Origin of the sequence: Clostridium sp. TF06-15AC, from assembly GCF_003481165.1 — a bacterium.
Classification (GTDB): Bacteria; Bacillota; Clostridia; order Lachnospirales; family Lachnospiraceae; genus Otoolea; species Otoolea fessa.
This window is the reverse complement of sequence record NZ_QUKS01000006.1, coordinates 57,672-173,014: the sequence shown is the minus strand read 5'-3', so window position 1 is coordinate 173,014 and position 115,343 is coordinate 57,672. Positions and strand designations below refer to the sequence as shown.

Annotated in this window: 92 protein-coding genes, 2 tRNA genes, 5 pseudogenes and 1 riboswitch (2 of these 100 cut by a window edge); of the genes and pseudogenes, 27 read left to right on the top strand and 72 right to left on the bottom strand. The window is 46.2% G+C overall.

Annotation, left to right across the window (positions count from 1 at the left end):
* From DXC57_RS12550 to DXC57_RS12525, 6 genes are all read right to left on the bottom strand, one after another.
* Positions 1 to 1,245, bottom strand: partial view of a TIGR03960 family B12-binding radical SAM protein gene (locus DXC57_RS12550; protein ID WP_107001291.1) — the 5' portion only. The gene continues 624 nt to the left of window position 1, outside the view; 1,245 of the gene's 1,869 nt are visible here — the first part of the coding sequence; its start codon is at positions 1,243 to 1,245; its stop codon lies off the left edge, out of view.
* Positions 1,246 to 1,474: 229 nt separating this feature from the next.
* A complete protein-coding gene (locus tag DXC57_RS12545; protein WP_118652919.1) occupies positions 1,475 to 1,864 on the bottom strand; it encodes a pyridoxamine 5'-phosphate oxidase family protein in 390 nt (129 codons plus the stop codon).
* 82 nt (positions 1,865 to 1,946) lie between these two features.
* Positions 1,947 to 3,260, bottom strand: coding sequence for an ATP-binding protein (locus DXC57_RS12540; protein WP_118652917.1), 1,314 nt, complete (start codon positions 3,258 to 3,260; stop codon positions 1,947 to 1,949).
* A gap of 511 nt (positions 3,261 to 3,771) precedes the next feature.
* Entirely contained in the window at positions 3,772 to 5,118 is a 1,347-nt protein-coding gene (locus DXC57_RS12535; protein WP_147354101.1) for a YjiH family protein, read from the bottom strand.
* Positions 5,119 to 5,221: 103 nt separating this feature from the next.
* The gene (locus DXC57_RS12530) at positions 5,222 to 6,298 is read right to left on the bottom strand and encodes an iron-containing alcohol dehydrogenase family protein (RefSeq protein ID WP_118652913.1); all 1,077 of its coding nucleotides are present in this window, start codon (positions 6,296 to 6,298) and stop codon (positions 5,222 to 5,224) included.
* A 1-nt stretch (position 6,299) separates the two neighbouring features.
* Positions 6,300 to 7,475, bottom strand: coding sequence for an aminotransferase class I/II-fold pyridoxal phosphate-dependent enzyme (locus DXC57_RS12525; RefSeq protein ID WP_118652911.1), 1,176 nt, complete (start codon positions 7,473 to 7,475; stop codon positions 6,300 to 6,302).
* Between the two features lie 113 nt (positions 7,476 to 7,588).
* Here DXC57_RS12525 and DXC57_RS12520 point away from each other — a divergent pair, with 113 nt between their 5' ends.
* A complete protein-coding gene (locus DXC57_RS12520) occupies positions 7,589 to 8,464 on the top strand; it encodes a MerR family transcriptional regulator (RefSeq protein WP_118652909.1) in 876 nt (291 codons plus the stop codon).
* Between the two features lie 10 nt (positions 8,465 to 8,474).
* Here DXC57_RS12520 and DXC57_RS12515 read toward each other — a convergent pair whose 3' ends face one another.
* The 17 genes from DXC57_RS12515 to hrcA all read right to left on the bottom strand — a co-directional run bounded on the left by DXC57_RS12515 (position 8,475) and on the right by hrcA (position 36,697).
* Complete coding sequence (locus tag DXC57_RS12515; RefSeq protein ID WP_118471956.1) at positions 8,475 to 10,184, bottom strand: acyl-CoA dehydratase activase; 1,710 nt, start codon at positions 10,182 to 10,184, stop codon at positions 8,475 to 8,477.
* Complete coding sequence (locus DXC57_RS12510; RefSeq protein WP_243101478.1) at positions 10,181 to 11,476, bottom strand: 2-hydroxyacyl-CoA dehydratase family protein; 1,296 nt, start codon at positions 11,474 to 11,476, stop codon at positions 10,181 to 10,183. The genes DXC57_RS12515 and DXC57_RS12510 overlap by 4 nt, the downstream gene beginning before the upstream one ends.
* A gap of 315 nt (positions 11,477 to 11,791) precedes the next feature.
* Positions 11,792 to 15,106 carry a YDG domain-containing protein gene (locus tag DXC57_RS12505; RefSeq protein WP_147354099.1) on the bottom strand — a complete coding sequence of 1,105 codons (3,315 nt, stop codon included), beginning with the start codon at positions 15,104 to 15,106 and terminating at the stop codon, positions 11,792 to 11,794.
* A gap of 531 nt (positions 15,107 to 15,637) precedes the next feature.
* Positions 15,638 to 17,479, bottom strand: a complete 1,842-nt coding sequence (locus DXC57_RS12500; RefSeq protein WP_118652903.1) for an ATP-dependent helicase — start codon at positions 17,477 to 17,479, stop codon at positions 15,638 to 15,640.
* Positions 17,480 to 17,760: 281 nt separating this feature from the next.
* Entirely contained in the window at positions 17,761 to 19,218 is a 1,458-nt protein-coding gene (gltX, locus tag DXC57_RS12495; RefSeq protein WP_118629521.1) for a glutamate--tRNA ligase, read from the bottom strand.
* Positions 19,219 to 19,380: 162 nt separating this feature from the next.
* Positions 19,381 to 20,736 carry a magnesium transporter gene (gene mgtE / locus DXC57_RS12490; protein WP_118467208.1) on the bottom strand — a complete coding sequence of 452 codons (1,356 nt, stop codon included), beginning with the start codon at positions 20,734 to 20,736 and terminating at the stop codon, positions 19,381 to 19,383.
* Between the two features lie 371 nt (positions 20,737 to 21,107).
* Positions 21,108 to 22,217 carry a hypothetical protein gene (locus DXC57_RS12485; protein WP_118652901.1) on the bottom strand — a complete coding sequence of 370 codons (1,110 nt, stop codon included), beginning with the start codon at positions 22,215 to 22,217 and terminating at the stop codon, positions 21,108 to 21,110.
* A 3-nt stretch (positions 22,218 to 22,220) separates the two neighbouring features.
* Positions 22,221 to 23,414 (bottom strand): ABC transporter permease, encoded by a 1,194-nt coding sequence (locus DXC57_RS12480; RefSeq protein ID WP_118652899.1) that lies wholly within the window; start codon positions 23,412 to 23,414, stop codon positions 22,221 to 22,223.
* Between the two features lie 10 nt (positions 23,415 to 23,424).
* Positions 23,425 to 25,239: a zinc ribbon domain-containing protein gene (locus DXC57_RS12475; protein ID WP_118652897.1), complete on the bottom strand. Its 1,815-nt coding sequence runs from the start codon at positions 25,237 to 25,239 to the stop codon at positions 23,425 to 23,427.
* A 65-nt stretch (positions 25,240 to 25,304) separates the two neighbouring features.
* Complete coding sequence (locus DXC57_RS12470; RefSeq protein WP_118652895.1) at positions 25,305 to 25,976, bottom strand: ABC transporter ATP-binding protein; 672 nt, start codon at positions 25,974 to 25,976, stop codon at positions 25,305 to 25,307.
* A gap of 165 nt (positions 25,977 to 26,141) precedes the next feature.
* Positions 26,142 to 28,241, bottom strand: a complete 2,100-nt coding sequence (locus tag DXC57_RS12465; protein ID WP_118652893.1) for a polyribonucleotide nucleotidyltransferase — start codon at positions 28,239 to 28,241, stop codon at positions 26,142 to 26,144.
* Positions 28,242 to 28,457: 216 nt separating this feature from the next.
* On the bottom strand, positions 28,458 to 28,724 hold the full coding sequence (rpsO, locus tag DXC57_RS12460) for a 30S ribosomal protein S15 (RefSeq protein ID WP_022358577.1): 267 nt from the start codon (positions 28,722 to 28,724) through the stop codon (positions 28,458 to 28,460).
* A gap of 174 nt (positions 28,725 to 28,898) precedes the next feature.
* On the bottom strand, positions 28,899 to 31,007 hold the full coding sequence (locus DXC57_RS12455; protein WP_118652891.1) for a L,D-transpeptidase family protein: 2,109 nt from the start codon (positions 31,005 to 31,007) through the stop codon (positions 28,899 to 28,901).
* A gap of 459 nt (positions 31,008 to 31,466) precedes the next feature.
* Positions 31,467 to 32,621 carry a molecular chaperone DnaJ gene (gene dnaJ, locus DXC57_RS12450; RefSeq protein WP_118467196.1) on the bottom strand — a complete coding sequence of 385 codons (1,155 nt, stop codon included), beginning with the start codon at positions 32,619 to 32,621 and terminating at the stop codon, positions 31,467 to 31,469.
* 385 nt (positions 32,622 to 33,006) lie between these two features.
* Positions 33,007 to 34,866: a molecular chaperone DnaK gene (gene dnaK / locus DXC57_RS12445; RefSeq protein WP_118652889.1), complete on the bottom strand. Its 1,860-nt coding sequence runs from the start codon at positions 34,864 to 34,866 to the stop codon at positions 33,007 to 33,009.
* A 144-nt stretch (positions 34,867 to 35,010) separates the two neighbouring features.
* Positions 35,011 to 35,622, bottom strand: a complete 612-nt coding sequence (grpE, locus tag DXC57_RS12440) for a nucleotide exchange factor GrpE (RefSeq protein WP_118471934.1) — start codon at positions 35,620 to 35,622, stop codon at positions 35,011 to 35,013.
* A 31-nt stretch (positions 35,623 to 35,653) separates the two neighbouring features.
* Positions 35,654 to 36,697 (bottom strand): heat-inducible transcriptional repressor HrcA, encoded by a 1,044-nt coding sequence (hrcA, locus tag DXC57_RS12435; RefSeq protein WP_107001098.1) that lies wholly within the window; start codon positions 36,695 to 36,697, stop codon positions 35,654 to 35,656.
* Between the two features lie 470 nt (positions 36,698 to 37,167).
* Between hrcA and DXC57_RS12430 the strand changes: the two genes are divergently transcribed.
* Complete coding sequence (locus DXC57_RS12430; protein WP_182457304.1) at positions 37,168 to 37,851, top strand: 3D domain-containing protein; 684 nt, start codon at positions 37,168 to 37,170, stop codon at positions 37,849 to 37,851.
* 225 nt (positions 37,852 to 38,076) lie between these two features.
* Here DXC57_RS12430 and DXC57_RS15550 read toward each other — a convergent pair whose 3' ends face one another.
* On the bottom strand, positions 38,077 to 38,220 hold the full coding sequence (locus DXC57_RS15550; protein WP_022358601.1) for a hypothetical protein: 144 nt from the start codon (positions 38,218 to 38,220) through the stop codon (positions 38,077 to 38,079).
* A gap of 316 nt (positions 38,221 to 38,536) precedes the next feature.
* On the opposite strand from DXC57_RS15550, the gene DXC57_RS12425 reads away from it, so the two are divergent.
* The 3 genes from DXC57_RS12425 (at position 38,537) to DXC57_RS12415 (ending at position 39,571) form a co-directional block, all read left to right on the top strand.
* Positions 38,537 to 38,610: transfer RNA gene (locus DXC57_RS12425), tRNA-Pro, on the top strand.
* An 18-nt stretch (positions 38,611 to 38,628) separates the two neighbouring features.
* Positions 38,629 to 38,700, top strand: a tRNA-Glu gene (locus DXC57_RS12420).
* Positions 38,701 to 38,941: 241 nt separating this feature from the next.
* Complete coding sequence (locus DXC57_RS12415; RefSeq protein WP_022358492.1) at positions 38,942 to 39,571, top strand: DUF4397 domain-containing protein; 630 nt, start codon at positions 38,942 to 38,944, stop codon at positions 39,569 to 39,571.
* Between the two features lie 182 nt (positions 39,572 to 39,753).
* Here DXC57_RS12415 and DXC57_RS12410 read toward each other — a convergent pair whose 3' ends face one another.
* The 4 genes from DXC57_RS12410 to DXC57_RS12395 all read right to left on the bottom strand — a co-directional run bounded on the left by DXC57_RS12410 (position 39,754) and on the right by DXC57_RS12395 (position 44,396).
* Positions 39,754 to 40,164, bottom strand: coding sequence for a metal-dependent transcriptional regulator (locus DXC57_RS12410; protein WP_118471928.1), 411 nt, complete (start codon positions 40,162 to 40,164; stop codon positions 39,754 to 39,756).
* A 241-nt stretch (positions 40,165 to 40,405) separates the two neighbouring features.
* Complete coding sequence (locus DXC57_RS12405) at positions 40,406 to 40,693, bottom strand: DUF2325 domain-containing protein (RefSeq protein WP_022358490.1); 288 nt, start codon at positions 40,691 to 40,693, stop codon at positions 40,406 to 40,408.
* A 211-nt stretch (positions 40,694 to 40,904) separates the two neighbouring features.
* A complete protein-coding gene (locus DXC57_RS12400; RefSeq protein WP_118538385.1) occupies positions 40,905 to 41,891 on the bottom strand; it encodes a glycyl-radical enzyme activating protein in 987 nt (328 codons plus the stop codon).
* Between the two features lie 117 nt (positions 41,892 to 42,008).
* Positions 42,009 to 44,396, bottom strand: a complete 2,388-nt coding sequence (locus tag DXC57_RS12395; protein WP_118652885.1) for a formate C-acetyltransferase/glycerol dehydratase family glycyl radical enzyme — start codon at positions 44,394 to 44,396, stop codon at positions 42,009 to 42,011.
* A gap of 179 nt (positions 44,397 to 44,575) precedes the next feature.
* Here DXC57_RS12395 and DXC57_RS12390 point away from each other — a divergent pair, with 179 nt between their 5' ends.
* A complete protein-coding gene (locus DXC57_RS12390; RefSeq protein WP_118652883.1) occupies positions 44,576 to 45,481 on the top strand; it encodes an AraC family transcriptional regulator in 906 nt (301 codons plus the stop codon).
* 114 nt (positions 45,482 to 45,595) lie between these two features.
* Here DXC57_RS12390 and DXC57_RS12385 read toward each other — a convergent pair whose 3' ends face one another.
* From DXC57_RS12385 to DXC57_RS12360, 5 genes are all read right to left on the bottom strand, one after another.
* Positions 45,596 to 48,172 carry a transglycosylase domain-containing protein gene (locus DXC57_RS12385; protein WP_243101477.1) on the bottom strand — a complete coding sequence of 859 codons (2,577 nt, stop codon included), beginning with the start codon at positions 48,170 to 48,172 and terminating at the stop codon, positions 45,596 to 45,598.
* 394 nt (positions 48,173 to 48,566) lie between these two features.
* On the bottom strand, positions 48,567 to 51,182 hold the full coding sequence (locus DXC57_RS12380; protein ID WP_118652879.1) for a cation-translocating P-type ATPase: 2,616 nt from the start codon (positions 51,180 to 51,182) through the stop codon (positions 48,567 to 48,569).
* Between the two features lie 217 nt (positions 51,183 to 51,399).
* The gene (locus tag DXC57_RS15765) at positions 51,400 to 52,362 is read right to left on the bottom strand and encodes a hypothetical protein (RefSeq protein ID WP_243101476.1); all 963 of its coding nucleotides are present in this window, start codon (positions 52,360 to 52,362) and stop codon (positions 51,400 to 51,402) included.
* 300 nt (positions 52,363 to 52,662) lie between these two features.
* Positions 52,663 to 54,615 (bottom strand): oleate hydratase, encoded by a 1,953-nt coding sequence (locus DXC57_RS12370; RefSeq protein WP_118522763.1) that lies wholly within the window; start codon positions 54,613 to 54,615, stop codon positions 52,663 to 52,665.
* Positions 54,616 to 55,020: 405 nt separating this feature from the next.
* Positions 55,021 to 56,199 (bottom strand): MFS transporter, encoded by a 1,179-nt coding sequence (locus tag DXC57_RS12360; RefSeq protein ID WP_118652875.1) that lies wholly within the window; start codon positions 56,197 to 56,199, stop codon positions 55,021 to 55,023.
* A gap of 117 nt (positions 56,200 to 56,316) precedes the next feature.
* Between DXC57_RS12360 and DXC57_RS12355 the strand changes: the two genes are divergently transcribed.
* A complete protein-coding gene (locus DXC57_RS12355) occupies positions 56,317 to 57,216 on the top strand; it encodes an AraC family transcriptional regulator (RefSeq protein WP_118570318.1) in 900 nt (299 codons plus the stop codon).
* Between the two features lie 44 nt (positions 57,217 to 57,260).
* Here DXC57_RS12355 and DXC57_RS15760 read toward each other — a convergent pair whose 3' ends face one another.
* Positions 57,261 to 57,656, bottom strand: coding sequence for a hypothetical protein (locus tag DXC57_RS15760; protein WP_243101475.1), 396 nt, complete (start codon positions 57,654 to 57,656; stop codon positions 57,261 to 57,263).
* Between DXC57_RS15760 and DXC57_RS12345 the strand changes: the two genes are divergently transcribed.
* The 7 genes and pseudogenes from DXC57_RS12345 to DXC57_RS15545 all read left to right on the top strand — a co-directional run bounded on the left by DXC57_RS12345 (position 57,655) and on the right by DXC57_RS15545 (position 61,020).
* On the top strand, positions 57,655 to 58,434 hold the full coding sequence (locus DXC57_RS12345; RefSeq protein WP_118652873.1) for a DUF134 domain-containing protein: 780 nt from the start codon (positions 57,655 to 57,657) through the stop codon (positions 58,432 to 58,434). The genes DXC57_RS15760 and DXC57_RS12345 overlap by 2 nt on opposite strands.
* Positions 58,435 to 58,495: 61 nt before the next feature.
* Positions 58,496 to 59,092, top strand: coding sequence for a Crp/Fnr family transcriptional regulator (locus DXC57_RS12340; RefSeq protein ID WP_243101474.1), 597 nt, complete (start codon positions 58,496 to 58,498; stop codon positions 59,090 to 59,092).
* Positions 59,093 to 59,171: 79 nt separating this feature from the next.
* Positions 59,172 to 59,714 carry a rubrerythrin gene (gene rbr / locus DXC57_RS12335; RefSeq protein ID WP_118652869.1) on the top strand — a complete coding sequence of 181 codons (543 nt, stop codon included), beginning with the start codon at positions 59,172 to 59,174 and terminating at the stop codon, positions 59,712 to 59,714.
* A gap of 21 nt (positions 59,715 to 59,735) precedes the next feature.
* On the top strand, positions 59,736 to 60,110 hold the full coding sequence (locus tag DXC57_RS12330; protein ID WP_118652867.1) for a desulfoferrodoxin family protein: 375 nt from the start codon (positions 59,736 to 59,738) through the stop codon (positions 60,108 to 60,110).
* Between the two features lie 120 nt (positions 60,111 to 60,230).
* Positions 60,231 to 60,443: a ferredoxin-thioredoxin reductase catalytic domain-containing protein gene (locus tag DXC57_RS12325; RefSeq protein ID WP_347502066.1), complete on the top strand. Its 213-nt coding sequence runs from the start codon at positions 60,231 to 60,233 to the stop codon at positions 60,441 to 60,443.
* Positions 60,444 to 60,455: 12 nt separating this feature from the next.
* Positions 60,456 to 60,530, top strand: a pseudogene (locus DXC57_RS15895) (4Fe-4S binding protein); the annotation flags it as partial.
* Between the two features lie 205 nt (positions 60,531 to 60,735).
* Complete coding sequence (locus DXC57_RS15545; protein ID WP_147354952.1) at positions 60,736 to 61,020, top strand: ABC transporter ATP-binding protein; 285 nt, start codon at positions 60,736 to 60,738, stop codon at positions 61,018 to 61,020.
* A gap of 50 nt (positions 61,021 to 61,070) precedes the next feature.
* Here DXC57_RS15545 and DXC57_RS12315 read toward each other — a convergent pair whose 3' ends face one another.
* From DXC57_RS12315 to DXC57_RS12295, 5 genes are all read right to left on the bottom strand, one after another.
* Positions 61,071 to 61,424 (bottom strand): Hpt domain-containing protein, encoded by a 354-nt coding sequence (locus tag DXC57_RS12315; protein WP_107001123.1) that lies wholly within the window; start codon positions 61,422 to 61,424, stop codon positions 61,071 to 61,073.
* A 51-nt stretch (positions 61,425 to 61,475) separates the two neighbouring features.
* Entirely contained in the window at positions 61,476 to 64,304 is a 2,829-nt protein-coding gene (locus DXC57_RS12310; protein ID WP_118652865.1) for a transporter substrate-binding domain-containing protein, read from the bottom strand.
* Between the two features lie 49 nt (positions 64,305 to 64,353).
* Positions 64,354 to 66,519: an ATP-binding protein gene (locus DXC57_RS12305; RefSeq protein ID WP_243101473.1), complete on the bottom strand. Its 2,166-nt coding sequence runs from the start codon at positions 66,517 to 66,519 to the stop codon at positions 64,354 to 64,356.
* A gap of 146 nt (positions 66,520 to 66,665) precedes the next feature.
* Positions 66,666 to 68,510 (bottom strand): ABC transporter substrate-binding protein, encoded by a 1,845-nt coding sequence (locus tag DXC57_RS12300; protein ID WP_118652863.1) that lies wholly within the window; start codon positions 68,508 to 68,510, stop codon positions 66,666 to 66,668.
* Positions 68,511 to 68,604: 94 nt separating this feature from the next.
* Positions 68,605 to 68,680, bottom strand: a riboswitch (cyclic di-GMP riboswitch).
* A 134-nt stretch (positions 68,681 to 68,814) separates the two neighbouring features.
* Complete coding sequence (locus tag DXC57_RS12295) at positions 68,815 to 69,147, bottom strand: helix-turn-helix transcriptional regulator (protein ID WP_182427338.1); 333 nt, start codon at positions 69,145 to 69,147, stop codon at positions 68,815 to 68,817.
* A gap of 586 nt (positions 69,148 to 69,733) precedes the next feature.
* On the opposite strand from DXC57_RS12295, the gene DXC57_RS12290 reads away from it, so the two are divergent.
* Positions 69,734 to 71,656 carry an ATP-binding protein gene (locus DXC57_RS12290; protein WP_118652861.1) on the top strand — a complete coding sequence of 641 codons (1,923 nt, stop codon included), beginning with the start codon at positions 69,734 to 69,736 and terminating at the stop codon, positions 71,654 to 71,656.
* A 373-nt stretch (positions 71,657 to 72,029) separates the two neighbouring features.
* Here DXC57_RS12290 and DXC57_RS12285 read toward each other — a convergent pair whose 3' ends face one another.
* Positions 72,030 to 72,470 carry a MerR family transcriptional regulator gene (locus DXC57_RS12285; RefSeq protein ID WP_118467162.1) on the bottom strand — a complete coding sequence of 147 codons (441 nt, stop codon included), beginning with the start codon at positions 72,468 to 72,470 and terminating at the stop codon, positions 72,030 to 72,032.
* Positions 72,471 to 72,589: 119 nt separating this feature from the next.
* On the opposite strand from DXC57_RS12285, the gene DXC57_RS12280 reads away from it, so the two are divergent.
* Both DXC57_RS12280 and DXC57_RS12275 read left to right on the top strand, forming a co-directional pair.
* On the top strand, positions 72,590 to 73,300 hold the full coding sequence (locus DXC57_RS12280; protein ID WP_117795965.1) for a flavodoxin: 711 nt from the start codon (positions 72,590 to 72,592) through the stop codon (positions 73,298 to 73,300).
* Positions 73,301 to 73,315: 15 nt separating this feature from the next.
* Complete coding sequence (locus DXC57_RS12275) at positions 73,316 to 74,287, top strand: alpha/beta hydrolase (RefSeq protein WP_118652859.1); 972 nt, start codon at positions 73,316 to 73,318, stop codon at positions 74,285 to 74,287.
* Positions 74,288 to 74,331: 44 nt separating this feature from the next.
* On the opposite strand, the pseudogene rhuM reads toward DXC57_RS12275, so the two are convergent.
* A pseudogene (gene rhuM, locus DXC57_RS12270) lies at positions 74,332 to 74,541 on the bottom strand (RhuM family protein); the annotation flags it as partial.
* 1 nt (position 74,542) lies between these two features.
* Here rhuM and DXC57_RS15755 point away from each other — a divergent pair.
* The 6 genes from DXC57_RS15755 (at position 74,543) to DXC57_RS12240 (ending at position 77,051) form a co-directional block, all read left to right on the top strand.
* Entirely contained in the window at positions 74,543 to 74,752 is a 210-nt protein-coding gene (locus tag DXC57_RS15755; RefSeq protein WP_118652857.1) for a hypothetical protein, read from the top strand.
* 85 nt (positions 74,753 to 74,837) lie between these two features.
* Positions 74,838 to 75,110 (top strand): type II toxin-antitoxin system RelB/DinJ family antitoxin, encoded by a 273-nt coding sequence (locus DXC57_RS12260; RefSeq protein WP_118492286.1) that lies wholly within the window; start codon positions 74,838 to 74,840, stop codon positions 75,108 to 75,110.
* On the top strand, positions 75,107 to 75,388 hold the full coding sequence (locus DXC57_RS12255) for a type II toxin-antitoxin system YafQ family toxin (RefSeq protein ID WP_118492284.1): 282 nt from the start codon (positions 75,107 to 75,109) through the stop codon (positions 75,386 to 75,388). The genes DXC57_RS12260 and DXC57_RS12255 overlap by 4 nt, the downstream gene beginning before the upstream one ends.
* A gap of 34 nt (positions 75,389 to 75,422) precedes the next feature.
* Positions 75,423 to 75,959: a TIGR00730 family Rossman fold protein gene (locus tag DXC57_RS12250; RefSeq protein ID WP_118652855.1), complete on the top strand. Its 537-nt coding sequence runs from the start codon at positions 75,423 to 75,425 to the stop codon at positions 75,957 to 75,959.
* 79 nt (positions 75,960 to 76,038) lie between these two features.
* Positions 76,039 to 76,482, top strand: a complete 444-nt coding sequence (locus DXC57_RS12245) for a GNAT family N-acetyltransferase (protein ID WP_118467155.1) — start codon at positions 76,039 to 76,041, stop codon at positions 76,480 to 76,482.
* A gap of 53 nt (positions 76,483 to 76,535) precedes the next feature.
* Entirely contained in the window at positions 76,536 to 77,051 is a 516-nt protein-coding gene (locus DXC57_RS12240; protein WP_118629405.1) for a GNAT family N-acetyltransferase, read from the top strand.
* Positions 77,052 to 77,129: 78 nt separating this feature from the next.
* Here the strand turns inward: DXC57_RS12240 and DXC57_RS12235 are convergent.
* The 11 genes and pseudogenes from DXC57_RS12235 to DXC57_RS15540 all read right to left on the bottom strand — a co-directional run.
* Positions 77,130 to 77,286: pseudogene (locus DXC57_RS12235) on the bottom strand (IS4/IS5 family transposase); the annotation flags it as partial.
* A gap of 22 nt (positions 77,287 to 77,308) precedes the next feature.
* Positions 77,309 to 77,617 (bottom strand): hypothetical protein, encoded by a 309-nt coding sequence (locus DXC57_RS12230; RefSeq protein WP_118652853.1) that lies wholly within the window; start codon positions 77,615 to 77,617, stop codon positions 77,309 to 77,311.
* 266 nt (positions 77,618 to 77,883) lie between these two features.
* Positions 77,884 to 80,328, bottom strand: a complete 2,445-nt coding sequence (locus DXC57_RS12225; RefSeq protein WP_118652851.1) for an ABC transporter permease — start codon at positions 80,326 to 80,328, stop codon at positions 77,884 to 77,886.
* Positions 80,325 to 80,999, bottom strand: a complete 675-nt coding sequence (locus DXC57_RS12220; protein WP_006426335.1) for an ABC transporter ATP-binding protein — start codon at positions 80,997 to 80,999, stop codon at positions 80,325 to 80,327. The genes DXC57_RS12225 and DXC57_RS12220 overlap by 4 nt, the downstream gene beginning before the upstream one ends.
* 113 nt (positions 81,000 to 81,112) lie before the next feature.
* A complete protein-coding gene (locus tag DXC57_RS12215; RefSeq protein ID WP_118492199.1) occupies positions 81,113 to 82,378 on the bottom strand; it encodes a HAMP domain-containing sensor histidine kinase in 1,266 nt (421 codons plus the stop codon).
* Positions 82,354 to 83,043, bottom strand: a complete 690-nt coding sequence (locus DXC57_RS12210; RefSeq protein WP_008120506.1) for a response regulator transcription factor — start codon at positions 83,041 to 83,043, stop codon at positions 82,354 to 82,356. Before DXC57_RS12210 ends, DXC57_RS12215 begins: the two co-directional genes overlap by 25 nt.
* A gap of 20 nt (positions 83,044 to 83,063) precedes the next feature.
* Positions 83,064 to 83,219, bottom strand: a pseudogene (locus DXC57_RS15750) (23S rRNA (uracil(1939)-C(5))-methyltransferase RlmD); the annotation flags it as partial.
* A 16-nt stretch (positions 83,220 to 83,235) separates the two neighbouring features.
* Positions 83,236 to 83,472 (bottom strand): response regulator, encoded by a 237-nt coding sequence (locus DXC57_RS12200; protein WP_301331859.1) that lies wholly within the window; start codon positions 83,470 to 83,472, stop codon positions 83,236 to 83,238.
* Positions 83,473 to 83,481: 9 nt separating this feature from the next.
* Positions 83,482 to 84,270, bottom strand: a complete 789-nt coding sequence (locus tag DXC57_RS12195; RefSeq protein ID WP_118492195.1) for a HAMP domain-containing sensor histidine kinase — start codon at positions 84,268 to 84,270, stop codon at positions 83,482 to 83,484.
* Between the two features lie 153 nt (positions 84,271 to 84,423).
* Positions 84,424 to 87,429: a response regulator gene (locus DXC57_RS12190; protein ID WP_333549106.1), complete on the bottom strand. Its 3,006-nt coding sequence runs from the start codon at positions 87,427 to 87,429 to the stop codon at positions 84,424 to 84,426.
* A gap of 366 nt (positions 87,430 to 87,795) precedes the next feature.
* The gene (locus DXC57_RS15540; RefSeq protein ID WP_182457306.1) at positions 87,796 to 87,939 is read right to left on the bottom strand and encodes a hypothetical protein; all 144 of its coding nucleotides are present in this window, start codon (positions 87,937 to 87,939) and stop codon (positions 87,796 to 87,798) included.
* 270 nt (positions 87,940 to 88,209) lie between these two features.
* Here DXC57_RS15540 and DXC57_RS12185 point away from each other — a divergent pair, with 270 nt between their 5' ends.
* Positions 88,210 to 88,731: a type III toxin-antitoxin system ToxN/AbiQ family toxin gene (locus DXC57_RS12185; protein WP_118652849.1), complete on the top strand. Its 522-nt coding sequence runs from the start codon at positions 88,210 to 88,212 to the stop codon at positions 88,729 to 88,731.
* 1 nt (position 88,732) lies between these two features.
* Here DXC57_RS12185 and DXC57_RS12180 read toward each other — a convergent pair.
* Positions 88,733 to 89,083, bottom strand: a pseudogene (locus DXC57_RS12180) (terminase TerL endonuclease subunit); the annotation flags it as partial.
* A 311-nt stretch (positions 89,084 to 89,394) separates the two neighbouring features.
* Here DXC57_RS12180 and DXC57_RS12170 point away from each other — a divergent pair.
* Positions 89,395 to 89,781, top strand: a complete 387-nt coding sequence (locus DXC57_RS12170; RefSeq protein ID WP_118652847.1) for a BlaI/MecI/CopY family transcriptional regulator — start codon at positions 89,395 to 89,397, stop codon at positions 89,779 to 89,781.
* 1 nt (position 89,782) lies between these two features.
* The gene (locus tag DXC57_RS12165) at positions 89,783 to 91,579 is read left to right on the top strand and encodes a BlaR1 family beta-lactam sensor/signal transducer (RefSeq protein WP_118652845.1); all 1,797 of its coding nucleotides are present in this window, start codon (positions 89,783 to 89,785) and stop codon (positions 91,577 to 91,579) included.
* Positions 91,580 to 91,622: 43 nt separating this feature from the next.
* Here the strand turns inward: DXC57_RS12165 and DXC57_RS12160 are convergent, their stop codons facing one another.
* From DXC57_RS12160 to dapF (DXC57_RS12095), 14 genes are all read right to left on the bottom strand, one after another.
* Complete coding sequence (locus DXC57_RS12160; RefSeq protein WP_117514080.1) at positions 91,623 to 93,134, bottom strand: hypothetical protein; 1,512 nt, start codon at positions 93,132 to 93,134, stop codon at positions 91,623 to 91,625.
* A gap of 56 nt (positions 93,135 to 93,190) precedes the next feature.
* Positions 93,191 to 94,456 (bottom strand): DUF6070 family protein, encoded by a 1,266-nt coding sequence (locus tag DXC57_RS12155; RefSeq protein ID WP_118652843.1) that lies wholly within the window; start codon positions 94,454 to 94,456, stop codon positions 93,191 to 93,193.
* Positions 94,457 to 94,460: 4 nt separating this feature from the next.
* Positions 94,461 to 95,735 (bottom strand): DUF6070 family protein, encoded by a 1,275-nt coding sequence (locus DXC57_RS12150; protein WP_118652841.1) that lies wholly within the window; start codon positions 95,733 to 95,735, stop codon positions 94,461 to 94,463.
* Entirely contained in the window at positions 95,735 to 96,976 is a 1,242-nt protein-coding gene (locus tag DXC57_RS12145) for a DUF6070 family protein (RefSeq protein WP_009320924.1), read from the bottom strand. Before DXC57_RS12145 ends, DXC57_RS12150 begins: the two co-directional genes overlap by 1 nt.
* Positions 96,924 to 99,047: a penicillin-binding transpeptidase domain-containing protein gene (locus tag DXC57_RS12140; RefSeq protein ID WP_118652839.1), complete on the bottom strand. Its 2,124-nt coding sequence runs from the start codon at positions 99,045 to 99,047 to the stop codon at positions 96,924 to 96,926. Before DXC57_RS12140 ends, DXC57_RS12145 begins: the two co-directional genes overlap by 53 nt.
* 562 nt (positions 99,048 to 99,609) lie before the next feature.
* Positions 99,610 to 100,119 (bottom strand): hypothetical protein, encoded by a 510-nt coding sequence (locus DXC57_RS12135; protein ID WP_147354098.1) that lies wholly within the window; start codon positions 100,117 to 100,119, stop codon positions 99,610 to 99,612.
* A gap of 119 nt (positions 100,120 to 100,238) precedes the next feature.
* Positions 100,239 to 101,645: a 23S rRNA (uracil(1939)-C(5))-methyltransferase RlmD gene (rlmD, locus tag DXC57_RS12130; RefSeq protein ID WP_118652835.1), complete on the bottom strand. Its 1,407-nt coding sequence runs from the start codon at positions 101,643 to 101,645 to the stop codon at positions 100,239 to 100,241.
* Positions 101,646 to 101,677: 32 nt separating this feature from the next.
* Entirely contained in the window at positions 101,678 to 103,060 is a 1,383-nt protein-coding gene (locus DXC57_RS12125; RefSeq protein ID WP_118570477.1) for an MATE family efflux transporter, read from the bottom strand.
* 131 nt (positions 103,061 to 103,191) lie between these two features.
* Complete coding sequence (locus tag DXC57_RS12120) at positions 103,192 to 103,824, bottom strand: cytidylate kinase-like family protein (RefSeq protein ID WP_022358543.1); 633 nt, start codon at positions 103,822 to 103,824, stop codon at positions 103,192 to 103,194.
* 170 nt (positions 103,825 to 103,994) lie between these two features.
* Positions 103,995 to 104,795 (bottom strand): N-acetylmuramoyl-L-alanine amidase, encoded by an 801-nt coding sequence (locus DXC57_RS12115; RefSeq protein ID WP_117795973.1) that lies wholly within the window; start codon positions 104,793 to 104,795, stop codon positions 103,995 to 103,997.
* A gap of 72 nt (positions 104,796 to 104,867) precedes the next feature.
* Positions 104,868 to 105,668 (bottom strand): diaminopimelate epimerase, encoded by an 801-nt coding sequence (gene dapF / locus DXC57_RS12110; protein WP_117795974.1) that lies wholly within the window; start codon positions 105,666 to 105,668, stop codon positions 104,868 to 104,870.
* 46 nt (positions 105,669 to 105,714) lie between these two features.
* Positions 105,715 to 106,269 carry an ANTAR domain-containing protein gene (locus DXC57_RS12105; protein ID WP_117795975.1) on the bottom strand — a complete coding sequence of 185 codons (555 nt, stop codon included), beginning with the start codon at positions 106,267 to 106,269 and terminating at the stop codon, positions 105,715 to 105,717.
* Between the two features lie 31 nt (positions 106,270 to 106,300).
* Complete coding sequence (locus DXC57_RS12100; RefSeq protein WP_118570476.1) at positions 106,301 to 107,620, bottom strand: glutamine synthetase family protein; 1,320 nt, start codon at positions 107,618 to 107,620, stop codon at positions 106,301 to 106,303.
* 220 nt (positions 107,621 to 107,840) lie between these two features.
* Positions 107,841 to 108,701 carry a diaminopimelate epimerase gene (dapF, locus tag DXC57_RS12095; protein ID WP_118652833.1) on the bottom strand — a complete coding sequence of 287 codons (861 nt, stop codon included), beginning with the start codon at positions 108,699 to 108,701 and terminating at the stop codon, positions 107,841 to 107,843.
* Positions 108,702 to 109,208: 507 nt separating this feature from the next.
* On the opposite strand from dapF (DXC57_RS12095), the gene DXC57_RS12090 reads away from it, so the two are divergent.
* Positions 109,209 to 110,150, top strand: a complete 942-nt coding sequence (locus DXC57_RS12090; RefSeq protein ID WP_118570475.1) for an AraC family transcriptional regulator — start codon at positions 109,209 to 109,211, stop codon at positions 110,148 to 110,150.
* 13 nt (positions 110,151 to 110,163) lie between these two features.
* Here DXC57_RS12090 and ytvI read toward each other — a convergent pair whose 3' ends face one another.
* The 5 genes from ytvI to DXC57_RS12065 form a co-directional block, all read right to left on the bottom strand.
* A complete protein-coding gene (ytvI, locus tag DXC57_RS12085; protein ID WP_118570474.1) occupies positions 110,164 to 111,279 on the bottom strand; it encodes a sporulation integral membrane protein YtvI in 1,116 nt (371 codons plus the stop codon).
* Positions 111,280 to 111,317: 38 nt separating this feature from the next.
* Entirely contained in the window at positions 111,318 to 112,508 is a 1,191-nt protein-coding gene (locus DXC57_RS12080) for a pyridoxal phosphate-dependent aminotransferase (RefSeq protein ID WP_107001247.1), read from the bottom strand.
* Between the two features lie 139 nt (positions 112,509 to 112,647).
* Complete coding sequence (locus DXC57_RS12075; protein WP_118652831.1) at positions 112,648 to 113,949, bottom strand: O-antigen polymerase; 1,302 nt, start codon at positions 113,947 to 113,949, stop codon at positions 112,648 to 112,650.
* Between the two features lie 53 nt (positions 113,950 to 114,002).
* Positions 114,003 to 114,266, bottom strand: coding sequence for an HPr family phosphocarrier protein (locus DXC57_RS12070; protein ID WP_107001249.1), 264 nt, complete (start codon positions 114,264 to 114,266; stop codon positions 114,003 to 114,005).
* 44 nt (positions 114,267 to 114,310) lie between these two features.
* Positions 114,311 to 115,343: the 3' portion of a CdaR family protein gene (locus tag DXC57_RS12065; protein WP_118652829.1), read on the bottom strand. 344 nt of this gene lie beyond the right edge of the window; only the last 1,033 of its 1,377 coding nucleotides appear in the window; its start codon lies beyond the right edge, outside the window — the gene reads right to left on this strand; its stop codon occupies positions 114,311 to 114,313.

Genomic DNA, 115,343 nt, shown 5'->3' with positions numbered 1-115,343 from the left:
AGTCGGAAGTCCCAGCATGAAGTAGAGCTTTACGCGGTTCCAGCCGCCCTTGAACGCCTCGGCAGAACCATTTAAAATGTTTTCCTCGGTCAGACCCTTGTTGATAACGTTACGCAAACGCTGGGATCCCGCCTCCGGCGCAAAGGTCAGGCTGCTCTTCTTCACGTCCTGCACCTTGCTCATGACATCGAGGGAAAATGCGTCAATACGCAGGGACGGCAGGGACACATTGACGCCCTTTCCGTCAAACTCGTCGATCAGGAAATTGACGATTCCCTCCAGCTTCGTGTAATCACTGGAGCTCAGCGAACTCAGCGAAATTTCCTCATGTCCGGTGCTCTTTAGCATCGTCCGCGCCAGACGTTTCAGTTCCTCCAGACTGCGCTCACGCACCGGGCGGTATACCATGCCCGCCTGGCAGAAACGGCATCCGCGGATACAGCCGCGCATGATCTCGAGAACCACACGGTCCTGCGTCGCGCGCAGATACGGAACCACCGGCTTCTCCGGATACCAGGTATCGCTCATATCCATGACAAGCTGCTTGGAAACGGTCTGCGGCGCGTGCGGGTTGTTCGGCGTCATCGCCTCGATCGTGCCGTCCTCTTTGTATGTCACATCATAAAATCCCGGCACATAGATACCCGGAATCTGCGCCGCCTGCTCCAGAAATTCCTTCCGGCTGCCGCCGCGCGCCTTGATCTCCTTGTAGCGGTCGATCAGGTCAAAATAAACCACCTCGCCCTCGCCCATATAGAAGAGATCAAAAAACGGCGCGATCGGCTCCGGATTGTAGGTACACGGACCGCCGCCGATAACGATCGGATCCTCCTCGGTACGATCTTCTGCATGGAGCGGAATCTGTGATAATTCCAGCACCTGCAAAATATTGGTGTAGCACATTTCGTACTGGATTGTAATTCCAAGGAAGTCAAATTTTTTGATCGGATCCTGGCTTTCAACAGCAAACAGCGGGATCTTCTGCTCCCGCATGATCGGATCTAAGTCCATCCACGGGGAATAAACACGCTCACAGTAAACGTCATCCCGGCGGTTGAACATATCATAAAGAATCTGGATGCCTAGATGGGACATACCGATCTCATACACATCCGGAAAGCACATGGCAAACCGGACTGCTACCTTCGACGGATCCTTCTTCACCATATTCACCTCGCCGCCAATATAACGCGCCGGCTGGGAGATCTTGAGAAGGATTTCATCACTTAATGCTAATTTTCTCATAAAATTATTTTTACCTACATTTCTCATTTTTTGCGATGTGTTCATCGCTGTTTTTTAGTTCTTTTTTTGTTCTTCTCCGTAAGCGTAAAAACACAAATTCTTGTCAAGTATTTTTTTGCAGACAGTTTACATAACTTTTTTTCACTCTTACAGCAAAAAATTGTTTCTGAAATACGCACAATTCTGATTTTTCATTTTTTTACGGACAAATCTGTTGCATATGTGCAGATCAGACCGCATTATTATACGGTATTTCCCGCGTTTCCGCAACAGATTCTTTCCCGAAAAAAATTTTTCGAACTCCTATCATCGAACTTTTTATCAAGTTTTCCGAATATTCATCAAATTCAGGAATCTCAAATAACATCGGCTCGATGAGCTTTGCCGTTCCCATGACCAGTACGCTTTTCAGCGCACCAAAGTCCGGGGGCTTTTCAAAGACAGCAAGACTGACATTTTTATTCCTCTCAAGTCCTATGAACTTCTCGCCGCCTTCTGTAAAAATCCAAAACTGGCCATCGTGATAGCTATATTCCAAGAGAGTACATCGCACATAGTCACCGATTCCGGCAGCTAATGCACATACTACATTGCCGTGAAGGGACTCCAGAACCTCCATTTCATTAGTTCGCTTAGCGCGAACTTCTGTATTGTCTGATTCAGAACAAAAAATACCCCGTTGGTTTTGAGGTAAATTGTTATCAGCTTACCACATATATTGTTCTTTTCAAATATTCCGCAAGCATATATAACGGAACATTTGTCAGCCAGTCTTCCTGCTTATAATTTGACATACTGCTACGAATCGCCATGCCCGGCTTATATTTATCGCAAAATGCCCTCAAACTCCTGGCACGGAGATTCTGTTCTGCCTTCACCTCAATCGGAACGCAGTCTAAATCTCCCTGCAACATAAAATCTATCTCTCCAGTTGATCGTGCTGTTGCAAAATAATAAAGCGGATATCCTGCAGCGTGTAACTCCTGTGCAACATACTGTTCCGTAAGTGCCCCCTTGAATTCTTCAAAGATCCGGCTTCCCTCCAATAGAAGTCTTGCTGATAGTCCGGCCTTTGCTGTTAACAATCCCACATCGAACATGAACATTTTAAAACTGTTCATTTCCATGTACGCAATCAGTGGAATATCCGGCTTTGATACTCTATAGCTTTTCAGGATTAACCCTGCATCTTCCAACCACTGAATTGCAAGTTCAAAATCTTTTGCCCGTGCACCCTCTCGTAGTGCTCCATACATAAACTTACGATTTTCCTTAGCCAATTGGGAAGGAATCGAATTCCAGACCATCATGATGCGCGGAACAACTTCCTTTGGCGCATGTTTGCTAAAATCCTCTTCATAGTACTGCAGAAGATTGTTTTGGATCTCACGTACCTCAAATAGATCATCGGAATCAATATATGTCTGGACTACTTCTGGCATTCCGCCCACATAATAATACTTTTTTAACAAATCCGTATATTTCCCGGCATATGCATTGATCAGTTCATAATCTTGGGACCTCAACGCTTCATGCAACCCCTTTTCACCAACTGCCAAAATGAATTCATTGAAGCTCATAGGGCATAATTTTAAAAAATCAACTTTCCCAACAGGAAAGGATGTTCCCTGATGTAATGCAACACCGAGCAGGGAACCAGCTGCAATGATAGAATACTGCGGTGCATTCTCATAGAAATATTTTAAAGATGCCAGCGCCTTTGGTGCTTCCTGGATCTCATCAAAAATAATCAATGTATTTTCAGCCTGAAAACTCTTTCCGTACTCAATTTTGATTGCAGAAAGGATCCGCTTTAAGTCAAAGTCTAGGTCAAATACCTCCTTCATTGCTTTATTATTATCAAAATTGATATAGACTGTATTTTCATAGAACCTGGCTCCAAATTCCTTCATAATCCAGGTTTTTCCGACCTGGCGCGCTCCTTGTATGATCAGCGGCTTTCTGTTCTTTTTATTCATCCATCGTTCCAGTTTCGTAAACAGCTCTCTTTCCATTAAGAAACCTCCTGCGCAACATATACATCCAAAAGCATCTGTATTCTATCTTAACACTTTTCAGGGCATATTTCCATTGCTAAACAGCATTTTTGCGGACATTATTTTATTATAAATCACATTTTTTCGATTAATATTATTATAATTCCAACATTTTTTCGGACATATTCATTCTTCCAGAAGCGCCCATTTGACGGCCTCCAGATAGACCGAAAGCGTTTCTTCTTTTTCGAGTTCCAGAAAATGGGGGAAGGTTCCGCTTGGAATACAGTTGATTTTTATAGCCATATGTAAAGTCTTTTTGTATTGCAAAAAGCTATATCATAGATATAAGGATTCCAATCAGTATGCTTCCCGCACCGTCCAAAGACATCAAAAATGAGGTGTCCTATACAGCCTGATTGGGTAAAAAAATACCCCGTTGGCTTCCCAACGAGGCATCGAAGATTATAATGTTTTAATTTGATTTCTGATTTCAGAATGTAGATGCATTCTTGGATTTTTATTCACTTTACAGTCCAATCATATTGGCAAAAAGTACAATCAACGGAATCGCAACCAGTGTTCTCTCCAGGAAGATAACCAGCAGTTTCCAGAAATTCAGCGGAATCTCACTTTTGATGATAATGGTTCCTACCTCTGTCAGATATATAATCTGAACCAGAGATAAGACACCGACCACAAATTTTGTCTTCACGGAGGTAAGTCCCACCGACAGAAGCGCCGGAATAAACATATCTGTGAATCCAACCAGTGTTGCCGGTGCTGCTGCAAAGCTTTCCGGAACTCCCAGTGCCTGCAAATACATTCCCATCGGATAAGAAATCCAGCTGAAGAACGGAGTGTAGGTCGCGATAATCAGGGCAATGGTTCCCCAGGATACTACGATGGGAATCAGGTCAAAAAACATGCCCATCAGAACCTCAAAACCGCTTGTGACTACTGTTTTTGCAGTAAATTTATCCGCACGCTTGCAGCTCATCTCCAGAGCATAAGCAAACATCCCTTTTTCCTGTGGAATATCCTCATCAATCTGCTTTCCAACTGCCTCTCTATAGGTATTCGGAATGGTACAGATCGGTGGAATTCTAGCTATGATGACAGCCAGGATGATTCCCACTACACAGATGCACAGGTAAAATGGAGGGAAAATATTGGAAATTCCCATGGTATCTGCTACCATCAGACAGAACGGAATGGATACCAGAGAGAAGTTCGTCATGATATATCCAGCCTCCCTCCTGGTGTAAAAGCCCTTCATATACTGCTCTCTGGTCAGGATAACCGCCGCATTGGAGGCACCAAACCAGGATGCAATCAGGTCGATGGAAGCTCTTCCCGGTACATGGAACAGCGGGCGAACTACCGGTCTTGCGATCACACCCAGAAATTCCATAATTCCGCAGTCAGTCAGAAACGGCATGATAAAACTAAAGGCGATAACGATGCTGAACAGCGTTCCGCACAGATCCACCATGGTTGCTCCGGTATCGGCGGAAATCACCTGCTCCGGTCCGATTTTAAATACAACCATAATGGCAAATACCGCACCAATTATCTTAGAAACAAGATACAGCGGTGTGGTCGAAAAAGCTCTGGACAGATAATGATTCTTCCGAATCCAATCCGGCTTTGCGATGTAGTCATACAAACTGACCACGGCCGATACCACCAGAATCGCCATAATGATGTATGGCAAACTCGCACCAAATAGTCCCTTAATCCAGCTTTTCAGAAAATCAAGCAGTGTCGTAAATGATTCTCCCTGCGGAATCGGCACAAGGAACATCAAAACACCAAATGCTGAACCAAACAGAAATTTACATAGATTCTTCGCTGTCACATATGATTTTTCCATATTGTCTCCTCTCGTTTTGCTTTTCTCCCAGAATCTTTCATCCGTAACTGTTCGCGCATGCGTGCCCAGCAACGGAATTTTGTTCAGCTGCACCCTTTATTGACTATAATTCTTCCACCTTACATAAGGCGTTATAAACCATGTCTTCCGTCACCTCATACGGAATATGCTCCATATCCGGACCGGTCACAATCTCTTTCAATACAGCCGTAAGCGCTTCTCTCTCAAGAGGCGCCCCCATCTCGGCTAAGGTGGTGCGGATTCCAAGCTTTTCAAGAAATCCCTTCATTTCCCGCGCTTTCTCTGCTTCTCCATCTACCATCAGCTGGACCAGCACTCCATATGCCACCACGTCGCCGTGAAGATTTTTCTCCTCAAACCCCGGCAGCAGCACCAGTCCATAGTAGACCGAATGGGCAATCGCACCGTTATAATCGTCCAGAACCAGAAGCGATACCAGTCCGGTGCTCACGATATTGGCAAGAACCGCCTGCTCCAGCGCCTCGCCCGCCTGATGTTTCCGGCATTCCTCCAGCGCACTTTCTGCATACTCCCGAAGCGGCAGATAACACATATTGCTGATTTCACGTCCAAGCGCCGAACTGTGCGTCAGCCGGTCGCCTCTCGCGGAAAAATGGCACTCAAAGTATTTTCCCAGCGTATCACCGATTCCCGCCCGCAGGTAGCACTCCGGGGCAGCGGCAATAATCTCTGTGTCAATAAAGCTGTGGCGCGCCGGTTTCTCATAGAAGTAGAAACTGTCAAAATTTCCGTCCTCCTTATAGACAACCGAGAGGGCCGTCGTCGCCGCGCAGGTTGCCGCGATCGTCGGGAAGGTAAAAACCGGAAGGGCGCATTTTTCAGCCGTTCCCTTCGCTGTATCCAGCGCCTTGCCGCCTCCCATGCCAAAAATCATATCCGCACCGCATTTTTTTACGTGTGCAGCAATTTTTTCCATCCCGGCATAGGTACAGTCCTCTCCAAACAGGACTGTATCCACGATCGTGACCGGATTTTCCCCTTCTGCAAGCGCTTGCAGAAGCTTTTCCTTTCCTGCCTCCAATGCCAGTTTTCCACCGATCAGCAGCGCTTTCGTACCGTATTGGCGGCACACTTCATTTACATTTTTATATGCTTCTTTTCCGATTGTATAATTCGCAAAATTTACCGAATAAGTCATCTTACAGCAACTCCTTTAATTTCTTCAAACGTGCCAGTGCCTCGTCGATCGTCTTCTCCTCCCGTGCAAAATGCAGACGGATCAGATTGTTTACATTTTCCCGGAAAAAGCTGGAACCCGGAACGGCTGCCACGCCGATATTTTTGATCATCCACTCGCAGAACTCCAAATCGGTATATCCGGCAAACTGGGGCAGATCCAGGAACTCCCGGATATCGATCATGACAAAATACGTTCCCTGCGGCACATTGTGCTTCAGACCGATCGCATCCAGACCTTTTAAGAAATGCTCCCTCTTCTTTGTATAGAGCGCCAGCAGGTCTCTGTAATAGGATTCTGGAAATTCCAGCCCCACCACGGCAGCCTCCTGCAGCGGTGCGGCTGCTCCGACGGTCAGGAAATCATGTACCTTTTTCGCTCCCTCGATCACTTCCTCCGGTCCGATCAGATAGCCCAGTCTCCAGCCAGTGATTGAGTATGTCTTAGAAAGGGAATTACAGGTAATCGTGTGCTCGTACATACCCGGAAGGGACGCCATGCAGACATGCTCGTTCGGCGCATATACCATGTGCTCATAAACCTCATCCGTCACAACGAATCCATCATATTTGACTGCCAGCTCCCCGATCCGGGTCAGCTCTTCTCTGGTAAATACCTTTCCGCACGGGTTGGACGGGTTGCAGACGATGATCGCTTTCGCCCCTGCCTTAAAGCCCTCTTCTACCAAATTGATATCAAACTCATACGTCGGCGGCACCAGCGGAATATAGATCGGCTCTGCTCCGGACAGAATCGCGTCTGCCCCGTAATTTTCATAAAATGGGGAAAATACCATTACCTTGTCGCCCGGATTGCAGATGGTCATCATCGCACTCATCATCGCCTCGGTTCCGCCGCAGGTAACCACAATCTCCGTCTCCGGATTGATCTCGCGTCCGATGGCCTTTCCCTGTTTCTTAGCAAGGGCCTCACGGAAATTCTCTGCACCAAATGTAATGGAATACTGGTGAGGTCCCTCATAGGCCACCTCTGCTAATCTGTCCAGAATTGCCTTCGGCGGATCAAAGTCTGGAAATCCCTGGGATAAATTAATCGCTCCATACTCATCACTAATTCTTGTCATACGTCGGATTACAGAATCCGTAAATGTATTAACACGGTCACTTAACTTTGGCATACTATTTACCGCTCCTTTTTCGTTATATATGTTCTATTTGGTTGCTTTCTTTTAAAAACAAATATATAATATGGTATAACGTTACGGTATAGTCAAGAAGGAAATGAATATTTATGCAAAAACTCAAAAATGCGTGCATACGAACCGGCGATTTTGCAAAATTATGCAACACAAACAAGCGCACACTGATTCATTATGATGAAATCGGGCTCTTTAAACCCGCCTATATTGATGAAAAAGGCTATCGGTATTACAGTGAAAGCCAATTTGATGTGTTTTTTACCATCACCTGTTTAAAAGAACTTGGGATGCCTTTAAAAGAAATCGGTGCTTTTTTAGACCGGCGCAATCCGGAGTCATTAAAAGCACTTCTTTTGAAACAACGTGAAAAGATTAAGAAGGAGGAAGAACACCTCCGCAAAATTAAAGAAGTGGTTGAAACAAAATTATCTCTGGTATCACTCCAGGAATCACTGAATCAGAAACAGGCAGAATACACAAAAGATGAATTATTCTTCCATACAGAAAATAAAAATGGTCGTATTTTTCTCGAGACGACACCGGAAGAATATCTGATTCTCAGCGATCCGATTCATACAGATGACCATCAGAAAATCATCCAGGCTCTTTGCCGCCACATCGGTTACTGCAATGCCCACGCTCTAAATGCCGGTCATCCTTATGGTGCCATGCTTGATGTGGCAGATTTACGAAAAAATCATCTGGATACCTATGCTTATTTTTTCACAAAAGTTATAACAAAACCGAAAAATTACCCCTATCACTTAAAACCGGCCGGAACCTATGCAGTTGCTTACTTAATGGGAAATTACTATGACTCGAAAGCCACCTACGAAAAACTCTTTGATTGGATCGATGAACACAAGTTTAAAACCGGCAAATACTCTTATAAAGAGGCTGTGATCGACGAATTGGCCACAGCCTCTCCCAGTGAATATCTGACGAAAATATCGATACAAGTGTTTTAACCCTGCCGCTTCATCGCGTTTCCTCCGCGCTGCCTTTACATTTCTCATAAGCAAATAGCGCCGCTCCCAGCGCACCGCAGAGCTGCGCCTCATCACAGATATAAAGTTTAGCACCAAGCTTCTCTTCCAATGCCTGGATGATACCCTGGTTCTTCGCTACACCGCCGGTCATCATATATTCGCCTGGATGATCCTTTCCAAGGCGGGCTGCCAACGCGCCGACTTTTGAGGCAACTGACACATTTAAACCGTGGATAATATCTGCCACATCCTTATTCTGTGCCACCAGCGACACGACCTCCGACTCTGCAAACACCGTACACATGCTGGAAATCACGATATTATGCTTCCATTCCAGCCCTTTCACACTCATTTCCTCCAGGGAAAGTCCCAGCGTTTTCGCCATCATTTCCAGAAAACGTCCCGTTCCGGCGGCACATTTGTCATTCATCAGGAAATTTTTCACGGCTCCCTGCCCGTCGATGCTGATCGCCTTGATATCCTGTCCGCCAATGTCGATGATAGTGCGGACATTCGGATTCAGATAATTTGCGCCCTTGGCATGGCAGGTAATCTCCGTGATGCTGTCATCCCCGCTGTCAATATAGGATCGTCCATATCCGGTCGTATCGATCCGCACGATCTCCTCTTTCTTAATTCCCGCTTTCTCAATCGCCAGATCCAGACTCTTCTCGGCGCTCATCATCGCACCGCCGCCGGTCGGAATAATCATCGTCGATTTAATTTTTCCATCCTGATCCAGTATGACCACATCCGTACTTGTCGAACCGCTGTCGATTCCCGCTACATAAAAAATGCCCGACTCCATCTTCTTTCTTGCCTCCTCACTGATACCTTTTCCCGGATCCATATCCTCTGATCCCTCGATCGTCTCCTCAAATGCCTGAATGCGCGTCAAAAGCTGCCCCGCGCTCTGGCTCGTAAAATCAGTCTCAATCTTAAGGAGCGGAACCTTGATATCCCGCTTGATACTCGCATACTCAAATCCATAATAATCACAGAACTTGATCGTGTGATAAATAATTCCCTTTAAATTCGGATCCAGATACAGACGGTTTCTGCGGATCGAACGGTTCATGCGGAAACACGGCATCTGTCCCAGCAGCACGTCCGCGTAAGAAAGAAACAGCTCCTCTTCCTCCATATTCCACATTTCATCCTGTACGACCGACAGTTTCCGCCCACCCGTACAGGTCAGATTTTCCACATCCATCTGGATATTGTCCCGGATCATATCCTCCAGAATGCCGCTGACCCGCACGCCCAGCACACCAATGTACGGCTCCGTGTTCATTTCCGGCGTAATAAAGGACTTGATAAAAGCGCGTTTATCAAACACTTTCCCGGAATATGCCTCATATGCCTTTTTAAGCCTCCGGATCGTGCCCGCAAATTTCACTTTTTCACATTCATTATCATCATGCGGCAGATCCAGCATATATAAAAACTTACATTTTCCCGTGCTCTCCACGATATCGTAAACGCGTCGCATCGAATCGCAGCAGTTTACCAGCACCAGCTGTTCAACCTTTCCTTCCAGCACTGCCTGAATGACCGATTTTCCAAAGCCGCACAGATTTGCATGTGCAATCTGATCCGACTGTTCGAAATTTTCCGGCATTTCCTCCAAAACAGAACATTCTTCTCCAAACCCCCGGAACAGCTCGATCGGGGTATACTTACAGACGTAATAAATCATGCGTGTTTCTCCTCCTTGCCCTTTTCCAGCATTTCCACAAACGCCTGAAGCCGCGTCGATACCTGACCGTCGCTGGTATTGGCAGGGTTGCAGCCGTCACCGTCGAGAATCATCGTCGGAAGTCCTGTCTTTTCTAAGGACTGCTTAATCAGGCTGGATGCACCGATCGTTCCCTTACAGCCCCAGTGGGCAAATAAAACAGCACCATCCGCTTCCGTGATTCTGGCAAGCCGTTCCGCTTCCTCAACTCTCTGTTTCACACTGCCATTGTAAATGCAGTAGACCATTTTCTCTGCCATCGCCTCATACGGGTCTTCCGCATGCATCTCCTGAAAACCATCTGCGATGAAATCACAAGCGCGGATGTGCATTTTCTTACTATAATTAAAAATATCCTTAACCGGCTCCTGTAAAAATGGCATGATGTGCATCCAGATTACCGAAAGACCATCTCCCCTCGGTGACATCCGCACATCGCGCAGAAGTTTTTCCGTATAGGTAACCGCCGTCTCTGAGCCAGCCATCAGATGGCACATAAAAAGCGCATACAATTCATTTGTCAGAGAGGTCACCGGGTCATGCGCACACCGCAGGGCAAGCTGTTTTTTATAATTCGCTGCCGCTTTCCGGCTGTTATCTACCGCACTCCGCACTGTTTCCTCCGAAATCCGTCTGCCCGTCGTCTCCTCCAGAAACCGTTTCAATTTCCGCAGCTGATCCGCCACATACAGAACCGATTCCCGGTTTTTCTCATACGGAACATCAATATAAAAGCCTGGACATTCAAATTTATCCTTTAAATAAGGAAACGTCATCATATTTCCATCACACGCAAGGTTCGTATAAATCATGCAGTTCGGTTTTGGCAGAATCCCCGTCAGCGCCGCCCCCAGAAACACCCTGTGGTACGAACACATCGTCTCCGGAAATCCTTCTTCCTCCGTTTTCCGAAGAAACGTCTGCTCACACTTCGTTCCCGCCATAAAACAGGACATCGCCTCCACTGAGTACGGCGTCAGCCCTGCCGCCATCACCAGCTCTCCCGGCACAAATATGCTGACCATCGCCGCATTCTCCGGTTCCGACAGCGACTGAATGATATTTTTCATAACCACCCGCGCCACATACTGTCCCGACGACGGCAGCCCCCGATCCGGCAAAAACTGAAGCTTTTTTTCCTGCAGGCGGTATCCCGCAAGAAGCAGCCGACGCGCTTTTTCCGGATCCTTAAGCGCCTGGCTGCTCACCCTATTTCCAAATTTTCCAATTACATCCATTGTTCTTTCTTCCATTCTTTTAAGTTCATTTTTCTGTCATATCGCCCTGATGCAGATGGATATGGTACCGCGCCTTTGCAGGCAAACGGGCATTCTTTATTATAGTCAGTTGGATGGGAATTGTAAATATATCGGATATGAAACGCGAAACAGAGGGGGAGAAGAACTTTACGCCTGTGACAAAATCATCTATATTCCAAAAAACTGAGCAAACAACCACCTATCATTTCCCACAAATTCTGGTGACCGTTTTTCAATTTTTAAAGCCAAAATGTGGTCAAAAAAGCGGCTGACCTCCCGATCAACCGCTTTAAATAACTCTTTTACCTATTATCTTCCCGCTTCTTCATCCCAGCTGCCGTCTTCTTTCACGTACCAGCCGTCCGGTGTCCGGCGTTTTGAATACATGATGCCGGCACTGCCGTCTTGATTCGAATTCAGATAATACCATTTTCCATTGATGAACTGCCATCCTGTAAGCATACCCTGGTTTTCGTCCATATAGAACCATCCCTGGTACAGGGTGTCATAGATCCAGCCGGTACTCAGATATCCCTCAGCGCCAAATGCCCACCATCTGCCGTTGACTTTTTCCCAATGAAATGCACCGGTATTGCCCATAGGCCAGGTGCCGTCACTGTAGCGGAGCCACCAGCCTCTGGCATCCTTTATCCAATGGCTGTAACCGTCATTCACTGCCTGATTCGATGCACCGGTGATAACCCCCTGCTCCTCGCTGCGGTAGCCTTTCTGGCTATCTTTGGTTACTGTGCCGGAACTTACGCTGCTGCTTGTTCCACTGCTGCCCTTTCCACCGCTGTCTTTTCCACCGCTGTCTTTTCCGCCGCCTGAATGACTGCCTGAGCTTGAAGGCGCTTGCTGAACCGTCACATTGACTGTTTTTACAGCATCATCGAAATTGGCCATCGAAGCTTTCACATATACCTGATAGGTTCCCGCATCTGTAAAGCCCGGGATCTCACTCTGGTAATCCACTCCATTCTTAGAATAAGTAAATACCACTGCATCCGGACTCACATTTGAAAGACCGGTTTCCACAGATGCATGGATCTGCGGTTTCTGTTCGGTACCATTGTAGGTAAGCGAATCTGCCGACACAGTCATGGATGCAAAATCACGTGCTACGATATTGCCTTTGATAGATGTGCTATTTTCTGTCAGCTCATAATTCTTTGCATTGTCACCTGCTAACGTAATATTTGCCGCCTCAATATTGTGCTCTCCAACATCCGCACTCTGATATGCCAAATTCACCTGGTCAGCACGAACATCCTGAGAATCAGGAGTGCCGGAATCACTGTAAAGCTGAACGGATAAATTCTGCTCCTCCGTAATATCTGTCGTTCCATCATAGACTTTATCGAAAGAATTTCCTGTTATCCGCGCATTTAATTTACACTTGTCGATTGTAAGTATAGCTTTATTCGATTCATTCGTATAATTTCCCTGTCCCAACAGAGAAACGGTGTATGTTCCAGCATTTTTTCGCTCTGTAACTTTACTATTATCAGTTCCTGTCCAATATGTCCAATCTTGGATTATATAATCCGCCTTATCCACTTCATCTTCGGAAGCTCCCTGCCAGTTCTCAACCACTTTGATCTCCGGGCTCCAGGATTGACCATTATAAATGACGTTCTCTGGTTCGAGTGTTACTTTTGTATCTGCAAACCTCCGTTTGATAATACTCGTTGGGTTGCCAGAGCAAAATACCTTCGACTCGTAATTATCTACTGTCACTCTTACAAATACAAACTGCTCCGACTCTGCTACATTCACAATCTTCGGACACTCCGACTTCCACTGATCTTCTTGTAAATCATTGGTACCATTTGTTCTCTTCAGCTGATATTCATATCTTGCACCACCAGGAATATTACTTGCGCTAATGTCAGCTGCTGGATATCCCTGGGCTCCCCTATATTCACCGCTGGCAGCCGTTACGCTCAAGTTCCAGGAATCAGGAAACTTTGCTTTATTAACAGTCAATGTTATACAAACCGGATTTTCTCCGGCTTTATAGAATCCACTTTCCTGTGTATTCACCTGGATTTTAAATACACCAGCCCTGTCCACCTTCAACTGACCCGATTCCTTGTCAATCGTTCCTTCTCCTTTATCACTTCCTGTATATTCAGCAAGTTCATATTGCAGGTTTCCGGCGTTAACCGGTTTCTGAATAGCCGCAAGGTTTTGAACATTGATCGACATATTTTTGTTATAATCTATACTAATTTTCTTTGTATAACCTGTAATTGGATCCGGTGTCTGCTTTGCATCATCAGGCAGACTTCCGCTTCCGCTGATTGTGCCTTTATTGATAAATGTTCCTTTTTCATTTTTTACAAATGGACCGTTTGAAACAAATTCTCCTTCATTGGTAAGTGTGCCACTATCAATTGTCGTACTTCCAGAGGTTACCTTTCCGCCTCTTGCAACAGTGAAAGAACTATTTCCATTAATGTATAATCGATCGGTATTCAGTTCCTTGGCTCGGATCGTTGCAGATCCACCCCTCTGCAAAAATCCTATTCCACCACTATTAGATTTTGTTGAAATTGTTCCATCTGAAAGTTCAAAACTACCCACATTCTCAATTCCGGGTTTTCCACTTCCGGTTACCTTTAAACTTCCACCAGTCATCTGAAAATTATTAAGGACATACACACCATTCTTGTGTGTTCCCGCAGCAGTAACAGAGCCTCCTCTAATATTTAAAGTTCCTTTGCTTTGCACAACAATAGCTCCTGAGACTGGATCGCTATTTTGTTCCGCATAGGCAGCTGCTTCTATCGTTCCACTCTCTATCGTCAAGCTGCCTGCAACCACTATTGCGCTGGATGCATCCTTACTTGTTCTTTTCGTTGGAGAATTCTTAACTGTCAACGAAGCCGATTCTGGTTCTGCCTTAATCGTCGCGCTTGCATAGTCATTAATCCTGAGGCCACATCCTGAAAAATCTTTCCCTTTTCCCTCTAATTCATTGCTTCCATTTAATACTATCTCCCATGTTCCCCGGCTTAACTCAAGGTTCTGTATGGAAGCATCCGTCATTCTTAATTGAAACTTATAATTTCCTAAAATAGTAACCTCTATACCGCAATTCCTCAATAAATTTATTACATCGTCATTAACACTAGAAAATTTATTTCCATCATAGTAAAGACTTTTAGAAGAGTCAACTGAGTTAAAACTTACATTTAGCACAGGAGTTCCACTTACTACAGGCATCGCCGCCTGGTCTCCCGTCACAGACACTTCCACCACCAGCGCGTCTGCATCTTCCGCCAGTTCATATGCCTCCGGCAGCTCTGCTGCAAACTCATAGGTGCCTTCCAGCGGCCAGCAGCCTTCTTCATCCTGCACATACTCGTTACAGCTCCAGCCAGTGATCGAAAGTTTTTCCTCTTTACCAGCTTCGCTTTCCGCTCCGACCTGGGCAATAATAGCCTCTGGTAAGTACTCCGTGACTTCTTCGAAGGATGGCTGGGCTTCCTCGGTAACTCCGCTAAGCTCTAATTTGCCATCCAGCAGATTCTCTTCCGGATCATACCAGGACCAGGAGAAGATCTGGGACTTCACAGCCGGTATCACTGTTCCGCCTGGAACTGTCGTATCTTCCATATCCGATGGTGTACTGACGGAAGGTGCATTCTCCTCTTTGTCAGCAGAATCTTTCTGATCGTTGGTTTCTTCATCATCCGGCCCGGTTTCAGAATCGTCCTCGTTCATACCGGAAGACGCGGCTGTATTCCGTATGCATCCGCTTTCTACAGTGCAGACGTGGGTACATTCCGTCGGCTCTTCTCCTATCTGGGACGAGGTTGCTTCCTCATCCGGCTCGCCGTAGCACTCCTCGGAATGCACATGGACACATTTTTTCTTCTCCGTCTTCTGCGGCATATCCGCCCATGCTGTATTTCCAAATAATGTCGATACTGCCAATGTCATTGTCAGACACATCGCTGCCGCCCTTCGTATACCTTTCATTCTCCCATCTCCTCTCTGTTTACCTTTCATCTCTTTTGACGCCCATGAAGATTAATTCTCTTGATGTTATTATTAAACAATTTTCAAAAAATGTCAACAAACCGTACACAATATATGTTTAATACCGTCATTTATATGATTTTCCGATTTTCATTGTGAATTTCGTTACCTGCTATCTCCATCCCGCCCCAGATACTCCCACACAAACCGCGATACTTCCGCCTTTTTATGGTATCTCTCCCGCACCGCATACACATGCAGCCGGGTCTTTGCACGCGTCATTGCCACATAGAACAGACGTCGTTCTTCCTCCATATCCTCGTCCAGCATCGCGCGGCTGTGCGGTGTGATGCCTTCATTGGCATCGAGAATATAGACAATGGGAAATTCCAGCCCCTTGGCACTGTGCATCGTCGCGAGCGTGATCGCGTCCGTCTCCGTCCGCCGCTGCACCGCCTGCCGGAGCAGTTCCTCCTTGTACGCGTCGATGTGTGCAAACCACTCGTCAAAGGTCTTGAAACCCGCCGCACTTTCTTTTAACTCATCGGCAGTCTCTAAAAGTTCCTCCGGCCGCATCCGCCGGAATGCCGCATACTCGATCAGATATTCGTCGTATCCCATGCCCTGGCGGATATAATTGACGGCTGCCAGAGGTGACATCCGGGCGATCGCCCGCAGATCGCCTTCCAGACTCTCGATCCGCTCGGCAATCCAGTCTTTCTCCGCATAGAATGCCTTCATCTTCTCGAACGAAACCGTCTCATCCGGCATCGCATCCCGGCTGATATAACGCTTCGGACGGTTGATGACCTGCAAAATATCTTCCCGCGCCCGGCTTCCCATGGCGATCCGGATATAGGTCAGGATATTTCGCGAAATCCAGTGTTCATAGAGGTTCGGCACCGTGTCCCGTGTCCGGAACGGCAGATTGTATTCCATCAGCTTTTCCATCAGAAAACGAGGACCAGCATTGGTCCGGTATAAAACTGCGATATCCCCCGGCCGCACTCCCGACTGCAGATACAGCTGTATCTCCCTGGCAATGGCCAGATTTTCTTCCCCCGGATCCTGCCAGAGCTTCGTGATCACGTTCTTCCCATGACGTCCCGTTGTATGGATGGCCTTTGAAAAACGTTTCTGGTTTTCTCCGATCAGCCGCAATGCCGGTGCCACGATCTCCTCGGTACTGCGGTAATTCACATCCAGAAGAATCCGTCCGGCCCCCGGATAATCCCGCTCAAACCCCAGCATAATCTCCGGTTTGGCCCCACGAAACCGGTAAATCGACTGATCATCATCGCCCACGATAAAAAGATTATCTTCCGGCTTGGCTAACATCCGCACGATCTCATATTGAAGCCGGTTGATGTCCTGAAACTCATCAATCAGGATGTACCGATACCTCCTCTGCCAGGCAGACAGGATATCTTTTCTTTCCGTAAAAAGTTCCAGACACAGCACCATCATGTCATCGAAATCGATGAGTCCGGCCCGGCGCATTTTCTCTTCATAGCCTGCATAGAGCTGACGGAAAACTGCATCCGGACAGTTTTTGGAATAGTAATGTTCCAGTGCAATCCTCTCTCCCTTGACAGAGCTTATCTCACTTAAAATGGAGGCTGCAAACTCATTTTCATCCTCCGGCTCCAGACCTCCGGCCTGAGCCAGCTCCCGGACAAACTGCATCTGCTGCTCTTCCCGGACAATATTGTCAGCGGTATATCGGTATGCCAGCTTTAAGATCCTAAAAAAGATCGAATGAAAAGTACCGAAGGTGACTCTGGATCCGCCGCCGGTCAATGCTTCATACCGCTCCCGCATCTCCTCGGCTGCTGCCCGGGTAAAGGTAATCACAAGAATATCCCCCGGATCGATTCCGTACTCCTTCGTCAGATACTGGACCCGATGGGTGATCACCGTTGTTTTCCCTGATCCCGGTCCCGCCAGAACCATCATGGGACCATCTTTATGCATGATTGCCTGTGTCTGTGCTTTACTGAATGCCATTTCCTGTTTCCTTACTCCACAATTCAAGAATATCTCGGCATATTTGCTTCGAAATTCGCATTTTGACGTGCAAGACATCCTTCTGCCGCGCATCTGAAGCAAATCTGTCAAGTACAAATGTAAGAAAAGTGCGCCTTGGAATGTATTTCTCACAAAGCGCACCTTTTCACTGCTTTTCATGCATCTACGATACATGAAAAAGCAGTTATTTATTTACTACCTACTGATTTAATCTGCGAAGCCAAACTTGCTTCAAGTCGAACATCGACGGTTACGACAGCCTACTGCTGTGCCTCCAGAAGTTCAATCCCCTTCTTGATACGGCTGATCGACTCTTCCTTGCCAAGCACTTCCATGATCTCGGTCGCGCCTGCCGGCGTCATCTGCTTGCCGGATACAGCGGTACGGATCGGCCACATTACAAAGCCGGTCTTAACGCCCTCTTTGGATACATACTCGGACAGCGCCGCGTACAGGGCGTCGTTGGAGTAATCTTCCTGTGCTTCCAGAATCGGCAGAACATCTTTTAATACCTTTAAGGATGTCTCCAGATTGGTCTTCATCTTCTTGTGAACATACATCTGCGGATCATACTCCGGCAGTGTCTCAAAGAAATCGATGTGTCCCTCGATATCCGGGAAAATCTCGATTCTCGTCTTAACCATCGCCGCGATCTTCTTCAGATCCAGATCCTTGGTGATTACTTTCTTGATGTACGGCTCTGCCATCTCATAGAACTTATCAAAATCCATCGCCTTGATGTACTCGCCGTTCATCCATTTCAGTTTTACCATATCGAAAACAGCCGGAGATTTGCTGATATTCTTGTAGTTGAACTCTTTTACCAGCTCGTCTAAGGAGAAAATCTCCTGATTATTTTCCGGTGACCAGCCAAGCAGGGCAACGAAGTTGACAACTGCCTCGGAAATGAAGCCCTGATCGATCAGATCCTGATAGGAAGAATGACCGCTTCGCTTGCTCAGCTTCTTGTGCTCCTCGTTCGTGATGGTCGGGCAGTGCACATAAACCGGAACCTCCCATCCGAATGCGTCGTACAGACGGTTGTACTTCGGTGAAGAAGACAGGTACTCGTTACCGCGGACTACATGGGTGATCTGCTGTAAATGATCGTCCACCACATTTGCGAAGTTGTAGGTCGGGAATCCATCCGATTTGATTAAAACCATATCGTCCAGCTCGGAGTTATCTACGGAAATATCCCCGTAAATCTCATCGTGGAAGGTAGTCTTTCCCTCGGTCGGGTTGTTCTGACGGATGACAAACGGCTTTCCTGCCTTTAAGTTTGCCTCTACCTCTTCCTTGGAAAGGTGCAGGCAGTGCTTATCATAGGTCATGATCTCTTCGCCGTTTACTTCTCTCTTTAAGCTGTTTAAGCGTTCCTGATCGCAGAAACAGTAATAAGCTTCGCCTTTATCGATCAGCTTCTTCGCATATTCCATGTAGATGCCCTGTTTCTGACGGTCGCTCTGTACATACGGGCCAACCGGACCTCCGATGTCCGGACCTTCGTCATGCTTCAGTCCGGTATCGCGCATCGTATTGTAAATGATCTCGGTCGCGCCTTCAACGAAACGCTCCTGATCGGTATCCTCGATTCGCAGGATAAAATCGCCGCCCTCATGTTTTGCAATCAGGTATGCGTATAATGCAGTTCTTAAGTTTCCTACATGCATTTTGCCTGTCGGGCTCGGTGCGTATCTGGTTCTGATCTTTGTCATACTTTTCACACGGCTGTCTGGAAGCTTATGTTCCAAACAGTTTTTCCTTTCCTAGAAATAATTAAAATATTGGAATTATAAAATAAAGTAACTGTTCCGTAAGTCTGCGCATTTACTGCGCTGACCATACGAAAACATGGGCCAGCAGGCAGGTAATTTATATCACGCCTTCATATTCAGCAGATGGCACGCCAGCTGGAAATAAATCATCAGGCTGCACGCATCCACGATCGTCGTGATCATCGGCGACGCCATGATCGCCGGGTCGAGATGGATCGTCTTCGCCGCAATCGGAAGCACACATCCGATCGTCTTCGCGATGATAACCGTGCAGAACAGGCTGATAACTACCGTCAGGCAGATGAGTACCTGCCCCGGATACTGGATCATCAGGCGCACGAAATTGACAAGCGCCAGAGAAAGTCCACAGAGCATTCCCACGCGGATTTCTTTCCACATAACCTTCAGAATATCCGCCGGTTCTACCTCGCCGACCGCCATACCACGGATGATCATCGTGCTCGCCTGGCTGCCGGAGTTTCCGCCCGTATCCATCAGCATCGGAATAAACGTAACCAAAAGCGGAATTACCGAAAAGGCATTCTCATATTTTAACAAAATACCGCCGGTCACCATACTGCTCAACATCAGGATCATCAGCCACGGAATACGGTTTCTCGCGAGCTGGAACACGCCCGTCTTCAGGTACGGCTTCTCACTCGGCAGCATCGCCGCCATCTTCTCGAAGTCCTCCGTCGCCTCCTGCTCCATGACATCCATGACATCATCGACCGTGATGATGCCGACCAGACGGTCTTCGCCGTCCACAACCGGTAAACTCAAGAGGTTGTACTCATTGAACGTCTCCACAACCTTTTCCTGGTCTTCCGTCGTATACGCCTTGATCACATGCGGATCCATGATATCGCCCATGAGCGCCGCATAATCATTCATCAGAAGATCCTTGACCGTCACAACGCCCTCTAAGCGGCGTTTTTCATCCATGACGTAGCAGGTGTAAATCGTCTCCTTGTCCACGCCATATTTCCGGATATAATCAAATGCCTGCTCCACCGTCATATTTTTCTTGAGTCCCACGTACTCCGCCGTCATGACGCTTCCGGCGCTGTTTTCCGGGTAATTGAGGAACTGGTTGATCAGTTTTCTCGTATCCGGGCTGGAGTTCTGAAGTACGCGCCGCACGATCGTCGCCGGCAGCTCCTCCAGCATATCGACCGCATCATCGACATACAGGTCGTCAATGATGGCACGCAGCTCATTATCCGTAATACTGGTAATGATGTGCTGCTGCTGTTCGACTTCCAGACAGGCAAATACCTCCGATGCCAGCTCTTTCGGCAACATACGGAATACAACGACCGTCTTTTCTGAATCCAATTCTTCGATAAATGAGGCAATATCCACCTCATTCATCTCGACCAGCTGGCTTTTCAGCTCCCGGTACTTCTTCCCGGACAGCAGAGCCAGCAGCTCTTCTTTCTTCTCTTCTTCTAACATTCCCGTCTCCTTCCAAAATATTGTCATTTTGGAAATCGGACAGGCTGCTCCCTTCCTGCTCCTGCACACAGGCAGAATGCCGGAAACTTATCCACAGATGCGGCAGTGTACACAAGGAATCCGCTGTTTGCAGCTGTCATTCCTGCAAATGCATGTGTACGCTGCCTTCGGTTCTGGGTAGCTGCCGTCTGATTCCGCCTTATGACTCCGGCTTTCCATTGTGTTCACTCCTCTCCTGATTTTCTCGCATGAAAACATCCGGCAGATTGATGCTCGATACCGGATGTCTCTTTTTATTATAATAATTGAATGAAAAAATAGCAATCTTTTTATCGAAGTTATCCAAAAAAACGTTGTTAAAAAGTAATTGTTCACGGGTAGACACTTTGGGAACCGAAAATGCCGCTCAGATACCACCACGGCGGCAGCAGCTTTCGCACACCCGCGGCTCCCGGCAAAAAGACTGAAGCGTCAAAAAAGATCGGGCAGAGCAGGAGGCTCGCAAGGATAAACACCGGAATCAGCGCCGCCAGAAATCCCGGCTTCCGGCAGACTGCCAGGCATCCAAAGGCATACATGGTCACGAAGAAGAGATAAAAAAGCAGCTTTCCCGCCTCTAAAAGCGGCTCTGCCCCATTTCCCGACGCCAGAAGCGCCGCATACGCCGAAATGGATGCTAAAAATACAAACGCCGCTATCTCCGCCGTCTGCAGCAGCCACCGCTCCCGGCTCCGGACCGCCGCATAAAGCCCGCGCTCTGCATCCTCGCCCGCCATGACAGCTGCCGCCAGCCCCATGATAAAAAGGAAAACCGCCGTCAGCCCGCGCACTGGAAAGACCACCTTCATCGCCCCTGTCTGCAGTGCCGTTCCTCCCTGTAAGGTCTGATAATCAAAGGTAAAGGTGCTTCCGTTGCTGCGGTATTTTTCATAGAGTTCCATCAGCACGCCGCACGCCTTTTCCCGCGCCTCCGTCGTCTGGCAGCGCGCCATCACCGTCTGGAATGCCGCTCCATTTTTCCCATAGTCCGCCAGCAGTTCCCGCCCGTACACCTCGAACAGTTCAGAAAATATCTTTTCTGATATAATTTTCTCTGCCACCGTGGACGGCGACACCAGCACGCGGACCGCACGGGTATAATGCCCCTCGTCCAGCCGTTCTTTTAATCTCTCTGGAAACAGGTAGGCGCACTCCGCCCGTCCGGTCATAACCGCCTTCTTTGCCTCTTCCTCCGTCCCGCATGGATAAAAGAAAAATGAACGGCTCTCTTCCGATTCCAATCTTTCTGCAAGCGCCTGATTCCACGCATCCGTTCCCGGGCAGAGCGCCACCGCGATCCGCCCGGAATCCCGTTTTTCCACCTGATGGAGCACGCCCATTCCCAATGGAAAAATCAGAAGAAACAGGAGGAACACCGGGCGGTAAAGAGCCCGCCGCAGCGTCATTCCAAACATACAGAACCACCACGCCAGCTTCCGCATCCGTCAATCCCTCCTTTTTCCGGCGGCAAGCGCCAGTGCAAAGCATGCCAATGCAGCCGCTGCCAGTTTCCACAGCACCGAAACCGCCCCTGTCTCCTCGCCCGAAGCAATAAAGCGGATTCCATCCATCCAGAGCGCCGTCACCGTCATATTTCCGACTTTCTGAACCAGTTCCGGCAGAAAGACGGACGGGATGATGCCGCCCGCCAGAAAGAGAAATACCACATTGACCGCAAACAACGTCAAAATCGCCGCTGCCGAACTTCTGCACACCTCATAAAACAGCAGAATCCACGCCGAAACTGCCGTGCAGGTCAGCCCCCACGCCGCCAGTTCTTCCCGCCCCGCCAGCGCATATCCCTTCTGCACCGCCCAGCCATAGCCGCCCGCCGTGACTGCCATCAGAAGAAGCGTCATGCACAAGCATTTGCAGAAAAGCGGATACCACCGCCGGATCCCGATGCGCCGAAGCCCCTGTTCCAGCGCCTCCGTCTGGGGAGCCAGAAACGGCGCTGCCGGGATTCCGGTAAGAATCATCAGAAATACAATCCCCGAAATTCCATAAAAGACCGCCGTCGATACATTCCCTGCAGCGCTGACCGTTTTCTTCCGGAAAAGTGCCTCGCGGTTCATCGCATATTTTAAAAAGATACGGTTCAAATCCTGTTCAGACACCGAAATCTGTTCCGGCACTCCCTGGATATTTAAACATTCATTTGCCGCGTAGATCGCCGCCTGCGAAGTGCCAAGCATCGAACTGCCCGACTCTGCCAGTTCCCGGAAAACGGCGCCTTCCAGCCCGCTCTCATCCGGAAACCAGATCGTGGCTGGCTGGTTCGTACCGTCCAAAATGCCGCGCGCCATGCCGGACGGCACCTCGAAAACCGCTTGAAGCTCCCCGCTTTTCATCTTTTGGAACGCTTCATCGTGTTCCAGATACGAAAAGTCGCAGAGACTTTCCACGCTGTCCAGCGAGGCAATCATTTTGGTTATCTTTTCCGAAAGCGCATCGTCCCCCGGAAGCACCACGCCCACCTCGATTTTCTTTAAAGATGTTTCCCCATATAAAACCTTAGACGCCGAAAACGCCGCCATGCCGACGAGCAGCACCATCACCGCCAGCCCTGCCAGAAAATACGGCAGCTGGCGGAGCAGGCGCTTTCCGGTCAGCAGCAGATATATCATATATGTTCGCATTTTCCGCCGCCTATGACATGACTTTCAGGAGAATTGCGAACAGGTTGCCTGTTATCTCCGTTGTGACCTGGTTATAATCCTCCTCGGAGGAAGCCAGCACATCAAATGGAACGCCGTCCGGCTGCGCGATCTCATCCTCCAGCGGGTTGACATAATAGGAACCGGCAAATTCAACATAAGAACTGCTTCCATTTAACAATGTAGTTTCCAGGCGCAGGGAATCCATATCGATATGGACGCTCTCGCCCTTCGAAAGCTCGCTGACCGCGCCATTCGCCGTGAACGACGCCTGAGACGCACCGTTACTCTGCAGATCCAGCTTTACCTCATAGCTGCCGTCCGCGATCTGATAGTCGCCATCCAGGATAAACTGGTATTTCTCTTCGTCGCCTTCCAGGGTCGCAATTACCTGACCACTCCAGCTCTTTCCAGCCTCGTAAGCGCCTGTTTTATCCAGGGAAACCGTGATAATCTGACCGTCCGAATCCTCAATATTTAACGCCCCATTCACATTCGACAGCATGTTGTAACCGCCGCCAAAGGAAACATCGCCGTAAAAACGGACATTTTCTTCCTCAACCGTTGCATCCGTCTCATAGGAAAATCCAGCCATTTTGCCATCTTTTCTCACATATACATCCATCGTCACATCCCCGATGGTATTTTCCATTTCCTCTACCAGATTGTCCAGCACCGCTTCCGCCTGCGCCCAGAGTTCCTTCTGCTGTTCCTCCGGATCCACGCTCTCTCCGTCCCCGTCCGCTGCATAGATGCTGCTTGCGTCGCCTGCCAGTTCCAGATAGCGCACCACATCCTGTTTGAGTGTCTCATCATTCAGGAAAAATTCTCTCGTCGTCTTTGCAAAGCGAATCAGCGCATCCTTCGGCAGAGTCACATGGTAACCGCGGCAATTCTCGCTCTGTCCGTCGATCGTAAACTCTTTTTTGTCATTCTTAGTGACGGTCATAGCCGTTTTGAGGTCATCAATCGCCTTGCTTCCCTCTTTGTAGCGGTTCCAGAGTGCTTTCAGATCCATCATCGGCTCCTCGTCCGAAAGCGCTTCCTTGTACTGTCCCAGATAATTTGCCAGCCCCTCAATATCAATCCCCTGCTCTTCGAGCTTCTGCGCCGCATACGGAGAATTAATGAGCTGTCCTTCCAGATCATTGACATAGTCAAGGGTAAACATACGGCTGGAAAGTGCCGGAATCGCCGCCATGATCTGCGTATCATCCATGTAAAGCTGTGCGTCCGCCAATTCTCCGCCGCCATACTGCAAGGAAAGATTTAGCAGCTGCCGTCCGCTGTCCACATCGCGCTTCACATCCAGACCGATGCCCGCACCGCTCATCTGGTTCAGGGATTCATCGGAAATACCTGTCATGCTTAACTCCATCCCCGTCTGCGCGGACCCCTTCTGTAAAAGTTTTTCCAGCTCTTTCGTCCCAAAGATCTCCTCAGACGGATTTAACTGCCCTTCCGCCGTGATGCTCTTGAACGCATCGATCACTGTGTCCTTCGGGTCTGCCTGATGGCTGAGCATCACACCGCCGCCGACCACGACCACCGCTGCGGCTGCTCCGGCTGAAATGAGCCATTTCTTCCTGCCAGAACCATTTCCGCCCGTTCTGCCACCGTCACTGCCGCCTGCAGCATTTCCACCGATTCCGCCGCCAGCACCAGCGGATCCGCCTGCACTGGTTCCATCCGCTGTGTCAGATGCGGCCGTAAGCGCCTGCGCCGCTGCCTCTGCCGGGTTTAACGGGGTTGAATTGCTTGACATGTTTGCATTGTTTGTATTGTTTGCATTATTTCCCTCTTCCATCTTGTACCTCCTCCTGTTTTCTCACTCTTAAAACGTTACTGTTCACGCATACGTGCCCAGTAACCTTAAAACCTCTGTATCAGCTCCCGCGCCGAAAGCCCTGCCTCCGTCGGAACCAGCACACCGTCCTTTAATACATAAAGGGTTGTACACGCCCCTATCTCTCCCATCTCATGGGACGTTAAAAGAACTGTTCCCCCTGCTTTCACATAGCTCCTGATATAAGTCAGGATCTGCTCCTTTGCCTCCAGGTCAAGCGCTGCCCCCGGTTCATCGAGAATCAGGATATCCGCGCGTCCGGAGAGTGCCGCCGCGATGCTCAGCCTCTTTTTCTCTCCGCCTGAAAGCCGTCCCGCCTGCGTTTTCAAGAATCGGTCCACACCCAGCACATGACCGACGCCGCATTCCAGATCCCGCTCCATCTCCCGCCGTTTCCCCCGGAACCAGAGACGGTAATTATCAAATGCCGTCAGCTCCGGGATCAATGGATTTTCCTGAGGCACATAGGCGATTTTTTCTTCTAATAGACGATGTCTTCCAAGTGCCTCCTGCCCGTCAATCCGAATACTCCCCCGATCCGGCTTGCGGATCCCCGCGAGGATCGAGAGCAGCGTCGTCTTGCCGCATCCATTTCCGCCGACAATCCCGATGCATTCCCCTGGATTTGCCCGAAAAGAGACATTTTTTAGGATCGTCCTTCCGCGGTACCGTTTTTCTACCCCTGTTACCTCTAACATATTTTTCCTCTTTGTAAAGTAAAAAGGAACACCGCAAAGCAGAAGCGAACCGCTTCTCTGCCTTGCAGCATTCCTTACTTTATCTGGTCTGCGCCGCAGTGATGCAGGCACATTGATTTTATGATGGATGATTGCAGCACATCGTGTGCATTTGCAATCTATTTATTATTTATTTTCAGCCAGATCGCCTGGTTTCATGCTCAGGTTGATACGACCCATCTTATCGACCTCGATTACCTTTACAGTAACTTCATCGCCGATGTTGACAACATCCTCTACCTTCGCTACGCGCTTGTCCGAAAGCTTGGAAATATGAACCATACCATCCTTGTTCGGAGCCAGCTCTACGAATGCACCAAAATTCATGATACGGACAACGGTACCTGTCAGAATCTGACCCGGCTCGATGTCGGTCACGATGCCCTTGATGATGGAAACTGCCTTGTCGATCATTGCCTGATCGGTGCCGCATACAGCTACGCTGCCATCGTCCTCGATATCGATCTTAACGCCGGTCTGCTCGATGATCTTGTTGATTACCTTGCCCTGTTTGCCGACTACATCGCCGATCTTCTGCGGATCGATGGAGATCTGAACGATCTTCGGAGCATACTGGCTGACGGTCTTTCTCGGCTCGGAGATAACCGGCGCCATAACTTCATCCAGAATGTAGAGTCTTGCCTCTCTCGTCTTAGCGATTGCCTCCTCGATGATCGGGCGGGTCAGACCGTGGATCTTGATATCCATCTGGATGGAAGTAATACCCTTGTGAGTGCCGCCTACCTTGAAGTCCATATCGCCGAAGAAGTCTTCCAGACCCTGGATATCGGTCAGAACGATGTAATCATCATCGGTGTCGCCTGTTACCAGACCGCAGGAAATACCAGCTACCGGAGCTTTGATCGGTACACCTGCTGCCATCAGGGACAGAGTGGATGCACAGATACTTGCCTGGGAGGTAGAACCATTGGATTCCATCGTCTCAGATACGGTACGGATTGCATACGGGAACTCTTCCGCAGACGGAAGTACCGGCACAAGCGCACGCTCCGCCAACGCACCATGACCGATCTCACGGCGTCCCGGTCCTCTGGACGGTTTGGTTTCGCCTACGGAGTAGGACGGGAAGTTGTAATGGTGCATATATCTCTTGGATGTCTCGTTCTCATCCAGTCCGTCGATCTTCTGTGCCTCGGACAGCGGAGCCAGTGTACAGATATTTAAAATCTGTGTCTGTCCACGGGTGAACATACCGGAACCATGTACACGCGGCAGAATGTCGATCTCTGCTGCCAGCGGACGGATCTCGGTGATACCGCGGCCATCCGGACGCTTGTGATCTTTGAGGATCATCTTGCGGACAGTCTTCTTCTGGTACTGATATACAGCCTCACCCAGAACAGCCAGCCACTCCTCGTTATCAGCGAATGCCTCTTCCAGGCGCTCGGTGATTGCGCGGATATTCTCTTCTCTCTTCTGTTTCTCGTCTGTAAATACAGCCTCTTCCATCTCTTCCTGCGGAACCAGCTCACGAATCGCTGCAAACAGCTCTTCCGGAACTGCACAGCTCTCGTAGGAATGTTTCGGCTTGCCGCACTCTGCTACGATGGTGTCGATGAATTTGATGATCTCCTGGTTTACTTCGTGTGCCTTGAAGATCGCGTCGATCATGATGTTCTCCGGAACTTCCTTTGCGCCAGCCTCGATCATGATAACCTTCTCGCGGGTGGAAGCAACGGTCAGAGCCATATCAGATACTTTCTTCTGTGCGTTAGTCGGGTTTACGATAAACTCGCCGTCGATCATGCCGATCTGGGTGGTCGCACACGGACCATCAAACGGGATATCGGAAATGCAGGTTGCGATTGCAGAACCTAACATCGCGGTATACTCCGGGCTGCAGTCCTGGTCAACGGATAATACGAGGTTATTTAAGGTAACATCGTTGCGGTAATCCTTCGGGAACAGCGGACGCATCGGACGGTCGATAACACGTGCAGTCAGAACTGCGTTCTCAGATGCCTTTCCCTCTCTCTTGTTAAATCCGCCCGGAATCTTTCCGACCGAATACATCTTCTCCTCAAACTCAACGCTTAACGGGAAGAAATCAATACCGTCACGCGGCTTGTCAGAAGCTGTCGCGGTTGATAATACGGTTGTATCTCCATAATGCATAAATGCAGCACCATTTGCCTGAGCTGCTACACGGCCAACATCCACTGTTAAAGTTCTGCCAGCCAGTTCCATCGAAAAACTCTTGTACATCTCATATCTCCTTTCATCTTGTTTTGCAGAAGAACCTTCACATTCTCATACGCCGCTTTCGGTTCCAAAAGTGCCTTTCTGTGAAAAGTAATACCGAAACTACTGCTCTGCCCGCAAATATGTTTTTCTGCTTTACGGGTACAGCAGCGGTCTCGGACTTTTCTTCTACATAAACAACTAGGGTGGATTGCTCCACCCTATACGTTTTAATCTTAATTACTTTCTGATGCCTAACTTCTCGATCAGTGCACGGTATCCTTCCAGATCGGATTTCTTTAAGTAATCCAGAAGACCACGTCTCTGTCCTACCATCTTCAGAAGTCCGCGGCGGGAATGATGATCCTTCTGATTGGATTTTAAATGCTCTGTAAGCTCAGCGATTCTAGCGGTCAGAATTGCGATCTGAACCTCCGGTGAACCTGTATCGCCTGCTTTTCTTCCGTACTGTTCGATAATAGCTGCTTTCTTTTCCTTTGAAATCATTGTGATTTCCTCCTTAAAATTATTCTTACCGTATGCTAAGTTTATGTCGGAGTCGTCAAAAAACTGAGCACCGGCGTACTCATACGTATTTAGTATAACACAATATGTTTTCGGTGTAAATCATTTTATGCAGGTTTTTTCTCGATTTTTCTCGATTTTTATTCCCGTTTCTTCCTATGCTCCTGGTCCCACTGCAATATTTCCACCATTATCCCCCGAAGGACCTCCCGGTCCTGCCTGGGTCGGTGCCGCAGTCTCCGGCGCTTTCGTCTCCGCCTGCGTCGGCGCTGTGGTCGGTGCCGGACCCGGTGCCTGTGTTTCTGCCGGTGCTGGCGCCTGCGTCTCTGCCGGAGCTGGTGTTTCTGCTGGCGCCGTGGTCTCTGCCGGCTTCGTCTCCGCCGGTTTTGCCGTACCGCTCGTCGTACTCTTCTCCGTACCAGGCAGATTGTAACAGATCACCGGAGTTCCTGCCGAAATATTGTCAAAGATCGTCTTTGCAACACTCGGCGGCAGATTGATACAGCCGTGGGAACCGCCCGTCTTGTAAATCGTACCGCCAAAACTGCTTCTCCACTTCGCATCATGCATACCGATACCATTATTGAACGGCATCCAGTAATTAACCGGCGTCCGGTAATTCTCACCCTTCAGGACCGCATTTTTCTGCTTATATGCCAGCGGATACGAGCCTGCCGGGGTTCCCCAGCCTTTCGCCAGGTTTCCAGATACGAAATCCGACTCTACCACCAGCTTTCCTTCTTTATAGAAGAAAAGGTGCTGTCCGGTCAGATTGATCTCCACGTAAGTGTCGCCGTAGTCATTTGCCCCATGGCTCGCCGCCTTCTGGGAATACTCCGGCTCACGCGTCGTACTCTCGCCGGAGGCAATAATCGCTGCCAGCGCTTCCGTCTCTGCCGCCTGGTTGATCTTCCAGCCATACGTTCCGCCGCTTACCTGAATCGTGGAACCATACGATGTTTTCAATGTTTTCGCTTTGTTTGAAGTATTGTGTGCTTTCGCCATCTCAGACACGTACTCCGACACCTTGGAGGAATCTACCGAAACACTTCCGTCTGCATTGGCAATCAGCCACCCATGAATCTGATCTCCATTTAAGGTCTCCGTCGAATCGCCAAACTGGTATGTCACGCTCATTTTCGCGTATTTATTCATCTTATCCAGCTGTTCTGTCAGAGATGCATCGTCTTTCAATACCGTCGGCTTCTTATAGACATCTGCTTCCTCCAGCGATAAATGATCCTGCAGATTCTCGATCGCACCCGTTACCGCCTGTGTCAGCTTCTCCGCCTCGACTGCCGTTCCTTCCTGTTCGGGCTCAATCGAATATCCCTGTCCGGACACATACTCTGAAATCTTTGCATTGACCGGTTCTACCACTTTCCCCGGGTCTAAACACGATAAATTCCGGATCTGGCTTTCCAGCGCCGCATCGTCATACGCCACCATGGTTCCGATCGTATATTCTTCCTGTTTCATATGCCACAGCCATGCGAACGGATTCTGCGCCGCTACCATCTTTTCCAGGCTGCCGTCAAACTCCGCATGCAGCTTGATATCGGTTCCGGCGATCGTTTCTGTCTGATTATTTCTCTCATCGATCGTCAGTGTGTAACCATTCACACCTTCCGCAATCAGTTCCTGCACCTCTGCCGCTGTCTTTCCGGACGCGTCAACACCGTTGATCTGCGTATTCGGAAAGAAACGAGTCTTATATTTCTGGGACATTCCCGCATAGACACCTCCGGCTGCCACGAGCAGAATGCCCGCCGTGCAGGCAGCGATCCATGCCGCCTTTTTACCGTTTTTTCTATGCTCAGCTTTCAGAGCTGCCTTTTCCGGGGTGGTTTCCGTCCAGGATGCCGTCTTTCCGGAATCCTGTCCCCGCTGCGGCGCCGCATGGGCTGCCTCCCGCCCTGTGCCTGCGTTCTGATTTCCACGGGCGCGGCTGCGCTTTCGACTGGCTGTCTCCTCCGGCTCTTTCTCCGGCAGGCGTTCCGGCTCTTCCCACCGGTTCTGATCCTGACGCTCTGGCTGGTGTATGTTTTCCATATCCAGCTCCGCTTCCCTCAGGATCCGTTCTTCCATATCCCGGTCGAAATAATCATCATCCAAATAGCCCTCATCCGGCTCATCCAGATAATCTTCATCTTCCAGCATAATCTCCCGGCTGTTCATCGCCGTATTTCGTCTCACCGGCTCCCGCCCATCTTCGCGGCTGCCGGAACGTGAATTTTCATTCAAATTCCCGTTTCTATCTGTCATCGTCCTATTCTCCCTTTAAAAATCCAATACGGGTTCCTATTCCCGGAAGGATCTGCCATTCAAGTAATGGTTTTATCATTTGGCATATTTTTTTGACAAAAATCCATTCTATCTGTGTTGCTGGTCCTCCATCGTCCTATTGTATATAAGTTTTAAACGGAAGTCAACTTACAAAACTCTGTCTTTTTCTGGTATATTCTGTTACGTTTCTGTTCACGGGTAGGCACTTTTGGAACCGAAAGTGCCGTAAGAAAACGTGGTGGCAGCAGGAATTTGCCGTATTTAAATGCGAAGCCACGGCAAATTCCGTTACTGGGCACGTATGCGTGAACAGTAACTATATTCTGTTACAGAACGCGTAATGGGACGTAATTTTCTATGAAACAGAAACAAAGAGCTGCCGCGCCGCATTTTTATGTCAGCCCGACAGCTCTTTTCTATTTTTGTCCTGTCCGTATTCTATTTCTCCAGCTTTCCGAACAGTCCTTTCTTCTTATGTTTCTCGCCCTCCGGTGCAATTCCGTTCATGGCATCGTCAAACTTGCGAAGCGCTTCCTTCTGTGCCTCGGTCATGCGCTCCGGAACCTGTACCACCAGCGTCACGAAATGGTCGCCGCGCACGTTGCGGTTACGCAGAGACGGAACACCTTTTCCTTTCAGACGGACTCTCGTATCTGTCTGGGTTCCCGGTTTGACCTCATACTCTACCTCGCCGTCCACCGTCTTGATGCGGATCGGACCACCGAGTGCTGCTTTCACGAAGGAGATCGGCACGGTTGAGTAGATTGTTGTATCCTGACGCTTGAAGACCGGGTGCTGGGATACCACTACTTCTACCAGCAGATCTCCGCGCGGACCGCCGTTGGTACCCGGTTCGCCATTGCCGCGGTCACGCAGCATCTGACCGTTGTCGATACCTGCCGGGATCGTCACTTTGATCTTCTTTCTCTTCGCTACATAGCCGGTTCCGTAGCAATCCGGGCATTTATCCTTGATGATCTTTCCGGTTCCGTTACAATCCGGACAGGTCTGTACATTCTGAATCTGACCAAAGAACGACTGCTGCGTGTACATGATCTTGCCTTTACCGTTACATTTCGGACAGGTCTGCGGCTGGGTTCCCGGTTTTGCACCCGTTCCATGACATTTCTCACAGGTTTCCTTTAAGTTTAACTCCAGCTCTTTTTCACAGCCGAAGATCGCTTCTTCAAAAGTAATCCGCACACTGGTACGCACATCCGCGCCGCGCATCGGTCCGTTGCTTCTGCCGCCGCGGCTGCGTCCGCCGCCAAAAATATCTCCGAAGATATCTCCGAAAATGTCTCCCATATCGCCGCCGTTGAAATCAAAACCACCGAATCCGCCAGCGCCGCCTGCACCGCCGTCAAAAGCCGCATGGCCGAACTGATCATACTGACGTCTCTTCTCCGGATCACTCAGTACGCTGTACGCCTCCGATGCCTCCTTAAATTTATCGGCTGCCGCCTGATCGCCCGGATTTGCATCCGGATGATACTTTTTGGCCAGGGTTCTGTATGCTTTTTTGAGTGTCGCATCGTCCGCATCTTTCGGGACGCCTAAGACCTCATAGTAATCTCTCTTACTCTCTGCCATTTCAGCTCTTCCTTCCCAAAATCCGCCGGTACATTTGACCGCATCCGGCAGAGTTTCTATCGTATCTATTTATCTTCCCACAACGTAACTGTTCAGTACCTTCACAGTCACGCGCAAAAATCCATTAAAAATTGCCTACGGCAATGGGATTTTTGCCTGCTGGCCCATGTTTTCGTACGGTCAGCGCAGTAAATGCGCAGACCTACTGAACAGTTACCCCACAACCTACAAATGGGGGTCTGCCGCAGATTCCTGCGACAGCCCCTCACTGCGTTTTTCTATTGATACCCCGATGTCCCGGATTGCTCCGCACTGCGTGCTCCCGCAATCCTCAAAAACATTCGTAATCCGCTCATTTTTCTTTGAAAAATGGCTGCCTATTATATTATACCTCTTTAAAGTCTCCGTCAACTACATTATCGTCGTGCGGTGCACTTCCTGCACCCTGAGCTCCGCCCTGTGCTCCTGCTGCGCCAGCTGCCTGTGCCTGCTCGTAAACCTTGCTGAAGAGTGCCTGTGCGCTGTTCATCAGTTTTTCCTTGCCAGCCTTGATTTCATCAATCTGTGCATCGGTCATCTGGTCGATCGGAGCTTTGTTGATAGCTTCTTTCAGTGCATTTAAGTCAGCTTCTACGGCTGCTTTATCATTTGCATCGATCTTATCGCCTACATCCTGCAGAGCCTTCTCGGTCTGGAATACCATGGAGTCAGCTTCATTTCTTGCATCGATGCCCTCTTTTCTCTTCTTATCCTGTGCCTCGTACTCAGCTGCCTCTTTGACTGCCTTATCGATATCGGAATCGGACATATTGGAACCAGAGGTAATCGTGATGTGCTGCTCTTTACCTGTACCAAGGTCTTTTGCAGATACATTTACGATACCGTTTGCATCAATATCGAAGGTAACCTCAATCTGCGGAACACCTCTTCTTGCCGGAAGAATGCCATCCAGACGGAAGGTTCCCAGTGTCTTGTTGTCCTTTGCGAACTGTCTCTCGCCCTGTACAACGTGGATATCAACAGCGGTCTGATTATCAGCTGCGGTAGAGAAGATCTGGCTCTTCTTGGTCGGGATTGTGGTATTTCTCTCAATCAGTCTGGTTGCTACACCACCCATAGTCTCGATGGACAGGGACAGCGGAGTTACATCCAGAAGAAGGATATCACCGGCACCGGCATCGCCAGCCAGCTTGCCACCCTGGATAGCTGCACCGATTGCTACGCACTCATCCGGGTTTAAGGATTTGCTCGGCTCTTTACCAGTCAGACGTTTTACTTCTTCCTGTGCTGCCAGCATACGTGTGGAACCACCTACCAGAAGTACTTTGCTTAACTCAGAAGCAGTGATACCAGCATCTTTCAGTGCGTTCTGTACCGGAATTGCGGTTCTCTCGATTAAGTCTCTGGTCAGCTCATCAAATTTAGCTCTGGTCAGGTTCATATCCAGATGCTTCGGTCCCTCGCTGGTTGCAGTGATGAACGGAAGGTTGATATTGGTTGTAGTTGCGGAAGAAAGCTCTTTTTTCGCTTTCTCAGCTGCTTCTTTCAGTCTCTGAAGCGCCATCTTATCAGCGGAAAGGTCTACACCCTCTGCTTTCTTGAACTCGTCGATCATCCACTGGGTAATACGGTTATCGAAATCATCGCCGCCCAGATGTGTATCGCCGTTGGTTGCCAGAACCTCGATAACGCCGTCACCGATCTCGATGATGGAAACATCGAATGTACCGCCGCCTAAGTCATATACCATGATCTTCTGCTCTTTCTCATTATCAAGGCCATACGCAAGCGCTGCTGCCGTCGGCTCGTTGATAATTCTCTTTACATCCAGACCAGCGATCTTACCTGCATCCTTGGTTGCCTGACGCTGTGCGTCGTTGAAGTAAGCCGGAACAGTAATAACTGCCTCGTTTACCTTCTCACCCAAGTAGCTCTCTGCATCTGCTTTCAGCTTCTGCAGAATCATCGCGGAAATCTCCTGCGGCGTATATTTCTTGTCATCAATGGTTACTTTGTAGTCGCTGCCCATGTGTCTCTTGATAGAAGAAATGGTCTTCTCAGCGTTGGTAACTGCCTGACGCTTTGCCGGCTCGCCGACCAGTCTCTCGCCTGTCTTTGTAAATGCCACAACGGACGGTGTGGTACGGATACCTTCTGTATTTGCGATAACAACCGGTTTACCACCTTCCATAACGGCTACACAACTGTTTGTTGTACCTAAGTCAATACCGATAATCTTGCTCATAGTTATTTCCTCCTGAAATTATCTTTTTCTGGCAGTTCTCTTTCTCCTCATGGGAGCTAAATTCTGCCGCCTGTCTGTCTATATTATATCAAATCAACCACCAGCACCGAATTCTGGGTGCCAGCTGTTTACGTGTTACCTATTTTAATTTGCCACTTTTACCATGCTGTGGCGAACCACGCTGTCGCGGTATACATAGCCTTTCTGGAACTCCTCGGCTACCACATTCTCACCCAGGTTTTCATCCTCAATATGCATCACTGCATTGTGGAAGTTCGGATCAAATGGCTGACCAACCGCTTCGATTGGCTTTACACCTGCATCGCCCAGTGTTTTTACGAGTTGCTTGTAAACCTTATCCATGCCCTCGGCGAAAGCACTTTTTTCTTCGCCCTCCGGGATGGTCGCCAGACCACGCTCGAAATTGTCCACCACCGGGAGAATCTTCTCGATGATGTCCTTTGCGCCAATCTCATACATCGCTGATTTTTCTTTCTCCGTTCGTTTCCGGAAATTGTCAAATTCAGCCATCGTGCGCTTCAGGCGATCCGTCAGCTCCTCGATCTGCTCATCTTTCTTATCCTTCTTCTTGGAGAAAAATCCTTTTTTCTCTTTTTCTCCCTCCGGCGCTTGTGCGTCTTCCGAAGAAGCTTCCTTTTCCTTCACTGCCTCAGCTTCTGCCTGGGTTTCTGTTTCTTTTACCTGCTCCTCATTTGCCGCCTCGGCTGCTTTGGAATCTATCTCTGTCTTTGCCATGTCTCTCACCTCTTTATTTTGCACATCCGTGCTACTCGGTATCTTTATGATTGAATGTCTGATCGAGCTGGCTCTTTAATGAGCGCAGGGTCGATACAACTTTGTCATAATCCATTCGTTTCGGTCCAACGATTCCTATCGTTCCCCGAAGTCCGTCCCCCAATTCATAATTGGCAGTAACGATACTGCAGTCCTTCATCGACTGCACCTGTGTCTCACTTCCGATGTAGACCTGAATCTCATTTTTCTTATCGCTGTCCGCATCGTCCTCGGTAAGAATCTCTCTCCAGAGGTCTTTCTGCTCCAGTGTCCCGATGAGCTGGCTGGCTTTCGCGCCATCGCTCAGTTCCGGATATTTGAAAATGTTCGTCGTACCTTCGGTGTAAATCTGTAAATCTTCCTCGCCGGAACGAATCGCCTCGGCCACCTCGCTTAGTACCACATCCACGATGTGGCTGCGCTCGCCTGCCTGCCCTTTCATCCGGGTAATGACATCCAGATTAATCTGCTCCATCGTCAATCCGTTGAGACCACTATTTAAAAGAATATTCAGATTCAGGATGTCCTCATCGGTCAGCTCCGCATCGAGTGCCACAATCGAGTTCTTGATAATGTTGCCTTCTAAAACAGTGACAATCAGGAGTTTCCCGGCTTCCACTCTGGAAAGCTGTATAAACTTGATCTTCGTCTGGTGATACTGCGGTCCGCTGATCAGCGTCGCATAATTCGTATTGCTCGCCAAAAGCTTTGCCATCTGCTTTAACAGAAGCTCCACCCGATCCACTCTCTGGATGACCATATCACGCACTTGCGTGACCTCCGTCTCTTTCTCATGAATCAACTGATCCACATAGAAACGATATCCTTTATCTGAAGGAATCCGGCCTGCCGATGTGTGCGGCTGAATGATATATCCCAGTTCTTCCAGATCCGACATCTCATTTCGAATCGTCGCCGAACTGAGTTTCAAATCGGAATACTTGGAGATCGTTCTGGAACCAACCGGCTCTCCGGTCTCCAGATAGTTCTGGATAATCGCTTTCAAAATCTTTTCTTTTCTCTCATCCAGTTCCATCCAATCTCTCCTTCCGTGCATCCGCTTCCGCCGGTCTCTTAAACCCGCTCTGGAAGTTTTCTGTTAGCACTCAATCTATCAGAGTGCTAATATCTACAGTTCATACTATATTACTTACGCAAGTATTTGTCAATGATTTTTTTCGGTTTTTAAAAAAATTTTTTTCTTCTTTTTTCGAATAAAATTTTCCATTCTGCATACCCTGTTTTTAGGCACGCTGATTTTCACATTTTCTATAGGTAGAAACTCCCTTACCCGCTTTCCTGTTTGCGTTCGAACAAGCTTTCGACTTGTCGAACCTCCGACCGCTCCCAGAGCCCTATTTCCGGCTCTCCGACTTGACATTTAACATTTTTGTAATATAATAGTAATAAATTATAACATTTGTAAACACATTGCAATATTTGTGAGATGCACAATCGTTGCGATGAGACAAATGAATCTAAATTGAAATGAGAGGTTTTTATTTGATGAATATGATGAACACCATGCGGCGCGGACTTGCCACAACGGCAATGAGCCTGGTCTGTCTCATGGCAGGCACCATGAATACACTGGCAGCCACAGATGCCGGAACCGAGCTTGTCTCCCAAATAGATGCGGCAGCCGGTGAAGAAACAAACGGCACTTCCACCGAAGCAGCCCAGACACCATCTGGTCCGGCTTCCGATCCGGAGCTGATTAGAAAGCAGACAAACGCTGCTGCGGAAGAAGAGGCTGACACGAACGCTTCCGAGGCAGAAGTCGCTGCATTTTCAAATGAGTCTGCACAGGCGGAGGCAGAGAACGCTGACGAAGCTGCAATGACTGAAAATACTGACACAAATGCTGCTGCCGAGGCACAGGAAGCAGAGGCACCTGCTGAAATCTACGCCGGACGTTTTACGACAACTGCTTACTGCAGCTGCCGCAGATGCTGCCGTGGCGGAAAGAACCGCACTAAATCCGGCACCATTCCGCAGGCAGGACATACCATTTCCGCCGACTTGCGCGTATTCCCACTCGGAACTAAACTCCGCATCAACGGCGTTGTCTATACCGTTGAGGACAGCGGCAGCGGCATCCGCGGAAACAAACTGGACATCTTCTTCAATTCCCACAGTCAGGCACTGCAGTATGGAAAGAGAAGCGCCGATGTCTATATTGTCCGATAATTACATTGATTTTAAGCAAAAAAGGGTCTTGCAGATAGAAAATCTTTCACCTGCAAGACCCTTTTTTTATAATTCTTATTTATAACTGTTCAGTACCTTCACAGTCACGTGCAAAAATCCATTAAAAATTGCCTACGGCAATGGGATTTTTGCCTGCTAGCCCATGTTTTCGTACGGTCAGCGCAGTAAATGCACAGACCTACTGAACAGTTACCCTTATTTTACTTAATCCGTCAGCGCCTTATGATATTTCGTTTTCCGGTAAATTTTCCAAATAATGATACCCGGAATGCTCACGGTACATACGACGGTACTCACGCCTCCGATCACTCCATATATTCCAAATAAGATGGCTGCGATAATGTTCATACTTAATTCCTCCTGACTCATTCATTTTTCAATGCAAGCTCACTATGCTTTGTTCCCCATTTTATTCTTTTTATCCAAAATGAAAAGAGTTTCGGCGCATCCTTAGCAGGACTTTAATCATCCTTTCGCTTTCTTACGTTATTCATAATAATTTCGAAATATAAGTTAAAAGCGTGAAAATACTGATTTTAAAGGGTTTTTCAATTTTTTAAAACTTTTTCAATTTTTTTCAAAAAAACGCTTGCATTTTTTTTGAAGACGTGATAGTATATAGGAGTCGCTGATGAGCACCGCTTCAAAAGCGAGAAAATCATATCGAGGCGTGGCTCAGTTTGGTAGAGCGCTGCGTTCGGGACGCAGAGGTCGCGTGTTCGAATCACGTCGCCTCGATTGAATAAAATTAAATATGGCCTGTTGGTCAAGCGGTCAAGACGACGCCCTCTCACGGCGTAAACCCGGGTTCGATTCCCGGACAGGTCACTGAAAAGAGATTCGAGATTCGAGTCTCTTTTTTATTTTCTTCATTCCTGACCTTTCACCAAATCATGTAAACTATAACTGAATTTTGCCGATGCTCCGCATTCTAGATCGGCAAAATACGCTTTTTCTACAGGATCGAACAGGATTTTCAGTCCAGAAAATTCCTGCCTGCAAATAGTAACTCTCCTTTTTTCTTCTTCATATACTGCAATATAGCCAATATGAAAAGGGGTATCTTTTTATGGAAACATACAACTACGATGCAGCAGCAGTGCCTGAGGGGGATGCTGACACGACTCCGGCGGCGGCACCGGAGACGGATGCGGCAGCAGCTGGAACCAGTGATACGGCACAGTCTGGATTTAGTTCTCAGCCTCCTGTTATCTTAACATATCCGGACAGCTCATCCAATGATCTTCAGGTATCTCCGGGCTTCGGGCCATACGGGGATGTGATGCCCAGCCTGCCGTCCAATAATCATGGCAGCCCGAACACCGGTGGCTGCATAAACTGCGGCGGTTCCAACTGGAAGCCATCTCCAAATGGCGCGCTCTGGACCTGGGGCATTCTCTCGCCGTTCTTTTCCACCTCATCGGAGATCGCGCACCTGCGTTTCTACAATGCCGCCTCCATCCGCGAACCGATCGATATCTACCTGAACGGACGTCTGGTCGTATCCGATCTGGATTACATGAATTATACGCGCTACATGCACATCATCCCCGGCATCTACCAGCTGACCGTCTACCGCCGTACCAATCCGGGCTTCGCCATCGTCAACACAAATATCCGGCTTCGCAGCGGTTACAGCTACACGCTGGCGGTTCTGGGTACTTTTAATGATTTTTCGGTGCAGATGCTCAACGCCTGATCGCTTTTATTTGAGAAAAGCTTCTTCACGCGAGTGCACATCCCGCGGAGCGTTTTTTTCATAGGACGTAATTTCCTATGAAAAAAGAGACCGCCACGTTCACGCGTGCGGTCTCTCTTCCGTGTCCTCTGCAATTATAAATTTATGATGAGAATATAACTGTCCGAATCTTAAACAGCCATCTATTTTTCCGGCTCATCTGCCCGGTTTGCTTTCTCGATCTTTGCCAGATGCGCGGCTGCAAATTCTTTGATTGCCTCAAAACTCTGTGGGCTGATCACATGTTCAATGCGGCAGGCATCTTCCACTGCCACCTCTCTTGGCACATCCAACGCTACCAAAAGCTTTGTCAGTAATGTATGACGCTCATAAATCATCTCCGCGATCTTCCGTCCCGACGGCTCCAGAGTGATATATCCCTCATGATCCATCGAAATATAACCGTTTTCACGAAGATTCTTCATCGCAACGCTGACGCTTGGTTTTGAATACCCCAGCTCATTGACTACATCGATCGAACGGATCATCGGCTTGCGATAGCTTAACATAAGAATCGTTTCCAGATAATCCTCTGCTGACTGCTGTATTTTCAAAGTGATTCCCTCCAAACTTCTAACACATAACCGGCCTGGCTTCGTGCCTTCCCGTCTCCCGCAGAATAGTCTTCCCAAACTGCCGACCAGTTACCATAATACTATATACTAGAATACCATATTTGGAAGAATATTTCAAACCATATCGAAATCAATCTATCGTTTCCAGAAACCGACGGAGTTACTGTTCACGCATACGTGCCCAGTAACGGAATTTGCCGTGGCTTCGCATTTAAATACGTCAGCAAGCTGCACAGTGTTCCTGCAAAATTTCTTCCAACGCGGTTTTGCTGCTGGTGTGGCAGCGGACAACTTCTGTCCGGCTTCCCTTTGCACCATCAACCGCTGTCCGAATCATTTTATGGGAAACGGTGCTTGTAAAAAGTACAAGAAGATCCGGCGCTCCGATCTGTTTGCCGAAATCCGCCGTCATCTGTGTAAATACCTTTGCCTTACAGTTAAATGATTTGCAGATTTTCACGTACTGGCTGACCATGCGGTCATGACCACCTACAATTACAACACTCATATTTTATCCTCCGAAAGTTAGTTCTGTCTAACTGCTGATGAAGTTAGTATACACTAACTTATCTTGTTTGTCCAGAGGAAAATTGAACTTCATAGAAAATTCATAGAAATAAACGTACCGTGCAAGACTATTTTTCACCAACCAACCTTATCTTACACGGTACGCATTTTCCCATTATCCATTTTTATCCAATACTAATTTTTATCGTATTTTACGCTTTTAACACCTCCTCTGTTACTCCCGTTTTTCCTATTCCAGCTTTATACACCTCCAATCCTGATATCGCTATATCAAACATCCAATCCGTTTCGCACAGAAATCCCATTTTCTGATACACATCCCAACGGCTCATCGACGCATGTTCTTCTAATTGATAGTTTCTTCCCAGCTGCCGGTATGCATGAAGCCCCAGTCTATGATATGGCAAAAATTCCAATTCCTGACAATTTTTAAGTTCCTGGCATAACTGCGCCGTTTTCCGAATATTTTCCACATCATCATTGACTCCTTCTACCAGCGGCACACGGACATGAATCGAATGCGGCGCGCAGATCGCATCGGCTTTGCGGATATTTTCCAGAATACAGGCATTATCCTGCCCCGTCCATTTTTTATGCTTTTCCGGATCCATCGTTTTCACATCCACATAAAACATCTGCAGATGCGGCACGATCCGTTTCACATTTTCAAACGAAGTAAACATATCTAACTCTGCCGCCGCATTGATGCAGGCGTCATCACAAGCCTCCAGCAGTGCTTCCGCAAAATCTGTCTGACAGAACAGATCACCTCCTGAAAGTGTCACTCCACCATCAGAATAGAAGAAAAACATCTCATCCTTCTGGATCTCGCGCATTACTTCTTTTACGGTCATCTCCTTGCCATAGATCTGCTGTGCCCGGTAATTGCAGGCATCCACACACTGAAAGCACTGTTTACAGCGGCTGTGATCCCTCACGATCTCTCCCGTTTTTTCGCTCCGGCGAAGTGCCTGTTCCGGACAGACCTGGATGCAGGCGCCGCATCCGGTGCAGCGCTCTTTCATATAGTAGACTTCCCGCTGCCCCGACTGCGACTCCGGTGTCGAACACCAGGCACAGCGCAGGGGACAGCCCTTAAAAAATACAACCGTCCGCATTCCCTTCCCATCGGAGAGGGATAACCGCTCAATCCGAAGAATATTTGCTTTTAATTCCATACGCTGTTCCTCCTGTCAAGTACACCTTGCCTGCTGCCCGCCACCGCGCATGATGCACATCCCCGGTAGCTGATTTGCCGCATTTTTTATGAAACACGGCAGATTTCACTCTTTTTCCTAGCAGATATTGGAATGTGAAGTTCTGGAAATGATATCGTCCTGTACTTCTTTTCCAAGCTCTGTAAAATATGCTGTATAACCAGCTACACGTACCAGCAGTCCGTTGTAATCCTCCGGATGCTTCTGTGCTTCTTTTAAGGTCTCCGTATCGATGACATTGAACTGTGTGTGGAATACGCCCAGGGAGCAGAGACTCCGCAGGTAGTTCATCAGTTCTTTTGTCGAGTTCGGACTGTCGCGGAATACCGTATCCATCTTTACATTCAGCAGGGTTCCCTGATTGAAACGGCCATGCGGAATGTGGGAAATGGATTTCAATACAGCGCCCATGCCCTCGGTATCGGTTCCCTGGTTCGGAGATACGCCGTCTGCTAACGGTTTCCAAGCCAGACGTCCGGACGGAAGTGCACCGACCTCCAGACCAAACGGAGTATTTCCAGATACCGGAAGAATACCTGGCGTCATCTTGCCGAATTTGCTGTGGAACGACTCGATATAGTCCGCGATAAAACAGAACATATCACCGGTCAGCTCGTTTACTTCGTCGTCATCATTGCCGTACTTCGGAGCTTCATCACACATCTTCTTGACATCCTCATAACCCACAAAGTTTGCATCCAGTGCATCCAGAAGACGCTGCATCGTTACTTTTTTCTCATCAAATACAAGTTTCTTTACTGCAATCAGGCTGTTGATCAGGTCTGCTACGCCGATCGCATCAATACCATTTCCAAGGTTATATTTCGCACCGCCCCATGCGTAATCTTTCGCATTCTCTACGCACTCATAGAAAGAAAGGGAAAGTGCCGGAACGACCCTCTGGAAGCCAATGTCATCGCATACATGGCTGGAAGCCACGGTTCCGCGAAGTTCATAGCGGATCTGCTCTTTGACTGCCTCTTCAAACTCTTCGTAGGTATTAAAGGCAGTCGGATCGCCGGTCGCCTCAGATGCCTGAATGCCATATTTACGGCTCTTACCGTTTAACAGAGCAAATTCAACCGCAGAACCTAAGTTGAAGTCTGCATATGCGGTGTAGCATCTCTGTTTTCCTTCCAGGTTCGTCTCTACACAGCCGCATGGATTCCAGTTATATGCTTCTTTTAACGGGATTCCCTTGTTCAGGAGCATCTCGATACCAACTTCATCGTTGTGGAATGCCGGGAAACCGGTTCCAAGCTTGATAACCTCTGCAATCTTCTTTAAGAAGCTGCTCGGATTCTTCGCCATATTGTAGCGGACAGACAGGGACGGCTGATATAACTGTACTTCTGCGGTTGCCTGCAAAATCAGGTACGACACGTCATTGACTGCGTCCATGCCGCACTCATCCACACCGCCGCAGCATACGTTCTGGAACATTGGGTAACCGGCGGAAAACTGTGCGGTTACCTGATCCTGGAACAGGCACTGCTCAGAGAATTTAACCCATAAGCAGTCCAAAAGTTCCTGCGCCTCTTCCTCTGTCAAACGGCCAGCCTCGATATCTGCCTTATAAAATGGGTAAAGATACTGATCCATACGTCCCGGGTTGTAGCTTGCTGCATTCTGCTCCATGAAAATACAGGTCTGATAAATATACATCGACTGAATCGCCTCGCGGAAGGTACGCGCCGGTTTTTCCGGAACCTGATCGCAGGTCTCTGCAATCTGTAACAGTTCTTTTCTGCGCTTCTCATCCGGCTCTGCCTCTGCCAGCTTTCTCGCCTCTGCCGCATAGCGGTGTCCCAATGCGGAGATACCGTCAGCTGCCAGCTCCATCGCTTTCAGGTATTCAATCTTCTCATAGTCACCCGGACGGGTAATATCAAGTGTATCAAGCACTTTATGGATATGCGCCTTGATTCCCTCCATGCCTTCTTTAATGACTCTGGAATAACCCGCAGTCGTCTCGCCCCAGCCACGAACTGATTTACGGTTGATGTAAAGAGCGCCGCAGTCACGTAAGGTTGCCGCAAAATCCGGGCATTGTACCAGCCACTGCTCATACGTGGAACGTCCCTTCCAGTACGGGCGGATGATCTCCTCAAATGCCTTCCGATCCTCTGGGCGCAGATAGAATGGGTCATATGGACGGGTACTGATGGTATCCAGCTCCTCATCCAGAACCGACCAGCAGGTATCGACACTTAAAATACCACCGCGCTGCTTGCTTCCGGCATTGCCGACAATCAGCTCATCCCCCCAGATTTTTACAGTTTTCTCCAGGCACTGTTTCTTAAATGCATATGCTTTCCGGATGCACAGCGGCTGTCCCTCTGATTCCTGGAAGCCTTTTGTCAGAATAATTGCATTTTCCAGATCCATCTCTGGCTTGGTCTTTAATACTCTCTGTTTTAATCGGTCAATCCGATCCATGTATGGTTTTCTTTCGATTGCTGCCATCTGATTTCCTCCTATTTTTTACTCACATTCCCATTCTGTGGGATTTATTTTTTTAGCACCTGCTATAAATCTCTTTTCGTTTAAAAGTATAGCAATTCTTATGTGGAAATGGTACAATATCAATAACTAAAAATACCAAAATCTTAACATATTGAATTTTTATAGAAAGAAGGGATCCTTTGAAATCTACTTCCCAGTTACAGGAAATCAACCACTATCAAGATCAAGATTTTCCGGTCAATGTCTACTATTCTGATATTCATTCCATGCAGCCGCCGGGACGCTGGCTGCGCGACTTCCACTGGCATGATGAGCTGCAGTTTACCCTCGTACTAAGCGGAACATTGACAATGCAGGTAGATAATCTTTCTCTGCCCGGACAGGCTGGAGATCTGATTTTCGTCAACACCTCCCTGATTCATGCCGTCACACAGATGTCGGAAGACGGCTCCTATGCGAGCCTCAATTTTCCTTACCGCCTTCTTGCCTTTTTTCCTGGAAGCCGCATGGATCAGGACTACGTCCTGCCCTATACCGCCGGTGGGAAATTCTCCGCCTTCTCTATTCACCCGGAATCCGAATGGCAGAAAGAGTTGATCGGACTGCACAAAAAAATAACCGATTTATTTCTTTCCAATCAGGTTAAAGGCAATGAATATTCTATCTGCATTAAGATTGCCTCGATGTGGAATCTGCTGATTTCCAATTTTCACAGCAGTGGGAATTCTACCTCTATTAACCTCCTGCGCCAGCAGCGCCTGCAATCCATTCTCCTGTTCATCTATGCACATTACGCAGATGATTTACAGCTCTCAGACCTGGCTGCATCAGCCAATATCAGCGTCGGAGAATGCTGCCGGATTTTTCAAAATATTCTTCACACAACTCCCTATGGATATTTAACTAATTACCGCATCCAGACCAGTGTTTCCCTCCTTCACCGCGATCTGCCCATCTCACAGATTGCCGGACTGGTCGGATACAACCAAGTCAGCAATTACATCGCCACATTCAAACGGATCATTGGCTGCACACCGGCACAGTACCGGAAACAGCAGAAAAATGAATCTGAACATACACAGTAATGCCTGCTTCTGAATTCTTCCAAATTCCACATAGACGCAAAAAAGCACTCTTTCACTCAGCCTTTAATCTCTGAATGAAAGAATGCTTTTTATTATCTTCTCATTTTCAATTCTTTACTGTCCAATCTCCGCCGCCGGACCCACTGCCGGTTCCTGCGCCGGACCGTGTCCTGGTCCGATGTCGCTGCCCGGTCCTGCCGGCACGATCGTCGTGCTAGATTCTGCCGGATCTTCAACTGTCTCGGCAGTTGTTTCCGGCACCACCGCCGGGGCTGAATACCGTTTTCCTGCCGTACCCGTCTTGTAGATCCGCTGCATCCGCTCTTTGATGGATTCGCTCTTGATCTGCTCGATCTTGGCGCTGGCGTCTTCTTTAAGCTCCTTGCTGCTGCGACCGGAATCGCCGCTCTTTGCAGACTCCAGAAGCTTCGCCACCTCATCCGAGAGCAAATGATCCCTTCTGAAATTCGCCGCGGTATATCCGCTGGTTGTGATTTCAAATGCATCCGGATGACCTGCCAGATAGGTTCCTTCTCCGCGTCCATTGTCCGTCTCCGGGGTATCAAAGGACGCCGCCGGAAGCCCCTCTACCATCTTTTCCATCGCATTTTTCCAGATCTTCGCCGGATACGTGCCGCCGTACAGGCTGGAAAGTGTCTTCTGCTGGTCGTAGCCAACCCAGACCGTCATCGTATAATATGGCGTCATGCCGCAGAACCAGCCGTCACGGCTGCCGTTGGTCGTACCGGTCTTTCCGGCCGCCTCTATATTGCCGCTCCAACCCATCGACGCCGCCGTACCTTTTGTGACAACTCCCTTTAAAATATCGGTCATCAGCACGGCGCTGCTCTCCTGATAAACCTGAACCGATTCATAATCTTCAAAAATATCTTCGCCCTGGTTATTGATCATCTTGATAATACAGGTCGGTTCGCGGTACTGTCCCCGGTCTGACAGCGCCGCATAAGCGCCCGCCATCTCCTCGGTCGTCATACCGGTGGTAAAGCCGCCCAGGGAGGTCGCCGGATAATAGTCCGCCGCTTGCACACTCGCGAAGCGCATCTGGGTTAAATATGCCATGCCAACATCCGGTGTGATATCATCATAGATATACCATGCCACACCATTTTTACTTCGCTCGACCGCATTTCGAAGCTCCAGCCTCTCGCCGGAAAGGGACTTCACATCCACGCCCTTCTGCTTCGCCGCGTCAATATCGATATTCGGAATCCTTGTTTCCGATGTGTAACCATTTTCCAGTGCCGGTGTATACACAATCAACGGTTTGATAGAACTTCCCGGCTGTCTCGGGCTCTGGAACGCACGGTTTAATGTGTAGGTATCCGTCTCCTGACTGCGTCCACCCACAATCGCCACGACGCGGTTCGTCTTGTTGTCAATAACGGTGGACGCGCCTTGCAGCTTGTAAACGCCGTTTTCGGATGTATTGCCATCAAAGGACAGAACTCCATCTAATGCATCCTGCAGGATCGTCTGCTTGTCCGGATCCAACGAGGTATAAAGGTTATAGCCGCCCGTATAGAGCGCATCGCGCTCCTGGTTGTACACCTCGTTGTAATTGGCATTGTACTCTTTGTAAGCCTCGTCGCTGCGGAATCCATACTGGAATTCAAAACCGTCACGGCGCATCAGATAGCGAATCGCACAGTCGATCGCATACGTCGTCTCATAGTTGTGCAACGGCACTCTCTGACGGTTGACCGTGATCTCCTCCGCCTTTGCCTCTTTGCACGCTTTCTCCGTAATAAATCCCATACTCAGCATATCTTCCAGAATCTTATCGCGGCGTGTCAGCGCATTTTCCGGATGACGGTACGGGTTGTAATACGTCGGCGAGTTCGGAATCGCACACAAATATGCCGTCTGGCTCAAGGACAATTCATCCGCATCCTTGCCAAAATAACCTCTTGCAGCCGCCTGAAGCCCGTAGTACGTATTCGCGAAGCTGATATCATTGATATAGAACTCCATAATCTGCTCTTTGGTGTATTTCTTCGTCAGATCTAAGGAAATCAGCATCTCCTTGATCTTCCGCTCCATTGACACCTCGCGGGTCAGAAAACGGTTTCTCGCTAACTGCTGGGTGATCGTACTCGCGCCGTGCTTTTCTGCTCCCTCAGTCAAAAAGTAATTGACTGCGACACGGAAAATACCTTTTATATCAATGCCTGGATTTTCCCAGAACGTCCGATCCTCGATCGCCACAAATGCGTTGACTGCATTCTGCGGTATCTGGTCATACTTCAAATAACTGGAATCCTCGTCTCCCGTCAGCTTCGCCAGCACATTACCGTTGGAATCATAAATATAACTTGCCTCCTGCAAACGGAACGTATCCGGCGTACTGTTTTCCACCACTCCCTCTATCTGGCTTTTATAGTCCTCATAGAGTGGAATCAGCTTATATGCGCCAAATCCGGCACCGCCAATCACCAGCAGTACCAGACACACCAGAAGCGTCTTGAACATGGTTCCAAAGATCCTTGCCATCGCATGGAACACGATCTGTCCACCGCTCCGGCTGTTATTTTTGCCCGCTTTCTTTTGCTTGCCGACATCGATTTTCCCGCTTTTCTTTGCGGTGCCCCGCCTGCCCGAAGATCGTGCGGATGAAGCTGCCGGCTTCTTTCGAACGCCGGAGGCGTCCTCTCTCGTCTGTTTCTCCCTCATCTCTTCCCTCATCTTCCTATGTATCTATGGTTGCTTCCATTCTATTTTCATGCGGCACCTTAGACTTCAAAAATGCCTGTCTGCGGACAGCAACTTTTTATACTTTTCTGACAAAATCAGCTTGGACTCCCTTTTATTATAAGTTTTTTTGTCCAAAAGAACAAGCCTGTTTTCGAAATCTGCTCAATCTCCTGCCGCGTGTTACTGTTCGCGCATACGTGCCCAGTAACGGAATTTGCCGCGGCTTCGCATTTAAATACGGCAAATTCCTGCTGCCACCACGTTTTCTTACGGCACTTTCGGTTCCAAAAGTGCCTACTCGTAAACAGTAACGGGATTTTGCCAATGCATTCAGCTTCAAAAACACTTGTCTGTAAACTGCATTTTCGCTGTATCAACGCTGTTTCCGAAAAAGAAATGCTAGAAGTTCATGCACTAACAGCGGCGTGGCGGATAACAGGAGAAGCGCCAGCCACTCTGCCGGGTGCAGCCGCACCGTGTGAAGGAGTTTCATCAAAAAAGGAATCTCCGTCACCGCAACCTGCATCAGAATCCCCACAAGGAATGCCGCAAGCATCAGCGGATTTTTTCCAAGACTGCGTGAAAATGCCGAGCCCGTGAGCGAGCGCATGCCGACCGCGTGAAAGAGCTCCGACAGCCCCAGAACGGTAAATGCATACGTCTGTGCTCGCAAAAGCTCCTGTCTGCTGAAAAATGCCCCCAGCGTGACTGCTGCAATCAGAGACCCGTAAAATACCATGCAGAACCACCCGCCTCCGGCAAACAGCGACTCGCCCGTCCGGCGCGGCGGCTGACGCATCAAGTTCTCCCGGTCGTTTCCATCCATGCCGAGTGCCAGCGCCGGAAGCGAATCCGTAATCAGATTGATCCAAAGGATGTGCCCGGCTCCCAGCGGCGCCGGTATTCCGATAGCAACGGCGGCAAACATGGTTAAAATCTCCCCCAGATTGGAGGAAAGCAGAAACAGTATAGATTTTCGTATATTTTCATAGATGCCGCGCCCTTCCTCAATTGCCCTCTCGATCGTCGCAAAATTATCATCCGTCAAAATCATATCCGCCGCCTGCCGCGCCACATCGGTGCCGCCTTTTCCCATCGCGATCCCGATATCGGCTGATTTAAGCGCCGGCGCATCATTTACGCCATCCCCGGTCATCGCCGTCACGCACCCGGCGCGTTTTAAAGCCCGCACAATCCGGACTTTATGTTCCGGCGACACCCGTGCAAAGACTGATACAGAACCGATTCGTTCCTCCAGAGCTCCCTCATCCAGCGTTTCCAGCTGCGCCCCCGTCATGCATTCTTCCCGCCGTTTGGCAATCCCCAGCTGCCTGGCGATCGCAAGCGCCGTGTCTGCATGATCTCCAGTGATCATAACCGTCCGCACAGATGCCCTGCGAAATGCCTCAACTGCCCCGGCTGCTGCCTCCCTCGGCGGATCCATCATGCCTGCCAGACCCAGAAATATCAGGTTCTGCTCCAGCTGTCCCACCTGTTTCTCCCGCTTTTCCTCCGGCATTTTTCCTGTTTGAAGCTCCCTATACGCCCCCGCGAGTACTCGCAGGGCACGCGCGGACATACGCGTGATCTCCGCCTCAATCTCTGTCCGCCTCTCCCTGGTCAGCGGCACAATTTTGTCCTCTTCCATCTCATAACGACACCTTTTAAGAATCACATCCGGCGCCCCTTTTACACAAGAAATCCAGTTTTCTCCCTGCTCATGCACCGTCGTCATTCTCTTCCGATCCGAATCAAAGGGAATCTCCCCTTTCCGCGGATATCTCCGACGCAGATGCTCCGGAGAAACACCACAGTTTTCACAAAATCCGTACAGCGCCCGCTCGGTGGCATCCCCCACCGTCTCCCCGGCATCGCTGCACAGCGCAAATACCTCCAGAAGCCGTTTTCCCACTTCTCCTTCCTTAGAGCGCGCCAATTCCTGTTCCGTATACTCCTGTCGATTTACATAACATGTCGTCACCGTCATCTCATTTTTCGTCAGCGTCCCCGTTTTATCTGAGCAGACCACGCTGACTGCCCCCAGTGTTTCCACGGACGGAAGACGGCGCACGATCGTGCCAGCCCGCGCCATTTTCGTCACTCCCAGCGCCAGCACAATCGTCACCGTCGTCGGAAGCCCCTCCGGCACGGCAGCTACCGCCAGGGAAATCGCGGTGAGCAGCATTTCCATCACGTCGCGCTTCTGCCAGACGGCGAGGGTAAATAATAAAACGCACAGCCCGATCGTAAGAATACTCAATAGTTTCCCCAGATCCGACAGCCTTTTTTGCAACGGTGTCTCCTCCTCCGGCGCCTCGCGGATCAGAGAGGCAATCCTCCCTACCTCCGTATTCATGCCGGTGGCGATGACAATTCCCTTTCCCCGCCCTGCCGTCACGTAAGAAGTCATAAATGTCTCATTTTTACGCTCTGCCACTGGAAGCGCACCGGCGGCTAAAAAATGGCTGTTTTTCTCAACCGCCCGCGATTCGCCGGTCAGCGCTGATTCTTCTGCCCGCATTTCAGCTGTCTCGGTAAGACGTAGGTCGGCTGGAACCTGCCGCCCGGCATCGAGCACGACCAGATCCCCCGGCACCAGCTCCCGCGCGGCAATCTCCCGCTCTTTTCCTTCCCGGATCACAACCGCCTCCAGCTGCGTCATCCGTTTTAAGGATTCGAGCGCTTTCTCCGCCTTCCCCTCCTGAATCACGCCCACCGTGGCATTTAATACGACAACCGCCAGAATTACCCCCGCATCGCCGTACTCGCCCAAAAGCAGGGAGATCCCGGCTGCCGCAAACAACACAAAAATCAGGGAGTCGCAAAGTTGTGCCCCGATGCGCACAATCAGACTCCGCGGTGGTGCTTCCCGCAGCTCATTTTCCCCATAATGGCGCTGCCGCACCTCCACTTCCGCTGCCGATAAGCCTGTCCGCAAATCGACCGAAAACTCCCTGCACACCTCTTCCACCGTCCGGTTCTCATACATGCGCATTTCCCCCTTTTTCTGTCCCTGTTCTGTACTTTTCACAGACTGCATTTATTCATATGCGGAAAATAGGGGGGATTAGAACTGAATGGTTGGAATAAAGAAATGGAAAACATAGTCCTGTTTGACGCTCAAATGGCATCGGAACTCTTATTGTTTCGATGCCATTCTATAAATTCTGTGATTTAATTTTATCGTTCTGTTTCTGTCACATACCTTACACCTGTGGTTCCGGCTCCTGCGTCTGCGCGGCCGGTTTGCGCTCCATCGGCATATAACCTTCTTTCTTCCGCTGTATCGGCTGTACAGGCACCGTTGCTGCCGTATCCCGGAACGCCGGGAGGCTGCCTGTCTCCATGTAAGCGCGGAACGGAAGTTCGCCCTGCGCCGGATCTCTCACGACCTCATTTTTCTCCACTTCTGGCCGTTCTCCTCTGCGCAGTGAACGGCGCTCAAACCGCTCCCGTCTTCCAGAAGCCGGGCGGTCTTCCCGTTTCTCATTTTCCGGCACCGCGCGGTTTCCGCTACGTCTGTCCGCTGCTCTCTCGGCTCCCGAAACACGCGCTGCCCTCTCTCTCTCTGAGCAAGCTCTTTCTCTGCCCTGCGTGCGCTCAGTATTCCCCTCAGCAGCACGATCCGCTGTACGGTTCCGATAGCTTCTCTCCGATCGTTCCGGTCTGTCACTGCCAGACGGACGTTCTTGTGCGCTGCGCTCCTGTTCCGACTTTTCGGCTTTTTCCGGTGTTTCCAGACGTGTTCCCCTATTCGGACCACTTACGCCTCTTGGCGCCTGTGTCCGCTCCGAAAGAGGTCGAACCTGCATCTTATTTTTCTTTTCCTTCTCCCGGAAGCTTTTAAGTACGATCGCCGCCGAATACTGGTACGCATAGATACAGCTTTTCATCAGTTCCTGCTCTTCCTCCGTCTTGCAGGAACTCAAGAGCATCTCTTCCTCTTCTTTTTCCAGATATGCCTCTCCGTTCGTATCGCGTTCCTTTACCGGCTTGTAGATCCGGTATTTCTTGTAATACGGCGGACATGGAAACTGCTTATTCTTAACCGGTTCCGGTACAATCCGCAGTTTGTAGGTATCGGACATGCGCGCCAGAACATTATGTATTTTCTCACAATTCTCTCTCGTATTTGTCTCCCGCGCCGGGATACAAAGTAAATAATCCATCTATTTTCCCTCACATCTATCAAACGATCCTTTTCAAAATCGTTTTCTTCTCAAATTTTCTACATTTACGCCAATCTTTATTGTATCATGTCAGAGAAAAACGGGCAAGTGAAAAAGAATGTGCCTCACGACAATTTCCTGTTACACAAAAAAGGCTGCCACACGAATGCCAAACGAACGATTTCCGTCCGGGGCCTTCTGTTTGTGACAGCCTGTCTTCCTTTATCTAACGCAGCCATATTTACCTGCGTGTTACTGTTCACGCATACGTGTCCAGTAACACCTGCGTTCCTCAGTCTCTTACACCATCCAGTCTTTCAGCACGCCGTGATCGCGCAGCAGCTTTCCAACCACCGTCTTGTCAATCTTCCGGAGAATCGGCTTTTTGAGTGCTTCAAGCGGCATCGGCAGCTTCATTTCCAGCGGCGATCTGCCGTCCATCAGCTTGACCGTGCTGTCCAGAAGCTCGCGGATATCGTAGACACTTCCCCATACCTCTGGTACGCCGCGGTCTACACCGCACAAGCCATACACCGCTTCCATCGCGGTGCGGACGGAATACTCGGTCGTGAAAATAGTATCACGCGGGGTCTCCGCAAACTGTCCCAGAAATGCCGCATTGACACATCCATCCGGGATAACGTCCGGGCGGTCTCCGGCACGCCGCGGCATAAAGAATGCTGTAATATACGGCATCATCGTCGGCGTACAGTTCGCATGGTTCTCAGCCAGTTCCTCGATCTGATCCTCCGGGATTCCGAGATGGTACAGCCATTCTTCTGTGATCTCCTTGCCCGTGCAGGCGCGCATCGGCTTCTTCACATAATCGCCCGGTACATCCGTAAATAAACTGTATACCCAGACGCAGATCTCGTCCTTATCCTGCGCTTTGAACTGTCCCTGACGGTTGATCGTCCAGCTGAGCAGCCAGCTTGAATCACGGCAGCTCACGATACCGCCTGTTACGACGCGTCCACTTCTCGGATCCCTGCGGCAAATCTTGCGGATCTGGGAAATGATTGTCTCATCCGAAGTCGTGACCGTCGCAGACTCCCAGTTCGTCTTCTGGATATCCGAGCAGAATTTCTCCGGATGTCCAAATGCCGGATCCTGCGCAGCAATCTGACGCCACAGACTCCAGCAACCGCTGGTACGCACTTCCGCACCTTCTACCGGTGCCTGATTCTGGTCGCCGTAGATCGTTCCCTCAGTACAGCTTCCGTTCGTAATAAAGACAAAATCATCCTCAGTCAACGCGATTTCCTTCTTCTCGCCGCCCTTCACGTACTCGATCGCCTTCGCAACCTTTTTCTCACCCTGGATGTCAAACCGCACATTCGTAACCTCGGTGCCAAACTGGATCTGGACGCCTGCCGTCTCCAGATATTTCTGCATCGGCAGAATCAGCGACTCATACTGGTTGTAACGCGTAAATTTAAGTGCCGAGAAATCCGGAAGTCCGCCAATGTGGTGGATAAAACGCTGAAAATAGCGTTTCATCTCTAATGCACTGTGCCAATTTTCAAACGCAAACATTGTTCTCCAGTACAGCCAGAAATCCGAATCAAACACCTCATTATCAAACACATCCTCAATGGATTTGTCATACAGATCCTCATCCTTCGTGAAGAACAACTTCATGATCTCCATGCTGCCTTTCTGGCTCAAGCGGAATTTGCCGTCCGTGTGTGCATCCTCGCCTCGGTTGACCGTCGCACGACAGAGCGAGTAGTTCGGATCATGTTTATTCAGCCAGTAATATTCATCGAGAACTGATGCCCCCGGCACCTCCAGGGACGGGATGCTGCGGAACAGATCCCACAGGCACTCAAAATGATCCTCCATCTCGCGGCCGCCGCGCATCACATATCCACGGGTCGGATCCTGAATACCGTCACATGCACCACCTGCTACCTCCATCGCCTCCAGAATATGGATATTTTCTCCCGGCATCTGTGCGTCTCTCACAAGAAAACACGCCGCCGCCAGAGAAGCCAATCCACTTCCGACGATATAAGCCGATTTGCCCTCGATTCCCGCCGGTTTCTCCGGGCGCGCAAACGCCTCATAATTTCCCTTCGAATAATAAATTCCCTTGCTGTTTTTCTCCTGGCTGCCGCGTTCCGTATTCCGGTAATCCGAAGCCGACTTAACCACTTTTCCTGCCTTTTTCCGCTTCGACGCCGCTGCCGCCAGCCCCGCTCCAACTGCCAGTGCCGATACCGCACCCGCTTTCCATGCTTTCTTATTCATGTCCTGATCGCCCCTGCCTTTCTTCAACTTTCAAACCACTTCTTTTTTACATTACCCCGATATCTAGTTTTTAATACTATCTAATAGTAGTTTGATAGTAAAACTTTTTTGGAGAAAAGTCAAGGGCATCATCTTCTGGTACTTCCTGTTTGCCTTTGGTCATTCCATTTTCTTACTACCTTTTGTACTGACTTTTCATGAGCTTTGGCTTTATACTTCTTGGCTTTGAATTGATTGTAAAATGTGAATCCCAAGTATTTTATCTCTATTGGTCTTCCTATTTTACTTTTCTTGCGATTTACTTTTAGAAGTAGCTTAGATTCAATATATTTTGTAATTGAGTCCATCACTCTTTGGGCAGTTTTCTGACTTATTACTCCTATGTAATGAATTATAAAAAAGCTTTCATTTATTATTTTTTTGCCTTGCAAAAATAAAAAGCTCGATTAATAAAATAACCGGGAACAATAGCCCAACTCCCATACCTGCACGAATATTGTCTCCTGCACTTTGTGTAACACGTCCAACAATCCCCGGACCTATGCTTCCACCCAGGTCCCCCGCCATAGCAAGCAAAGCAAACATAGCCGTTCCACCTGCCGGAAATCTTTCTGATGAAATACTGATTGTGCCGGGCCACATAATCCCAACAGAAAAGCCACAGATAATACATCCAATCAAACCTGATATCGGATTCAACGATACAGAAACAAGCAGGTAGCATATCACACATAAAATTCCAGATCCGATCATAAATTTCATCAGATCCATTTTATCACCATATTTTCCGAAAATTATACGACTGATCCCCATTGTAACAGCAAACATGCAGGGACCGGCCAGGTCACCAACTGTCTTTGACAGCCCCAGAGCAGCTTCCGCATAAGCAGATGCCCATTGTGCCATAGCCAGTTCTGATGCACCGGAGCAAATCATCAAGCATATGGAAAGCCAGAAAAGAGGTTTTCGAAACAGTTCTTTTATTCCCATTCCTTCCCCCTCATCTACCAAATGCTCGATCGGACAGGTTGCAAAATTATAGATATTTATGGCCGGAACAAGCGCCCATAAGACAGCCAGCCATTTCCAGCTGTCCATGCCAAACACCGCAAAAAACAGTGTAGAGATCACAATCGTTCCCACTGCTCCCCAACAATAAAAAGAGTGAAGCAGACTCATCGTTGCCTCTTTGTTATCAAATGGACACGCCTCCACGATCGGGCTGCAAAGCACTTCAATCAGACCACTTCCGACTGCATATACAATCACACTCAGGATAATTCCAACAAGCGGTTCCGGCAAAAGCTCCGGCAAAAAAGCCAGACCAACCAATCCTGCTGCGGAACATACCTCAGAAGTAACAATACAGATGCGATACCCTATTTTGTCCACAAACTTTGCACAAAACAGGTCTACCAACAACTGTGTAAGGAAAAAGCAGGTAGAAATCAATGCGATTTTTCCAAGTGCAATTTGATAATCATTATGAAATTTCAAAAATAACAATGGGGCAAAATTAGCTGCAATAGCCTGTGTAATAAATCCCATATAACAGGCTATTTTTGTTTTCCGGTAATTTGGCATGGTCATCACTCCTCGTTTTTTATTGAATTATATAACATAATATCTTTATTTTCATTGATTTATTTCCGAAATTTATTGTATAATATCGTAAAGTATGTTTCAAAGAGTGGGGTTTCTATGAATATAAATACAACCTATACCAAAATCATTACAGGTGAAGATTTGATGGAGACAGCTCAGCACGGAAGCACTCTCTATCCTTTCCAGTTTTATTATGAAGATCTGTCCGTTTTTGATTTCAACTGTATCGAATGGCACTGGCATACTGAATTGGAGTTTATTTATATTGAATCCGGAACCGTTACTTTGTGGATTGGAGAAGACCAATTTCATTTAACCGAAGGAAATGGCATATTCATTAATACAAAGGTACTCCATCGCCTTTATTCTCCCTCAAAAGCCCTCATTCCCAATTTTGTATTTATGCCTTCTTTTATTGCCCCTTGCGACAGCCTGATTTATCAGAAATATATTCTGCCGATCATTTCTTCCTCATTGCCATTTCTCGTATTTCATAAAAAAGTATGCTGGCAAGCAAAGGTTTTATCTATCATACGGCAAATTATTTCTGCACAGGATTCCGTTTTATCCAAAGAACTCCTTACCAGTTCTCTCCTTCAGAATCTCTGGCTGGAAATATTTGAAAACACAGACATTTCATACCAGGAAGAACACAAGGATCATTCAACCGCTTCTCAAGCCCGGTTACAGCTCATGCTGCAATTTATCCATCTAAATTACTCACGGAGTATCTCATTGGATGATATTGCAGAACAGGCAATGGTCAGTAAAAGTACCGCTTTGAATCTGTTTCGGAAATATTTACATATAACGCCGGTTAACTATCTCATTAACTACCGTTTAAAACAGGCCGGTCAGTTGCTTTCAAAAACCGAGAAAAAAGTCAGTCTCATTTCTTCTGAGACAGGATTTCATAACGTTGACTATTTTTGCAGATTATTCAAAAAACGTTACCAATTAACCCCAACGGAATACCGGAAACAGAAAAGCCGCTGATTGGGACGGCGCTGCATTTCCGGCTGCCATCCGCGGGATTCTGGTCAATGCCTCCCACAACGCGGTGAGGAAGATAGGGTTTCAAGTGCGTGTTTGACCACTTTCTCTGTTTCATCCAGCGTCCAGTCGTGCATGGTCCCTGCCTTGCCGAAACTCATGCAGCCGACAAGCTTGGAGATTTGAATATCCGTATTTCCTAAAGTTGTATATTCCATTGCAAAACCTCCTTCAGAGCTATAGTCTAAAGACTCATCGAAAGGTTCTCCAGCCACAACATCTGGCATCCACATAATCTCCTCTGCACCAAAAATGTCGATTTCCATATTTATATTTGAGATTCTGATAAGCATTACAGCGGCTTTTGAAAAATCTGTATTGATTTTTCTGAGCGAGGTGTTATAATCGGTATATACCGAAAATAAAAGGAGGAACGCGTCCATGCCAAGACCGCCACGGTGCCGTCGGATTTGTGGCGCACCACAAATTGATACCTTCTGCCCCAATGGGTGCGAGAATACCAAGCCGATCCTGCTGACGCTGGACGAATACGAGGTCATTCGTCTGGTTGACTTGGAGCAGCAAACCCACGAACAGTGTGCCGCGCAAATGGACATTTCACGCTCTACTGTGCAGGAGATTTACGAAGTCGCACGGCGCAAGATCGCAGCGTGTCTTGTCCACGGGAAACCGCTGCACATCACCGGGGGAAACTACCGCATCTGCGGAGGACAGGAGGCAGCCCACTGCGGCCGTTGGTGCCGGATGCAGAGAGCCAACACAGAAAAATCCAACAAAAAATGCAAAGGAGATTCCATTATGAAAATTGCAGTTACCTATGAAAACGGTCAAATTTTTCAGCATTTCGGCCATACCGAACAGTTCAAGCTTTATGAAGCTGCAGACGGCAAAATCACTCATGCGGAAGTTGTTGATACCAACGGCAGCGGTCACGGCGCACTGGCAGGCTTCCTGATGCAGAACGGCGTGGACACTTTGATTTGCGGGGGCATCGGCGGCGGTGCCCAGGCAGCTCTGGCCGAAGCGGGCATCAAGCTCTACGGCGGTGTCAGTGGGGACGCTGACGCAGCAGTGAGCGCATTGCTCAGCGGAAATCTGGGCTACGATCCCAATGTTCACTGTGACCACCATGACCATGAGCACGGCGAGGCTGGTCACACCTGCGGTAATCACGGCTGCGGCAAGCATAGCTGCCATTGATATGGAACGCACACTGACACAACTTCCGTTCTGGTCATCCTTGACCGAACACGAAATGGACATGCTACGTCGAAGTACCTTTGTCCGTCATTATGAAAAGGGTGCGTTCGTTCACAGCAGCGACAATGAATGTCTCGGAATGCTGTTTATTCTTTCCGGCGAGATCCGCACCTATCTTCTCTCTGATGAGGGGCGGGAGGTAACGCTGTTCCGCCTGTATCCGGGCGAACTATGCGTGCTTTCCGCCTCCTGCGTGATCAGTCAGATCACCTTTGATACGCAAATGACTGCCGGAATGGGTACGGACGTTCTGATTATCCCTGCAAATGTCATTGCTGCGCTCAAGGAGAAAAATCTCTATGTCCGCTGTTTTCTCTATGAACTGGCAACGAAACGGTTTTCTGATGTGATGTGGGCGATGCAGCAGATTATGTTCAAGGGATTGGATCGGCGGCTGGCAGAATTTCTCCTTGCCGAAGCGGAGCGTACCGGCTCCGACACGATACGCATGACCCATGAGCAGATCGCTCAGCACATCAGCTCGGCGCGGGAAGCAGTGGCACGGATGCTCAAAAGCTTCTCGGAGGACGGACTGGTGGAGCTGAAGCGTGGTGCAATCATGCTGCGGGATAAGGACAGACTAAATCGTCTAAAATAAGAAGAAATGTGACTTCGTCACAGCAGAAAGTCATAGATTTGCTACAATAAAAGCAGAAAAACAGGAAGGAGTATTCACCATGAAAGAAACGAAATACGCAGGAACTCAAACCGAAAAAAACCTGATGGCTGCCTTTGCCGGTGAGTCCGAGGCACGCAACAAGTACACCTATTTTGCATCCAAGGCCAAGAAGGAAGGCTTCGAGCAGATCGCGGCGCTGTTCCTCAAAACCGCTGATAATGAGAAGGAACACGCCAAGCTGTGGTTCAAAGAACTGAACGGCATTGGCGACACCGCCGAAAACCTTCTCTCCGCCGCTGAGGGTGAGAACTACGAGTGGACGGATATGTATGACGGCTTTGCCAAAACTGCCGATGAGGAAGGCTTTCATGAGCTGGCGCAGCGCTTCCGTCTGGTTGCCGCTATTGAAAAGCACCATGAGGAGCGCTACCGTGCCCTGCTGCACAATGTGGAGATGGCGGAGGTCTTTGCAAAGAGTGAGGTCACGGTATGGGAGTGCCGCAACTGCGGCCACATTGTGATCGGTGAGAAAGCGCCGGAAGTCTGCCCTGCCTGCAATCATCCCCAGAGCTATTTTGAGATCCACGCGGAAAATTATTAAAGAAAGAAAGGGAGAATCATCATGGAGCAGAAGTTTTACATTTGCAAGCATTGCGGTAACATCATTGCCAAGGTCAAGGACACGGGCGTTCCCGTCATCTGCTGCGGCGAGCCGATGACCGAGATCATTCCCGGCACCACCGACGCCGCCGTGGAGAAGCATGTTCCTGTCTGGACGGTGGAAAACGGCGTCGTCCATGTCAAGGTCGGCTCCGTGGAGCATCCCATGCTGCCAGAGCACTATATCGAGTGGGTATCTCTCCAGACCAAGCAGGGCAATCAGCGCAAGGAGCTGCATCCCGGCGAAAAGCCGGAGATCTGCTTCGCCCTCTGCGAGGGCGATGAAGTCGAAGCGGTCTACGCCTATTGTAACCTCCATAGTCTGTGGAAAGCGTGATTCATCTTTCAAAAACCCGGTGCTTTTTGAGCACCGGATTTTTTTATCAATGTGACTTCGTCACAGAAAAATGCTTTGCCCTGCGGTATGATAAAGCCACAATCATGAAACAAGAAAGAGGTGGTGAACATGAAAATCAAGCTCAATCCCGATCCGGAGATTGTCAATACCATCAAAGAAGGACTCAAGCGCACCGGCGGATACTGTCCCTGCCGCAGGGAGCGCACAGAGGCAACCAAGTGTATGTGCCAGGAGTTTAAGGAGCAAATTGCAGATCCCGGCTTCGAGGGATTTTGCCACTGTATGCTCTATTACAAATCCTTGCAGGATTAAGGGAGGAACGCTATGCTGTCAAAGAAACTGACTGCCGTAGATAAGACGCGGTGCATCGCCTGCGGTGTGTGTGAAAATACCTGTCCACTGAGAGCTGTCAGGGTGCGCCGCGGCTGCTACGCCGCCGTAGAGGCGGAACGATGCGTAGGCTGCGGCAAGTGTGTATTCGTCCTACTTGTCACGCTGGCGAATGCGGCAGGCGCTTTGCTGATCTCTACCATCACCGCCGACATGATCAACATTGCCGTGGAGGGCAGACACATGGATTGCGATCCTCGGCGGTGGGATGCTTATGAAAGGCAGCCTGACCCCCGGCACGTTCCAGGCCTTTTTCCAGTACATGAACATGTCCAGCGAACCGATCACAGAGCTTTCCTATATGACAAACCCTCTGCAATCGGCGCTGGCCTCCATGGAGCGGGTATATGAGCTGCTGGATGAGCCGGAGATGGAAGCAGAGCCGGAAGCACCGAAGCGAATCGGCCATGCGCTGGGAGCGGTGGAGTTTTCCCACATTCGCTTTGGCCAATTATTGGTGAATCGACATTTTGTTTCCTTTATCCACTCATTTTTATGATGTTCCAAGCACTTGATTCAAGGCAGAAAGTCATGTCGCATCACTTAATACTACAGCCCCTTCTTTATTTCTTCAATTGTCATCTCATATACTTCTGTTACTTTTTCCATTGCTTCCGGTATCCCCGGCTGCTCTCCGGTTCTATCTCTCAAAAGTTCTGTCAACTCATGACTAACCTCATACAGACGGTCAAAAGAAAGATTCTGACACACCCCTTTCAGTGTGTGTGCACCGCGAAAAGCATCTTCATAATTTTTATTTTCCAATGCCTGTTTTAACTGTATATAACTCTGATCTTCAAGGAACTTTAATGCAAATCTCCGAATCAGTGCTTCGCTGTGAAGGCGTCCCAAGACAGCTTCATAGTTTCCTCCAATAGCTTCGTAACACTCTTGCATTGTCATATTTTAGTCCTCCTGTCAATTGTATTCCACTAATTCATGAACCTCTGCTAATCAATTATATACATACCTTAAAATCGTTTTTATAACTTCATCAATCACAATCGGCTTTGACAAATGTGCGTTCATTCCTGCATCCAGTGATGCCTGAACATCTTCTGCAAATGAATTAGCTGTCATTGCTATAATAGGAATGTTTTTTCCATCCGGTCTGTCATTCATTGCCCTGATTGCTTTTGCTGCTTCATAACCATTCATTTCAGGCATCATGATATCCATCAGGATTACATCAAATGTGCCTTCCGGATGATTTCTGAAAATCTCAACAGCATTCTTTCCATCCACAACTCTTTCTACATTCATCCCGAACTCTTCCAACTGCACGGCAGCAATCTCTGCATTCAGTTCATTATCCTCTGCAAGAAGGACATTCACACCTGTAAGATTCACCTTTTCAGAAATACCTGTGTCTGACTTATTACATTCCTTATCTGTAATTTCCAAAGGAATATCCACAGTAAATGTGGTTCCCTCATGCTTTTTACTCTGCACGGAAATGGTTCCACCCATCATATCTACATACTTCTTTACGATAGCCATCCCCAGTCCAACTCCATGGTACTGCGTTCTCACATCGGAATCTTCCTGCGCAAATTCCTCAAAAACTTCTTTTGTAAATTCCTCACTCATGCCAATACCAGTATCCGAAATGCGGTAACGCATATTTATATATCCATCCCCGCCCTTTTCCAGACACCGGGCTTCAAATGTAATCGTCCCTCCATCCGGAGTGTATTTTACGGCATTGCTCAGAATATTGACCAGCACATCACGCAGGCGTGCAGGATCCGCAAGTACATTTGGAATCTTTGCTTCTTCACGCTGAATCTTAAAGTTGATATCCCTGTTCGTAAGAAAGCCTTTTGTAATATCCAATGCAGAATCTGTAATGTTTTTCACATCCGCCGGTACCGGATTGTATTTCACTTTTCCACTTTCGATGCGGGTCAGATCTAATACATCATTGAGCAGCGACAGTAAATGCTCTGAGCTTTCGTCAATCTTTTCCAGACAATTTTTCACCTCGTCTGACGGATTGTTTTTCATTGCAATACCGGTAAATCCTATGATTGCATTCATCGGTGTCCTCATATCATGGGACATATGTGACAGAAATGCTGTTTTTGCCTTGGTTGCAGCCTGTGCATGCTCTGCCAATTCCGCCATTTCCTCAGCTTTCTCCTGAGCCGTCTTCTGAGCTTTTTTTCTTGCACTGAGACGCACCATTATCACAGCCATAGTAGTCAGTAGCCCTCCAAAAATAAGAAGAGCCAAAACAGTAACAACAGGATGCAGACGGATCCAGTCAACAAATGTCAGCTCTGTTGCTTTGTATGTGGTATACTGTGCTGCAAGATCTTCAACAAGATTTTGGGGCATGGCATACATTGCTTTCGTCAGAATACCAGCCAGCGCATGGTTCTCAGTTGATGAAATTACCATGCGGTAGGTGAATGTAGGCTGTTCCAGCAGAGTATATGTCATGGTGCCCGTAGTGTCACTGTTCACAAACGCCTGTGCCATGTAATAATAGACGAAGGCAGCATCTGCTTTACCCTCACGGACAGCTTCCATCATTTCCTGTCGGGTACTGCACATCAGTTTTTCTGCACCGGGTGCCATTGCATCTTCAATTGAATTTGATGCTGTCTGGTCAACAGTAGTAACAACATTAATTTTTCCATCAAAGTCACGCCGTGTCACCCTTGCCAGCTGCATCGTAATGAAAGGTGCAGTAATCCCCCATTTTTTCGTCTCAGCATAGTTATCTGTTTCCAGGCGCGCATCGATGCTCATATCTGTAGTTTCCTTATTTTTCTGATAAGCAATATACTCATCTCTGGTGGCAGGTGTAAGAAACTCATAGGAAATCCCGGCATAGTCTGCAATTTTCCGGAAGTAATCCGGGATAATACCCTTCATCTCACCATTTTCATTATAAGAATATGGATAACGGGTCGGATCACACAGAACATGAAGCGGGTTGTCCTTGGAATACTGTGAAATAATACTTTTTTCTTTCTCCGTATATTCCAGATTCTTAATTTCGATGCTTTCATAATTTTTATTATAAAGTGTCGTTTTCCAGTCACCCTCAACTGCATTCATCTGGTCGATTGCATAATTGATCTCATTCAGCAATTCTGTATTACCTTTTTTAACCATGACATAGAAATCGCTGCTGTCAAATTTATCCACGATACGCTCATTGTTTGTTTTTCTCATAGAAGTGGCAGCAATAGCATCAACATTTCCACTCTGAAGAGCTTCCTCCATCTCTGCTGTCGTATCAAAATAAAATGAATCATATGTAAATCCTTTATTGCCTGCAAAATCCGCAAACTCTTTATCTCGTGTGCTTCCGTTCAAAAGTGCCACACGCATACCGTTGTAAGTACTGTAATTGCCATCCACAATCGTGCTGTTGTCACTGCAGACGGTCAGAATCCCATTATTGGTTCCGATCGGACGTGAAAAATCAAACTTTTCTTCTCTTTCCGGTGTTTTGCGGGGAGATGTTACCATATCAATCTCGCCATCTTCAAGCATCTGCTGCATATCATCCCAGCTCTTATCATATCCGACATATTCGTAATCTACATCCCAATAACGGGCCATCAGCCGAAGAAAATCATAGCCATACCCACTGCGGTTGCCTTCTTCATCCATCACATGATAACCATCCATGGCAAAGAAACCAACTTTGACAGTTTCATGCTGCGAACTGTCCTCGGCTGCATATGCAGTCTGGGGAGAAAATATCATACACACGCATACAAAAGTCAGTAACACTGCCACATATTTCTTAGCTCTCGAAATCATATTAAATCTCCTGGTCAACCTCCTGGTTTAATAAAATTGCACTGTCGCATCAAATCCATTTGTCACTGTTCAGTGACCTGCGGTTCGGTACCCCCCCCCCACCAGATTTTATGCTTCTGATCGTCTTTTCCAGCACCTTCATCTCAACCGGTTTTGAAATATGTGCATTCATACCGGCTGCCAAAGAATTCTGAATGTCCTCCGAGAATGCATTGGCAGACATTGCAATGATTGGGATCTTCTTTGCCGCTTCATGGGAGCTTCTGCGGATTGCCTTCGTTGCATCATAACCATTCATAACAGGCATCTGCACATCCATCAGAATCATGTCATAATCACCTGGAGCAGACTGTTCAAATGCTTCCAAAATCTCTTCGCCATTTTCACAAATGGTACATTCCGCACCTTCAATTTTTAACAGTTCTATCAGGATCTCCGCGTTCAACTCATTATCCTCTGCACACAGGAATTTCATTCCCTGCAGAATATTTCCATCCTGCTCATCTGTTTCTTCTTGTGCCGCCAGAGCAACCGTTCTATCCTCTGCAATTTTCAGATCCAAGAGAACCTCAAAACAGCTTCCCTGTCCCAATTCACTCTCCACATCAATGGTACCTCCCATTGCCTCAACCAGATTCTTAGTAATCGCCATTCCAAGTCCGGTTCCCTGTATTTTATTTGTAAGGGAACTTTCCGCACGGGTAAACGCATCAAAAATTGTATCCTTGAAATCTGCCGACATTCCCATACCATTATCGCTAACTAAGAAACGGTACTTTGCATAGACAGATGACTTTGTCTCACATTCTTCTACAAAGAACTGAATTTCCCCACCTTCCTGGGTATACTTCACTGCATTGGAAAGCAGGTTGCTGAAAATCTGCATCAGGTGAACCTGATCCGCATTCACCCACTCATGCTGAATATTTTCTTTTATGATTGTAAGGGTCTGCTGCTTTTCATATATTTGAGTATGAAATATAGTGTCAAGTTCCTGTACAAGATCCAGAATAGAAAAGTCAGAATACTTGAAGACTGTTTTTCCTGCCTCAATCTTGCTCATATCCAGAACATCATTGATAATTCCTAACAGGTGCTGTGATGAAATGTCTATTTTTTCTGCATACTCTATAACTTTTGCTTTATTACCTGCATCATGTCTGATCAAAGATGTGATACCAATGATTGCATTCATAGGTGTACGAATATCATGTGACATATTAGACAGGAAATCCGTTTTCGCCTTATTTGCATTTTCAGCTGTCTGCAAAGCCTCTGTTGCAACGTTCTTTGCCTTTTTCAGTTTTTGATTGACTACTTCCATTTCCTTCATTGTTTGTAAATGAAGTTCATTATTTCTTTTTTCATATTCTGCTTTTTGATCTGCAAGACTAAGTCTGGAAATACTGTAGAATAATCCGGCAAAAAGTAAAAATATATAACCTGCCATGAGTATTGTTGTAAACAACACCGTTTTCTGGTAATCCCTCAGCACATTGTCAACAACTCCCCTTTCCACAATACATACCAAAATGGTGTTGTTGCTTTCTATCGGGCAATACCCCAGATAATAGGGGTTCTGTTTTCCCAAAAGTGCAACTCCGGATTCTCTGTTATCAAACTTCTTTTTGAACAAATCAGCCTCTTCTTCTGTAATAGCCTGTTCTCCTTTTAAATGTTTTAACAGAGAATAATTACGCAGGTATTTATCACCACTCTGGTTCGTATATGTAATATTTCCGTCATTATCCAGCATGAACAAATATGCTTTCCCGTCATAACCTTTCAGTTTTAACATGGAATCCAGTTTCAAATGATCAAACACAGCTCCAATTGCCGTATAAGTTTCCCCATTGATGGTATATTCCTGACATGGAATCGCAACCAGATAACCGTCTTTTTTCTTCTGAGCATAATCAAGACGCACCAGTTTTCCAATATTGTATCCGTTCTTTAAATCCAGCAGAAGTTTACTTGGCATATCAATCCGCATTTTTGTTCCACCTGCTGATATTGCCTGACCATTTTCCTGAAGGAATATAAGTGTACTTTTCAATTCTTTTTCCCATGCTTCAAAGAAACTTTTGTTCACATCCGTTTCAAGAGACAGCTCCCTCTCATGAAGTAAAAATTCCTCAACCAACTGCAGCTGGCTGTAGTACCCACTCACTTGAAGATCATAGGTCTGCTGCATCTGTTCAACAACAGCTCCCATACTGCTTTTTCCATTTTCACTGATATACTTGCTAGACTTACTTATAAGATACTTTATACAAACTACGCTTAAAAGAATAATAAGTAGTATAAGCAACAGCCTTGTTATTTTTTTTCTTTTATTTACCGTTTGTTCTATCTCCACTTTTACTGTTCAACCTCTATATAATCTTCCGGTGCTGACGGCTGCTGTCCTTTTGACATTGCTTCGATCCATGCACTTGATAATGTTGTATCTTTAAGCTGATCAATCTCACATTTCGGATTTATTTTTTTCAAAACAGACATTGTGGTGTCTGTAAGAAGAATCGAGTATTCCTTTTCTTTGTCTATTTTCTTATCATTAACTGTCAAATCCTTTAATGAAAATCCACTTTCCTCTTGATTGACGATCATTTTCATACCGGATGCAATTGGTAATTCGTATTTATTGGTTACATAAAAATTCTCATCCGCATCGGTGAAATAATTTTCCACGAGTTCACAAACCTGTTTACCACTAATTTTTGTAAAATATAATGCTGTATCTGAACTCTTTGTTGTCATCATGCCAACCCGGCTATTGGTGCATTCTCCTTTATATATAGAAGAAGTGAAATAATAATATGGTGCCAGAGCCAACTGTGCATCATTTTCTTCTCTGATCGTAGTTAAAATGGAAGATGCTGCATCACGGCCATTTCTATCGTTCAGTGAAATGGAATATTCATTTTCAAAATTCACCGTTGCTTTTTCTTCTGGAGCTTTACGATTCATTACACTGCGCAAAGTATCATAAGCCTGCGTTTCATCCATTTCCCCTGACAGTAATCCGTGAACAGCCTCAAGACTTGCATCAAATGATTTTTGAGCGGAATATCGGATATAAACAGCATTATTTTTAATTTCCTCTTCCAGTCCAGGTACATCCTGCATCATGGTTGGAACGTCTGTATTCAATGAAATAACACCGCTTCCATCCGCAATCAGCTTTTGCCCCTCTTCTGAAATCATACAATCCAGCACATCCAGTGCAGTATCCAGTTTCTCCCGGTCTTTTTCCAGGTTTTTGTTAAATGCAATGTTTAATGACGGAGTCATGTACACATAGGATTCATCCGATGTCTGTGAAAAGTAAGGAATACGGAGCAGCTCCGCATCCATCTGTTTCTGCAGCTGCTGCATAACCGTCGGATGTCCATGAAACATTGCTGATTTTCCCTCGACAAACATCTGGGTTCCTGTATTGATGTCAATATTGATATCTTCTTTGCCAAAATGCGAGTCCTTAAGAAACTGACTGGTTTCTGAAAAAATACGTTTCCATAATATATCATCAAACTTCACTTCATCCGCTGCAGTCTCTGCACCGTTTCGCCATTCAATACCATCCAGGCTTGTAAACTCACCGATTGCCGCCGCCTGGATGATTTCATTATTAGACCAGTCTTCCCCAAGATCCATGGAATACGGTTTTATGCCATTATCATAAAACTGCTGACAGGCCTGTACATATTCCTCATAATTTTCTGGAATCTTTACGCCATACTGATCAAACAGTGTTTTGTTGGCAATGATCGTCTGAGGAATACCACAGATTGGCAGCCACTGGATTTCATCCTCCGCATTCTTATAATATTGCACCGCATAGGAATAATACTTAGAAACAACATCATAAGAAGCAAAATCCATAAGATAAGGCTGTAAGTCCTGTGCATCTGTTCTGGAAAATCGACGTACTGTTATGATATCCGGTAATTCATCATGTTCTTTAAAATAACTGTATAAATCGGTATCATTGTTCCCAATAATAAATTCAATATCCTGATCAGGAAACTGTTCATGGATATAGGGTGCAATATTTTTCATCAAACGATTTTCCCACAGATAAACGGTAAGATGATCATCATTTTTAGATACTTCTTTCTTTGACTGTCCACATCCAGACAAGACAGCAGTTGCTACAAGTACACCTGACACCACTGCTATCAGACAATGTTTTGCCTTTTTCATACTTTACCTCTTTCTTTCCTGATAAAGTCATTATAGTTACGCCTATGAAATAACACCACAAAAAAGCACTGTCAGACAGACAGTGCACCTCATTTTATGCAACTGGCTGCCATTTTACAGGCCCTGTAGCTTTGCGTCCCAGACTTTCATCTGGTTTGCCGATTTCCTTATTATAGCTTTTAAACTTATGCAAAAAACTGGTTTTATTATACTATAGCGCTCTACTGTACACAAGAAAAACATTACCGTTTTAACACCTGAAAACAAAAAAAAAACAGCCGATATATATACTCGAACTGTTCTTCTACTTCCGAAGTCCACGAAGCATTGACATTACTGTTTCCTGCTCATTTGCATTCAGATTGTTCCATATCCCTAGAACTTCTTTCTGTTTTTCTGTCAGATTCTCTGAATTACCTTCCTGAAAAAACTGCGATAATGTCACGCCCAAAGCTGCACATATTTTTTCAAGTGTGATCAGCGACGGCAGGTTTTCCTGCGCCATGATCCTTCCCAGTGACGACTGGGAAATTCCCGACAGCTGCGATAATCTGTATTTACTGATATCACGCTTTTCACATAAAGATGTTATTTTATCCGCAATATACTTCTCTATCTGCAAGTAACTATACCTCATTTCCGCTATTACATGTTCTTATTGTACCTGTAATAATGAAAAAATATTAGTAATCAACTTTGCAAGTATTTATCCCCATCATGGGAAGTATACGGATAAAAAAATATAAAGATACTTTCGTTTCCGAAAAAGTCATTTTCGCTTATATCGTTTTTATAATAACACAGACAGTTATGTTTGTCACATAAAAGTTTGAAACCCCAAACAAAAAAAATAAGCCTTCTCATACCGCGGAGCCGCATATCCGCGGATAAATCCCCATCCCAGAGGGATCACCCTTCTGATGAATATAAAGGCTATTCGCAGATGGCTACACAATCTGACATGGATGCCTTTTAACAGAAAGTTCACAGCTCATATAATGACACTATATTGACGTGACACGACTATGTGAGTATACTGTAAACCATGTGGAGGTTGTGCGTATGTCAGCAACAAATCTGAACATCCGAACGGATAAGGAAACAATTAAAGGATAAATCTGAAAAGCGAATCAGCTGATGGAAAAATGCACGCTCTGCAGATGCGGTATTTACATCAGCCCCTTCCACATATTTCTATGAAATAAAAAGTGGAGTCAAATTGAATGAAAACACAAGCAGACAAGAAGTCAGTCAAAGACATTCAGGAGTTAAAGCAGCGATTTACTAAGTTTTCCATAGGTTTATTTGCAATTTTGACGCTTTCAATCACATTATTGGCATCAGCATATACATATATTCTGCAAAAATCGTATACAGATATCGCCCTTGAAACGGAACTCAAACGTGATATGGAAAATGCAGATGCAATCCATAAATTGGCAAATAAAAAAATCGGAAGAGAAGAATTTGCCACGCTCCGCCATCAATCTGATGAAAATACAGAAATGTATCACAAGGTTTCCTCGTTTCTAAATGAAATTCGAACGCTGAATTCAACCAGATATTTATACACCGCCACCCGAAATGAAGAAAACAGGCTGATCTATGTGGTGGACGGTCTGGATCCCAACGCAGGAGATGTCAGACATCCGGGAGACTATATTGAGGATGAAATGATTCCGTATATTAACAAGGCTCTTTCAGGAGAAACGGTGTATTCGCAGAACATTGTTGATACGACATGGGGTCCTATTTTCACAGCCTGTTATCCTATAACAGGCGATTCGGATGAAATAGTTGGTGCTTTATGCATTGAAATGGATATGCAGTCTGTGAATGGGCTTGTAGAGCGAACAAGAAGAGCATCCGTTTATGTTGGAGCTATGGCAGGATGTGTGCTGTTTTTGCTTTGTGCTGTCTGCTTTATCGGCTACAAAAGAAAAAGAGAAGATGAAATTGAACAGACGATTTTGTTGCGCGAGGCTGCGGAAAAAGCAGAGACCGCAAACAGAGCAAAATCATCCTTCTTACTTAACATGTCACATGATATTCGATCACCTATGAATGCTATTATCGGATTTACGGACATTGCACTGAACCAGACAAATGTATCTGAAATTCACGATAGTCTGCAAAAGGTAAAAATAAGTTCAGAGCATCTGCTGTTTTTATTGAATAATGTACTGGATCTTAGCCGTATCGAGAACGGAAAGGTAAGCTTCTCACCTGAGCCGGAGAATTTGCCTGTCCTAATAGATAATGTGATTGCTATCGTGGATGGACTCCTACTGAATCGTGATTTAACATTTGAGATACATCGCAACATCCCCAAAGAACTTTATGTTCTGACGGATGCAACAAAAATTCGTGAGATATTGACGAATCTTCTGAGCAATTCGGTCAAGTTTATAAAAGATGGCGGAACGATTACTTTTGAAATTAGTATCAAACCGGGCATAGACGAACGGCATATTGTAAGCAGTTATGCGGTAAAAGACAATGGCATTGGTATGAGTGAAGAATTTCAGAAAAGGCTGTTTGAACCCTTTTCACAGGAGGATAACGGCGCACGAACACATTATGCCGGAACGGGGCTTGGAATGGCAATTTCCAAGCAATATGTAGAACTGATGGGCGGTACAATTACGGTTCACAGCAAGAAAGGGTGTGGTTCGTCTTTTACAGTAGAAATTCCTATGGAACTTGCAGACCCAAAACAGATACCTGAGCTGAATCTGATACAGGATGTCAGCCTTAATGGAGTAAAGGTTCTTCTCGCAGAAGATAATGAGCTGAATGCGGAATTGGCAATCACGCTGCTCGAAGAAGCAGGTATGCATGTAACTCGTGCAGTAGACGGACAGGACGCAGTTGCTTGTTTTGCCAACAATCCAGCAGACACATATGATGTGATTCTAATGGATGTCCTGATGCCTAAAATGAATGGGCATCAGGCGGCAAGGGCAATTCGTGCAATGAGCAAGGAGCGCCCAGACGCTGCGAAAATTCCAATCATCGCACAATCTGCAAATGCTTTCAAGGAAGATGTACAGGCATCCTTGGATTCTGGAATGAACGGACACATTTCAAAGCCATTCAATATAGATGCAGTGACCACTGCAATAAAACAAAATATAAAGAGATAGAAGATTGAGCAACAATCCGCTAACTATCAGAGCATCGTTCAAGGTTTATTTGGACGGTGCTTTTTCTATACCCATTTTGCAGAGAGGTGGTGCGCTATTTCATAAAGCAGCAGCCCGCACACCTGGAAGCTTTCGACGAAGCCCTGGTAAAGCGCTGGCTTGAGCGGATCATTGTCTGGGAGGACCACTTCACTGTGGAGCTTAAGTCCGGACTGAAAATTGATATTGGAGAGTAATCCCGTAAATGCACGAAACCCTCTCGACCATGATGGCCGGGAGGGCATTTTCTATATCCACAAACTAAAACTTCATTCCATTTGAATACTAATAATGCCGTATATTTGTCTCTAAAGGGCAAATATGCAGCATTTCTTTATTCTTTATGTGCGTGATCGTACATCTTTTGAATATCCTCCGGCAACTTATCCGGTATCATACTATGTACCCGATCTTCGTTGCCATCCTGCATGGCTTGTTCATAATACCAGCGCTTGAATTTAATCATATCCAACACACGACTTAAATGTTCAATTTCAGCTTCCACTGTTTTCTTTTGCTTCTCAAACAGTTCTTTTCGTTGAGGATAAGTAGCTGCTCCCTCCACACACCAGTCCATAAACTGTTTAATATCCTTGATTTCCAGACCGGAGCGTTTCAGGCACTCAATTACACGTAATGTTTCAATCTCTTTCTCACTGAATTTACGGATGCCGGAAATTCTTTCCATTCCCGGAAAAAGCCCCTGCTTGTCATAATAGCGCAAAGTTGAAATCGGAAGTCCAAACATTTCCGAAACCTGTCCAATCGTATACATGTATGCCTCCACAAAAAGTTAACAAATTTATTTTACAAACCCATTGACCTAAAGTTAGGTTTAGGTTTTATCATTAGTATATCAGTTATACAGAAAGATTGCAATGGCTAACATGGATTATGAAAAAAGTTATATCGTTGTTACTCATACTTTTCATGTGTTTTGCGTTATCTGCCTGCAATAGCAGTCAGAATGCCGAAACAACAGAAACTACCGGGTATACCGTTTCAGAAGAAAGTAATGCCGCAGAAGAAGAAAGTAGCAGCACACAACAAGATGAGAATGGAGATACAGAAACTATGAAAGTTCTAGTAGCATACTTTTCCCGCACTGGTGAAAATTATGGTGTCGGGCATATTGAAAAAGGAAACACTCACATAATAGCAGATATGATTGCAGAACAGGTCGATGCTGACCTATTCGAAATCAGCACCGTTGTGCCATATCCCGATGAATACGAAGCTTGTACAGAAACCGAAAAGCAGGAGCAGGAAGAAGATGCCCGTCCTGAACTGTCAGCTACCGTGGAAAACATGGAAGATTATGATGTTGTCTTTCTCGGTTACCCGATTTGGTGGAGCGACATGCCGATGGCAGTCTACACATTCCTTGAGAGTTATGATTTTTCGGGAAAGACAATCATTCCGTTCTGTACCCACGAAGGAAGCGGCCTATCTTCCACCGACAGCAGCATTGCTGAAATCTGCACAGGTGCAGATGTTTTGGATGGATTAGAAATAAGAGGTTCTGTGGCACAAAATTCGCAGGATGAAGCATTAACAGCAGTTACAGACTGGCTTGATAAAATTGAAATTTTAGACGAGAATTAAGGAGATATTACCATCATGGAAAAATTAATCTTAACACAAGAATGGGACAAGGTGTTCCCGAAAAACGACAAAGTGGATCACAAAAAAGTGACTTTCCATAACCGCTACGGCATCACACTGGCGGCGGATATGTTCACGCCAAAGAGTGTGGTGGGCAAGCTTCCCGCTATTGCCGTCAGCGGTCCGTTCGGTGCGGTCAAGGAGCAATCCTCCGGTCTGTATGCGCTGAAAATGGCAGAGCTTGGTTTTCTAACGATTGCTTTCGATCCGTCCTTTACAGGCGAAAGCGGTGGTAGTCCTCGTTATGTGGCTTCTCCGGACATCAATACGGAAGATTTCTGTGCGGCTGTGGATTTTTTGTCCGTACAGGAGAATGTTGACACAGACAGAATTGGTATCATCGGTATCTGCGGCTGGGGCGGTATGGCAATCAACGCTGCTGCCATCGACACCCGCATCAAGGCGACTGCGACTATGACCATGTACGACATGACCCGTGTGACTGCCAACGGTTATTTTGACAATGAAAACACACCCGAGGCTCGTTTCGTCAAAAAACTGGCAATGAATAGCCAGCGTACTGAGGATTATAAAAATGGCAGTTATGCCCTTGCAGGCGGTGTCATCGATCCTTTGCCGGACAATGCCCCACAGTTTGTAAAAGATTATTATGCTTACTATAAAACCGAGCGTGGTTATCATCCTCGTTCTCTTAATTCCAACAACGGATGGAATGTGACCTCTCCGCTGTCCTTTATGAATATGCCAATTTTGCAGTATGCCGCTGAAATTCGGTCTGCGGTTCTACTGGTACATGGAGAAAAAGCGCATTCCCGTTACTTCAGTGAGGGAGCTTATGAAAAAATGACCGGAGATAATAAAGAGCTGCTTATCATTCCGGGAGCGAGCCATGTTGATCTTTATGACAATTTAGATATCATTCCTTTTGAAAAGCTGAACAGCTTTTTTAATATGCATCTTAAATAAGAACAGCAAAATCATTGTATAGGATAAGGAGAAAAGGAACATGGAATACGCTCTAACTGCTCGTCGAAATACTTCTCTGTCAGATACGTTCCTCGTTTCAGCCGTTCATCATCCATCACCCAGCCTTTTATGGTGTAGTCCTTGGCGATCTGGTTTACCCATTTACAAAACTGTACGGCACGCTCGGAATTGACCTTGAAGCCTACGGCAATGATCATTTGAAGGTTATAGTGTTTGGTATCGCGTGTGACCTGAATGTCCAGACGGATATGGAGTCTAAAAAACTTCACGCAACTGACCACCACACCATTGTTTCTGCTTCGCTGCGTACAGCTCGGCATCTCCATCCGGGATCTTGACTTACTCACAATCGGAATGGTGAACGACATGTACGCGGAAAACAGCAATGATGAGTACAAAGCCTATTCGCAGATTGCTACGCAGAAGGACTTCGATGCATTTTAACAGAAAATTCGCAGCTTGTATAATGACATTGTGTTGACATCACCCGAATTTCTGCATATACTATACTTGAATGGAGGTGTTCTGTATGGCAACAACTAATTTAAATATTCGTACAGACAAGGCAATCAAGGATCAGGCGGAGGAAATCTTCAATGAGCTTGGTCTGAATATGACAACTGCTGTAAATATATTCCTGAGAACCGCTATCCGTGAGCATGGTATTCCTTTTGAATTAAAACTGGAAGTACCGAATGCTACCACAGCCGCTGCCATTGAGGAAGGCAGAAAAATGATGAAGGATCCTTCTACTCCGCGTTATTCCAGTATGGATGCGCTTAAGGCAGCTCTCGATGTATGAAATACGACATTCAGTTTACAAATCAATTTAAAAAGGATTTGAAGCTTGCCAAAAAGCAAAATAAAAATCTTGATAAGCTGTTTGAGGTAATCGATATTCTGGCGAATGGCGGTATGCTGGAAGCAAAATACAGAGATCATGATCTTACAGGCAACTATAAAGGCACGCGTGAATGTCACATCGAACCAGACCGGCTGCTTATTTATGAGATTCGTGGAGAAGTTCTTCTTTTGATGCTTTATCGCCTTGGTTCACATTCTGAGCTGTTTAAGAAATAATCCCAAAATCGGAAGTTGTAGGAGGAAATTTTTAATGAATATAACAGTTTATCTTGGGGCAAATGAAGGAAATGACCCATGCTTACGAAAAGCAGTTGAGAAATTGGGGGCATGGATTGGAAACAGTGGAAATGCACTTGTTTACGGTGGTTCTAAAGGTGGTTTAATGGGAGCATTGGCAGACAGTGTATTGAAGGCAGGCGGTGATGTTACGGGTGTTGAGCCGAATTTTTTTATTGAAAATGAGTTTCAACATGATGGACTGACAAAACTGATTGTGACTAAGGATATGTCTGAGAGAAAAAACAAAATGATTGAGTTAGGAGAAGCCTTTATTGCCTTCCCGGGCGGCACGGGAACATTGGAGGAAATTGCAGAGGTAATGTCGAAGGTGTCTTTGAAACATCTGGAGGCACCCTGCATTCTCTACAACCTGAACGGTTACTACGATGATTTGAAAGCACTTCTAAATCATATGATTGAAAAAGGATTATCTTCTAACGAGCGACAGGAGGGAATCTTTTTTGTTGAAAATCTGGATGATATAAAGCGAATCTTGAGACGGGCATAACTTATGTTTGCACAGTAAAATGGAGTTGCATTAGCGAAAGACAGAGCACGATCAATTCCAATTTGACGGAGTAATGGATATGAAAATCCGAGAAGTGAACGAAAATAAAAAGCAATTTATATCATTATTGTTATTAGCTGATGAACAGGAGAGCATGGTTGAGCGCTATCTTGAAAAAGGTACTATGTATGTGCTTGAAGACAATGATGAAAAAGCAGAATGTGTTGTTACCGATGAAGGTAATGGAATACTTGAAATCAAGAATATCGCAGTCGATCCGGAAAATCAGGGAAAGGGCTATGGCAAAGCACTAATTGATTTTCTTGCCAGTAAATATGCAGATGAATATTCTGTTTTGCAAGTTGGAACAGGTGACAGTCCATTGACGATACCATTTTATGAAAAATGTGGGTTTGTTCGTTCTCACAAGATTCCCCATTTCTTTACTGACAATTATGACCACCCAATTTATGAGGGCGGTGTACAGTTGATAGATATGATATATTTGCAAAGATGTTTATAACTTCCAGTATGTAGAATTAAGAAAATCGGTATTTTTGAGGAGATAGATATAAAATGACCTTCCAATTAGTTTGTATAGAACCAAAAGAATTAACGCAATACAAGTCGGATATGCAGGAAGCATTTCAAAAAGGTTTTGAAGATGCTTTCGGGAAAACAGATGCTGTTATTCTACCTGAAAAGGACATTGACCAGTCGCTGAATGCGGAGGGTTCTGTTGTCTATAAAGCCGTTGTCGATGGAGAAATGGTGGGTGGTGCTGTTGTTGTTATCAATGAGAGTACACAGCATAACCATCTTGACCTGCTTTTTGTAAAGAACGGAGTTCAGAGCAATGGTATCGGTAAGAAGATATGGTTTGAATTGGAACGAATATATCCGAACACGAAAGTATGGGAAACCTGTACGCCGTACTTTGATAAGCGCAACATTCATTTTTATGTGAATGTCTGCGGCTTTCATATTACGGAGTTTTTTAATGAAAAACATCCTATGCCGGATACACCGGACGATTTTGTCGGTGATGGAAACGAGGGAATGTTTGCGTTTAAAAAGCAAATGCGTCTATGAAATTCCAGTTTGTAATAGGCTTAGTAAAGCCCATGATATAATTGTCCTAGAGCGTCTTTGAAAAACATTTTGAGTTGTTCATTTTAACCAAATTAATATTGAGACGATGCATACAAAACCCAGAAAAGTGGAAGCAAGTTTATCATAACGTGTCGCTATGTTGTGGTCAAGCTATTCGGCGAAACACTTTTAATTTGAGAAAGTAGTTTTCTACTAAATCTCTCTCTTTATAAAGCCAAACTGGAAGTTATCATCTACTACATATAGGTAAAAAACAAATTAAACAAAATAAAGCATAGAATAACAGCAGTCCAAATCCACAGACGAGTTTTCTTTTGCAAAGTTAAGTTCAAGATACTTATTCCAGCCAAAATAACAAAACTACCAATAATAGCAGGATAATGTGTTCCACTTGAACCATTTGACCAAGGAGATATACCTAAGGCGATAAAAATTTTATCTCCAATGCAATACTTCGTGCTATTCCATGTGCCACCCAATATAAGACCCAAAACAATCAATAGGACAGCAATAATCCTATTTGTCAACTTCTTACTTTTGCTCATATTATCACCTCATCAAATTCCGATTGAGATTTCACCTGTTTTAAGAGATTTAATAACTGTTATATTTTGTTATTAAATTCTTCGCAAACCCTTGAAAACACTGGATTTGTCGCAGGTGAGCTTTCCCTTATTGTTTCCCTTGTGTTATATATTCCCATATAAGTTTACGAACTCTGATAAGGGAAAATACAAGGGCACAGAATCTTTTGACGTATACTCGCAAACCAAGCTGTCACTCATTGTCCGAGTGACAGCCTGGTTACTTGCTATCCCTGATACCTTATTCTTTCTACCAGCGTTTCCTTTTTCAGATTACTGCTTAAAACGCAGGAAAGTACAATCTGCAAAAGACCGACCAGCAAAATCATAGCAAGAATTGGTGTAATTGGAACATGATAGACATTCATTCCAAATATTCCATTATGCTTTGCATAGGCAAAGAGCGCATAGCCAAGTGGCAGACCAATGATCAAAGCTACGCATATGGTACCAACCGTAAAAATCAGTCCCTGTAACTGCAGGCATAAATTTAATTGTTTATTTGTCATACCCACAGCCTGTAATATACCATATTCCTGCTTTTTTGTCGTAATATTCATGATCATGGTATTCGCCATATTCATAAACCCGATGAGTCCTACAATAGCCATAAACAGATAACAGCCAAGCTTCATCATGCGAGCTGAGAATTCGGCAGATTGTAACTGTGCATGATAGGTATCCATTTTTATATGCGAAGTATTAGAAATCAAAGTATTCAGACTTTGTTCTACAGATGCCACATCTTTTTTATCACAGTCCACCCACAGATAGCCATAGGCTGTTCCTCTCGGATTCATGGAACGATATACACCTTCCGGAATGACAAGATAAGTGTCCGCGCTTACAAAAGATCCTGCAATCTTTCCCTGATAGGTATAGGTTTCACTTCCATTCTCAAAGTCAAATGCAATGGATTCACCCGGAGCATATCCATCTTGTTCCATCCACGTTGACCAGCCAAAGAAAATATCACCATTCTTTACCGCCTGATCATAGTCCATAGAGCCAATATCCCCGTCCTGGCGCATAAAATCAAAATCATTTTTACTCACAACAGCAGCCGGAAATCTTGTTCCGTTCAGATTTACAGAGACTATCTCTCTCGTCATGACATCTGTCACTCCCGGAATGCTTTTGATTTCTTCAATCAGCGAATCATTCAATGGATTATCCGTCAGAATCGTATCCAGATTATTCTCCGGATATCTTTCATCATACTCAGCAGAATAGTCAAGCTGTAGTTCAAATTGTCCATGATTAACGGAAAGACATGCTTCATGCTCCGTGTCAATATTTCCCACATAATTAGAGATAATCACAAACAATACGCAAGAAAAACCCATTGTGAGGATAGTACCAATAGTTCTTTTGGGATTACCCGTTACATTTGCCATTGCCATAGAAAACACGGTGACATTTTTTCTGCCATTTCGTTTTCCTTTTTTTTGTGTTTCTGCATTTTCTAAATACCGTGTTGCTTCGATAGGTGAAATCCGTGAAACAATTTTCATTGGTTTACGCAGTGCCAAAGCAACGGTAAGAAATGATACGAAAATACAGAGAAACATAACAGGCAGGGAAAACAGAGGCACCTGCTGATTTTGAACTCCCATAGAGCCAGTTCCGGTTGATACAAGGTTCCCCTGTTCTACCAGCCAGTTAAAACCGCATTTTGCAATCAGAAAGCCAAACAGCAACCCCAGCGGTATCGAAGGAACCGACAGAAGAATGCCCTCACGAAAGATCAACTGCTTCATCTGCTTTCTGGTTGCACCCAGCGCCTTGATTTTTCCGTACTCCTGAACCTTCTGGGCGATCCCGACCTGGAAGATATTATAAATGACCACAACGGAAAACAGCACGATTCCAAGGATCAGAGTTCCACAAACCACAATCATTTCATAACTCGGCTGCAAGACCCATTGCAAATAGAGATCATTGACTATAACGTTTTTTTCTTCGATCCCACAGGCTGCTGCAATCTGCTTTATAACCGAATCAATATTATTCATAGATACATTTGCAGAATCATTTAAAGTAAAATAAATATTATACTGTCTGTCATTCTCTGCGACGTGCTCATCATAAAACTCCTGTGACCCGAAAGCAACATAAGATGACTCGATGGTATACTCATCCCGATCATATAGGATTCCACTGACAACAAATTCTTCCGGCTTATATTCTGACTGCATCCCTGCGCGGTAATCCAATGTCACCGGATCCCCGACTTTTACATCACCATACCCCATTGCACGGAAAAATGCTCTTCCTGCGGCAATTTCCTGCATTTTTTCCGGATACTTTCCTTCCTTTAACTCATATTCTTTATTATAGGGAAGCATTTTTTTTACAGTCTCATCCATGCAGACAAACCCGCCTTTTTCATTGCCTTTTATGATACCTTCGGTGCACATAGTGCCTGTAGCATCTATTTCCGCACGGCGGTTTACTTCTTTTAACTGCGATCCGTCTGCGGAAACAAACAGACCATAATTGCTTCCGTATGAGCTTGCCGCCTGACTTTTCTGTAAATGAATTACCCCATTTCCCACAGTACTGATGATAACAAGCAGCATCGTGGTCAGACAGATTGCCATCATGATCAGTATACTTCTTGTCCTGTTCCTTTTGTCATTGCTATATGCAATCCTGCTTATTGTCTTCATCTGAAATCCACCACCTGTCCGTCCTCAATCACCAGAATACGGTCAGCGACCTGTGCAATTTCGTCATCATGGGTAATCATTACAATTGTCTGTCCATATTTTTTTGCTGTCATCTTAAGCAGAGCGATTACCTCATCACTGGTCTTAGAATCAAGATTTCCTGTCGGCTCATCTGCAAATATAATTTCCGGACGATTCACCAGTGCTCTTGCAATTGCTACTCTCTGCTGCTGTCCTCCGGATAACTGATTTGGCAGATTATAAATCCGGTTTTCAATCCCCAGAGTTGCAATAATATCATTTACATACGCTTCATCCACTTTTCTTCCATCCAGCCCCAGTGGCAGTACAATATTTTCCCAGACATTAACAGATGAAACCAGATTAAATGCCTGAAAAACAAATCCGATTTTTCTTCTGCGGAAAACAGCAAGGGCATCTTCCTTCATCCTGTATAAATCTTTCCCTGCTAAAGTAACACTGCCTTTTGTCGGGGTGTCTAGCCCTCCAAGCATATGAAGTAATGTACTTTTACCGGAACCTGACTTTCCAACAATTGCGACAAATTCTCCCTGCTCAATCTGAATGTCCACCTGATTGACCGCTTTGACCTGATTCTCACCTGCGCCATAAAACTTACAAAGCTGTTTGGTTTCTAATATCACACTCATGTGTTGCCTCCTTTTCATCCTACATCCAAATTGTATCAGGGCAATCTTTCATTTCACTTTCAAAAAACGAGCAGACGTCTTACAGAATTGTAAGATTTCTGCTCACTTAAAATTTAACCAACATGTGGTAATTGAATCACAAACGTGCTTCCTTTTTTCTTTTTTCCGGAGGTTACCGTAATCGTACCTGCGTGTTTTTCGATAATTTCTCTCGATAGAAAAAGTCCGATTCCTGTACCACTCTTTTCCATGACCTCCTTGGAACTTCCTCTGTAAAATCGTTGAAAAATTTTGTGATACTCATTCTGCGGAATACCAATTCCCTGATCCTCAATTTCCATTCTTACAAGATCGTTTCTTTTTTGTAACCGGATAAATATTTTTGAACCACACGGACTGTACTTGACCGCATTATCCAGAACGTTGATCACAGCTTCACCAAGCCACCTTTTATCCTGCATAATCGTGCATGTTTCCAGCTCTTTTTCATAGTCAAAAACGAATTCAATTTCTTTCTCATCCGCTTTAGGATAAGTGCGGTTCACAGCAGATATGACAGTATCCATAAGCGGAAGTTTTTTCTTATTAATCTGAATCAGTCCAGTTTCCATCTTGGATATTTCAAGAAGCGACTGCAATAATGTCTCCAGTCCATCCAGAGCACTCCGACAACGGATACGAAACTCCTCCTGTTCTGTGGCACTTAAATCATTCTGCATCAGCACACTAAAACATGTATCCAAAGCTGCAACCGGTGTCTTTAACTGGTGAGAAATATCAGAAACCATTTCTTTCGTGTTCTCCTTTTCTGCCCTTGCTTCTTCCTTTATCAACTGAATATGATGTCCGATTGCTTCAAGCTGGTCATTCAATTTTTCCATTTCTGCATGATTTTCCGTTTTCAGTAAATCATCAAATTTATTTTCACGGAATCTGATCAGAATTTCTTCCAACTGGTCTAAAATTTTCTGATGACACGCATCTTCTTTTTTCTTCCAATAAAATAAAAAAGTCAAAAGAAGCACGCATATCACAGTGCTTACAGCACCGGTCACCATAACCTGATGCCGGAATTGCGAATAAAATGCATTCCCTTTATTCCCCCAGTATCCATATTGCTCCAATAATCGCCTTCCCTGTTCGTTGGTTTCAATATCCTTATCCTTAAGCAATTCCGAAACGGCATCCAGCCCGGAAAATTCTTCCTTTGCAGCAATCTCTGTCATAAGATTCATTTTATATTTATAATCTTCATAAAACACATATGTGGTAAAGCAATTTAATATTGCAAACAATACTATGACAGGCAAAACCAAGGAGAGCGCTACTGTGATCTTCTTGCGATATCTCTTTGTCACTGCCTTACCTCCTGATTCCATATATACCCAAGACCTCTGATATTCTTTATATAGACCGGTGCAGCCGGATTGTCTTCGATTTTCTCACGGAGTCTTCTGATATTGACAGCGATTGTATTTTCATCCACAAAATCCCCTTCCAGATCAAACACATTTTCCAATATTTGTGTTTTTGAAAGAATCTGTTTCGGATTCTGAAGAAAAAAAGTCAGCATTTTCAACTCCGTTTTTGTCAGACTGATTTCACGACTCTTTATCAGGACTTTCATTTCTCCTGCGATAAATACGATATCTCCCGAAATCATCTTTCCGGCTTCCGTTTTCTCCTGTCTGCGGCGGAAATGTGCTTCTATTTTCAAAAGAAGTACCGAAAGACTAAACGGCTTTGTAATATAATCATCTGCCCCTGCTTCATATCCCATGACCTGATCCATCTCCTGATCTAGTGCTGTAAGACAAATAATGTATGTATTATAATTGCATCTCATCCACCTTACAAATTCCAGTCCATTCCCATCCGGAAGATTCACATCACAAATGGTAACATCCACATTATTATCACTTGCAATTCTTTTCGCTTTTTTCACTGATTCTGCTGAAAAAACCTCATATCCGGATTTTTTCAGTGAAAATGTAATTCCACGATTTAAATTTTCATCATCTTCAACCACGAGTATACCTGGCATAGCATATGCACCTCTCTTTATTAACTATTCATCTTAAAATGCTTCAATGCCTCCACAATTGCACTCTCTTTATCTTCTGGACACTGTGGCTGCCTACTATCTTCATTTTTAGATAAATTATAATTCTTTCCAACCTCAATTCCGCATTTTCTCTTTACCTGTGAAATATACAGATGCTCTGTCTTTTTATTCCTACAAATCTTCGTGCAGTTTTACATCGCTATTATCTGCCATGCATTGTTTTAAGGCAACAATCATTTTTTCCGCATCCAGACCATTCATCCTCGGCATCATAACATCCATATAAATTACCCCAAAATAATCCGGTGCAGATTTCTCGAAGATTTCAACTGCTTCCTGCCCGTCTACTGCACATGTAACTTCCATACCGCTGTCTTCCAGTATACATCTGGAAATTTCCATGTTCAACTCATTGTCTTACACAACCAATGCCCGCATGCCTTCTACCGAATAATCATCAAGGCTTACTGGCTTATCTGATAAATTACTGTTTTTATCCTGTGTGCCAATTTTGAACGGAATTTTTACAATAACTGTTGTCCCGACACCTGCTTTGCTCTTCAGTTCAATACTTCCATCCATTCTGTCCACGAGTTGCTTCGTAATTGCAAGCCCCAGTCCGGTGCCTTCATACCTGGATCTGCTTGTCTTGCTTTCCTGAGAGAACATATCAAAAGCATGTGCAATAAAATCTTCACTCATACCCACACCCTGGTCTTTACAGTAGAAAGTGAAAATTGCTCTGCCATCATCCAGAGTTTCTTCCTCAACCCAGACCGTAATCACACTACCCGCCTGACTGAATTTTATGGCATTGTCCATAATATTCGACAGAATTCTTCCAAGATATACCGGGTTTCCAATCAGAGCGCTGTGACTGTATGTACCATTTTTCCAGTCAATCTCATACCGGATGCCTTTCTTGGCAGCCCGCTCATCATAAATCTGGTTCAATTCCCGTAGTACCATTGTCAGATCAAACAAAAGCTGCTGATCCTTCAAATCTCCGCTCTGTAGTTTATTCATATCCAGCACATCATTTACCAGAGACACCAGATATTTCAGTGATTCCATTACCTTTTCTCTGATCTTCTGCTGCATCTGTGAATCATCTGCGTACTGATTTTCCATATTTACCATACCGATAATACCGTTCAGTGGTGTACGTATATCATGACTCATAGTTGCCAGAAACCTTGTTTTCATTTCGGCTTCCCGCTTTGCTGCTTCCGCAGCAAAGTTATAAAAATCAAAACTGCCATGGACTGCAGTTGCTTCGAAAATATATATTTAGTTTCTGTCATAACAAAACCCGCTCTATGTTTCCTAGCTGCTTTTCCCATGCATCCAGGAAGACAATTACAGCCAGTTTTCCAGAACATCATTCAGCTTATTCATATCCAGCGGTTTCGCGATATGTCCATTCATGCCTGTATTTTTGGCCAACTGTACATCTTCTGCAAAAGCATTGGCAGTCATGGCTACAATAGGCAATTTTCCCTTTTCACCCGGAAGGCTCCTGATTGCTGCAGTTGCCTCATAACCATTCATGACAGGCATTTGGATATCCATAAAAACAAGATCATACAATCCTTCCGGAGAAGCTTCCACTTTTTCAACTGCGATTTTCCCATTTTCTGCTGTTTCCACTTCTGCCCCTGTCATCTGCAAAATTTCAACACCAATTTCTCTATTCAACTCATTATCCTCAACCAGCAGAATCCTTCTTCCTGTATAATCTGCTTCTGACAGTTTCTCCAGATAATTTCTCGCTGTATTTTCTTTTCTGCCTGAAGTAAACTGCCGCAGTGTAGCCGTCAGTCGGGAACGGAACAGCGGTTTTGCAATAAAAGCATCTACACCTACAGCCTTTGCTTTTTCTTCAATTTCGCTGAATTCATAGGATGTCAATACAATGATGGTGATCTCTTTTCCTATCCGTTTCCGGATCTGTCTGGCAGTTTCTATACCATCCATCTCCGGCATCTTCCAGTCCAGGATAACAGCAAAATAATCATTTTTTAGCTCATGACGTGCATAACAACGTTCAACAGCTTCCTTGCCAGAAAGAACCCATTCACCTGTAATACCGATTTCTTTCAGTGTGGCAACTGTACTTTCACAGCATGTCTTATCATCATCCACTACCAGAACCGGCAGATTCATCAGATTTTTGTCCTGTTCTTTTTCTTTTTCCTGAAGCTCCAGATAAATTGTTACTGTGATTTTAGTTCCCTTGTGCAAGGTACTGTCCACTTTAATAGTGCCATTCATCAGGTTCACAATATTTCTGCTGATTGCCATTCCAAGACCGGTTCCCTGAACTCTGGTTGTCCGGTGGTCATCTGCACGGCTGAACGGATCAAACATGATTTTCTGGAATTCCGGTGACATACCGATTCCATTATCCTCAATCGTAAATTCATAGCATCCAAGTTCTGAAAATCCATTGGGTTTTTCCTCTATCGAAAAAGTAATATTTCCACCATCCGGTGTATACTTGATCGCATTACTCATCAGATTCACAAATACCTGCTGAATCCTCAAGCTGTCACCACAGACAGCCTCATGTTCAATATGATTGATGTGTATATCAAAATTATGTTTATGTTCATCAAGCACCGGTTTCGTAAGTGTAATAAGATTATCTACCAGCTCTGACAGATTGAAATCTTCCTGTGCTAGTGTCATTTTTCCACTTTCAATACGTGCCATATCCAATACTTCATTGATCAGCCCCAGCAGATGGCGGCTTGATTCTGTGATCTTGCCGAGGCATTCAATGACTCTGTCCTTGCTCTCAACATTTGCTCCTGCGATTGCCGTCAGACCCACAATCGCATTCATTGGTGTCCGGATATCATGGGACATATTGGAAAGGAATTCTGTTTTCGCACGATTTGCATTTTCTGCGGACCGGTAAGCCTCTTTCAGTGCCTGACGGGATTCAATCTCTGCTTTCTTCTCCTGTGTCACATCCATGGATGTCAGCAATACTTTTTCCAGCTTTCCATTCTTCCATTCCAAGGGAATATAAGAAGCGATTTTATAAGTCTTTTCATCCAGGCTGCAATACTCAAACTTATAAATATCATTTTCACTTTTCAGTTTCTTCCGAATATTATCCGGGTCTATCAGGATATCTATAGCTTCTAATGGTTCCAGTGTCTTATATTTTTCAAGAACCTGCATCTGAAAATCATGATAAAATCCCAGAGGTTTATATATCATCTGTCCATTCAGATTGTAGAATTCATATCTGTCATTTTCCAGATCACAGACAACAAAGCGGTCAACCAGACGCACAATACTCTGAATCAACTGCTCCATGGAAGCATTATCCGTTGCCATCTGCAGATGCCGTGCGCTCTCTACCTTTGCCTCTGTGATATCACGCAGAAAAATCATGGCATATTCTGAATCCTCTATTTCGCCACGTATGACCACATTGCGGACCCATCGTTCTTCTCCATTCAGATTGATACGGCACTCTAAAGCCAATTCGGTTTCCAGACCCTTCAGCCTTTCTGCAATATAACCACGGTCGTAAAAAGAGGATACCGCCTTCTTATCTGTCTCCACAACATAGGAATCCACAAAATGCCGAATCAATTCATCCCATGTATAACTCTGTTCAAAGACGGTCATCAGGGACGGTTCAACCTTAAAGGTATCAAAAGTATTCGCTTCCAGATTCACATAATACTCGCACAAATCTGCTTTCGTAAAAGCCCGGTGGAAAGCAGCAGATTTTTGTGCCTGCATGATTTCTTTTTTCTCCCCATCAATGTTAATAAAAATCCCGGCAATCCTGCTGGCAGAACCATCCAGACGGCGTATTACTTCCGCCGATGCCCGAAACCACTGGTATTGATTATCCTTCATTCTCATACGATACTCTACCTGGTATTTTATCTGGTTCGTCTTATCCTTAATTACCGCCTGAAGCTGCACCATTACTCTTTCTTTATCCTGTGGGTGCAGAAGATCTGACCAGGATTCCAGTTTATTCGGAAAGTCCAGAGTATCATGATAGCCAAGCATTTTTCGGAATTCATGACTCCAGTTTGCATTCACAATCTCACTGTTTTCGTCACAGTCAAAATACCAGAAGCCGGAATAGATAGCCTCATTGAGCAGTGCCAAATTTACATGATCCCAGTTGACCTGTACGGACATTACCCAGATCTGTCTGCCCGCCTCATCTGTCGCGTCCTCTTTACAAAGCCGTACATTATTCACTGTACCGTTTGCTGCAATGATTTGTGCTTCCCCTGTTCCGTGAAGCTGCAAAAAGCGGTCTCGCTCCAGTATATCTTCCGCGTCATAAAAGAAGTTTCTCAATGAACCTTTCGTCTGTTCCATGAAAGTATCGAATGTATATCCTGTACTATGCAACAGCAGATTATCCACAGACAAAATAGACAGGTTTTGGTCATAAGATCCTGTCATTATACCTACCCCGCCATTATTTTCCAGTGTTTTCTGTATGACCTGTAACATAGCCTGTGTCTGTCCCGTTACAGTCTCACCTAAGGAATATATTTTGTCTTCATAATTTTTCATTTTATAAAAGTCCTCTCTCCGTCTTATGCCTTCTTCATCCTGCTTTTATCTGTATACAGAAAACCTGTCCCTGCCGGTATTTATATCCATTTTATCATACACCAGGATGCGTATATTGTGAATGACTTGTTTTATGAGTCTTCAACAATATACCAGGATACTTGCCTAAATATGGAACATGGCTGTCATTTCATTGACACTCTTTCCGCTGGTGCTTCGTCCGAAATTGAACGAATACTCACCATTGCTGTAATTCCGTACAGGCTTATCCCTCGCCTGACCGAAATCAAGCAAACTTTTTATCCCCATCTGCTATCCCTCTCTTTCTTTTTGTTCCTGTCTATGATAAAATTGATTCCATAGATATCGAAAAAAGTTCATAAAATTTTAGCAATTAAAGGCATTGATTTTTTGCTGTAAATTGCATATAATAAAAACACAGATAGAAATATCTGTGCAGCGGTTAGAGCGTCCAGTTAAAATGCTCGTTTAAAAGCGGTTAGATTGTCCAATTAAAGCAATCGGTTAACAGCAGTGGGTGGAGTAATCCACCCACTTTTTTACTTTTCAGAAGGCTCTATGGATTGGTACGTTGTCGATAAAAAATACATCCATTACCTGACACAGTTTGATTCCCGTGTCGGATATGTGGAGTATGGGGAACGTTTGAAACTCCATGTGGGAATTCTTCTTACTATCGGAGATTTCCACTACTATGTCCCTATTTTCTCTGCAAAACCGAAACATCAGAAGATGTCCAACAGTCTGGATTTCCACAAACTCCAGGATGAATCCACCCGATATCTTTATGCGGTATTAAATATCAATAATATGATTCCGGTTCCTGATAACTGTCTTACACAGTTAAAATATAATCAGGTAGAAAGCTTCCGTTCTTTCAGTAACGAAAAAGAAAAAACAGACTATGTCTACCTTCTCCAGAAAGAAAAAGCTTTAATCGACAATGTTCAGGACACTCTGCAAAATAAAGCCATGAAATTATATCAGAAATGCATTGCCAAGCCCGATTCTTCCCTTGCTGCAAGATGCTGTGACTTCAAAATGTTGGAAGAAAAATGCAGTTCTTATTCCGATACATAAACTCTTCATCATTTCTCAGTGGAAACACAAGTACAAATGCCGTGATATCTGATGTACTTGAAAGGTCTAAACCGCCATAGCAGGTTCTTCCGATAAGTTCCTCCTCATTTACGAGAAATGCACACGCATCCCATTTATCCATCTGCATCCAACGTGTGGACTGTTTTACCCATTGGTTTAATCGAAGCTGCCGGAAGATATTCTCTTCTGCAACATTTTCCCTTGCACTGATATAGGCATTTCGAACCTTTTCAATATCGATAGTTTCTCCAAGGAAAGGATTGGCTTTATACCATGTAGCTTCGCTCGTCCAATCATCCTCATCGGATACACCATAAATCACGGGATAGAATCTATCTCAAGCAGCATTAGCTGAACAAATAGGTTGTTATGAGCAAGAGGCAGCCGAGATTCTTCCAGCAATTGAATACCTCTTAGCACTCATACATAAAAGAGGTAATTCAAACGAGTAAAGGAACCAGCTAATCCGTTGTGATTCTGGTTCTTTTCTTTTTGTTGCCATCTCTAAGTCTTACTCTTGTAATGTTTTAATTATTACGCAGGTAAGAGTCAAGTCAATATCTTTTTTCTGAAATTGACAACCACATAAATAACGTCTATAATACATTTATTACAGTCGTAAGATTTAAGGAGGGATTTGAAATGAGTGATTTACCACAGATTTCTGAAGCTGAATTTGAAGTTATGAAAATTGTATGGAAACATGCGCCGATCAGTACAAATGAAATAACAGATAAATTATTACAGACCACAAGCTGGAGTCCGAAAACGATACAGACTTTAATCAAACGCCTTGTGACCAAAGGTGCTCTGACTTATGAAAAACAGAGCCGCATGTTTGTTTACACCCCAGTCGTGAAAGAAAGCGAATACATCGGCCAGGAAAGCAATTCTTTTCTGGAACGATACTATGACGGGGATATCACTGCCATGCTGTCTGCATATATAGAAAATGACAGACTATCTGAAACAGAAATAGACACTCTCCGCTCCCTTCTTTCCAAGAGGTCAAAAAAAGGAGGCAATTAACGTGGCCGATTTTATGATACGCTTTTTAATATGCAATGTATTTATCAGCGGTATCATCGGAATTCTTTTGATAACCAAGTGGATATTCAAAAACAACCTGTCCAGCCGGATGCAGTATAATCTGTGGTTCCTGCTTCTTGGGTTGCTGACAGTTCCCTTTATACCGTTCCGTCTCATCGGATTTCCACAAATCTTCTCGTGGCTTGGCAACTTAAGAAGCTCTCCTGCTTCTGGTACCGCAACCGCTATAGGAGAAGCTGTGGGAATTAATCCAGCAGGAAATACAGACTGGATGAATGACTTCGCACTTTCTGTAAATAGCGAGACACCATCCATTGCCGGATACATATTGTTAGGGATATGGATTGTAGGCATTTTTGCAATGATTATATTGGTAATCAAATCCTCTCTCCGTCTACGCACTTTGGAGAAATCTGCACTTCCCCTTCAGAACCCGGAAGTCCGCAGACTATATCATCGATGTATGGAGGAAATGGGAATTCACAGAAGTATTCCCGTTTACAGTACCGCATTTTTAAAATCCCCGATTATTGTGGGACTTTTGAAACCGTGTATTTATCTTCCGATTCATCTGATCTCTGATTATAACGAATCCGATATGCGGTATATGCTGTTACATGAACTGCAGCATTACAAGCACCATGATGCTATTGCCAGTTATCTGATGAACCTTGCTGGAGTGGTATATTGGTTCAATCCTCTTGTTTGGTACGCTCTGAAAGAAATGCGTAATGACAGAGAGGTTGCCTGTGACACCTCTGTTTTAAAGATGCTTGAAGAGGATGCTTACGAAGATTATGGCAATACATTGATTAACTTTGCAGAGAAGGTTTCACTTACTCCTTTTCCGTTTGCTGCCAGCCTTGGTGGAAACATGGAGCAGATGAAGCGGAGAATTATCAATATCGCATCTTATGAGAAGCCAACATTTACAAAAAGGCTAAAAGGTATGACGGCATTTGTACTGACTGCTGTCCTCCTGTTAGGTTTTGCTCCTTTTATTTCTACATACGCAGCAGACGAAAACTACTACCAATGGGACTCCTCTTCTGAGAATGTTACCTATGTAGACCTCTCCACATACTTCGGAGAATACAAAGGTAGCTTTGTTTTATATGATTTAGAAAATGATGCATGGAGCATACACGACATGGAGCATGCCACCTTACGAGTTGCTCCAAACTCCACCTACAAGATATATGATGCCCTGTTCGGATTGGAAGAAGAGATCATTACACCGGAAAATTCGTTCATTGCATGGAATGGCGAAACCTATCCATTTGAAGCATGGAATGCGGATCAGACTTTACAGTCTGCAATGAATTCCTCCGTGAATTGGTATTTTGAATCTGTGGACGAACAGCTTGGAACCGCTGACATTTCCAACTATATTGAGGAAATTGGGTATGGAAACGAAAATATAAGTGGTGATTTCTCCACTTATTGGATGGAATCTTCCTTGAAGATTTCCCCAATAGAGCAGGTCGAACTTCTAACCAGGCTGCAGAATAACAGCTTCGGCTTTGCCCCTGAAAACATCAATGCGGTAAAAGATGCCATCTGCCTTTCCGCTTCCGATGCCGGAACATTCTACGGAAAGACCGGAACCGGCCGTGTGGATGGTCAGGATGTGAATGGATGGTTTGTGGGCTTACTTGAAACTGCAGATAATACATACTTTTTTGCTACCAACATCGGAGCCGATAGCGGTGCTACCGGAAGCAACGCAACTGAAATAACCATGTCTATCTTGTCTGACATGAATATCTGGAAATAAAGAATCGGGTAAAGGTCAATCTCTGACTTTTACCCGATTTTTCTTAATTCGCTATCTGAACAAGCCCTTTGTATTCCCATGTCGCTCCATAATCAGTTGACTGAAATACAATCCCATCTTTCTCCGCTGCATCTGTGGTAACCGTTATCGTCAATGTGTCGTCCTCTTTTTCAGGCATATTCAGGTAATCAAAATCCTCCACCGTAAATCCGCAATCGATAGCGATTTGTGGTAATTCTGAAACAAGATCCATTGGAAGTTTCATTTCTTCAAAGGTCCTTCCGCCATCGCGAGTGACATATAAGCGGGAATAGGACTGGGATGCGCCTGTAATTCCTGCAACCCCAAAGTTCTCATCATAAAATATTAAACCTTCTGCAACTCCCAATTGTCCACTGAACGGATCATCATTTATGCATTCCCAAGTAGAACCACCATCCATTGTCTTTTCCATTACATAAAATCTGCTTCCGGCAGCTGCATCCGTTATCACCAAACGCCATCCATTATTTTCATCTAAAAAGAAATACATAGTTCCATCACTTTGATCCACAGTCCAACTTTCTGTATCTTTAGCATCCTCCACCTGCTGCATCGTATTCTCCTGCTTCAATTCTTGTTGACTGACGTACTCAGGCTCCATAATATATCGAACAGGTGTGACACTATTTAAATCAGGAATATGCAAAGATACCTCAAACCCAACGATTTCTCCACCGCTTCTAAGCTGAGTAAAATTGCCGGTTCCCGTTTCAGTTCCATCACCATCTGCATCTCCCGAAATATATTGTAAGCCTTCCTCTGAACTAAAAGACCTTCGCCCCATATAGAGTATTTCATAAATCTGCTGCTCTTCAAATGTTTCAGCCCACGCCTCTACCTGACTCGTCCAGTCTGAATTGTTCAAAATTTCAATCATTGGAGACAAACGCATATCGTCACTATATTCTCCATTCACATTACCATCTATCCAAACAGTCATATCATTACTGCTGTCTGCGTCATAATCAATAAGATACGTTTTTTTCTCTCCAGCCTCATTTTTTCCATATATGAATGCATAAATCCTTTGAATCGTTCCGTTTTCATCAAATGACACCTGATATTTATTTGCAATATAGAGTTCTTCCGGCAGTTGCAATGCTTCATCCAAATCCATCAGAATCCCTTCTACACCATCCTCAAAAAGATTATTATGCTCCAGTTCTACTTCTTTTTTACGCATCCACTCATCAAGTTTCCAAGACAGTGCCCCGTGATACGGAACTGCAGAATAAACGATACGTCCACCAAAGAATAAAGTTGCTGCTATAAGGAGTATCATTTCCGTATAGAAAAGTTTCTTATTTCCATTATCTCCTGAATTAACTTCTTGATTATGCCTTTTCGAAATCAGCCAGAGAACCACTGTGCCAACCAATCCTATTATACCTAACGCCAACATCGGTATATGCCTTCTCAAGCCACCATATTGACATAGATGCCAGAATTGATACAACATAAATATATATAGTATTAAACTTACTTTTCCCGTGATTTTATAAATATATTTCATGTAAGTCTCCTTTCTTCATATCTGTAAAAATACCATAAAACACCAGTATTATCAAATCATTCTTTAATACGGTATTGGTAATCTGGTATATGCATAATTCCGTCATTTAGGATTTCATTCCCCAAATACTGAAAACTGCCATCCTCTGCAAATCTTACCGTAAGTTCATGGGTAATGACTGCATCATCGCAAATGACCATGTCGCAAACTGCCTCCACCGTTAACGTAACCGTCCCATCCTCATTTTCTTTGATGTCGACAACCTCCGGCAGAGATGTCCCAAAGAAGGTAGGCGCATAATTAAAGCATCCAAGCCGCACCCAATAATAGGTCTGGTTTTCCTCATCAAATACTGCGTAATCCCGTATCTGCTCTGCTGTTATCGGAAGATATTCCATAATCAGACTTTCGAATTCTTCTTTTGGGATACCATTTGGATAATCTTCGGAATTAAATTTTTCTCCATATTTCATTCCATACAGATATTCAAACATCCCGTTATAATCCAACTCATTCAGATTTTCTATATTCCAGTTTGAACACAAAAGGTTATTTCCCTGATATCCAAGACCTCGAACACAACGTTCAGACATTTCACACTGTTCCTCTGTCATAGGTTTTATTCTGATCAGGCAGCTTCCATCCATAATTTCACTAACCTCTGGCGGCTCTGGCACACACAGCTCATAGCAGAACCATCCTTTTTCCGTGTATTTCCATTCTTTGAGTCTCGTATAAGAAATGTACGAAATTCCCGGCTTGTTGTCAGCATTCCAGATTCCTCTTGTACTCACAACATACATATCCGTTCCATCAAAAATGAATTTCATTCTGCCCAGTCCACCATCATTGTGGATTTCATAAATCACCACAGAGCCTCTTTTCCCTTCCATACATTCTTTCAGAAAACTGTCAACACTTTCATAATTCTCCATGTTAGAATACGTTACCATCGTAGCAATTGGATATCCTGCGTCCTTTACCTTCTTCTGAATTTCAAGAACCGTTTGATCATCCAAAACAACATTAGATGCTATCCCTTTATCTGCTGTTTCATAAATGTCAAGATAAAGTTCCATCAGCTTTTTACAGTCAGTCTCAGCTTCTTCCCTTTCCTGTTCATCTACCGGAAGATCGTAGCCCTTTTCCCATTGTACTGCAGCCTCTTCCTCAGTATTTTTTGTTTCCTCCGTGGAAGATACTTCTTCCGTATCTTCCACAAGAGATTCTCCCGCAACACTATCTTCTTTTCCACAGGCACACACGAAACCCCCAATCAGAAATACCATGATCAGTAGAATGCTCTTTTTCCTTAATACCATAAAATCATCCTTTCGTTCTTGCTATTGGCGGCAGTTCCAATTCAATTTGTTCTATAGAATTGGAAAGATACCTGAAAGTTCCGTCTTCAAATGGCTGGACCACAACCGTATTCCGAAAAGCGAGATCAGAATTATAATCCGGCCATACTCCATCCACGATAAGTGTAATCGTTCCATCCGCATTTTTTGTATAGTCAACTACTTCTCCAAAAGGTGGGTATGGGCTGGCATAAATCATCTCATATTCATAGCTGTTACTCCCTTCATCATCCCCACAATACTCTCTTAACTGTTCTATCGATACTGGAAAATAGGTGGTCATTATCCTTTCATATTCCTCTGCCGGAATCTTCCAATCCTCAGTTTTCAGATTTTCACCCGTGGAAATTCGGTAAATATCTTCATACATGCAAGGCATCAAAATATCCTTTACATTGCTACTGTTCCAGTTTGTGACAAGCACATTGTAATTCACATAACTTAGTCCTGATATGTATTTCTCCGTCAGTTCCTGGCAGTCTTCCGGAAGCGGTTCTATTCTCCAATACTGTCTCAAACTTGCATGTGCAATCACATATTCATATGCGTAGATAAAATACCCTTTTTCCGTAAGTTTGATTTCAGCCACATTACTTACCGAAGTTCCCTGTATTTCAGGCACTCCACCTTCCTTCCAACGAACACCTATATAATAAGTCTGCAACTCACCTTTCCGGTAAATAAAAGTAACTGCTCCAATCAGTCCATCTCTATGTACTTCGAATACCGTAACCATTGAGTCCCGTCCATCCAAGTAATCTGCATAAAATGTTTCGACTGCTTCATGGTTTTGCATGGCAGTATCTTCTTCAACACTTACCAGACCGCTTCTGCCCAATTGCTCCACCACAGTTTTCCTCTGCTCGTTGGTAAATTCGCTAATGCCGGAAGAATAACTTGGTGCATCTGCAATTACAATATCCTTATAGATTTCTGCTACCGAATCTGCCGCTGACAAAACCATACTCTGCAATTGTTCCTTTTCCTCATCTGAGATAAGACAATCACTGGCTTGCGGAATAAACCAATATGCTGACTCTGTGGAAGTTTCCGCATTCTCGGCTTCTTCTGTTTCTGCTTCGCTATTTTCGATTTCTACAGGTGGCTCCCATACTTCTTCTGCCACCTTTTGTTCTTCTTCATGCATTTTCCCCCAACAGATTACCCCAACTATCACGAAAATCAACAGCAGTAAAATTAGAAGTCCACTTTTTCTAAGCAGCCATTTCACATCCTCCATTATTCTCCTCCGTACAATTCTTCCCATTCTTCTAACGTCAACCGTGGCGTATGCCAAGTTTCTCTGTAGTTGTCTTCGGATGGTATAATTCGATTAGATACATATTGTACCCGTCCATTCTCTAAAGGGCGAACCACAACCTCGTGAGCATATACCTTGGAATCACCCGCATAAGGGAATACTACATTGGCTGTAAGTGTAATTGTCCCATCATTGTTTTCTGTAAAACCTACTACCTCTGAATATGGATATTCGGGGTACTCTACTTCTTCAAAGCCTCTCGGCTTATATTCATAAGTCAAATTTTCCGAATCATAGATGGTTTTTGATTGTAGCGTTTCACTATCAATGTTGAAATATTTCATAATAACACTTTCAAATTCTTCTTTTGGAATCTGATAAACTGCACTGACTGATAAGTTGTCATCAGCAACATAGGGAGCATATTGACCATTCACTTTTGGATAAAGAATGTCATACATATCATAGAAATTCAAATCCCCGAAATCCTCCTCACTCCAATCCACAATGAACATATTATTCCGTTCAAAGCTGATTGGGTTGAGATATTTCCGACTCAACTCCCTATATGTTTCATCCAATGGCTGTACCCGTAATGCGGTATGTTCCTCTGCTCCACTCAATGTAAGAACATATAATTCTTCTGAAAACCAAACACCGGAAAACATCAGGTAACCTTCTTCTGTATAATTCCAATACTCCGCTTGATAGTTTCCTATAACCTCTCTTTTCATATTTCCATTTTCATACTTGTAATAGCTTCTGACCACATCCACATTTCCGCCTTTTGTGTGCAAATCGTATTTTACAAATCCGCCCAAATAACTGATTTCAAGAATCGTTATTTCTGCTTCCTCCTGTGCATCCACCTTTTCGCAGAATTCCACTACCTTCTCTGGTTCCGTCATGTTAATTTGATTTCTGCTGTCAACTGCCGAATAACCATTTTCTCCAAGACGATTTACAATACTACGGATTGTTTCCAAATCCGCTAATTTATTTTCTTCTTCTGCTTTCTCATAAAGATCAATGCAGACGCTTATAATTTCATCTGCATCCTCCTCTGATTCTTCCTGAATAGCCTGAACATCTATTACCGTTTCCGAAACTGTATTTTCTTCCGGGGGTGCATCACTGCACCCCGAAATACTAAGTATTAATACAAAGCTAATTGCTGCCAAACCACTCTTCCAGAACCAGGTTGTCTTTCTTAACAACATATCCGCTTCCTCCTCTTCCTTTCACATCTTCTACCATGCTAATAATCAATATAGGACGTTCTACCGTATCTTCTGCTGTAAAAATTGCAAACCATCCTAATTCCGTACCCGAAGTATCATCCTTCGATGCCTTGATTTCTGCCGTACCTGTTTTTCCTGCTAAAAGAATGTCATCCCGATGGGCTGCATATCCAGTTCCATTAGAATCATTCACAACCTTTTTTGTTCCTTCCAATACACGGCTTGCTGTCTCATTAGAAAAGACTCCCGGAATCCAATACTCAGCTACTGCGTCTTTCTGATATACTAAATACGGCTTTATAACATTTCCCTCGTTACAGAAAGCAGAATAGATACATGCCATATGTAATGGATTCACCAAAACCTGCCCTTGACCGTAACCGCTGTCTGCTAACTGTGTTTCTGTTTCAATTCCCTCTGAATTAGAATACTGCGACTCTGCCATCTTAATCTCAAATGGCAGTTCCTCATTAAAACCAAGTCCAGTCAAAGAACTCTCCATCTCTTCTGAGCCAATCTTTAATGCTGCCTTTGCGAAATAAATATTGTCGGAATATATTAGGGCATTCTCTAAAATGACTGGTTCATATGCATGGAGTGTTGTTACATGATAGGAACCCCACGATGCATCCTTTTGCCAACTTAAGCCTACGTTGCCGTAATCTTCCATTGGATCGATTGCTCCTGATTCCAAGCCGACCGCTGCGGTAATTGGCTTGAATGTAGACCCCGGACACCACACTTGCCGGAAGCGATTATACATTGGCTTATTCTCATCCTCGTTAAGTACAGTCCACTGCTCACTCGACAATCCCATAATAAAATCGTTATTGTCATAGGCCGGTGTGCTGACCAAAGCCAATACTTCTCCGGTATAAGGATTCATGGCTACCGAGCAGCTTTTATCTTCCTTAAACTGCTCATGCAAGGAAACCTGTAAATCAGTATCTATCGTAAGCTGGATGTCCTGCCCATGCTGTACCAGAATACAAGCAAGTTCCTCCTTCTCTTTGCCTTCCGAGTTTACAATGTAAATCCTGCAACCGTTCTGGCCTTTCAGTTCACTCTCGAACAAGCTCTCCATTCCGCTTCTGCCGATTACACTATTGGCTGTATAGCCTTCTCCTGCACGCTCCTCTAAATCTTCCGCAGTAACACTTTGAACATATCCGACCAAATGTGCCGCTGCTTCTCCTAATGGGTATTCACGCACTTCAACATCAGATATCATCACTCCGGGAATCTCCAGCAACTTTTCATGCCTTTCTTTCTCCTTTAGGACTTCTTCATCTGGACTGATAGACATTAACTCAATTTCTTCCACTCTTGGAATTGTTTTAATGGGAACAAAAGAATCATCCTTCACCCACTTTGCAGACAGTTTCTTTTCTATCGCTTCCGGTGTGATTTCCACTAGTTCTGCAATCTGTGCGATTGCTTCCTCTCTGTTTTCCAACTTGCCCGGAACGATTCCAACCGAAGATGCTGTACCTTTTCCTGCAAGGACACGTCCGTTCCTATCCAGAATTTCTCCTCGTTCTGCCTGTGTAGTGGAAACTCTTACTTTATCTGTAAATGCCAGATTCGGAAAAATCAGGGAATCATCCCAAACTAACTGATATCCTTCTTCGTCCTTTAGGAAAAGTGCTTTATTCTCAAAGCTGATAGTTCCTGCAACTGTATCGAAAGAAGTCTGGTAGGTTACCGTCATTTGCTCCTCGTCATATGCAATAATCTGGACAGCTATATTCTGGACTTCTATACCTTCATAAATAGCTGAATTTCGAGTTACAAAATCCTCCTGACTGACATTTCCCGATGCCTCAATATGTAGCATTGCATACATTTCTTCATACTCCTGTTTTGGAATATGATCCATGTACTCCACCAGAAGTTCTTCCGGTGTCTTCCAGGCATTTTCCTTTGTTGCCAACATTCCTGCCACACATACTGCAGAAATTACCGCAGCTATTCCTATAACAGCAATCGCAATCCATAGGAGCCTGCTTCTTGTTTTCTTTCGCTTGTTTCTGCTTTTTCCTTTCTTCATATTGACCTCCATTCATTTTGCTTTGCTGATATGGTCATATTCTATTTTCAATGTACGCTATATCTTCAAAATATTACACTCGTAAGATTTTGAAGTAAAAAAATTTCTCTTTGCTGGGTATATCGTACTATGCATTCCTCCTTCCTTTTATTACATGCGTAAGATTTCGCAACAAAAAAATTTCGTCCGCAATCCTACTGCACTTGTGTAAATATTACATCAGTAAGATTTAGAAGTCAAGTTATCTTTATATAAAAAGGCTTCTGCCAGGAAGTATCATACATTTTCACAAAAGTGATACCTTTTAGCAAAAGCCTATTATTCAGCAGAGTTTCAAAATACCCCACTGCTACGATATTCAAATGGTTCATTCATAAAGCTACAAAACACACATCCATTTTTCTTCCTTAATACTCTACAAACCGCAGAAAATCAAGGTTTCCTTGAAAGCAGACAAACGGTTTCAATATTCCCCTGAACTTTGATTTTATACTGCATAGCGAAAGTATGCACTAGATTTTCAAAGTGGGGTAATAGTTTTATCCCCATAAAAAGCGGTTGATTAAATGTATTTTAGGATTTTCCTATATAAATCCCACAGCCTCGGTCCACAAAAACCACCCAAATCACTCAACCCACGATGCTCATGAACATCTCTATCTTCAACCTCAAAGAGTCTATGGAAATCATCTCCTTCACCTACATAGACTGATTTGTCATAATTAAGAAATGTAGACTCGCCACTAAATTGGTCACCTGTGATATCTATTACAATATGTTTGTCTACCATCAGCCACGCATGAGATTGTCCGTTTCCATCCAGTTTACCCCAATATGTTCCACAGACATAATCTGTTTTGATACCTTTATCCAATAAATACTGAGCCAACAAATCACTCGTATCTCCGCAGCAAGCACGTGGAAATCTGCGATATATGCTGTCGTTATCAAACTCCCCTGCTTCCAAAGCCAAATCAATCGCTCTTCGAAATTGGGTTGCGAACTGTTTAATTTCCTTCATCATACGCTCCTTTAACAAAACCGCTTTTGCGAAAAAGTATCCTTTCGCCAAAATGTATATTTCCCGTTCTCCAAAGCCTATCCCCTGGGGTAAACCTCCTGATATATCATCACTCTGTGGAAACAGAAACACACATCTATTTTATTCCCAAAATGGCGAAATCCTTTGATTTATTGGGCTTTTCTTGACAGAAGGCAGACTGTTTCCACATGCCCCGTCCACCCAAACAAATCCACCGGCCATGCTTCTTTCGCCCGATAACCGTGCTTTGCGAATACTTTCAAATCGCGTGCCAATGTATCCGGACCACAGGAAATGTAGACGACACGTTTCGGCTGCATCAGGGCTACCGCGTCAATAAATTCCTCGGTACTTCCGCTTCTCGGCGGGTCCATAAATACCACATCTGCACTCTCGCCTCTAGCTGCCATATGAGACATGAACCGGCCTGCATCATTGCAGAAGAACTGTGCATTGGTGATGCCATTCTTCTTCGCATTCTGCACCGCATCCCGCACAGCATCCTGATTCAACTCTACACCGATCACCTTGCCTGCGTGCTTGCTGGCGATAAGTCCGATGGTACCGATGCCGCAATAAGCATCCAGCACCGTCTCCTTGCCTGTAAGTTCTGCCAGTTCCATCGCTTTTCCGTACAGCTTCTCAGTCTGAACTGAGTTAATCTGATAGAAGGAACGGGACGAAATACGGAACCGGAGCCCGCAGAGAACATCCTCTATATATCCTTTTCCGTACAGAACGTGTTCTTTGTCGCCAAGCACCATACTGGTGCTTCTGCCGTTGATATTCTGGACAATCGTAGTAATTTCCGGGTGCTTTTCACGAAGCGCCTTGACGAAATTGTTCTTCGACGGGAATACCGGGGATGCTGTCACCAAAACGACCAGAATCTCGCCGGTTGTGAAGCCGCGGCGAATCAGTACATGACGCAGCAGACCGTATCCGGTGTCCTCATCAAAAACACGGATCTTGAATGAACGAAGCATACTCCGGATCGTCACGATGATCTCGTCTGCTTTCTGATCCTCAATCAGACAGGAATCCACCGGAAGAATCCGATGTGTCCCCTCTTTGTAAATGCCAGAAATCGGATTATTTTTCCGATCCAATCCAAATACCGCATGAACTTTATTGCGGTAATGATACGGCTCTTCCATTCCAATGATCGGACGAACCGGACAGACACCGCCCAGCAGTTCTTCCATGCGCTTCTGTTTTTCTTTTAACTGCTGATCATAGGTTAAATGGAGATACTGACAGCCACCGCACTCACGGTAAATCGGACATTTTGTTTTTTCACGCTGTCCACCACGAACCGTTTTCTGACCGTCTTTTTCCCCTACATTTCGTTTTCTGTCCCCATGTGTGCCCCATTTATCCTCAACTCCAGACACTTTACGAGCAGATTTTCCCTGTTTTTCCCCATTGACTCCCACTTTTGCACTATTCTTGGAAAATCCAGTTGTTTTCTTCCCCCGGCCAAACGATTTCTTTCCTTCCGTTCTTTTTCCATCAGAACCATTCCCTGCTGTCTTTTTCCATCCTGTTTCTTTCATTTTTTCTCACACTTTCTTTCTTCGCTTATCTTCTACGCCTCTCCCAACTCTGCTTCCGTCTTCACGCCCTTAAAATTCTTCTTCCAACGTTCTTTCTTAAAATGCACCGCGTAAATGAGTCCGCGCACGCATTCATCGGCTGCCATTGCGATCCAGACGCCTTCCAGCCCCCAGCCGAGCTTGCTGCCGAGCAGCCAGGAACCAGCGGCAGCTACGACCCACTGGAAGGTGATTCCGACCATGGTCGGGGTCAGGACATCGCCGACCGCAATCAGGCATTTGGTCATAACAATGTTGACCGCGCGCCCGATCTCCAGCACAATCTCAATCACCAGAATCCGCCGTCCAAGCGCAATGATCTCCGGGTTGTCTGTGAAAATCAGGAAAATGTATTTACCTCCCAGGCACATCAGCACCGCCATCCCGACACACGCCGCAATCGCAACCTTCAGTGTCGCATTCACTCGTTTCTGTATATCATTCAGACGGCGCGCTCCGATCAGGTAGCCCAGCACAATCTGGGTTGCCGTCGCGATCGCCATCGCATAAACATAATCAATATTGGCAAAAATCGTACAATATCCCTTGGTTACAGTAACCAGCGTGCCAAAGGAATTAACAATTCCCAGAATTATCATCTGGGAGAGATTGTACGAAAAACTTTCGACCCCCGTCGGAATTGCCAACAGGCAGAGATTTTTTAAAATCTGCACCGGAAATGGACGCAGATAACTCATTCCCATTTTGACGCGGCGGCTCTTGAAAAACATTCCGATCATCAATGTCAGACCAACTAACTTACTGATATCCGTCGAGATCGCCGCTCCGACCGCCCCAAGCTGCGGCATTCCGAACCAGCCGTTGATTAAAATCGCATTTCCCACAATATTCATGGCATTCATGATAACTGATATAATCATGACTTCCTTTACCATGGCAAATGCACGGATCATCGCTGAGAAGGTCAGATACAATCCCTGCACCAGAATAAATGCGCCGACAATCAGCAGATACAGCGACGCCTCATCAAAAACCTCCTCCGGCACATGGATCGCCCGGTAAAGCGGCGTGTGCCCGGCAAAAACCAGGATCGTTGCCGCAAGACTGACGCCGCCGATCAGCACGATCGAGACCATGCAGGTCCGGGATGCATTTTTTTCATCCTGCGCGCCCAGATACTGGGACAAAATCACAGTAACCGCCGTCGATGCCATGCTCAGCACGATAATCACCAGGTTCATGATCTGGTTCGCATTGACAATCGCTGCCACCGAGGGCTGCGATACCCGGCTTACCATCATCTGATCAACGTTTCCGACCAAAAGCTGCAATAACAGCTCCACGAAGATCGGCAGCGACATCAGAAATAAATTCCGGTTCGTATTCATTTTGTCAATATCATTTTGATATTTCATATTTTCCCCTTACTTGTAATAATAGCAAAACAGCACATACAGCCGTCCAAACACTCTCGTATTCGCCCGGCTGCATGTGCCATTTTACACGATACTATATTGAATTGCAAGTGGAAGTCATTCTTTTTCCCTTACAAAAGCCCCCTCATTTTTAAATAATCCTTAATCAACTGAACCGCCCCGTCCACACCAATCTGTGTCGTATTGATCAAAAGGTCGTAATTCTCCGGCTTCTCCCAGTCGCGCCCTGCATAATAACGATTATAATCGCGGCGTTCCCGGTCGATCCGGTGGATATTTTTGAGGACATCTTTGTCCGCGTAGAGATTCCGCTCACGCACGCGCTCCTCGCGCACCTTGATATCCGCGTAGAGGAACACACGAATCAGTCCCTCGGTGCCGTCCAGCACATAATCCGCGCAGCGGCCGATGATGACGCAGGATTCCTCCGCCGCCAGCTTCCGGATCACTTCCGACTGGAAGCGAAACAAATTGTCGGCTGAAATGAGATCGGAACCGAACGACGGTGCGCCCTTTTCCGGTGTCAATGTATTGATAATCTTGTATAAAAGCCGGTTGCCCGCCTTCTCGTCTGCCAGATGGAAATAGCTCTCTTTGATACCGCTCTCATCTGAGTTCATACGGAGAATGTTCTTATCATAAAAACTGATCCCCAGATCTTCCGCCAACTTTTTGCCCGTATCCGCACCGCCGCTTCCATACTGCCTCGCAATCGTGATGATAATTTTTTTCTTCTCTGACATACCAAACCCCTCCCTTTATCTACAAGAAAATGCATGTTGCTTTCTATCTTCAGCATACCATAATGAGGGGATTTTTTCCATTCATTTTTACAAAAAGCACAGCAAAAATCAATCAAATAAGTCATTCTATTCTTATTTTCAGATAGTGCCTGTTTTTCAGCTTTTCTCCCCTACTTTACCTCCCTCTCATACAAAAGCACCGTCGGAAATCCCGCCTTCCGCAGTTCCTGTTCCATCCGCACAGCGTTGTCGAGATTTTTAAACGCACCGACCCGAAGCTTGAAATACGTCCCATCGTACACCAGAAATGCAGGGAATCCCATACGGCGCAGTTCTTCTAACTGCTGCTCTGCCAGCGATCGGATGCGGTACGCCCCCGTCTGGATCTGGTAATAATAGTCGCTCTCTTCCACCGGACGGCGATCCATGTCGTCATCGATTACATTTAGAATCCCAGATGCAACCGCCGCCGCAATTTCGTCAAACTGCGCGTCAAACCGCTTGTTATCCTCCGGATTGTCGATAAATCCGGCTTCAACCAGAACCGCCGGCATCTGCGTTTTCCGCAGCACAATCAAATCCGGGCGCTCGATCACGCCGAGATCCACATATCCGGTGCGCGCCAGCTCTCTCTGGATTGAATCCGCCAGCTGTTCTGATTCCCTGCCTGTCTTGTACACCAGCGTCATGACGCCCGAACCTTTTCCCGGCTCACTCGCCGCATTGCGGTGCAGGGAAACAAAATAGTCCGCGCCCGCCTCATTTCCCATCTCTGCTTTCTGGTAGGGCGTGTCATAAACGTCCGTTGACCGCGTGTAGACGACATTCACCCCATTTTCCTCGAGAATCCTCCCTACTGCCAGCGCCAGACGCAGGGTATCGTCCTTTTCCATCCGATCCTCAAATACTGCTCCCGGATCTTTCGTTCCGCCGTGCCCGGCATCTATCATCACTTTCTTTTTTTCTTCCAAAAGAAAAGACTCCTCTCACATATCGTTGTACTACTACCATATGTGAAAGAAGTCCCAAAGTTTCCTGTTTAATTATTCCTCATACTCCCCGCTAAACACTTCCACCGCCGGTCCAGTCATGAACACGCGGTTTTTCTCTCGGTCCCAGCGGATCTGCAGGCAGCCGCCCAGCAGCTCGACCTCAACCGCATCCTCCGTATGCCCTGCCAGAATGGATGCAACGGCAACCGCACAGGCACCTGTTCCACATGCCATCGTTTCGCCGGATCCGCGCTCCCAGACACGCATTTTTACGTGTGTGCGGTCAATGACCTTGACAAACTCGGTGTTGGTACGATCCGGGAAACGCTTATGGAACTCGAATTTCGGTCCAATCGTCTCCAGATCCAGGGAATCAATCTCATCCATAAACAGAACGGCGTGCGGATTTCCCATGGAAATTCCGGTAAATTCGTATTCCGTTCCATCTACCTCGATCTTCTCCGGAAGCTCGGAAGTCTGCTCCGGCTCGCCCATATCGACGGTGACCGCCGTTACTTTGCCATTTTCAACCTTCATATCCAGATATTTAATCCCGGACAATGTCTCAACAGAAATCTGCGGCTTGTCCACGATATGGTGGTCATACGCATATTTTCCCACACAGCGGATGCCGTTGCCGCACATCGCGCCGCGGGAACCGTCCAGATTGTACATATCCATGCGGCAGTCTGCCACCTCAGATGGGGTAATCAGAATCAATCCGTCGGAACCAATTCCAAAATGGCGGTCACTGACGGCAATCGCCAGCTTCTCCGGATCGTTTACCGTTTCTTCAAAACAGTTGACATAGACATAATCATTGCCAAGTCCCTGCATTTTTGTAAATTTCATCGTTTTTGCTGCTCCTTCTGCCTTTTTGATCCTATTGTAAAGGATCTTACGCCATTTTGTAAAGACTGATTACCATTTGTGCCGCCTCAATAAGGCTGACCTGACTGTCCATGCTGCATTTCTGCAGATATTTGTGCGCCTCCGGCTCCGCCATCCGGTTCCGCTCCATCAAAATAGCCTTTGCGGTGTCGATCGCTTTCTGATCCTCTTCCCTGCGCTTCTGCGGCGGCTGGCGGCGCATCCGCCGTCTTTTTTCCGCCTGTGACTGCTCAATCATGCGGACTGTCGAAACTAAATCTCCCATTTTAAACGGCGCCGGCAGGCAGACAATCCTTCCCATCGCTTCGCCGCTCCACCGGCTCGGGGAAGCAATGAGAAGCAAATCAAATCCCGGCGGCAGCTGGTCGGCAAGCTGCCGGCAGGTCATATCACCAAACCGGTAGCCGCTCACCACAATCCCGCTTCGCAAATCATCGGTTAACGCTAAAACCTGCGCGCCCGATGTGCAGGAGGCTGTGACCTGTATTCCATGTTTTACGAGTATATTTCTAATATTTCGTCCGTCCTGCGGCTTCGAAAATGCTACTATGATGTTTCCCACGTGGTCTCACCTCACTGCGATTTCGTACCCCCTAACAACGATACAGATATTCCGCTGTCTCCCAATCCGTCACATAGGCACAGAAGCGTTCCCACTCCTCTTTCTTGCCCTCGCCGTACATCCGGCAGAACTTTTCCCCAAATACACGGTGTGCAAATTCATTCTGATCCAGCTTCTGGAGCAATATCCCCAATGTCTCCGGGAACCGCGGCGCATTCTCATCGCCCGCTTCTTCATCCAGCACCAGCGCCTTCTCGATTCCTTCCAGTCCTGCTGCCAGAATCGCCGTCAGCGCCAGATACGGATTCGCAGACGGATCCGGGAACTGCACTTCCACGGAAATACGTCCGTTCCGGTCTTCCTTCACATGAACTGCCTTTTCACTTCCTTTTTCCCACACAGCCGCCGGGAACTCCGGCTGGAACACCGTGCTCCGCTCCGCCGCCAGACGTTTATATGAATTGACGGTCGGATTCGTAAAAATCATCATATCACTCAGATTTTTAAGCACGCCTGCTGCAAAATGCTTCGCCTGCGCCATCGCCTCGGCGCCCCGTCTGGAAGAGATCGACACGCCCACATGAAGCCCCGAGCCGTCGCCGCTCATGTTTGGCTTCGGCATAAAAGTCGCATGCAGACCGTGGCGTTTCGCAATCCGTTTGACCGCCGCCTTGAACGTCTGTAAATAATCTGCTGCCTCAATGCCCCGGCGCGCCGGAAGGACGAAGCTGTGCTGTCCGGCAGTCAGACCATGATGCGTGCTCTCGACCGCAAATCCTGCTTCCTCCAGGCTCAGAACCATGTCCCGGCGGACGCCCTCTGCCAGATCGATCGGCCCCGCGTCATAATACCCGGCAACCTCATGCGTCACCGTCGTCGGTCTCCCATCATCATCCGTGTGAAACAGATAAAACTCACACTGGAAATCAAAATCAAAGTCCAGTCCCATCTTCTCGGCACGTTTTACCGTTTCCTGTAAAATATGACGCGAATCCGTCCAGGACGGCGTCCCATCCGCATTGCAGACCTGGCAGATCACGCGCGCTACATTTTCCTGCCCGGAATCCCACGGAAGGACCTGATACGTTGATGCATCCGGCTTCAAGTACAATTCCACACTCTCGCTCTGGTCCGTCAGATACTCCGGCGCCGCCGCGCCCTCGATCCCAGCTTTCTGTAAGCCGCCGAGCGCAAACCGGTTGATTGCATACCCCTCTTTCATCGCTTTTTCCGCCTGCCTCCGCGTCATCTGGACCATTTTGCACTGTCCAAAAATATCGGTAAACTGCAGCTTTACCAAATCAACATCTTCATCAAAAAAAGGTTCGGATCGGTTCGTATTCTCTCCCATCGCCATTTCCTCCTATAAAAAACGAGGCAGCTGTCTCTGTCTCCAGTCAGCCCCCTCGCCCTCTTTTCATATACGCCCAGAATTTTCCTGCCTATACAGCCCCCAAAATTTCAAGCATACGTTTATGATCGTTTTGCTGTGTGAGAATGCCCCTGTCATTCTTTTCACAATTTTTATAAATAAAATATAGCAGTCCGATATTTTTCTGTCAAATACTTTTTTATTTAATCCGCAGCTGTTCGCTCAATTCATTTCCCAACTGGATATGTCCCACATATCCGACCTCGCCGACCATGTAAACCATGCCGTCCTCCTTTATTTCCACTTCCAGCGTGCCGCCCGGCATATGGACGTACATATGCGGATCAGCAAGTCCCAGGCGGTATGCCGCACTCGCCGCCGCGCAGGCGCAGCTTCCGGACGCCAGCGTATATCCAACGCCTCTCTCGTAGATCTCGATCTGGATATTCGTCCGGTCAAGGACATTTAAAATCTGCGTATTGACCTTTTCCGGGAAATATTCGGATGTTTCCGAATGCTCGCCGATCCGGCACACCATTTCCTCCGAAATCTCATTCATCCAGATAACACAGTGCGGATTTCCCATTGAAAGACAAGTCGTGACATACGGAATCTTTCCAAATACCATCGTCTGGTTTACCATCTCCCGCCGCTCGCCGGTCACCGGAATCTCATCGCTCCAGAACGTCGGATGTCCCATCGAAATTTTCACACGGGTCGCATCCTCGTTGAGATAAAAGACTGTCTCCTCGCCTCCCAGCGTTTTCCAGGAGATCGTCGTTTTCTGCACATATCCCGCGTCCCGCAGATATTTTGCAAAAATACCCATGCCGTTGCCGCTCTTCTCCGCCTCGCTTCCGTCCGCGTTGTAGATGCGTACATAAAAATCATTTTCCCCCAGATATGGACCCGCCAGAATGCCATCCGCGCCGATGCCAAAATGACGGCTGCACATCTTCTTGATATTCTCCGCATTCAATTCCAGATCATTCTTATTTGGATCAAACACCAGGTAATCATTTCCCATACAGTGATATTTTTCAAGCACAACCTGTTTCATCGCGATACCTCCTGCCCCTTTTAATCAATACCATAAAAATCTTTCATCGTAACTGTTCAGTACCTTCACAGTCACGCGCAAAAACCCATTAAAAATTGCCTACGGCAATGGGATTTTTGCCTGCTGACCCATGTTTTCGTACGGTCAGCGCAGTAAATGCGCAGACCTACTGAACAGTTACCTTTCATCAATGATTTCTATTCTACTTCCATTCTTGAAATCACTTTATCATGCATATCCATTTATGTTTTGAATATGTCTGCATTTTCATAATATTCCATCTATGCTTTCTTTAATTTCAATTTTAGGAAAATATAGCAGCTTTTAATAGAAGAATCATGCTTTAAATATTGCATATAATGCTATATAATATGAACTAAGAAATGAAATGTCTGTGTTTCAAAACATATTTATCTCAGAGGAAAACAACAAACTCAATGCATTTATACAAGATATAATTTCCCGCAACAATCAACCTGCAATACACTCAAAAAAAGGAGTCCCATTATGCCAGAAAACACCACCCACGAATCCCCCGCCTACGAAAAACGCGGCTACCTCAACCACGAATTCCGCCTTTTCCACCTGCGCGGGCAGATGGATACACCGGTTGCCTACCACTATCATGATTTCCACAAAGTCCTGATCCTGTTAAATGGCGAAGCGGACTACATCGTGGAAGGCCGTTCCTACCACCTCCGCCCGCTCGACATCGTCCTCGTCGGCGCGCACTGCCTGCACAAGCCGGTCGTGCCATACGGAAGCCGATATGAGCGCATCATCCTCTACCTGTCGCCGGAATGTCTGGATGCATTCTCCTGTGCTGACTGTGCGCTCGACCTCTGTTTCCAGCTTGCCAGAGAACAGCAGTCCGATGTTCTGCGCCTCGGTTCCCTTACCATGACGCCGCTCTTAGAGGCGCTGTCAAGACTGGAAAATGCCTATCAGGCAGGCGGTACAAATGACAATGGCACAGACAATGCTAACTTTGAATCCCTTGGTGGCAGCAGCTATGGCTCCGGGCTTCTTCTGCGTTTATTATTCCTGGAATTTATGGTACACCTTGATCGCGCCGCCTCCGAAAACCATCGGGAATACGTTCCGACCTCCCCTTCCGGCGAAAAAATCCTGGAACTCATGCGCTACCTCTCTGAACACCCGGAAGAAGACCATACGATCGACCAGCTCGCCGCCCGCTTTTACATAAGCAAATACCACATGATGCGTCTCTTCCGCCAGGAAACCGGCTACACCATTACCGAATACCTGACCGAAAAACGCCTCCAAAACGCAAACGAGCTCCTGCGCCGGGGCACCCCCGTCACAGAAGCCTGCTATCAATCCGGATTCCGCAATTATGCTGCGTTCCTCCGGGCATATAAGAAAAAATATCGCGATACGCCGCATAATTTATCCAGATTAAATTACAAAGAAAATTTTACTATATAATAAGGAAACCTCCCTATTCTTCCCTCCGGAATTTCTGAATCGCCTCCATCAGCATCCTGAAATTCCGGATCATCGAATCAAACGCCCCATATTTATAAAAATTGATAAAGACAAGCCCCACCGGCACCGCCAGAATCATGCCTGTCAGCCCGCGCAGCTTAAATCCCAGATACAAAAGAAACAGGGTCATCAGAGGCGGCAATCCCATCGACTCCCCGACGATCTTCGGCTGGATGATCTGACGGACGACCTGCGTCAGGATGTAGAGCAGGATAAGCCCGGTCGCATACGCATACTCCCCCGCGAACAGCTTCACAACCGCCCATGGGAACAGCACCGTTCCCGTTCCAAAGATTGGCAGAAAATCCAGAATCGCCGTCAAAAATGCCAACAGGACACCGTAGCGGACACCCAGCACCAAAAATCCTGCCGCGAGAATCAGCGCCACCACACACATGATACGGAATTGTGCCAGAAAATATCCTCCAATCACTCCCTTTGCGTCCCGTTTCATATACTCGATATAGCGGAATATAAATGCCGGAAGATGCCCCTTCAGCCAGAGCATGATGGACTCCCGGTCCGCCAGAAACAGATATGAAGACAGGATAGTAATGACCATATTTACCAGAAGATTCGGAATACTCTTCGCCACATGTCCGGCGATCTGCACGGTCGGTTCCGCCGCCCGCGATACCAGTTTTCCAAACAAACCATCCAGATTATCCGAAAATGCCAGCAGCGGCGGCTGTAAATTCTGAGGAAAATATTCTGCAAGCTTCCGCCCATTCTGCAATGCATCCTCAATCTCAGCGATCACACTCTGATATATTTCCGGTGCATCCGCCAGAAAACTTCCCATTTCCCGGTAAACCAGAAGACCCGCCCCGTAAAAAAGACTGATCACGATCGCCAGCGCCGCGATAATGATCAGCATCGAGCCGTGGCGCCGCACCAGCTTCACGCGCCGTTCCAGAAACCGGACCAGCGGATTTGCTAAAAGTGCCAGGATCCATCCAACCACAAACGGCATGAAAAAGCGCAGAAGCCTGGGACCTAAAAAGATGACCAGACATAGACCCAGGAACGGAATCACAATATTCAGAATCATTCTAAGATATCGTTTCATCTCATCCTTTTCCTTTCCGAGGCAATGATGCAATTTCGCTATACCAGATTATAGTGTTCCGCAATCTTTCTGAATGCCGGAAGCGATCTCTCGATCTGCCCATACGATACGCAGTATGCGATGCGCACATAACCCGGGCAAGCGAATGAACTTCCCGGTACTACCAGTACATTGTACTGTTTGCATACCTCGCAGAATTCTTTCTCATTCTCCACCGGGGATTTCACGAACAGGTAGAACGCGCCCTCCGGCTTGATGCAGGAAAATCCGCACTCTTTCAGTCCGTTGTAAAGCAGGTTACGGTTGCGGTCGTAAGCTTCCAGATTCACATTCGCATCTACGCAGCGCTTGATGACTCTCTGCATCAGGGATGGCGCATTGACACAGCCCAGAACACGGTTCGCGATCGTTGCCGCCTGGAATACATTTGCGCTCTCATCCATCTCAGACGGGATTACCAGATAACCGATACGCTCGCCCGGAAGGGACAGGGACTTGCTGTACGAGTAGCAAACCACTGTATTGCGGTAATATTTTGTCACATACGGTACAACCGCGCCGTCGTAAGCCAGCTCACGGTACGGCTCATCGGACAGAAGCACGATCGATGTGCCAAATTCCTTCTGTTTCTTTTCCAAAATTGCTGCAATCTTCTGCAGTGTTTCCTCGGAATAAATAACACCGGTCGGGTTGTTCGGGGTGTTGATGATGACCGCCTTGGTTTTTTCGTTGATCTTTTCCTCAAATTCAACGAGATTCGGCTGGAAATCCACCGTATTCGGAGATACAACCACCAGCTCGCCGTCATAGTTGCGGACATAGGAACCATACTCTACAAAGTACGGTGCAAAGGTAATGACCTGCTCTCCTGGATTTAACAGGGTCTTTAAAATAACATTCAGGCCACTTGCCGCACCGACCGTCATCAGAATGTTACCTGCGTGAAAGGAGGTGCCGAACCGACGGTTTAACGACTGTGCGATCGTCTCGCGCACATCTTCATAGCCTGCGTTGGACATATATCCGTGTACAAACAGGGAATCTTCTTCCTTTACGATATCCTGAATCGCCTGATTTACCTCTGCCGGAGCCGGTACGCTCGGGTTTCCAAGGCTGAAATCAAACACATTCTCACGTCCATATTTCGCCGCCAGCTTATTGCCCTCTTCGAACATCATACGGATGGCAGAGTTATTTTTCATAAGCGGTATCATTTTTTCTGAAATCATTGGCTTGCCCTCTTTTCTATAAAATTGATCAATGCGGCAATTCAATCTGTATACAAGCAGCACTTTAACTTGCTGAATTGTCGTCTTTTTGTTATTATAGCAGATTTTATTTCATTTTTATATCTTAATCCATATATTTTTACCGCCCTGCAATCTTATGCGATACCAGAAACGCCACAACCGCTGTCACCGCGAAATAAAACCATGTGGACGGATTGTTGAACCAGGTTGTGAAAAACGATAACAGCATGTAAAGTGCAAACTGTGCGTACAGAAGATAGGTAATCGGATTCTGCACCTGGCGCATCATCCGCATCAGCAGATACGCCGCCGCTCCTAACAGGACAGAAAAGACGAACACGCCAATTACGCCGAAATCGTAGTACGCATCATAAAACATCGTCAGCGTCGTCAGCTCTTCCTTCGTCACATAATATGGAAATGCCGTCAACGACGGAACCAGAAACTTGAGTCCCGTCAGCGTCCAGAACGGTGCCAGCATTTTCATGCCCCAGCTGTGCTTCACAAGTCCCTTGACCAGACAGTCGAAATTATCGTAATTGTTTGCAATATAAATATACGGCTGCGTCACAAAAATCGGCAGGTGCCGTTTCATCTCAAAAACCGTATTCAGGTAGGCAGTATCATGGCTGCGCGCGATCGTCAGCAGAATGTAGAGCATAATCAGCCCCGCCAGCGCAAAAACAACGTAGATCGGATTCAGCTGGTGTTCCATCTGCATGTAGGTAATCAATGCCAGCAGTACCGCAAACAGAAGCTGGGAGCGCGACACGCACAGAAGTGGAATCGCCACCGCCGCTGCATCCGCCAGAAGCATACACACCAGCCGTCCCCGGCTGCGACCGCCCTCGATGCAAAAATAGATCACAGAGAGCGCCGGAACCAGCACACAGGACACCGTCAGATAATGAAGCCCGGTCACATGGAAATAGGAATAGGCATGCGGAACTCCACGGAGCAGCAGCGGAATATAGCCCATATAGACCGCCTCGATCGCGAAGCAGCCTGCCGATACCGCCGCCAGCGCCACCGCGCAGAAAAAAACAGTTCCGGCATAGGATTCCAGCCCCCGGCGCTGCACCGCGCCGGAATGACCGCCCACACGGACGGACGCTTCGCCGGAAAATGCTTCCAGATAATAAAAAGCCAGATAAAAGCCCGCAAACGCCGCCAGAAGTCCCAGCCACGTTCCCGCACTCCATGCCTGACTTAAATAACTAAGCTTCATACACGCCAGTCCCTGTCCACCTACAAAGGAAAGAGCGAAAATCCCCCGCAGATGCAGAAAATTTCCACTCCGGATATAGTCTGACGCATACAGATACACCGCCGCCGCCAGAAGCCCTGCGCCGGATAAAAGATAATGGCGGCTGAGCGCCAGAAGCAGCGAAGCCGCATAGCAAACCAAATAAACGATCATAGTTCCATCCTATCCGTACGTCTGTACACAGTCTTTTACCGCACCGTTTTTTTCTACTCGCCCAGCCCGTCATCAACGATTTTCAGCATCGCTGACAGAGCTTCCTCCTCGTCTTTTCCATCACAGATAAACTCGATCTCATCACCGCTCTTGATGCACGCCCCAAGCACGCTCAGGACACTCTTTGCATTGGACACGGTGCCACGGAACTGGAACTGGACGGAACAATCGAATTTTACCGCCTCATTACACAGGATTCCCGCCGGTCTCAAATGCAGACCGGTCGGGTTTTTTAATTTAATTTTTGCTTTTACCATTATTTTAACTTCTTTCTCCTCATTTGTGGACGGCGTACCATGCTTTATGCCACATTTCCGCTCTCTGCATCCACATTTTCTTTTGCCGAGCTTGCCCCGCTCTCCCGGTTGGAACTACTCTGGCTGTCCGTGTCTCCACGGTCACTCTCGGTGCTTTCCGTCGTCTGGGCGCTGGAGCTTCCATGCTCGCTGACCCGCACCGTCACAGCCGGTGCCGACAGCATCTTATACGCGTCCCCCAGCTGGAGCTGCGCCGTTGCCGTGTGCTCGCCCAGTCCCATGCCTGATACATCGACCCGGATATTCATCTTCGACGCCGACAGACTGCTTAAATCCTCCTCGAGTCCCTGTACCTTGACTTCCATCTTCGTATCTTCGACGGTATAGCTGTAGCTGCTGTTCTTTCCGTTTAGAGTCACATTCTCCGGTTTGACCGTAAAGGTTTTCTCCGTCAGCTTCTCCACCTGCAGTGTCACGTTGATCGTCGTGCTGTCCAGTCCCACGATCGTAAGCCCGGACGGCAGGTAATCATCCAGATCGATCTCGCACTCCACATCCTTTGTCGCGCCCTGCACATTGAGGGACGGTCCCTGAATCGTGATCGTGCTGACCGAAGCCAGATCGGTCTTGAGTCCTGCCACAGACACCGACTTGATATCCGTCTTCGGACCCGTATAGCGGTATCCATCCGCCACCTCGCCGCTGACGTCAAAATCAAGCGGTACTTCTTTTACTTTCAGGATCTGCATCGTATAAGAGACATCTCCGCCAACCGTCTTGACAGAATCTCCCAAATCTGACAGCACATTTCCATTGGCGTCAAAATACTCCGGTGTTGCTGTTCCACTGACATCCGCCACAGCACCGTCAATATTAAAACGGATACCCACGCTGCTGATCTGTCCGATCAGGGAGGTTGGTCCTTTGACCGTCACCTGAGATGGCACCATTGTCACCTCACCTGCCTCGTAACCGTCTGCCGCCTCGCCCTGCGGATACGCTTTCAGCGTAAATGCTTTGGTCTGCAGCGCCTCGGTCGTGATCTTGATGACCTCCGGGGACTTCACAACCGGCGTG

Coding starts and splice junctions, on each gene's coding strand:
- DXC57_RS12545 (WP_118652919.1), bottom strand. CDS start 1,864: ATGGAGGTTCTGGAGTCCCTTCACGGCAATGTAGTATGTGCATTAGCT.
- DXC57_RS12540 (WP_118652917.1), bottom strand. CDS start 3,260: ATGGAAAGAGAGCTGTTTACGAAACTGGAACGATGGATGAATAAAAAG.
- DXC57_RS12535 (WP_147354101.1), bottom strand. CDS start 5,118: ATGGAAAAATCATATGTGACAGCGAAGAATCTATGTAAATTTCTGTTT.
- DXC57_RS12530 (WP_118652913.1), bottom strand. CDS start 6,298: ATGACTTATTCGGTAAATTTTGCGAATTATACAATCGGAAAAGAAGCA.
- DXC57_RS12525 (WP_118652911.1), bottom strand. CDS start 7,475: ATGCCAAAGTTAAGTGACCGTGTTAATACATTTACGGATTCTGTAATC.
- DXC57_RS12520 (WP_118652909.1), top strand. CDS start 7,589: ATGCAAAAACTCAAAAATGCGTGCATACGAACCGGCGATTTTGCAAAA.
- DXC57_RS12515 (WP_118471956.1), bottom strand. CDS start 10,184: ATGATTTATTACGTCTGTAAGTATACCCCGATCGAGCTGTTCCGGGGG.
- DXC57_RS12510 (WP_243101478.1), bottom strand. CDS start 11,476: ATGGAAGAAAGAACAATGGATGTAATTGGAAAATTTGGAAATAGGGTG.
- DXC57_RS12505 (WP_147354099.1), bottom strand. CDS start 15,106: ATGGAAGATACGACAGTTCCAGGCGGAACAGTGATACCGGCTGTGAAG.
- DXC57_RS12500 (WP_118652903.1), bottom strand. CDS start 17,479: ATGGCATTCAGTAAAGCACAGACACAGGCAATCATGCATAAAGATGGT.
- gltX (WP_118629521.1), bottom strand. CDS start 19,218: ATGACAAAGATCAGAACCAGATACGCACCGAGCCCGACAGGCAAAATG.
- mgtE (WP_118467208.1), bottom strand. CDS start 20,736: ATGTTAGAAGAAGAGAAGAAAGAAGAGCTGCTGGCTCTGCTGTCCGGG.
- DXC57_RS12485 (WP_118652901.1), bottom strand. CDS start 22,217: ATGCGGAAGCTGGCGTGGTGGTTCTGTATGTTTGGAATGACGCTGCGG.
- DXC57_RS12480 (WP_118652899.1), bottom strand. CDS start 23,414: ATGCGAACATATATGATATATCTGCTGCTGACCGGAAAGCGCCTGCTC.
- DXC57_RS12475 (WP_118652897.1), bottom strand. CDS start 25,239: ATGGAAGAGGGAAATAATGCAAACAATACAAACAATGCAAACATGTCA.
- DXC57_RS12470 (WP_118652895.1), bottom strand. CDS start 25,976: ATGTTAGAGGTAACAGGGGTAGAAAAACGGTACCGCGGAAGGACGATC.
- DXC57_RS12465 (WP_118652893.1), bottom strand. CDS start 28,241: ATGTACAAGAGTTTTTCGATGGAACTGGCTGGCAGAACTTTAACAGTG.
- rpsO (WP_022358577.1), bottom strand. CDS start 28,724: ATGATTTCAAAGGAAAAGAAAGCAGCTATTATCGAACAGTACGGAAGA.
- DXC57_RS12455 (WP_118652891.1), bottom strand. CDS start 31,007: ATGACAGATAGAAACGGGAATTTGAATGAAAATTCACGTTCCGGCAGC.
- dnaJ (WP_118467196.1), bottom strand. CDS start 32,621: ATGGCAGAGAGTAAGAGAGATTACTATGAGGTCTTAGGCGTCCCGAAA.
- dnaK (WP_118652889.1), bottom strand. CDS start 34,866: ATGAGCAAGATTATCGGTATTGACTTAGGTACAACAAACAGTTGTGTA.
- grpE (WP_118471934.1), bottom strand. CDS start 35,622: ATGGCAAAGACAGAGATAGATTCCAAAGCAGCCGAGGCGGCAAATGAG.
- hrcA (WP_107001098.1), bottom strand. CDS start 36,697: ATGGAACTGGATGAGAGAAAAGAAAAGATTTTGAAAGCGATTATCCAG.
- DXC57_RS12430 (WP_182457304.1), top strand. CDS start 37,168: ATGAATATGATGAACACCATGCGGCGCGGACTTGCCACAACGGCAATG.
- DXC57_RS15550 (WP_022358601.1), bottom strand. CDS start 38,220: ATGAACATTATCGCAGCCATCTTATTTGGAATATATGGAGTGATCGGA.
- DXC57_RS12415 (WP_022358492.1), top strand. CDS start 38,942: ATGGAAACATACAACTACGATGCAGCAGCAGTGCCTGAGGGGGATGCT.
- DXC57_RS12405 (WP_022358490.1), bottom strand. CDS start 40,693: ATGAGTGTTGTAATTGTAGGTGGTCATGACCGCATGGTCAGCCAGTAC.
- DXC57_RS12400 (WP_118538385.1), bottom strand. CDS start 41,891: ATGGAATTAAAAGCAAATATTCTTCGGATTGAGCGGTTATCCCTCTCC.
- DXC57_RS12395 (WP_118652885.1), bottom strand. CDS start 44,396: ATGGCAGCAATCGAAAGAAAACCATACATGGATCGGATTGACCGATTA.
- DXC57_RS12385 (WP_243101477.1), bottom strand. CDS start 48,172: ATGAGGGAGAAACAGACGAGAGAGGACGCCTCCGGCGTTCGAAAGAAG.
- DXC57_RS12380 (WP_118652879.1), bottom strand. CDS start 51,182: ATGTATGAGAACCGGACGGTGGAAGAGGTGTGCAGGGAGTTTTCGGTC.
- DXC57_RS15765 (WP_243101476.1), bottom strand. CDS start 52,362: ATGGATTATTTACTTTGTATCCCGGCGCGGGAGACAAATACGAGAGAG.
- DXC57_RS12370 (WP_118522763.1), bottom strand. CDS start 54,615: ATGAATAAGAAAGCATGGAAAGCGGGTGCGGTATCGGCACTGGCAGTT.
- DXC57_RS12360 (WP_118652875.1), bottom strand. CDS start 56,199: ATGCCAAATTACCGGAAAACAAAAATAGCCTGTTATATGGGATTTATT.
- DXC57_RS12355 (WP_118570318.1), top strand. CDS start 56,317: ATGAATATAAATACAACCTATACCAAAATCATTACAGGTGAAGATTTG.
- DXC57_RS12345 (WP_118652873.1), top strand. CDS start 57,655: ATGCCAAGACCGCCACGGTGCCGTCGGATTTGTGGCGCACCACAAATT.
- DXC57_RS15760 (WP_243101475.1), bottom strand. CDS start 57,656: ATGGACGCGTTCCTCCTTTTATTTTCGGTATATACCGATTATAACACC.
- DXC57_RS12340 (WP_243101474.1), top strand. CDS start 58,496: ATGCTACGTCGAAGTACCTTTGTCCGTCATTATGAAAAGGGTGCGTTC.
- rbr (WP_118652869.1), top strand. CDS start 59,172: ATGAAAGAAACGAAATACGCAGGAACTCAAACCGAAAAAAACCTGATG.
- DXC57_RS12330 (WP_118652867.1), top strand. CDS start 59,736: ATGGAGCAGAAGTTTTACATTTGCAAGCATTGCGGTAACATCATTGCC.
- DXC57_RS15545 (WP_147354952.1), top strand. CDS start 60,736: ATGAAAGGCAGCCTGACCCCCGGCACGTTCCAGGCCTTTTTCCAGTAC.
- DXC57_RS12315 (WP_107001123.1), bottom strand. CDS start 61,424: ATGACAATGCAAGAGTGTTACGAAGCTATTGGAGGAAACTATGAAGCT.
- DXC57_RS12310 (WP_118652865.1), bottom strand. CDS start 64,304: ATGATTTCGAGAGCTAAGAAATATGTGGCAGTGTTACTGACTTTTGTA.
- DXC57_RS12305 (WP_243101473.1), bottom strand. CDS start 66,519: ATGGGAGCTGTTGTTGAACAGATGCAGCAGACCTATGATCTTCAAGTG.
- DXC57_RS12300 (WP_118652863.1), bottom strand. CDS start 68,510: ATGAAAAAGGCAAAACATTGTCTGATAGCAGTGGTGTCAGGTGTACTT.
- DXC57_RS12295 (WP_182427338.1), bottom strand. CDS start 69,147: ATGAGGTATAGTTACTTGCAGATAGAGAAGTATATTGCGGATAAAATA.
- DXC57_RS12290 (WP_118652861.1), top strand. CDS start 69,734: ATGAAAACACAAGCAGACAAGAAGTCAGTCAAAGACATTCAGGAGTTA.
- DXC57_RS12285 (WP_118467162.1), bottom strand. CDS start 72,470: ATGTATACGATTGGACAGGTTTCGGAAATGTTTGGACTTCCGATTTCA.
- DXC57_RS12280 (WP_117795965.1), top strand. CDS start 72,590: ATGAAAAAAGTTATATCGTTGTTACTCATACTTTTCATGTGTTTTGCG.
- DXC57_RS12275 (WP_118652859.1), top strand. CDS start 73,316: ATGGAAAAATTAATCTTAACACAAGAATGGGACAAGGTGTTCCCGAAA.
- DXC57_RS15755 (WP_118652857.1), top strand. CDS start 74,543: ATGTCCAGACGGATATGGAGTCTAAAAAACTTCACGCAACTGACCACC.
- DXC57_RS12260 (WP_118492286.1), top strand. CDS start 74,838: ATGGCAACAACTAATTTAAATATTCGTACAGACAAGGCAATCAAGGAT.
- DXC57_RS12255 (WP_118492284.1), top strand. CDS start 75,107: ATGAAATACGACATTCAGTTTACAAATCAATTTAAAAAGGATTTGAAG.
- DXC57_RS12250 (WP_118652855.1), top strand. CDS start 75,423: ATGAATATAACAGTTTATCTTGGGGCAAATGAAGGAAATGACCCATGC.
- DXC57_RS12245 (WP_118467155.1), top strand. CDS start 76,039: ATGAAAATCCGAGAAGTGAACGAAAATAAAAAGCAATTTATATCATTA.
- DXC57_RS12240 (WP_118629405.1), top strand. CDS start 76,536: ATGACCTTCCAATTAGTTTGTATAGAACCAAAAGAATTAACGCAATAC.
- DXC57_RS12230 (WP_118652853.1), bottom strand. CDS start 77,617: ATGAGCAAAAGTAAGAAGTTGACAAATAGGATTATTGCTGTCCTATTG.
- DXC57_RS12225 (WP_118652851.1), bottom strand. CDS start 80,328: ATGAAGACAATAAGCAGGATTGCATATAGCAATGACAAAAGGAACAGG.
- DXC57_RS12220 (WP_006426335.1), bottom strand. CDS start 80,999: ATGAGTGTGATATTAGAAACCAAACAGCTTTGTAAGTTTTATGGCGCA.
- DXC57_RS12215 (WP_118492199.1), bottom strand. CDS start 82,378: ATGGAATCAGGAGGTAAGGCAGTGACAAAGAGATATCGCAAGAAGATC.
- DXC57_RS12210 (WP_008120506.1), bottom strand. CDS start 83,043: ATGCCAGGTATACTCGTGGTTGAAGATGATGAAAATTTAAATCGTGGA.
- DXC57_RS12195 (WP_118492195.1), bottom strand. CDS start 84,270: ATGAAAACAAGGTTTCTGGCAACTATGAGTCATGATATACGTACACCA.
- DXC57_RS12190 (WP_333549106.1), bottom strand. CDS start 87,429: ATGGAACAGACGAAAGGTTCATTGAGAAACTTCTTTTATGACGCGGAA.
- DXC57_RS15540 (WP_182457306.1), bottom strand. CDS start 87,939: ATGGGGATAAAAAGTTTGCTTGATTTCGGTCAGGCGAGGGATAAGCCT.
- DXC57_RS12185 (WP_118652849.1), top strand. CDS start 88,210: ATGGATTGGTACGTTGTCGATAAAAAATACATCCATTACCTGACACAG.
- DXC57_RS12170 (WP_118652847.1), top strand. CDS start 89,395: ATGAGTGATTTACCACAGATTTCTGAAGCTGAATTTGAAGTTATGAAA.
- DXC57_RS12160 (WP_117514080.1), bottom strand. CDS start 93,134: ATGAAATATATTTATAAAATCACGGGAAAAGTAAGTTTAATACTATAT.
- DXC57_RS12155 (WP_118652843.1), bottom strand. CDS start 94,456: ATGGTATTAAGGAAAAAGAGCATTCTACTGATCATGGTATTTCTGATT.
- DXC57_RS12150 (WP_118652841.1), bottom strand. CDS start 95,735: ATGGAGGATGTGAAATGGCTGCTTAGAAAAAGTGGACTTCTAATTTTA.
- DXC57_RS12145 (WP_009320924.1), bottom strand. CDS start 96,976: ATGTTGTTAAGAAAGACAACCTGGTTCTGGAAGAGTGGTTTGGCAGCA.
- DXC57_RS12140 (WP_118652839.1), bottom strand. CDS start 99,047: ATGAAGAAAGGAAAAAGCAGAAACAAGCGAAAGAAAACAAGAAGCAGG.
- rlmD (WP_118652835.1), bottom strand. CDS start 101,645: ATGAAAGAAACAGGATGGAAAAAGACAGCAGGGAATGGTTCTGATGGA.
- DXC57_RS12125 (WP_118570477.1), bottom strand. CDS start 103,060: ATGAAATATCAAAATGATATTGACAAAATGAATACGAACCGGAATTTA.
- DXC57_RS12120 (WP_022358543.1), bottom strand. CDS start 103,824: ATGTCAGAGAAGAAAAAAATTATCATCACGATTGCGAGGCAGTATGGA.
- dapF (WP_117795974.1), bottom strand. CDS start 105,668: ATGAAATTTACAAAAATGCAGGGACTTGGCAATGATTATGTCTATGTC.
- DXC57_RS12100 (WP_118570476.1), bottom strand. CDS start 107,620: ATGGGAGAGAATACGAACCGATCCGAACCTTTTTTTGATGAAGATGTT.
- dapF (WP_118652833.1), bottom strand. CDS start 108,701: ATGAAACAGGTTGTGCTTGAAAAATATCACTGTATGGGAAATGATTAC.
- DXC57_RS12090 (WP_118570475.1), top strand. CDS start 109,209: ATGCCAGAAAACACCACCCACGAATCCCCCGCCTACGAAAAACGCGGC.
- ytvI (WP_118570474.1), bottom strand. CDS start 111,279: ATGAAACGATATCTTAGAATGATTCTGAATATTGTGATTCCGTTCCTG.
- DXC57_RS12080 (WP_107001247.1), bottom strand. CDS start 112,508: ATGATTTCAGAAAAAATGATACCGCTTATGAAAAATAACTCTGCCATC.
- DXC57_RS12075 (WP_118652831.1), bottom strand. CDS start 113,949: ATGATCGTTTATTTGGTTTGCTATGCGGCTTCGCTGCTTCTGGCGCTC.
- DXC57_RS12070 (WP_107001249.1), bottom strand. CDS start 114,266: ATGGTAAAAGCAAAAATTAAATTAAAAAACCCGACCGGTCTGCATTTG.